The organism is Pseudomonas sp. NPDC089401 (assembly GCF_044749485.1).
Lineage (GTDB): Bacteria > Pseudomonadota > Gammaproteobacteria > Pseudomonadales > Pseudomonadaceae > Aquipseudomonas.
Genome location: NZ_JBIVIA010000004.1, coordinates 186,926 through 300,842, shown reverse-complemented (window position 1 = coordinate 300,842; position 113,917 = coordinate 186,926). Strand labels below are relative to the sequence as shown.

Here is a 113,917-nt window from a genome sequence, read left to right as displayed (position 1 = left end):
GGATGCGGCTGTCGAGCCAGTTGTGGATGTTGCCGGCGGTGAGCTCGCCCAGGTCCTGCAGGTTGGTCTGCGTGTCATGGCGCAGGGACTGGCGTTGTCGGTAGTCGTTGAACAGCACGAAACAGGTGAAGGCAGCGGCCACCACGAGGGCGGCGGCCAGCAGGATCTTGTGGCTGAACTTGAGGTTCTTGGTCATTTTTGGTCTGCACAAGGCAAGGCGTAGGAGGAGGTGCTGCGACAATCCGCCACAGCGTGCTCGCTGTGTCGACGCGGCGCGGCAAAACATTAATCGCTCGCGCGCCTTTCGCCGACCAACGGCGTACAACGAAAGCCGGGTTGCCAGGGAACCAGGGAGCGATTTTTTCGTCGAAGATCACTGCAGGCCACTCGCCTGTGTCTATTTTCCAGGAGTGTGCCTTCATGTCGTTGCGTTCCCTCGCCCTGTTGTCCTTGTGCGTCGTTCTGACCGCGTGCAGCAAGATCAACCAGGAAAACTATTCCAAGCTCAAGACCGGCATGAGCAAGGCCGAGGTCGAGCAGCTGCTCGGCACGCCTGCCGAGTGCTCCGGCGCGCTGGGCATGAGCAGTTGCACCTGGGGGGACGAGAAGAGCTTCATCAGCGTTCAATACGCCGCCGACAAGGTCCTGATCTACTCCGGGCAGGGCCTCCAATGAGGCGTCTGCACGTACTGCTGGGGTTGTGCCTGGTCGTTCTGCTGGGTGGCTGTGCCACCTCACCGAGCGACCCGCTGGCGCCGAAGACCGCCGGTCATGTCGACCTCAAGCGCTACCAGGGCAAATGGTACGAGTTGGCACGCCTGCCGATGAAGTACCAGGCCGACTGCGCCCAGTCCGAAGCCCACTACAACCTCAAGCCCGACGGTTCGTACGGTGTGCTCAACCGTTGCCGCACGATGGGCGATGAATGGCTGCGTGCCGAGGGCCACGCCAACATCCAGGAGCCGGGGCATACCGACCGCTTGTGGGTGGAGTTCGACAACTGGTTTACGCGCCTGGTACCGGGCGTGACCAAGGGCGAGTACTGGATTCTGTACGTGGACGAGCACTACCGCACGGCCATTGTCGGCAGCCCGGACCGCAAGTACCTGTGGATCCTGTCGCGCACGCCCACGCTGCCGGCCTGGGAGCGCGAGAGTCTGATGTCCAAGGCGCGCCAGCAGGGTTATGACACCAGCCGGCTGATCTGGCGTACCCCGGACAAGCAGATCGTGCAGATGCATTGAATTTTGAGGCCGCCTTGCGGCCCTTCGCGGGCAAGCCCGCTCCCACAGGAATGCGCATACCTCCCGTGGGAGCGGGCTTGCCCGCGAAGGGCTGCAACGCAGCCCCAGCTTGCTCAGCCGAGCAGTTGCCGCAACACGTCGGCAAACGCCCGCCCGCTTTCCTCTTCCTGCGCATGCCGCCCCTGGCGCACCACCCACGCACCATTGACCATCACATCCCGCACCTGACGATCCCCGCCGGCAAACAGCCAGCGGTTCAGAACCGCATCCCCCTCGGCCATGGCGATGTACGGGTCCTGCCCATCCAGCACCAGCCAGTCGGCCCGCTTGCCCACCGCCAGCTGACCAATCGGTTGCCCGAGCGCCTGGGCGCCACCGACCAGCGCCGCGTCGTACAGCGTGCGCCCGACCATTGGCTGATCACCGCGATACAACCGGTTGCGACGCTGGTCGCGCAGCCGCTGGCCGTATTCCAGCCAGCGCAGTTCCTCGACCACGCTCAGTGACACATGGCTGTCCGAGCCAATCCCCATGCGCCCACCCCGGGCCAGGAAGTCCACGGCGGGGAAGATGCCATCCCCCAGGTTGGCCTCGGTGGTCAGGCACAACCCGGCCACCGCCCCGCTGCGCGCCATGGCTGTGATTTCGTCGGCCTCGGCGTGGGTGGCATGCACCAGGCACCAGCGTGGGTCCACATCGACATGCTCGTACAGCCACTGCAAAGGCCGTAGCCCGCTCCAGGCCAGGCAGTCGTCGACTTCCTTCTGCTGCTCGGCGATATGGATGTGGATCGGGCACTGCCGGTCGCTGGCCGCCAGCACTTCGGCGAGCTGCCCGGGCGTCACCGCGCGCAGCGAATGGAAGCACAGCCCCAGCTGTTGCGCCGGTTGCGCCGCCAGCACCGGCGCCAGTTGCGCCTGCAGTTGCAGGTACTGCTCGGTGGAGTTGATGAAGCGCCGCTGCCCTTCGTTGGGCGCCTGGCCACCGAATCCGGCGTGGCTGTAGAGCACTGGCAGCAGGGTCAGGCCGATACCGCTGGCGGCTGCGGCAGCGCTGATGCGCCGCGACAGTTCGGTCGGGTCGGCATAGGGATTGCCGGCCTGGTCGTGATGTACGTAGTGGAATTCGGCCACCGAGGTGTAGCCGGCCTTGAGCATCTCGATGTACAACTGGTGGGCGATGACCTGCAGCTGCTGCGGGGTGATCTTGCCGACCAGGCGGTACATCAGCTCACGCCAGGTCCAGAAGCTGTCGTTGGGGTTGCCCGCCACTTCCGCCAGCCCCGCCATGGCCCGCTGGAAGGCGTGCGAATGCAGGTTGGGCATGCCCGGCAGCAATGGGCCGGCCAGGCGTTCGGCGCCTTCGGCAGAGGCGTTGACCTCGATGCGGGTCAGCAACCCGGCATTGGACACCTCGAGACGGACATTGCTGGCCCAGCCATCGGGCAGCAGAGCGCGGTGGGCGAAGTAGGCGGACATCAGAAAAATCCTATTATCGTTGTAGTTGTATATACATATACAGTTGTTTGCCTGCCGGGTAAACTGCGGCAAGCTACCGCTCATTCCATTGCCTAAGGACTCAACGCCGTGCCGACACCTCTTGTCTCCGCGCTGGTTGCCCAGATGGGCGAGGGCCCGGCGCCGCTGTACGCCCGGGTCAAGCAAATGATCGTCCAGCAGATCGAAAACGGCAGCTGGCCGCCCCATCACCGGGTGCCGTCGGAAAGCGAACTGGTCAGCGAGCTGGGCTTCAGCCGCATGACCATCAACCGCGCGCTGCGCGAGCTCACCGCCGAGGGGCTGCTGGTGCGCATGCAGGGGGTCGGCACGTTCGTCGCCGAGCCCAAGAGCCGCTCGGCGTTGTTCGAGGTCAACAACATCGCCGACGAAATCGCCAGTCGTGGCCACCAGCATAGCTGCCGGGTGATCGAGCTGGCCGAGCAGGCCGCCGGTTCCGAGCGCGCCCTGGCCCTGGACATGCGCGAGGGCCAACGGGTGTTCCATTCGCTGATCGTGCACTACGAGAATGGCGTGCCGGTACAGATCGAGGACCGCTACGTCAACGCAGCCATCGCCCCGGATTACCTCCAGCAGGATTTCACCCGGCAGACGCCCTACGCCTATCTGTCCCAGGTCGCGCCGCTGACCGAGGGCGAGCACGTGGTCGAGGCGATCCTGGCCGAGCCCGAGGAGTGCCGCCTGCTGCAGATCGAGCGCGGCGAGCCGTGCCTGCTGATCCGCCGTCGCACCTGGTCCGGCCGCCAGCCGGTGACGGCGGCGCGGCTGATCCATCCCGGTTCCCGTCATCGCCTTGAAGGACGTTTCAGCAAATGACCCAGCTGCAGTTGCTGCGCGCGCGGAGCTACCCGCGCATGCCCTGGAAGAACGGCGGCGGTTACACCGAAGAAATCACCCGCGACAACGGCGAGGGGCTGGAGGGTTTCGGCTGGCGCCTGTCGATCGCCGATATCGAGGAGTCGGGCGGGTTTTCCGTGTTCGCCGGCTACCAGCGGATCATCTCCGTGCTGCAGGGTGACGGCATGCGCCTGCTGGTCGATGGCCAGGCCAGCCGCCCGTTGCTGGCGTTCGATGCGTTCGCCTTCAGTGGCGAGAGCCAGGTCAGCTGCAACCTGCTCGGCGGGGCGATCCGCGATTTCAACCTGATCTATGCGCCGCAGCGCTACCGGGCTCGGTTGCAGTGGTTCGATGGCACCAGCCGGTTGTACAGCTCGGCGTCGACGGTGTTGCTGTTTGCCGCGGGCAGCCAGGTCGAGGTGGCACTGGGCGGGGCAATGCATCAGCTGGGGCTGTACGACTGCTTGCGGCTGGATGACAACGACGGGTTGCTGGGGCTGGATGTGCAGGGGCGGTTTTGCTTGATCGAGCTAATTGCAAGTTGAGATAGCCGGGGCTGCTGCGCAGCCCTTTCGCGACACAAGGCCGCTCCTACAAGGGACCGCGATCTCCTGTAGGAGCGGCCTTGTGTCGCGAAAGGGCCGCAAAGCGGCCCCAGTGCATTCATGAAATTCACAGCAGAGGTCCGTTGATTTTGGTTGTCCATGCTTGTACATACAAGTAAAGGTGTGTTTATCTATTCACCACGACACACCTGCCCGCGGACAACCGCCGAGGACCTTTCCCGTGACCGACAACAACAAATACCGTGACGTTGAAATCCGTGCCCCCCGTGGCAACAAGCTGACCGCCAAGAGCTGGCTGACCGAAGCGCCACTGCGCATGCTGATGAACAACCTCGACCCGCAGGTCGCGGAAAACCCCAAGGAGCTGGTGGTGTATGGCGGCATCGGTCGCGCTGCACGCAACTGGGCCTGCTACGACAAGATCGTCGAGACCCTGACCCGTCTGGAAGACGACGAAACCCTGCTGGTGCAGTCGGGCAAGCCGGTCGGTGTGTTCAAGACCCACAGCAACGCCCCGCGCGTGCTGATCGCCAACTCCAACCTGGTGCCGCACTGGGCCAGTTGGGAGCACTTCAACGAACTGGACGCCAAGGGCCTGGCCATGTACGGCCAGATGACCGCTGGCAGCTGGATCTATATCGGCAGCCAGGGCATCGTCCAGGGCACCTATGAAACCTTCGTCGAAGCCGGCCGCCAGCACTACGGCGGCAGCCTCAAGGGCAAGTGGGTGCTGACCGCGGGCCTGGGCGGCATGGGCGGCGCCCAGCCGCTGGCCGCGACCCTGGCCGGTGCCTGTTCGCTGAACATCGAATGCCAGCAGAGCCGCATCGACTTCCGCCTGGAAACCCGTTACGTCGATGAGCAGGCCAAGGACCTCGACGACGCCCTGGCGCGCATCGCCAAGTACACCGGCGAAGGCAAGGCGATCTCCATCGCCTTGCACGGCAACGCCGCCGAAATCCTTCCGGAACTGGTCAAGCGCGGTGTGCGCCCGGACATGGTCACCGACCAGACCAGCGCCCACGACCCACTGAATGGCTACCTGCCCGCCGGCTGGACCTGGGAACAGTACCGCGACCGCGCCCAGACCGAGCCGGCTGCCGTGGTCAAGGCAGCCAAGCAGTCGATGGCCGTGCACGTGCAGGCCATGCTCGACTTCCAGAATCAGGGCATCCCGACCTTCGACTATGGCAACAACATCCGCCAGATGGCCAAGGAAGAAGGCGTGGCCAACGCCTTCGACTTCCCAGGCTTCGTCCCGGCGTACATCCGCCCGCTGTTCTGCCGCGGCATCGGCCCGTTCCGCTGGGCCGCGCTGTCCGGCGAGGCCGAGGACATCTACAAGACCGACGCCAAGGTCAAGGAACTGATCCCCGACGATGCCCACCTGCACCGCTGGCTGGACATGGCCCGCGAGCGCATCAGCTTCCAGGGCCTGCCGGCGCGTATCTGCTGGGTCGGTCTGGGCCTGCGCGCCAAGCTCGGCCTGGCGTTCAACGAAATGGTCCGTAGCGGCGAGCTGTCGGCGCCGGTGGTGATCGGCCGCGACCACCTGGACTCGGGCTCGGTGTCCAGCCCCAACCGCGAGACCGAAGCCATGCGCGACGGCTCCGATGCGGTCTCCGACTGGCCGCTGCTCAACGCCCTGCTCAATACCGCGGGCGGCGCCACCTGGGTGTCGCTGCACCACGGCGGTGGCGTCGGCATGGGCTTCTCCCAGCATTCGGGCATGGTCATCGTTTGCGACGGCAGCGATGAAGCCGCCGAGCGCATCGCCCGGGTGCTGACCAACGACCCGGGGACCGGCGTCATGCGCCACGCCGATGCCGGCTACGACATCGCCATCGACTGCGCCAGGGAGCAGGGCCTCGACCTGCCGATGATCACCGGCTGAACGCCGCGTCTTGAGTGATACTGAACAACAAGAGGGGCCTGCGGGCCCCCGACAGAATGGAGTAGCGAAGTGATCGAACTGACCCTCAAGCCCGGCACCCTGACCCTGGCCCAGCTGCGCGCCATCCACGCCGCCCCGGTGCGCCTGCAATTGCACGCCAGCGCCGCGCCGGCCATCGACGCCAGTGTTGCCTGCGTCGAGCAGATCATTGCCGAAGACCGTACCGCCTACGGCATCAACACCGGTTTCGGCCTGCTGGCTTCGACCCGCATCGCCAGCCACGACCTCGAGAACCTGCAGCGCTCGCTGGTGCTGTCCCACGCCGCGGGTGTCGGCGCACCGCTGGACGACGCCCTGGTGCGGCTGATCATGGTGCTCAAGATCAACAGCCTCAGCCGCGGTTTCTCCGGCATCCGCCGCAAGGTCATCGACGCGCTGATCGCCCTGGTCAACGCCGAAGTCTACCCCCACATCCCGCTCAAGGGTTCGGTCGGCGCTTCCGGCGACCTCGCCCCGCTGGCGCACATGTCGCTGGTGCTGCTGGGTGAAGGCAAGGCCCGCCACCAGGGCCAGTGGCTGTCGGCCACCGAAGCCCTGGCCGTCGCCGGCCTCGAGCCGCTGACCCTGGCCGCCAAGGAGGGCCTGGCCCTGCTCAACGGCACCCAGGCCTCCACCGCCTATGCCCTGCGTGGCCTGTTCCAGGCTGAAGACCTGTACGCCGCCGCCATCGCCTGTGGTGGCTTGAGCGTCGAGGCCGCACTGGGCTCGCGCTCGCCGTTCGATGCGCGCATCCACGAAGTGCGCGGCCAGCGCGGCCAGATCGACACGGCGGCGTGCTTCCGTGACCTGCTGGGTGATTCCAGCGAAGTGTCGCTGTCGCACAAGAACTGCGACAAGGTCCAGGACCCGTACTCGCTGCGCTGCCAGCCCCAGGTCATGGGCGCCTGCCTGACCCAGATCCGCCAGGCCGCCGAGGTGCTGGGCATCGAAGCCAACGCCGTGTCGGACAACCCGCTGGTGTTCGCCGCCGAAGGTGACGTGATTTCCGGCGGCAACTTCCACGCCGAACCGGTGGCCATGGCGGCCGACAACCTGGCCCTGGCGATCGCCGAGATCGGCTCGCTGAGCGAGCGCCGCATCTCGCTGATGATGGACAAGCACATGTCCCAGCTGCCGCCGTTCCTGGTGGAAAACGGCGGGGTCAACTCCGGCTTCATGATCGCCCAGGTCACCGCTGCCGCCCTGGCCAGCGAAAACAAGGCCCTGTCCCACCCGCACAGCGTCGATAGCCTGCCGACCTCGGCCAACCAGGAAGACCACGTTTCCATGGCTCCGGCTGCGGGCAAGCGCCTGTGGGAAATGGCCGAGAACACCCGTGGCGTGCTGGCCATCGAATGGCTGGGTGCGTGCCAGGGGCTGGACCTGCGCAAAGGCCTGAAGACCTCGGCGAAGCTGGAAAAGGCGCGCCAGGCGCTGCGCCGTGAAGTGCCGCACTATGACCGTGACCGCTTCTTTGCGCCGGACATCGAGGCCGCCGTCGAGCTGCTGGCCCAGGGCAGCCTGACCGGGCTGCTGCCTGCGGGTGTCTTGCCCAGCCTGTGACGCCCCCGGGGCCGCTTTGCGGCCCTTTCGCGACACAAGGCCGCTCCTACGAAGGCAATGCGATTCCTTGCAGGAGCGGCCTTGTGTCGCGAAAGGGCGGCAAGGCAGCCCCCATCGATCTCACGACCACAACAACAATTCAAGGACGTGACATGCAACAAGCTCAAGGTCTCAAGCGCGGGCTCACGGCCCGCCACATCCGTTTCATGGCCTTAGGTTCGGCCATCGGTACCGGCCTGTTCTACGGCTCCGCCTCGGCCATCCAGATGGCCGGCCCGGCCGTGCTGCTGGCCTACCTGATCGGCGGCGCCGCGGTGTTCATGGTCATGCGCGCGCTCGGCGAAATGGCCGTGCACAACCCGGTGGCCGGCTCCTTCGGCCACTACGCCAGCACCTACCTCGGCCCCATGGCCGGCTTCATCCTCGGCTGGACCTACGCCTTCGAGATGGTCATCGTCGCCATCGCCGATGTCACCGCCTTCGGTATCTACATGGGCTTCTGGTTCCCGGAGGTGGCCCGCTGGATCTGGGTGCTGGGCATCGTCTTCGTGATCGGCGGCCTGAACCTGTGCAACGTCAAAGTGTTCGGCGAAATGGAATTCTGGCTGTCGCTGCTCAAGGTCGGCGCGATCGTCGCGATGATCCTGGCCGGCCTCGGCATCATGGCCTTCGGCTTCAGCCAGGTGACCGGCGAGCAGGCGCCGGGCTTCGGCAACCTGTTCGACCACGGCGGCTTCATGCCCAACGGCGTCGCAGGCCTGATCGCCTCGTTCGCGGTGGTGATGTTCGCCTTCGGTGGCATCGAGATCATCGGCGTCACCGCCGGTGAGGCGAAGGATCCGCAGCGGGTCATTCCCAAGGCGATCAATGCCGTGCCGCTGCGCATCCTGCTGTTCTACGTGCTTACCCTGCTGGTGCTGATGTGCCTCTACCCGTGGCCGCAGATCGGCAGCGAAGGCAGCCCGTTCGTGCAGATCTTCAGCCACCTGGGCATCGGCTCGGCAGCGGCCGTGCTGAACATCGTGGTGATCTCGGCGGCGGTGTCGGCGATCAACAGCGACATCTTCGGCGCCGGCCGCATGATGTATGGCCTGGCCCAGCAAGGCCACGCGCCACGCAGCTTCGGCCAGCTGTCGAAACACGGCGTGCCGTGGATGACCGTGGTGGTGATGGGGGCGGCGCTGCTGGTGGGCGTGCTGCTCAACTACCTGATCCCGGAAAACGTGTTCCTGCTGATTGCCTCCATCGCCACCTTCGCCACCGTGTGGGTGTGGCTGATGATTCTCGTCACCCAGGTCGCCATGCGCCGCAGCATGAGCCCTGAACAAGCGGCCCAGCTGAAGTTCCCGGTGCCGTTGTGGCCCTATGGCCCGGCCATGGCCATCGCCTTCATGCTGTTCATTTTCGCTGTGCTCGGTTACTTCCCGGACACCCAGGCGGCCTTGCTGGTCGGCGTGCTCTGGGTGGCATTCCTGGTGGCGTCCTACCGGCTGTGGTGCAAGCCGCGCGCCGGCAGGCACGCGCCCGTCGAGCTGCACCGCTAGTCAAGGAGATTGCACATGAGAACCCTCTGGCAGCACTGCCATGCGGCCACCATGAAAGAAGGCCGTTACTCGATCATCGAGGACGCGGCCATCGTCACCAACGCCGGGCGTATCGAGTGGATCGGCCCACGCGCCGAGCTGGCGCCTGTCGAGGCCGAGCGCACGGTCGACCTGGGCGGCGCCTGGGTCACCCCGGGGCTGATCGACTGCCACACCCACGCGGTGTTCGGTGGCAACCGCAGCGGTGAGTTCGAGCAGCGCCTGCAAGGCGTCAGCTATGCCGAGATCGCCGCCCAGGGCGGCGGCATCGCCAGCACCGTGCGGGCCACCCGCGCGGCCAGCGAGGACGAACTGTTCGCCAGCGCTCGCCAGCGGGTCCAGGCCTTGATGCGCGATGGCGTGACCATGATCGAGGTCAAGTCCGGCTACGGCCTGGACCTGGCCAACGAGCGCAAGATGCTGCGCGTGGCCCGGCGCCTGGCCGACGAGCTGCCACTGGCGGTGCGCGCCACTTGCCTGGCGGCCCATGCCTTGCCGCCGGAGTACGCCGGCCGTGCCGACGACTACATCGCGCATGTCTGCGACGAGATGCTGCCCGCCCTGGCCGCCGAAGGCCTGGTCGATGCGGTGGATGCCTTCTGCGAGCACCTGGCGTTCTCGCCGGCGCAGGTGGAAAAGCTGTTCATCAAGGCCCGTGAACTGGGCCTGCCGGTGAAGTTGCACGCCGAGCAGCTGTCGTCGCTGCATGGCTCCAGCCTGGCTGCGCGCTACCAGGCGCTGTCGGCCGACCACCTGGAGTTCATGACCGAGGAAGACGCCATCGCCATGGCCAAGGCCGGCACCGTCGCGGTGCTGCTGCCGGGCGCGTTCTACTTCCTGCGGGAAACCCAGCTGCCGCCGATGGACGCCCTGCGGCGGCATGGCGTGAAGATCGCCCTGGCCAGCGACCTCAACCCCGGCACCTCGCCCGGCCTGTCGTTGCGCCTGATGCTGAACATGGGCTGCACGCTGTTCCGCATGACCCCGGAAGAGGCCCTGGCCGGCGTCACCCTGCACGCTGCCACGGCCTTGGGCCTCGGCGACAGCCATGGTTCGCTGGAGGTTGGCAAGGTCGCCGACTTCGTCGCCTGGCAGATCGCCCGTCCTGCCGACCTGGCCTACTGGCTCGGCGGCGACTTGCCCAAGCGCGTGGTGCGCATGGGCCGTGAAATATCCTACTGAGAGGCACGATGGACAAGGTACTGACGTTTCACCAAGGCCGCCTGCCGCTGCTGATCAGCATGCCCCACGCTGGGCTGACGTTGACGCCGGCCGTGGACAAGGGGCTGGTCGAGGCCGCGCGCAGCCTGCCCGACACCGACTGGCACATCCCGCTTCTGTACGACTTTGCCCGTGAGATGGGGGCGAGCGTGGTGGCGGCGGAGTACTCGCGTTTCGTCATCGACCTGAACCGCCCGGACGATGACCAGCCGCTGTATGCCGGGGCCACCACTGGCCTGTATCCCTCGACCCTGTTCGATGGCGAGCCGTTGTTCAAGGAAGGGCTGGCGCCGAGCGCCGAAGAGCGTGAGCGCTATCTGGAGACGATCTGGCGCCCTTATCACGAGACGATCCGCAACGAACTGGCGCGCCTGCGTGAAGCGCATGGCTATGCGCTGCTGTGGGATGCCCACTCGATCCGCTCGCAGATTGCCCGCCTGTTCGACGGCAAACTGCCGGACTTCAACCTGGGTACCTTCAATGGTGCCAGCTGCGACCCGCACCTGGCGAAGCGCTTGCAGGACGTCTGCGCCGAAGCCAAAGACTACAGCCACGTGCTCAATGGCCGCTTCAAGGGCGGGCATATCACCCGGCACTACGGTGACCCGGCAAACCACGTGCATGCGGTGCAACTGGAGCTGGCCCAATGCACCTACATGGATGAAACCGCACCGTTCGCCTACCGTGAGGACCTGGCGTTGCCCACGCGTAAGGTGCTGGAGAGCCTGCTCATTTGCGCACGGGATTGGGCAAAGGCGCGATACGCCGCTTAGCGGCCTATCACGCCTTGCCGGCAGGGGTCACAGGGAATCGGGGTTGGCCAGCAGGGTGAGCTCGCGAACCAGTTGTCGCTCCTGCTCGGTCTTCTGGCTTTGCAGCGCCTCGTATTCGGGCGCCAGGTCTTCGATGCGGATGCCTTCCGGGTGCTGGTCGGGCAGGTCGACCACGCTGACCTGATACGCCTGTTCGATGCGTTCGAACCGCGCCGCGTGGGTAGTGCGCAAGTAGCGGCACCATTGCTCATTGTTGGCCGCGTATTCCAGGAAGTTATCGCCTTGCTGTTCCTGCCGCACCTGTTCGATCACCCGGGTCAGCTCAACGCGACTGACCTCGGCGATTGCCTCGAAGAGCATGTTGTCGTGGGGTACGCCAAGCTTCAACGAGTCGTTCGAACCTCGCCGGTAGGCCAGGCGAACTTCCGCTTCGTCGCGGTCACCGGCGTTGTCACGGGCAAGCTCATCCACCCGGTTCAGGCGGTACAGTCGCCTGAGCTCCTGGTACAGCGCCTGTTCGGTGTCGGCACTCTCGGCCAGCATACGTTGGCCAGCGATGAGAAACTCGAGGTTGTGGAACACCAGCAAGACGCCATCGTGACAGGTCTGGTCTCCCGTGTCCGGCTGTATCAGCCCTTCTTGCGCGATGTGCTCGAACAGCGTGCGATCTTCCAGGTCGACCAAGGCCCTTGTCAGCACCATGCGCACGCGCTCGGCAAATGCCGCACGCGTGCTGCCGTTGCGAAAAGGCGCCGACTGTTGCAAGCGCCCCACGAAGGTCAGCAGATTGCGTGCATCGCCCGCCTGCTTGAGCTGCTGCCAGACGTCGCGCAGCGCTTCATTCTGTTCCGGCGTGCCAAGCAACCAGCGGTGCAGGTCTGGCCGGTCTTCGCTGGCGACCGGTATGGGGTCATGCAGGTGCCCTCCGGCAGGTGCATCCGCAGGTGGGCTGAAGGCGAAGGTGAAGCGCCGCTGGGTTGCCGACGATCTTCGTGCACGCTCCACGGTCTGCGGGGTGAGTGGGTTGTCGAAGAGTGAAATCGAGGTGACCTGGGCTTGGGTGTCGGGGTTGTTGAGGATGTGTTCGGGCAACTCGGTCAGCTGATTGTCGCTGAGGTCGAGCAGTTCCAGGGGCAACAGGCTGTCTACCCAGGTGGGCCACTGGCTGAGGTTCATGTTGCTCAGGTTCAGGCGGCTGAGGTTGTGCAATGCCGGCGGCACCTGGGTGATCCGGCCCTGGCGGTTGCCGTTCAGTTCCAGGGTGCGCAGATTGCCCAATTGGCCGAACAGGTCGAGCAGGTCGTTATCGACCTCAAGGCCCATTTCATGCAGGGAAAGGTAGCTCAGTCGCGGGAGGTGCAGCAGCGTCGGCGCGAGTGCCGGGCTTGGTTGGGCATGATTGCCCAGGCTCAGGACTTCCACGGCGCCGAAGCGGCGCAGGAACGCATCCAACTGCTCGACCGTGCTGCTGGTCCGCTCCATCGACAAGGCGCGAACAGGCGGGTAGAAGAAATCCGGCAGCCGTGGCGGGAAGTGTTCCAGGGCGATGTTGTCCAGGCGCAGCGGGCTTCGCGAGCCCAGTTCCACGCCACGCCAGTAAGTGTTCAGGGTCATCGCGATGCGGTTGCGCATGGCCATGGCCGATGGGCTCGGCGCGGCCGTGGCCCAGCCGTGGCTGGCTTCATGCAGTTGCGCACGCTGCTCGGTGTAGCGTTGCATTTGCGCGCTCAGCGCAGCCGATCGGTCGAAGCGGATACGCTCGGGACTGCTCTCGTGGCTGAGCAGGATGCGCAGCAGCTGATCGTCGACAAGGTCGTTACCCTCCAGGGACAACAGGGTGTGCGGGAGGGTGGATTGCTCGTTGCCAATGAGAAAGCCCGGCAGTGTGCGAATCTGGTTGTGGCGCAGGGAAACCTCCGCGATCTGGCCCAATGCCCGTTGGTTAAGGCTCCGTGGCCAGCTGTCCAGTGACAGACGCTCAAGGCTGAGGTAGTCGAGGCCGAGTCGCCCGAACACCTCCCTGGCGTAGGGCGAAATCCGGTTGCCGTCCAGGGTGAGACGGCGTAGCCGCTGCATGCCCCGCAGCCGCTCGAAACTCTGGTTGGACAAGATCAGGTTCTGATTGGCCAGGTTGAGCGACTCCAGCGCGGGGAGGTTGTCGGCGATCGAACGCAAGGCATCGTGGGGCGCCCTGACGCTTGTCGGCTCTGCTTCGGTGGGGTGGGAGATTTCCAGCGAGCGCAAGCCGGGGAACTGTTCCAGCAGCCTCGCCAGGCTGCGCGTGCGTCGCTGCACGCCCAGGGTGTTGTCGTAGGTGTGGGCGATCAGCTCAAGGCGAGTGACCCGTTCGCCGAAGAACCTCGGCAAGTTGCCTGGGAACAGGTCCAGGAGCAGATGCTCCAGGCGCAGGACAGGCTGTTGCGTGGTCTCGAACGGCGGCGCATGGTCATACCAGCACTGCATGAGTTGCTCGCGCAGCGCGCCGATCGCTTCGGCAGGCCCTGCCGCGCCTGGGAGGGCGTTTTGCCAAGCGTCCAGGTAGTGACTCAGCGTGTTGCGCTCGCGCACCAGCCGCAGCAGATGATCGTTGATCTGGGCAACGCTCAACCCTCGTCTTTCCAAGGCATTGAGAATGTCTGCAGCCCCTTGGGACGAGTGCTGAGGCAGGCCCAGCTGGTTGATCATGCGGATCAGCGTAGGCCGCCTGATGAAGTGCCGGGCCGGGTTGCCACCGCCCATCGGGTAGCCCGGGCGGCCGTCGGCCAGGCGCATCGGCGAACGGTAGCCTGGGCGCACAGGTTGCATGCGCAGCAGCTGCCTGAGCTGCGCGCGTGGCAGCAGTGGCCTGGTTTGCAATAACCGTTTGAGTGCCGCCCCGTCGCCCATGCCAGCCGAGGCCGGTAGGGCTGCCGCCAGTGCGCTGTGCAGGGCGTCATGAAGCGGCTGCGTGCCATCTGCTGCGTTGCCGCCGATGACCAGGTAGCCTTGCTCGGTGCTCAGGATGCTGGCGTAAGGCTCGCCGCTTGCAAGGCCTGTCCGCAGGCTGTCTGCGGGCAGCGGGTGATGTTGTTCCAGGTCGATTACCAGGTCTGCTGGCCATCCGGGCAGTTGCCCGAGGGTGTGCAGGGCCAGCCGGTCGGCATCCCAGCTGCGCACCGCATCCAGGTGAAGCCCTTCATAGGCGCGTGCCAGCCGTACCTGCTGCTGCTGGGCCCGAACCTCCTCGGCAAGGCGTGGTGCAATCCTGCCTTCGCCGAGGGCGTGCAGGGTTGGGCCATCGGCATGGCGCAGCAGTTCGTCGATGACCGGCAGGGGCAGTTTCGGATAGCGCAGGCGCAGGCTTTCCCCCCCGGCGCCGTGTACGCTGTTCAACTGCTCGTAGTGCCGATCGAACGCCTCGCGGCGTGCCCGCAGGTCGCTCTCTGTCGAGCGCAGGTCCTGGTCCAGCTTGAAACGCTGCAGGGTGTCTCGCAGCAGCGCCGGCAATGGCCGGTTCTCGACCAAGGTCCGGCGTAACACGGCTTCGTCGATGCCGCTGATGGCGAGAATGCGTTGCAGCGCAGGGGTATCGAAGCTGGTACTCAGGTGCCCCATCCGGCGCAACAATTGCGTTCCGCTCCAGGTAAGCGGTTGCTCGGTCTCCAGCAGCCAGGCCCCCGCACCGTTATGCAAGGCCATCGGTTGGTAGCCTTGGACTGCGGTTGGATGTTCGAGACGATGGCCACTGCCGACCCGCCTGACCGAGAACACCCGGCTCTCGACCGGCAGCCAGGTCTTGCCGTCGTGGTGCAGCAGGCCCGATTCATCGGGCTTGAGCCCGGCCGGCAATACCTTGTCGTGGGCGAAAGGCGCAAGGTCCGGCCGCCACAGGCGCCGCTCGCCGCTGGGCAACTCGACAGGTGCGAGCTCCTCGATGAACGACGGTGTTTCCACTGGGACGCGCTCGACCACGGGCCTGCCGCCCCCGGCGTGAACTGCGGCGAGGGCAGCCATGGTGGCGACGTTCTCCAGCACATCCAGCAAGTAGTCGAACGCCTGCTGGCGCTCCCCCTCCAGCCAGCTGCCGATGCCTTCGAAGGCCTCGTTGGCCAGTTGCAGAGCGGTGATACCGAGCATCACCGCGCCTAGCGGCGGTATGAACAGGCCGGCGATATTCAAGGCGTCGAGCGAGATGGCCTGGAAGTAGGCCATGTGCCGCTGGGCCGTCTGCCCGTCCTGGGTTGCCGTCGGCACGGCATGGAACAGCCCGTCATCGCGCAGGCGTTGCTGCCGCTGGCTGACCCGCGTGTCCAGGCTCGGCGCGGTGAAGGGCTGCACGTGCAGGCTGATGCGCGCATCAGGGTCGGGTATGCGCTCCTTGAACCGGCCTCTGGGGCTCCAGGTATAGGGTTCGAGCGTGTCGGCGAGCTTGTCGAGGAAACCCTGCCGGTGTCGGTCAGCTATCAAGCGCAGGCATTCCGGGCGCCGCAATGCTGGCAGCTGCTTGAGCAGAAATGCCTCGGCAGCGGCCCTGGAGGCATGGCAGGTCAAGGGCTCGGGCAGGCCGGGCAGGTACAGCACCAGCCAGCCATCGTAGGGAAACACCGGGCCGTTCGGGAAGCGCCCGGCACCCACCGGCACACGCGCATCGACGCCAATGGCCATGGCCCCGGTGAGCGGGGCGTGCAACAACTCGATGCCGGCGCACAGCAGCGCACGCCCGTCGTGCTCGGCCTTGCCGTCGCGGTCGAGGGTGATCAGCGTGTCATGCAGGGGCTTGTCGATCTTGCCCAGCAACAGGGCGTGGTGGACATGCAAGGCGAAGGTGCAGCGTTCGGCGGCGCTGAACACGGCCCGGACGGCCTCGTCGCCTGGGTGCTCGGCAGGAGGGTCGAGCGCGTCGAGCAGCGCCTGGTACTTGCCACCGATATCCAGTTCGCGCGCCAACGCTGCGAACTCCTCCGGATTGATCGCCAAGCGCTTCGCCCTGGACACCAGGCTGACGTCATTGCTGTCGAGAATGCCTGATGGGGTGCCGCCAGCGGTCATGCCACCGGGCTGCGCCTCGAAGGCCTCGAAGTTCTGCAAGGCACTGTGCAGCAGGGATTGAGTCGCCAGCTTCAGGGCGCGGGACGAACGGGCGAATGGGTCTTCACCAAGGCTGGAGATTGAGTTCCTGATGGCGGCGGCCCGGCCCTGGTTCATCAGGTAGGTTTGCGAGACATCGACGACGAGGTCGAAGCGCTTGCTGATGGCGGCCTCCAGCAACCCAGATGCGTACTGCCGCAGTTCCGGCACGCTGGCCAGAAGTGCCTTCAGCGCGGCTTCGGCTTGCAGGTGCTCACCGTAGGTCCGTACCAGCGCACGGGCTACCGTCGGGTGTTCCTGGCAGGCGCGTTGCAGCTGAGGGTCCTGCTGTCTGGCCGCATCGCGCATGAGTTGCCGGTGCTCCGGCCGGGCGGTGACAAGCCACTCGGGCAACTTGCTGGCCAGCAGCTCGTGGTAGGGGTCAGGTTCGGGGATGGAAGCCGGGGCCGGTTCGAGCATGGGGAGAACTCACGTTGACGGAATGCCCGCCATGCTATTGAGTGCCAGCTTTTGCCTGCACTTAAGATGATGTTGCCTGTCCTTGTGGCTATGGGTGATCGGCGCGAATGCGGAAGGTCAGCTCGTCGATCAGGTCGCCCTGTTCCTGGTCGCGCTGGCTCTCCAACGCTCGGGTAGGGGCTGCCAGTTCCTCCAGGGTCGATTGCGGGTTTTCGCTCTGCAGGTCGTTGACCGCGGTCTGGAACCTTTGCTCGATCGAGGCGAAAGAACCGGCATAGGCCTCACGCAGGTAGTCGGTCCAGAACGGCGTATCGCGGGCGAACGTGATCAATGCTTCGCCATCCTCCGCTTCCCAGATCGCCAATGCCGCCGAAGTGGCCTGCGCCGAACTCACGTCGGCGCCAAACATCATTTCATCCCCAGGGGTCAGCAGGTCCAGGCGTTCGGCCAGCAGGCGCCGGTAGGCCAGCCGCACTTCGGCGGCGTCCTGATGGCGCGACCTCGCGCTGGCGATCTCGTCGAGCCGTTGCTGGCGGAACAGGCGGCGCAGCAGGTGATAGAAGTCGGCCTCCCGGCCGGCGCCGGATGCCTGCTGCGTGGCTGTGCAGACCAGGTACTTCTGCTCGATCTGCTGAAACTGCAGGAGCATGCCGTCCGGGCAGGTGCCCTCGGTGATCGCGTCCCTGGCCAGTGCATCGAACACCTCACGTTCCTGCGGGCGGTTGGCGGCCATCTCCAGGACGCGCCAGACGCGCTCGATGAAACCGGCCCTGGATTCAGGGTTGCGGTACGGCGCCGCAGTGGACAGCTGTGCCACCAGTTGCAGCAGGTTTTCCGCGTCTGCCTCCACCAGCAGGGTTTGCCAGAGGCTGTCGCGCGCGTGCCGCAGCCCTGCGGCGCCTTCGAGCCACAGACTGACATCGGGCTGCAGCACCTGGGCCCAAGGGGCGAAGCCGTGGCGGTGAAAACTGCCCGAACTGGTCGTGCTGCCGACACTGCCAAAGCTGCCCAGCGAGTTGCCGAACGCAGCCCCGGGGTCGAGGCCCAGCGGCGAGGCGTTGAGGATCTCGAATGGCAGGTCCATGTCGAACGTGAAACTGCGGTCGTAGCGCTGCGACAGGTGGGCGCTGCGCAGGGTCTGGGTGGTCAGTGGGTTGTCGGTGAGCAGGATGGCGGTAGTACCCGACGTGCTCGGTGGGTTGTCGAGGATCGCCTGTGGCAGGGTTGTCAGGCGATTGCCCTGCAGGTCCAGTACGTACCTGGGCATCAGGCTGTTCAGCCAGAGCGGCCAGCCTTCCAGGGCCATGTTGCGCAGTGCCAGGCGGTCGAGCCGCGAGCGCAGGCTGCTGAGGTCGGTGAGTTGGCCGCTGATCCGGTTGCCGGACAGGTCCAGCTCCCGCAGGGCCGGCATGCGTGCGATGACCCGCATGGCCTGGTCGTCGAGCTCCAGGCCCTGGTCGAGCAGGCTCAGCCGGCTCAGTACCGGCAGGTGGGTCAAGGCCTCGGGCAGGCTCGAGAGTGGCTGGATGTGGCCATCGAGCCTGAGGGTGGTGATACCCGGGAAGCGTCGTAGCCATTGGTCGAGTTGCGGCACGGTGGCCTGGACCCGGTTCAGCCTGACGATGTCCGCGTAGCGGCTGAAGAAGTCGGGCAGGGTGGGCGGGAAGTCTTCCAGGCTGACCTCTTCCATGAGCCAGGGCGACAGGGAGTCATCCCGCACCCTGCGCTCCCAGATGGCCAGGATCGACTGGCCGATGCTGGCCCTGCCGGGGGACGTGGTCCATTGATCGATGGTTTGCCGCAGGCCTTGGTATTGCTGGATCACTTCGCTGTTATCGAGGCTGAAGCGGAACCGACGCTGGGGGTTGCCCTGGGTGAGGTAGAGGTCCAGCAGCCGCGCGGGGCGCAGGGGATTGCCGTCGAGCAGCACCGAAGTCTCTGGACCGCGTCGTTCGGCATTGATCGAAAGCAGCGCCGGCACCTGGGCCAGCTGGTTGTCGCGCAGGGACAGGGTCCTGATCCTCTCCAGCGCAGCGTCGTCGAGCCATTCCGGCCACACGGGCAATGCCATCCGGTCCAGGCCGAGGTATTCGAGGGGCAAGTCCGGAAAACGGAACAGGGTGTAGGCCGCGAGGCGGTTGCCGCTCAGGTCCAGGTGGTGCAGGTGCTCGCGCGAAGCGAAGCGTTCGAGGTCCAGCGGGTACAGGGTCATGTTCTGGTTGACCAGCCTCAGCTCGCCCAGCTGTGGGAAGCACCTGACGATCAGCGGCAGGCTGTTGGCAAACCCTGAAGCACGGGCGAGTGGGTCGTAGCCGCGGTCGATGTCCAGGGCTGACAGCTGGGGGAAGTGCTGGAAGACGTTGTTCAGTTGCGCTTCGAAGTCCGTCCAGGCCAGGGTGTCGTTGCCAATGTAGTCGAGGGTGATGTCGGCCAGTTGCAGGCGGCTGACCCGGGAGCCGATGAAGGCCGGCAAGTGCCGGGGGAACTCGGCAATGAACATGCTGGCCAGGCGCAGGATGCCCACCGACTCGTCGAGCTCGGGTACGGCACTGTGTATCCAGTGCTGCCACAGGGCCAGTTCGATCTCTTCCCGGTTGGCACGACGGGCGCCCAGCGCGCTGATCTGGCCGGGGCCGGTGAAGGCGTCGTCGAGGCTCTGGCGCAGTTCCTGGCGTTCGGCTCGCAGTTGTTCGATACGCAGCTGAATCTGCTCGGGAGAGCGGCCAGCGGTTTCCAGGGCCTCCAGGATGCGCGCCGACGATACGGTAAATTCCGGTGCCAGGGTCATGTCATCGAGCTGCTCGAGCAGGCTGGCGCGGCTGGGCTGTTGGGGGAGCCTGCCATCGCCGCTCAGGCGATAGCCCAGGCGCCCATCGGCGAGGCGCATGGGCGACCGTGGGCCAGGACGCTGCATCTTCAGTGCCTTGCGCAGGGCCCAGCGTGGCAGCATGGGGGCTTGTGCGAGGTGATCGGCGAGTGTCTGCGCATCCACCACCCCGCTCGGCAGCAGTGCCTGGCGTTGCCCGTCCGGCAATGCCGCGAACAGGGCGTCGGCGAGCGAGGCATGGGTGCTGTCCGGCCGCCCGTCGGCGGCCAGGCTGTAGCCTGTGGCCGTGCGCCTGATGATGCTGCCGGCAATGCCCTCGGGGCCGATACCGTCGACCTTGGACGCCGGCATGCTGCCCCGGTGCAGTTCGATGGCCGTGTCGGCGGACCAGCCAGGCAGCCGTGGCAGGGAGTGCAGCAACAGACGATCGGTGTCGGGGTTATCCACCGTTTGCAGGTACACCCCTTCATAGGCCCGCATCAGACGAAGCTGTTGCTGCATCAGCCGGGCTTCTTCACCGATGCGCCTGGGCAGCCGCCCGGCGAGCAACGCAGTCAATTCATTGCTGTTGCTGTGCTGGAGCAGTTCATCGACAAAAACACCGGGCAGGCGGGGGTAGATGCGGTGCAGCACGGCAGCCCCGGGGGCCTGACTGAAGGGCAGTTGCCGGTAACGCTCGGCGAAGGCGGCCTGGCGCTCGGCCGCTGTCGCATTGCCCATGGCTTCGAGCGTTTCGCGCGCCAGCTTGAAGCGTTGCAGGGTGTCGGCGAGTGGCGCCGGGATCGGCAGGTTGTCGCTCACGGCCCGGCGCAGGGCGCCCTCGTCGATACCGCTGACCTCCAGGATGCGCAGGGCATCCTCATCATCGAAGAGGTCGGCCTGGTGGCCCAGGCGCTGGAACAGCTGCCGGGTCTGCCACGTCCTCGGACGGTCCAGCGCATGCAACCAGGTGCCGTTGCCGTTGTGGCGCAGCGCGGGCTCATGCGCGAGCGGCTTGTTGGGATGCTCGATATGGTAGGTGCCGGTCGCTGGCCTCCATTTGAGCGAATAGGTCTTGTTGTCCAGGCGTAGCCACACCTTGCCATCCTGCCGGTACAGGCCCAGTGCATCGGGCTTGAGCCCGGCACCTTGCGGCAGGTCCTGCTGGTAGGGGGTCAGGTCGGCGTTCCACAGGCGTGTGCTGCCATCGGGCAGTTCAACCTCCACCAGTTCTTCGATGAAAGAGGGGGGCTCGATGGCGGCCGGGGCAGGCTTCAGCGCCGTGGCGCTGCCGCCCGGTCCCGCTTTGATCGCGTGTGCCCCTGCTGCGGAGATGGCCAGCAGGGCGATATTGCCCATGACATCCAGAAGGTAGGCGTAGGCCTGCTGGCGGTCGTCGTTGTTCCAGCTTTCGATGCCTTCGTAGACTTCATGCCCCAGTTGCCAGACGGTTGCCGCCAGCAGCAGGGAGCCGACTTCAGGTACCACGAAGCCGACGACGTTCAGTGCGCTGAAGGCGATCGACTCGAAGTAGGCCAGGCGGGCGTGGAACGTCCTGGCGTCCATGGCCACGGTCGGCACGGCATGGTGCCTGGCGTCGTCACGCAGCCTGGTGAAATTCTGGTAGAGCACTTCGGCCTGGAACGGGCGGTTGAACGGGCGAGGCACGAGCGGCAGCTTGGCTTGCGGGTCGGCGACCCGCTCGTAGACGTTTTTCAAGGTGAAGGTCAGGGGGCGCAGATGGTCCTCCAGCTTGGCGCTCAGGTGCGCTTTGCGCGCATCCGGGATGTGCCGCGTGAGGGCTGTCAGGTCCTGCTGGGCCGCGTCCCGCAACGCGTCGAGCAGGGCGGGGAGGGAGGCATACTCCTGCAGCGGCGCGTCGGCGGCATGGGGGGTGTAAAGCACCACGCAGTCCAGTTCCTTGAACTGGATCAGCAGCAGGCCGTGCAGCTCGGTCTGCCACAGTTGCAGGAAACTGCAGCAGGCAGGTGCGGTTGCCTCCAACGTCTCCAGCGGTGTGGCCAGAATGGCGTGGTAGGCGGCCTTGCCGACCCTGGCTTGCAAACAGGCAGCGTGCAGGCTTTGCCTGAAAGCCGAGCGCTCGACCTGGCCCAGCGTATCGAGTACCGCTGCCTGGGTGCCCAGTTGCGCCTGCCAGGTGCTCGGCTGGCCTGGTTGGGTTGGCGCCGCGGGGTAGTAGATAGCGTCGATCAGGGCCTGATACTGGCCACCGATATCGAGCTTTCGGCACAAGGCGGCGAAGGCCGTTGGCTCGATGTCCAGCGCATTCTCGAACGGCGGCCCCTTCATGTAGCCACGCTGGTCGAGAATCACCGAGCGCGCTTGCGGCATCGACACGTCCATCCCGCCCTTTTCGGTCGAAGCGCTTTCGAAGTTCTGCAGCGCATGGTGCTTGAGCGAGCGGACGAACGTTTCGGGCGTAGCTGCGCCCAGTTGCTTTTGGTGGGCGTGCCCAATCGCGTCGAACAGGTAGGTGTTCGCCACGTCGATCTCAAGCTCGAAGGTTTCCTTGATGGCCGCTGTCAGCTGCTGCGTGGCGAAGGTTTCCAGGTCGGGCAGGGTGCTGAACAGGGCCTTGGCCGCCAGTGCCGAGGCCTGAAAGCGCTCATGCTCGTCAGCCAGCGCCTTGGCCACCTCGGGATGCCGCAGGCACGCCTCTTCGAGCGAGGCGGGGGCGGCCTCGAGTGCCGCGCGCAGCGCATCGGGCGCCAGCGCCGGCGTGGTCTTGATCCATGCCGGCAGCTTGCGCTCGATCAACCCATGGTGGGGAAGGCTGGCAGGTTGGGATTCGGGTGGCATGTGCAGGTTCTCGATCGTTGGAAGGTGACCTGCACTATCTCCAGCCCCGGCGTCGACAAGCGGTATCTATTTGCGTTGGGCGAGACGGGGGCATGCTCAAAGCGCAATTCAGGTTTATGATGGCCCACGGCCGACCCAAACCTCACACGGAGTGCGCGATGCAGACCCTCTACCCGCAGATCAAACCCTACGCCCGGCACGATCTGGCCGTGGAAGCGCCGCATGTGCTGTATGTCGATGAAAGCGGCTCGCCCGAAGGCCTGCCTGTGGTGTTCATCCACGGCGGCCCGGGCGCGGGTTGCGATGCCCAGAGCCGCTGCTACTTCGACCCCAACCTGTACCGCATCATCACCTTCGACCAGCGCGGCTGTGGCCGCTCCACGCCCCACGCGAGCCTGGAGAGCAACACCACCTGGCACCTGGTCGAGGACCTGGAGCGCATCCGCAAGCACCTTGGCATCGACAAATGGGTGCTGTTCGGCGGCTCGTGGGGCTCGACCCTGGCCCTGGCCTACGCCCAGACCCACCCCGAGCGCGTGCATGGCCTGATCCTGCGCGGCATCTTCCTGTGCCGTCCGCAGGAGATCGAGTGGTTCTACCAGGAAGGCGCCAGCCGCATGTTCCCCGACTACTGGCAGGACTACATCGCGCCGATCCCGCCGGAAGAACGCTCTGACCTGGTCAAGGCCTTCCACAAGCGCCTCACCGGCAACGACCAGATTGCCCAGATGCACGCGGCCAAGGCCTGGTCCACCTGGGAGGGCCGTACCGCGACACTGCGCCCCAACCCGCTGGTGGTCGACCGTTTCTCCGAGCCGCAGCGCGCGCTGTCGATCGCCCGCATCGAGTGCCACTACTTCATGAACAACGCGTTCCTGGAGCCGGACCAGCTGATCCGCGACATGCCCAAGATCGCCCACCTGCCGGCGGTGATCGTGCATGGCCGCTACGATGTGATCTGCCCGCTGGACAACGCCTGGGCGCTGCACCAGGCGTGGCCGAACAGCGAACTGAAAGTGATCCGCGACGCCGGCCACGCCGCCTCCGAGCCTGGCATCACCGACGCCCTGGTGCGTGCCGCCGACCAGATGGCACGCCGCCTGCTCGACCTGCCCCTGGAAGAAGCATGAGGGGGTTGTTGCAGCGCGTGCGTGGTGCGCGGGTGGAAGTCGGCGGGGAAATCGTCGGCGCCATCGACCAGGGTTTGCTGGTCCTGGTGGCGGTGGAGCCTGAGGATACCCGCGAGCATGCCGACAAGCTGTTGCACAAGCTGCTCAACTATCGGGTCTTCAGTGACGAGCAAGGCAAGATGAACCTGTCGCTCAAGGATGTGGGCGGTGGCCTGCTGCTGGTGTCCCAGTTCACCCTGGCGGCCGATACCCGCAGCGGCATGCGCCCGAGTTTCTCGACAGCCGCTTCGCCGGCACTGGGCGCCGAATTGTTCGACTATCTTTATGAGAAAGCCCAGGCCCAGCACGACCCTGTGGCCAGCGGGCGCTTCGGCGCCGACATGCAGGTGCACCTGGTCAATGATGGCCCTGTGACATTCTTGTTACAAATATGAAGTCAAAAAACCCCTTGTTTCCAGGAAAACAAGGGGTTTGTACGATAAATAGTTAGTCCCCCCTGATGCGTTGTAACGCATCAGCGTGGATAATCGCGCGCTGCGTGGGCCTGCGTTCGCAGGTTCGTTTCACTCTGACTCGAGCATTGTCTGGACCCGTTTGGGGAATCATTACGCCCTCATGGGGTCCGAACAGTGCTCGCCAACCCGGCATTTGTCGCTGGCCGTTGGTTTCATGATCTGTTTTCGGCGAGGGTTGCTCGTGATTGTTAGTCCCCAAAAAGCATCAAGAATCCCCGGCACCGGGCTGCGCAAGGCGCTGATGGCCAGTGTGGCACTGGTCGGCCTGATGAGCGCGGGCCAGCTGTGGGCATTCAATCTTGACGATGTTGCAGCCAAGGCAAAGGATCTGGCCGGCCAGAAGTACGAAGCACCGAAAAGCAATCTGCCGGCGATTTTCCGTGACATGAAATTCGCTGACTATCAGAAAATTCACTTCCTGCAAGAGAAAGCGGAGTGGGCCAAGGACAAGACCCCCTTCAAGCTGTCCTTCTATCACCAGGGCATGCATTTCGACACCCCGGTGAAGATCAACGAAGTCACCGCCAGCAAGGTCGAGGAAATCAAGTACGACCCGAGCCGCTTCGAGTTCGGTGACGTGCCGCACGACCCGGACACCACCAAGAACCTCGGTTATGCCGGCTTCCGCGTGCTGTACCCGATCAACAAGGCCGACAAGCAGGACGAGATCATGACCCTGCTGGGGGCCAGCTACTTCCGCGTGGTCGGCAAGGGCCACGTGTATGGCCTGTCGGCCCGTGGCCTGGCGATCGACACCGCGCTGCCGTCTGGCGAAGAGTTCCCGCGCTTCACCGAGTTCTGGGTCGAGAAGCCAAAGCCTGCCGACAAGCACCTGGTGATCTACGCCCTGCTCGATTCGCCGCGCTCCACCGGCGCCTACAAGCTGATCCTGCGCCCGGGCAACGACACCGTGGTCGACGTGCAGTCCCGCGTGTTCCTGCGTGACCACGTCGCCCGCCTGGGCGTGGCGCCGCTGACCAGCATGTACCTGTTCGGCCCCAACCAGCCTTCCAAGGTGCTGAACTACCGTCCGGCCCTGCACGATTCCGAAGGCCTGTCGATCCATGCCGGCAATGGCGAGTGGATCTGGCGCCCGCTGAACAACCCGAAACACCTGGCCGTGAGCAACTTCAGCGTGGAGAACCCGCGTGGTTTCGGCCTGATGCAGCGTCATCGCGAGTTCAAGGACTACGAAGATCTCGACGACAACTACCAGAAGCGCCCAAGCGCCTGGATCGAGCCCAAGGGCGACTGGGGCAAGGGCACCGTCGACCTGGTCGAGATCCCGACCGCCGATGAAACCAACGACAACATCGTTGCCTTCTGGAGCCCGGAAACCCTGCCGGAGCCGGGCAAGCCGTTCGAGTACGCCTACCGCCTGCACTGGACCATCAACGAGGCCCAGTTCCAGGCCCAGGACCTCGGTTCGGTCAGCCAGACCATGCGTTCCACCGGTGACGTGAAGCAATCCAACCTGATCCGCCAGCCGGACGGCAGCGTCGCGTTCCTGGTCGATTTCACCGGCCCGGCCCTGGCCGCCCTGGCGCAAGACACCCCGGTACGCAGCCAGATCAGCGTCGGCGACAACGCCGAAGTGGTCGAGAACAACCTGCGCTACAACCCGGAAACCAAGGGCTGGCGCCTGACCCTGCGACTGAAGGTCAAGGAAGCCAACAAGTCCACCGAAATGCGCGCCGCGCTGGTTCGTGACGTGCCGGTCGAGGCCGCCAAGCCTGCCGAGGAAGCCAAGCAGGAAAAGCCCGCCGCCAAGCACGCCAAGCACGACAAGGCCGCCAAGGCGGAGCCCGCCAAGGCCGAACAACCTGCCGCCGATGCGGCACCCACCAACGGGACCCCGGCCACCACCGAACAAGTGCTGACCGAGACCTGGAGCTATCAGTTGCCTGCCGATGAGTAACTCAAGCGCAAGGCCGGAATCGCTTGGCGAATACCTGGCCCACCTCCCCCTGAGCGACGAGCAGCGCGCGGAACTCGCCAGCTGCTCCTCGTTCAGCGAGCTGCACCAACGCCTGGCGGCCAACCCGGCCGCCAACGCCGCCGAGGCCGTGCAGGCCTCGGTCGGCCCACGTCTGACCGTAGGCAGTGCCGCCGAGCTGGAAGACGCCGAAATGCTCGGCGTCGACGGCAGTGGCCGGCTGTGCCTGAAGATCGCGCCGCCGATCAAGCGCACCAAGGTGGTGCCGGAGCCTTGGCGCACCAACGTGCTGATCCGCATGTGGCGGCGCATGACCGGCCGCCCCAACGCCCCGCAGCCGCCCAAGCGCGAGCTGCCGGCGGCGCGCTGGCGCACGGTCGGCTCGATCCGCCGCTACATCCTGCTGACCCTGATGATCGGCCAGACCATCGTCGCCGGCTTCTACATGAAGGGTATCCTGCCGTACCAGGGCTGGTCGTTCGTCGACTTCGACGAAGTCGTCAACCAGCCGCTGTGGGACACCGTGGTACAGGTCTGGCCGTATGCCTTGCAGACCTCGATCCTGGTGCTGTTCGGCATCCTCTTCTGCTGGGTCTCGGCGGGCTTCTGGACCGCGCTGATGGGCTTCCTCGAACTGCTCACCGGGCGCGACAAGTACAAGATTTCCGGCAGCAGCGCCGGCAACGAGCCGATCGCCGCCGAGGCGCGCACCGCGCTGGTGATGCCGATCTGCAACGAAGACGTGCCGCGGGTGTTCGCAGGCCTGAGGGCGACGTTCGAGTCGGTGGCTGCCAGCGGCAACCTCGACCGCTTCGACTTCTTCGTGCTCAGCGACACCAACGACACCGACATCGCCGTCGCCGAGCAACAGGCCTGGCTGGACGTGTGCCGCGAGACCAAAGGCTTCGGCCGCATCTTCTACCGCCGCCGCCGGCGCCGGGTGAAGCGCAAGAGCGGCAACCTCGACGACTTCTGCCGTCGCTGGGGGGGCGAGTACAAGTACATGGTCGTGCTCGACGCCGACAGCGTCATGAGCGGCGAGTGCCTGAGCAGCCTGGTGCGCCTGATGGAGGCCAACCCGGACGCCGGCATCATCCAGACCGGGCCGAAGGCCTCGGGCATGGATACCCTGTATGCGCGCATGCAGCAGTTCGCCACCCGCGTGTACGGCCCGCTGTTCACCGCCGGCCTGCACTTCTGGCAGTTGGGCGAGTCGCACTACTGGGGCCACAACGCGATCATCCGCATGAAGCCGTTCATCGAGCACTGCGCCCTGGCGCCGTTGCCGGGCAAGGGCGCGTTCGCCGGTGCGATCCTGTCCCACGACTTCGTCGAAGCCGCGCTGATGCGCCGCGCCGGCTGGGGCGTGTGGATCGCCTACGACCTGCCGGGCAGCTACGAAGAACTGCCGCCGAACCTGCTCGACGAGCTCAAGCGCGACCGCCGCTGGTGCCACGGCAACCTGATGAACTTCCGCCTGTTCCTGGTCAAGGGCATGCACCCGGTGCACCGCGCGGTGTTCCTCACCGGGGTGATGTCGTACCTGTCGGCGCCGCTGTGGTTCCTGTTCCTGGTGCTGTCGACCGCGTTGCTGGCGACCAACACGCTGATGGAGCCGCAGTACTTCATCGAGCCGTACCAGCTCTACCCGCTGTGGCCGCAGTGGCACCCGGAAAAAGCCGTGGCGCTGTTCTCCACCACCATCGTGCTGCTGTTCCTGCCCAAGCTGCTCAGCGTCATCCTGATCTGGGCCAAGGGCGCCACCGAGTTCGGCGGGCGGCTCAAGGTCACGTTGTCGATGCTGATGGAGATGCTGTTCTCCATGCTGCTGGCGCCGGTGCGGATGATCTTCCACTCGCGCTTCGTACTGGCCGCGTTCCTCGGCTGGGCCGCGACCTGGAACTCGCCGCAGCGTGACGACGACTCCACGCCGTGGAGCGAGGCGGTGCGCCGCCATGGCCCGCAGACCCTGCTGGGCTTCGCCTGGGCTGCGCTGGTGGCCTGGCTGAACCCGAGCTTCCTGTGGTGGCTGGCGCCGATCGTCGGCTCGCTGCTGCTGTCGATCCCGGTGTCGGTGATTTCCAGCCGCACGCGCCTGGGCCTGGCGGCCAAGGACGAGAAGCTGTTCCTGATTCCCGAGGAATACGCCACGCCGCAAGAGCTGCTGGCAACCGACCAGTACACCCACGAGAACCGCTGGCATGCCCTGCATGACGGCTTCGTGCGGGCAGTGGTCGACCCGCGGCAAAATGCCCTGGCCTGTGCCATGGCTACCGCCCGTCACGGCCAGTCGGCGTCGATCGAGGCCGTGCGCGCCGAGCGCGTGGCCAAGGCGCTCGAAGTCGGCCCGCAAGGGCTGGACCTGGCGACCCGTCTGGCGCTGCTCAGCGACCCGGTGGCCTTGAGCCGCCTGCACGAGCAGGTCTGGGCGCAGCATGCCGCGGCCTGGATCGACGTGTGGCGCGCCTCGATCAACAACGACCCGCATTCGCCGTTGTTGCCACTGCACCCGGAGAATGAAGGCCAACCGGCACTCGCCGGCGCCTGAACGGGCCTCTTCGCGGGTGAACCCGCTCCCACAGGTACAGTGCATGCCTCAAGGTCTGTGCAGTCCCTGTGGGAGCGGGTTCACCCGCGAAGCTTTTAAGGGCCGAAGCCGATTTTGGCCAACAAAGTCCCCCTCGGCTCTAGGTCCCGGAGCCCTCATGCGTTAGCATCCCCCTCCGATAATCCGCATTGGCTAGTACGACGCCCGTGCCAAGACAATAAGATTTGCTTCCAACTTTCTAGGGGACTTGGTGATGATCAAGAAATACCTTTCGCGTCTGCTGGTCGGTGTCACCGCCCTGGTCGCGGTAACTGCGGCCCAGGCCGGCGCCATCGACGATGCGGTCAAGCGTGGCACCTTGAAGGTGGGCATGGACCCGACCTACATGCCGTTCCAGATGACCAACAAGCGCGGTGAAATCATCGGCTTCGAGGTCGACATCCTCAAGGCCATGGCCAAGTCCATGGGCGTCAAGTTCGAGGCTGTCTCCACCGCCTACGACGGCATCATCCCGGCCCTGCTGACCGGCAAGTTCGACATCATCGGCAGCGGCATGACCCTGACCCAGGAGCGCAACCTGCGCCTGAACTTCAGCGAGCCCTTCATCGTGGTCGGCCAGACCCTGCTGATCCGCAAGGAGCTGGCGGGCGAGATCAAGTCGTACAAGGACCTGAACAACGAGAAGTACCGCCTGACCTCCAAGCTCGGCACCACCGGCGAGATGGTCTCCAAGAAACTGATCGGCAAGGCCCAGTACCACGGCTACGACAACGAGCAGGAAGCGGTGATGGACGTGGTCAACGGCAAGGCTGACGCCTTCGTCTACGACGCGCCGTACAACGTGGTGGCGGTGGAGAAGGCCGGCGCTGGCAAGCTGCTGTTCCTCGACGAACCCTTCACCTACGAGCCGCTGGCCTTCGGCCTGAAGAAGGGCGACTACGACAGCATCAACTTCATCAACAACTTCCTGCACCAGATCAAGCATGACGGGACCTACGATCGTATCCACGACAAGTGGTTCAAGAACAAGGACTGGCTGAAGGAAATGGAATAAGGCCCAGGCCACAAGCCCAGGCACTGACCCCCGACGCGCAGGCAAACCCTGCGCGTTCGCATTTACGGAAGTACCCACGTGATCAAACACAAGAAAGCCCAGTGGCCCTGGCATGGGTTGACCGCCCTGGTCCTGGTGGGCCTGGCGTTCAGCCTGTACCTGGCCACTTCGATGATTTCCTACGAGTGGCGCTGGAACCGCGTCCCCCAGTACTTCGCCTACAAGGCCGAGGAGGTGCAGCGGGCCGCCAGCTACGGCAGCGTGCAGGAAATCGTCATCTCCGGCGATAGCGCGCGCGTGACGCTGAAGGACGAGAGCGGTGGCGAGCAGGTGCTCGACGTGGCCAAGGACAGCCTGCAACTGAGCCGTGGCGACGACGTCGCCGAGGGCGACCAGATCGGCGTCACCCGCCACTGGGCGGCTGGCCCGCTGGCGTGGGGCCTGTGGACCACCTTGTGGATCTCGGTGGTGTCGGGGGCGCTGGGCCTGGTGATCGGCCTGTTCGCCGGGCTGTGCCGCTTGTCGAACAACCCGACCCTGCGCGACCTGTCGACGGTGTACGTCGAGCTGGTGCGCGGCACTCCGCTGCTGGTGCAGATCTTCATCTTCTACTTCTTCATCGGCACCGTGCTCAACCTGTCCCGCGAGTTCGCCGGGGTGGCGGCGCTGGCGCTGTTCACCGGCGCCTATGTGGCGGAAATCGTCCGTGCCGGCGTGCAGTCGATCGCCAAGGGCCAGAACGAGGCGGCCCGCTCGCTGGGCCTGAATGCCGGCCAGTCGATGCGCCACGTGATCCTGCCGCAGGCGTTCAAGCGCGTGCTGCCACCGCTGGCCGGGCAGTTCATCAGCCTGGTCAAGGACACCTCGCTGGTGTCGGTGATCGCCATCACCGAGCTGACCAAAAGCGGCCGCGAGGCCATCACCACGTCGTTCTCGACCTTCGAGATCTGGTTCTGCGTGGCAGGCCTGTACCTGCTGATCAACCTGCCGCTGTCGCACATCGCCAGCCGGCTCGAGCGGAGGCTTGCTCAAAGTGATTGAAGTCCGTGACCTGCTGAAAGTCTTCGACACCCGTGGCCAGGTGGTACGGGCTGTGGATAACGTCACCACCCAGGTCGCCAAGGGCGAAGTGGTGGTGGTGCTCGGCCCGTCGGGCTCGGGCAAGTCGACCTTCCTGCGTTGCCTCAACGGCCTGGAGCATTTCGACGAAGGCCATGTGGCCATCGCCGGCCTGCAACTGGCCGACCCGAAGACCGACATCAACGCCTACCGCCGCGAAGTCGGCATGGTGTTCCAGCACTTCAACCTGTTCCCGCACATGACCGTGCTGGAAAACCTGTGCCTGGCGCAGAAGGTGGTGCGCAAGCGCAACAAGGCCGAGCGTGAGGCCAAGGCGCGGGCGTTGCTGGAAAAGGTCGGCATCGCGCAGAAGGCCAACGAGTTCCCGTCGCGCCTCTCCGGTGGCCAGCAGCAGCGGGTGGCGATCGCCCGGGCGCTGGCGATGGACCCGAAGGTGATGCTGTTCGACGAGCCGACCTCGGCGCTCGACCCGGAAATGGTCGGCGAGGTGCTGGACGTGATGAAGACCCTGGCCCAGGAAGGCATGACCATGGTCTGCGTCACCCACGAAATGGGCTTTGCCCGGGAAGTGGCGGACCGCGTGCTGTTCTTCGATCATGGCAAGCTGCTGGAAGATGCGGCGCCGGCCGAGTTCTTCGCTGCGCCGAAGGACCCTCGGGCCCAGGCCTTCCTGCGCCAGGTGCTGTGACCATACCGGCCTCTTCGTGGCGCAGCGCCGCGAAGAGGCCGGCGAAGGCTTCGGGTCAGAGCCGGAACCGCCCCACCAACCCTTGCAGGTGAGTGCCCAGGCGCGCCAGTTCCACGCTGGAGCTGGCCGTCTCCTCACTCGCCGCCGACGTCTGATCGGAAATATCCCGTACATTCATCACGCTGCGGTTGATCTCTTCGGCCGTGGCGCTCTGCTGCTCCGCCGCCGTGGCGATCTGCTGGTTCATCGCCTGGATCGACGACACGGTGTGGGTGATGGTTTCCAGCGAGCTGCCGGCGCGGCGGGTCAGTTCGACGCTGCTGTCGGTGAGCTGGCGGCTGGCGTCCATCACGCTGGCCACGCGCTGGGTGCCGCTCTGCAGGCCGGCGATCAGCTCCTCGATTTCCTCGGTGGACTGCTGGGTGCGCTGGGCCAGGCTGCGGACCTCGTCGGCAACCACCGCGAAGCCGCGCCCGGCTTCACCGGCGCGGGCGGCCTCGATCGCGGCGTTGAGGGCCAGCAGGTTGGTCTGCTGGGCCACCGACTTGATCACGTCGAGCACGCTGCCGATCTTGTCGCTTTCGGCCTTGAGCTGGTTCATCGCCTCGCTGGAGTTGACCACTTCGCCGGCCAGGCGCTCGATCTGCGCGACCGCCTCGCTGACCACACGATCACCTTCGCGGGCCTGTTGGTCGGCCATCGCCGCCGCTTCCGAGGCTTGCTCGGCGTTGCGCGCCACTTCATGCACGGTAGCGGCCATTTCGTTCATCGCGGTGGCCACCTGGTCGGTCTCGACCTTTTGATTGTTGACCCCGGCGCTGGTCTGCTCGGTGACCGCCGACAGTTGCTCGGCGGCGCTGGCAATCTGTGTGACACCGTCGCCGATGCCGCCGATCAGCTCGCGCAGGCCCTGGGTCATGCGCTGCATGCTGGCCTGCAACTGGCCAAGCTCGTCGCGGCGGTTGGCATGCAGGTCCTGGCGCAGGTCGCCGTTGGCCACGCGTTCGGCGGCGGCCAGGGTCTGGCGCAGGGGGATGATGATCTGCCGGGTGATGGCCCAGGCGGCAAGCAGGCCCAGCACCAGGGCCAGGGCGGTGGCGCTGCCGAGCATGAGCTTGGCCTGGTGGGTGCCGGCATCACGCACTTCGGTCTGCGAAACGGTCATCGCCTCGCTGGTCTGCAGCAGCACCGTGCCTTGTTCGGCCATGTGCTGCAGGGCCTGTTCGCTGGCGCTCTGGGCGCTGCTGAACTGGTTGACTGCATCGCGATAGCCGGCCAGCGCAGTGCTGGCGTCATCGAGGCTGGCGGCGTATTCGGCGGGCAGCCTGGCGGGCAGCGCCTTGAGTTCGGCCAGGGCCTGGTCGATGGCCTGCATCGCGGCCTGCTGGTAGTCGGCGTTGCCGCTGTAGGTGTAGCCACGTACCTGGTAGCGCGCCTGCTGCAGGCGGGCACTGACCTCGACGGCCTGCTGGTACTGGCCGATATCGCCGCCTTGGAGCAGGCGTTGCTGTACCCGGCTGATCAGCTCGACAGCCTTGTCGGCGCTGTCACCCAATACGCCACGGGCGGCCTCGCGGCGCTGGCCGGCTTGCTTGAGATCAGTGAAGGCCTGCTGGTACTGGCTGACGGCAGCCTGTTGCTGCTGCAGGCGTTCGCGGTCGGCTGGGCGCTCGATCTGCCCCAGCATGAGGGCGATCTGGCGCTCCAGGTTGCCCAGAGCCTTGTCCAGCTCGCCGATGGCGGCGTCGTTGCGGTCGCGCTGGTAGTGCTGGCGGGCGATGCGCAGTTCCTGGGTGTACTGGTGGATAACCGAAATGTTGCCCAGCTTGTCGCCGCGCTCGGTGACGCCATCGAGCCCTTGCCAACCGGTGAGGGTGATGGCCAGGGTCAGCAACAACACCAGGCCGAAGCCCAGCCCCAACTTGCGATTGACGCTTACATTCCCCAGTGATTGGGCAAACCATTGGTACATGTTCGACTCCCCGGCAGTGATGGCAGCACGGCTTTATTGTAGTGATGCCAAGACCATCGGCCTGCGCCGGGGAAACTTGATAGGAGAAAGCTGACCCGCTTGTCAGAAAATCCTTGAGAGCAGGGCAGTTACAGCCGTTTCCACCCGCAGGATACGATCGCCCAGTTGCACCGGCGCCAGGCCGGCCTTGCCCAGCAGTTCGACTTCGTAGGGGATCCAGCCGCCTTCCGGGCCGATGGCCAGGGTCACCCGGCCTTCGACGGCGCGCGGGCAGGCGGGGTAGGGGCCGGGGTGGCCGACCAGGCCGAGGGAGCCTTCGGCAATGGCCGGCAGGCGGTCTTCGACGAAGGGCTTGAAGCGCTTCTCGATGATCACCTCGGGCAGCACCGTGTCACGGGCCTGCTCCAGGCCGAGGATGAGGTTCTCGCGGATGCTCTCGGGGTTGAGGAACGGCGTCTGCCAGAAGCTCTTCTCGACCTTGTAGCTGTTGACCAGGATCAGCCGTTGCACGCCGAGGGTCGCCACGGTCTGGAACAGCCGGCGCAGCATCTTCGGGCGCGGCACGGCAAGTACCAGGGTCAGCGGCAGCTTGGCCGGCGGCGCCTGGTCGAAGCTGACTTCCAGCTCGGCCTCGTGCGGGTCCAGGCGCAGTACGCTGGCCTTGCCCATCAGGCCGTCGATACGGCCCACGCGCAGGTTGTCGCCCACCGCCACGCGGTGGATCTCCTGCATGTGGGTGAAGCGCCGGTCAGCCAGCACGACGCGGTCGGCCGAAACGAAGTCGGCCTCTTCCAGGAGCAACAGGTTCACGGCAGGGTCGCAGGCGGCTGGTCGTTGGAATCCTCGGCTTCGCTGCGCTTGCGGATCAGGCTGCCGCACAGCACGCCGATCTCGAACAGCAGCCACATGGGCACGGCGAGCAGGGTCTGGGAGAAGATGTCCGGTGGCGTGAGGATCATGCCGACCACGAAGCAGCCGATGATCACGTACGGGCGGATCTTCTTCAGGTACTTCACGTCGACCACGCCGATCCACACCAGCAGCACCACCGCCACCGGGATCTCGAAGGCGACGCCGAAGGCGAAGAACAGGGTCATGACGAAATCGAGGTAGTTGGCGATGTCGGTCATCATGGCCACGCCGGCCGGGGTGGCGGCGGCGAAGAACTTGAACATCAGCGGGAACACCAGGAAATAGGCGAAGGCCATGCCGGCGTAGAACAGCAGGATGCTCGACACCAGCAGCGGAATGGCGATGCGCTTTTCGTGGCGGTACAGCCCGGGCGCGATGAAGCCCCAGATCTGCTGGAGGATGAACGGGATGGCCAGGAACAGCGAAACGATCATGGTCAGCTTGAACGGCGTCAGGAACGGCGAGGCCACGTCGGTGGCGATCATCGTCGCGTTGGCCGGCAGGTGATCGCGCAGGGGCGCCGAGACCAGGGTGTAGATCTGCTGGGCGAAGGAGAACAGCCCGGCAAAGATCACGAAGATGACCGCCACGCAGCGCAGCAGGCGGGTACGCAGTTCGGTCAGGTGCGAGACCAGCGGCATCGGCTGGTCGTGTTCCGGTTTTTCGCTCATGGGGCTCGCGGCGGTTGAGGCGGTTCGGGCTGCTCAGGCGGCGCTGCCGGCGCGGCTGCCGCTGCGGGCGGCGTTGGCGTGGCGGCCGGCTGGACGGCGGCGGGTGGTTGGGCCGGTGGCGTCTGCGGGTTGAGGATGCGCTTGGCTTGCTCCTCCATCTGCAGAATGTGCTCGTTGTGCAACTGGCGGCGGATATCGTCGGCGCCGATCTCGCGCTCGACTTCGGTCTTGATCGCGTTGAAGCTGCGTTTCAGCCGGCCGATCCACAGCCCCGCGGTACGCGCGGCGCCCGGCAGGCGCTCGGGGCCGAGCACCAGCAGGGCGACCAGGCCGACGAGCAGCAGCTCGCTGAAGCTGATGCCGAACATGGGTCAGTCTTTACGCTGCGGTTCTTGGACCGGCTGCGCCTGGCCCTCGATGGTGTGGCCCTGCTGCGGTTGTGCGGTGTTCTGCACCGGCGGCACTGGCTGGGCTGGCGGCGGGGTCTGTTCGGCCGGCTTGGTCTCTTCTTCGTTCATGGCCTTGCGGAAGCCCTTGATCGACTCGCCCAGGTCGCTGCCGAAGTTCTTCAGCTTCTTGGTGCCGAACACCAGGACCACGACGACCAGCAGGACGATCCAGTGTTTCCAGTCAAAAATACCCATATCCGTACTCCAGAGAATTCTATGTTAGGCAGTGGGCTGCTTTGCAGCCCGTTCGCGACGCAAGGCCGCTCCTACAGTCAGGCCGACGGCTGACGTGCGGCTTTTTCATCGTGCCCGGACAGCCCGAAGCGGCGTTCCAGCTCATCGAGCACGGCTTGTGGATGCTGGCCCAGCGCGCTGAGCATGACCAGGCTATGAAACCACAGGTCTGCGGTCTCATAGATGACATCGCTGCAATCCTTGCTCACGGCGGCGTCTTTGGCCGCGATGATGGTCTCGATGCTTTCTTCGCCGAGCTTCTCGAGGATCTTGTTCAGGCCCTTGTGGTACAGGCTGGCCACATAGGAGCTGTCGGGGGCGGCGTTCTTGCGCTCTTCGAGCACGGCGGCCAGGCGGCCCAGGGTGTCACTCATGTCAGTGTCCTGCGTTGTAGATGGCATCCGGGTCCTTGAGGACCGGGTCGACGATTTTCCACTGGCCGTCTTCGAAGACGCGGTAGAAGCAGCTTTCACGGCCGGTATGGCAGGCAATATGGCCCAGTTGCTCGACCATCAGGATGATCACGTCGGCATCGCAGTCCAGGCGCAGTTCGTGCAGTTTCTGCACGTGACCGGACTCTTCGCCCTTGCGCCAAAGCTTGCCACGGGAACGCGACCAGTAGATGGCGCGTTGTTCGGCGGCGGTCAGCGCCAGCGATTCGCGGTTCATCCAGGCCATCATCAGCACGCGTCCGGTCTTGTGGTCCTGGGCGATCGCCGGTACCAGGCCATCGCTGTTCCACTTGATCTCGTCCAGCCAGTCTTTCATCGTCGACTCCAATACCGGGCCCGCTCCTGTACCGGGCCCATGGCGCTAGTTTGCCAGCCAGGGGCGCGGCTGGCTATTGGCGCACGATCAGGTACAGGCCGGCGGCCAGCATCAACCACGCCGGCCAGGCGGCCGGGGCGGCCAGGCTGGCGGCTTCGGCGGCGCCGGCGGCCAGCACCGCGCCGCCGCCGAGCAGGCCGGCACCGAGCAGGCGCAGGGCCCAGCGGTCGCCCTGGCGGCGCCGCTCCGGCAGCTGCGGGTCGTTCTGGTGCGGTTGCGACAGGCGCTCGAGCAGGTCGCGGGTCATGCCGGCCAGGTGCGGTAGCTGTTCGGCCTGGCTGTACAGATTGCCGATCACGGCCTTGGGGCTCATGCGCTCGCGCATCCAGCGCTCGAGGAACGGCTTGGCGGTGCTCCACAGGTCCAGGTCCGGGTACAGCTGGCGGCCCAGGCCTTCGATGTTGAGCAGGGTCTTCTGCAGCAGCACCAGCTGCGGCTGCACTTCCATGTTGAAACGCCGGGCGGTCTGGAACAGGCGCATCAGCACCTGGCCGAAGGAAATATCCTTCAACGGTTTTTCGAAGATCGGCTCGCACACGGTGCGGATCGCCGCTTCGAATTCATTGACCTTGGTGTGCGCCGGCACCCAGCCGGAGTCGATGTGCAGCTGGGCGACGCGGCGGTAGTCACGCTTGAAGAAGGCGATCAGGTTGCGCGCCAGGTAGTCCTGGTCCTCGGCGGTGAGGCTGCCGACGATGCCGCAGTCGATGGCGATGTACTGCGGGCTCCACGGCTTGACCGTGCTGACGAAGATGTTGCCCGGGTGCATGTCGGCATGGAAGAAGCTGTCGCGGAACACCTGGGTGAAGAACACCTCCACGCCCCGTTCGGCGAGCATCTTCATGTCGGTGCGCTGGTCGGCGAGGGTGGCCATGTCGGTCACCGGCACACCGTAGATACGCTCCATCACCAGCACCTTGGGGCGGCACAGGTCCCAGTACACCTGGGGCACGTACATCAGCTCCGAGCCTTCGAAGTTGCGCCGCAGCTGGCTGGCGTTGGCCGCCTCGCGCAGCAGGTCGAGCTCGTCGTAGATGGTCTTTTCGTAGTCGCCGACGATTTCCACCGGGTGCAGGCGACGGGCGTCGGCCGAGGCACGTTCGGCGGCCTTGGCGATCAGGAACAGCCAGGCCAGGTCCTGGGCGATCACCGGCTTGAGGCCCGGGCGCACCACCTTGACCACCACCTCTTCGCCGGTTTTCAGGCGCGCGGCGTGCACCTGGGCCACCGAGGCGGACGCCAGCGGTTCGACGTCGAAACGGCTGAACAGCTGCGCCACCGGGGCCCCCAGCTGCGCCTCGATCAGCGCCACGGCCTGCTTGGGGTCGAACGGCGGCACGCGGTCCTGCAACAGCATCAGCTCGTCGGCGATGTCGTTGGGCAACAGGTCGCGGCGGGTGGACAGCAACTGGCCGAACTTGATGAAGATCGGCCCCAGGTCCTGCAGCGCCAGGCGCAGGCGTGCGCCACGGCTGAGCGCGCTGGGTTTGCGCGGCAGCCAGCGCCACGGCATCAGCAGGCGCAGGCTGGCCAGCCACCAGGGCAGCAGCGGTTGGTCGAACAGCAGGTCATCGAGACGGTAGCGGATCACCACGCGCTGGATGCGGAAGAGACGGCGGACGGCGAGCAGCTTCATGCGTTATCGCTGGTATCAAGGGATCGGGAGAGGCGCAGCAGGCGCGCCTCGAGGCGTTCGATGTCGAGCTTGAGGGTGTCGAGCTCGCTGAAGGCGGCTTCGGCTTCGCGCTTGCCCACCAGGGTGCGCGACTCTTCGGCCAGGTACTCGGACAGGTTGTCGGCAAAACGTGCCAGGCCCTGGCGGGTCCAGCGCGCGCGCAGGCGAATGTGCCCGGCCAGCATCGCCGTGGCCACCGGGCCGAGCCAGCGCTGCAGTTCGTGCTCCCAGTCCAGCTCCAGGTCCTGCAAGATGCCGAACAGGTCGAGCAGCACGGCGCTGTCGCCATGCAGCTCGACCTGCGGGCTGTGCAGCACGGCAGTCTTGTCCCGGGCCACGGCCAGTTGCACCAGGCTGCCGGCCGGGGCGCGCAGGCTGCAGTCGACCTCGCCTTCCCAGTGGGCGGCGAGCATCAGGCCTTCTTCATCGGGCAGGATGAACACCTGCAGGGCCGGCTGGCGGCAGTCGATCTCGATGACCTTGCCTTCCAGCGCGGCCAGGCGCGGCAGGGCCGTGCTGTCCATGCGCAGGACGCGGTTCAGGCCATGTTCGACGCTGGCGAGCAGCCCGGCCAGCAGCATCAGGGCTTGATTCCCCGGTGCACGGCGACGATGCCGCTGGTCATGTTGTGGTAGCTGACGCGGTCGAAACCGGCCTCGACCATCATGCTCTTGAGGGTTTCCTGATCCGGGTGCATGCGGATCGACTCGGCCAGGTAACGGTAGCTTTCGGAGTCGTTGGTGATCAGCTTGCCGGCCAGCGGCATGAAGGCGAACGAGTAGGCGTCGTAGGCCTTGGACATCAGCTTGTTGGTCGGCTTGGAGAACTCCAGGATCAACAGGCGCCCGCCCGGCTTGAGCACGCGCAGCATCGAGCGGATGGCTTCGTCCTTGTGGGTGACGTTGCGCAGGCCGAAGGCGATGGTCACGCAGTCGAAGTGGTTGTCCGGGAACGGCAGCTTCTCGGCGTCGGCCTGGACGAACTCGATGTTGCCGGCCACGCCACGGTCGAGCAGGCGGTCACGGCCGACCTTGAGCATCGAGTCGTTGATGTCGGCGAGCACCACCTGCCCGGTCGGTCCCACAAGACGCGAGAACTTGGCGGCCAGGTCACCGGTGCCGCCGGCGATGTCCAGCACGCGGTTGCCGGCGCGCACGCCCGACAGCTCGATGGTGAAGCGCTTCCACAGGCGGTGCATGCCGCCGGAGAGCACGTCGTTCATCAGGTCGTACTTGGCGGCCACCGAGTGGAACACTTCGGCGACTTTCTTCGCCTTCTGGCTTTCAGGCACGTCCTGGTAGCCGAAATGGGTGGTGGGTTCGGCGTGGTCGCCTTTGCGCTGGTCGTTCATATCGCTTCACCGGAAAAAATTACCGCCATTCTAGGGCGATTGGGCGGATTTGTCTTGGCGGGGTGTGCCTCGGGGCGGGGGCGGGCATAATGGCGATCTTGTCTGATACCCAGGAACACCCGCATGACCCAGATCTGCGTCGAACGCAAACACTCCCTCGGCCGCGATGCCGCCCGCGCCAAGGCCGAAGCGTTGGTCGACAAGCTCAGCCGTGAATACGACCTCAAGGCCACCTGGCACGGTGACCGGGTCGACGTGGCCCGCAGCGGTGCCAATGGCAGCGTGCACATCGGCGACGACAGCATCCGCGTGGAACTGAAGCTGGGCATGATGCTGTCGATGATGGGCGGCACCATCAAGGGCGAGATCGAACGCGCCCTGGACAAGGCCCTGGCCTGACCCCGCCTATCTCCTCCAGGCGCAGGTCTCCCCGGGCGTGAGCTTAGGGTGACGATTCTAATTTGGCTCTTTACCTTGTGCTCAAGCCCAACCTCCATGGGCGGTTCCTCCCTCCACTCATGAGCATGAGGTACAGAACATGGCCAAAGTGAATGTGAAGCACAAGGACGACGCTGCGGGTACCCTGAGCGAAGTGCGCGGTTATGCGCGCAAGATCTGGCTGGCCGGTATCGGCGCCTACGCCCGCGTCGGCCAGGAAGGCTCCGACTACTTCAAGGAACTGGTGAAAGCCGGTGAAGGCGTCGAGAAGCGTGGCAAGAAGCGCATCGACAAAGAGCTCGACGCCGCCAACCACCAGCTCGATGAAGCCGGTGAGGAAGTCAGTCGTGTACGCGGCAAAGTCGAAGTCCAACTGGACAAGATCGAGAAAGCTTTCGACGCAAGGGTCGGCCGCGCCTTGAATCGCCTTGGCATTCCGTCTAAACATGACGTTGAGGCGTTGTCCATCAAGCTTGAACAGCTGCATGAGCTGCTCGAGCGCGTCGCGCACAAACCATAAGGAGAGCAGGATGGCTGGCAAGAAGAATACCGACAAAGAAGGCAGCTCCTGGATCGGCGGGATCGAGAAGTACTCCCGCAAGATCTGGCTGGCGGGGCTGGGTATCTATTCGAAAGTCGACCAGGACGGCCCGAAGCTGTTCGACTCGCTGGTGAAGGACGGCGAGAAGGCCGAGAAGCAGGCCAAGAAAACCGCTGAAGACGTGGCGGAAAACGCCAAGTCCTCGACCACTTCGCGTGTTTCCGGCGTGAAAGACCGTGCCTTGGGCAAATGGAGTGAGCTCGAAGAAGCCTTCGACAAGCGCCTGAACAGTGCCATCTCGCGTCTTGGCGTGCCGAGCCGCAATGAGATCAAGGCCCTGCACCAGCAGGTCGACAGCCTGACCAAGCAGATCGAGAAACTGACCGGTGCTTCGGTCACGCCGATCTCCAAGCGCGCGGCGGCAGCCAAGCCGGCTGCGGCCAAGCCACTGGCCAAGGCCCCGGCAAAAACCGCAGCTGCAAAGCCGGCAGCTAAAACCGCAGCAGCCAAACCTGCGGCCAAGACTGCTGCTGCCAAGCCTGCCGCGAAACCGGCTGCCAAGCCTGTTGCAGCCAAGCCCGCTGCGGCGAAGAAACCCGCCGTGAAGAAGGCCCCGGCCAAGCCGGCAGCGCCTGTGGCCAGCGCCGCGCCGGCCGCAACCGCAGCTCCAGCACCAACCGCGGCTCCAGCCAGCAATCCGCCTTCGGCACCGGCCAGCACCGGTTCGCTGATCTGATAGCGGCGTAACGCCCTTCGCGGGTAAACCCGCTCCCACAGGTACAGCGTCGCTCTCAAGCTTGCCGCTGTCCCTGTGGGAGCGGGTTTACCCGCGAATGCGTCGGTGCAGCAGTACATCCGTGGCAGGCCTACCCCTCCAGATACCGAACGGCCAACTGCTCCGCCTCCGCCCGCGCCTGTTCCTGCAGATGCGGCGCCACCAGCATCATCACCTGGTACACCACGATCCCCACATCGCCCTCGCGCCCCAGCACCCGCTGGTAGTCCAGGGAAAACATCAGGGTCAGGGTGATCTGCTCCACCAGTTGTCCCAGCGCCTGTGTCTCGCTCAGCACCAGCCCCTGGCGCTTGAGGCTGGCCAGCAGCGCCGCCAGGGTGCGCTTGAGCGCATTGATCAGGCTGCGCATGCCACGCGCCAGCTTGGGCAGGCGCCCGGTCAGGTTCGACAGGTCCTGGAACAGAAAACGGTACTGGGCCATGCGCTCGACGATCAGGTGCAGGAACAGCCAGTAGTCCTCGGCGTCCAGGCGCACTTCCAGCGGCGGGTCGAGCAACGGCATCAGCGCCTCTTCGAAACGGTCGAACAGGCCGTGTATCAAGGGTTCCTTGCCATGGAAGTGGTAATACAGGTTGCCCGGGCTGATGCCCAGTTCGTTGGCGATCTCCAAGGTGGATACGTTAGGTTCGCCCTGCTCGTTGAACAACTGCAGGGCGCATTCGAGGATACGGTCGCGGGTCTTCATCCAGTCGTGCTGCTCATCGGGTCAGGACATAGGTGCCTGGCGCGGGGCCCAGCGGTGGATAGTTGGCGTTGCCCAGCTCGCTGCGCGGCGCCTTGAGCGGCCCGGAGCGCGGGGTGATCCACTCCAGCCACAGCGGCCACCAGCTGCCCTCGCGGCGCTGGGCGTCGTGGAACCAGGCGCGCGGGTCGCTGGAGAGCTTGGGGTTTTCCAGGTAGTAGGCCTTGGGGTTGCCCGGCGGGTTGATGATGCTCTGGATGTGCCCGCTGTTGGCCAGCACGAACTGGCGGTTGCCGCCAAGCAGCAGGGCCGAGCGGTACACCGCGTCCCACGGGGTGATGTGGTCGTTGCTGCCGCCCACGGAGAAACTGTCGAGGTCGACCTGCTTGAGGTCGATCGGCGTGCCGCACACTTCCAGGCCTGAGGCGTGGGTCAGCGGGTTGACCTTGAAGAAGTCCAGCAGGTCGCCGTGCAGGGCTGCCGGCAGGCGCGTGCTGTCGGCGTTCCAGTAGAGGATGTCGAAGGCCGGCGGGGTCTTGCCGAGCAGGTAGTTGTTGACCCAGTAGTTCCAGATCAGGTCGTTGGGCCGCATCCAGGCGAAGATCCGCGCCACCTCGCCGCCGTCCAGCACGCCGCGCTGGTAGGAGCGGCGCTTGGCCGCCTCGATGGTCTGCTCGTCGGCGAACAGGCTGGCGGGGCTGTCGAACTGGCTGTCCAGCAGGCTCACCAGGTAGGTGGCGCTGCGCACCCGGCGCAGTTGCTGCTTGGCCTGCAAGTGGCCCTGCAGCGCGGCCATGGTCAGGCCCCCGGCGCAGGCGCCCATCAGGTTCGGGTCGCGGCTGCCGCTGATGCTGCGGCAGGCGTTGAGGGCTTCCTCCAGGGCCTGGACGTAGCTCGACAGGCCCCACTCGCGGTGGCGCGGGTCGGGGTTGCGCCAGCTGACCATGAACACCTGCAGGCCGCTCTTGAGCATGTACTGGACGAAGCTGTTGTTCGGCTGCAGGTCGAAGATGTAGTACTTGTTGATCTGCGGCGGCACTACCAGCACCGGCCGGGCGTGCTGCTTCTCGCTCATCGGCTTGTACTGGATCAGTTCCAGCAGGTCGTTGCGAAACACCACCGCGCCGGGGGTGGTCGCCAGGTTGCCGCCGACCTCGAAGGCGCGTTCGTCGACCTGGCGCGGCAGCCCGTCGTTGTGCCGCAGGTCGTCGAGCAGGTGGGCGACGCCGCGCACCAGGCTCTGCCCGCCGGTGTTGAACAGCTCCTTGACCGCCAACGGGTTGAGCAGCGAATTGCTCGGTGCCAGGGCATCGTTGATCAGGCTGAACAGAAAGTGCGCACGGGCGCGGTCGTCATCGTCCAGCTGGCTTTCATCGATCCACAGGCGGGTCTGCTTCTGCCAGGCCAGGTAGGCCTGCAGGCTACGGCGGTAGAAGGGGTTCTGGCTCCATGTCGCATCGTTGAACCGGGTATCGCGCGGGTTCGGCCGGTAAGGCGTGTCGCCGAGCATCACCCGGCCCAGCTGGCCACTCAGCGCCAGCAGGTGGCGGGCGGTGTGCAGCGGGTTGAGCAAGCTGTGGCGGCCTACGCTGCGCAAGGTGGAAACCAGGTCGCGACCGCGCACGCCGAGAATGGCGTTCTGCACGTTCATGCTGGTGGCGGGAAGCGATGACGTTGCTTTGGCCGTTTTTTCTTTCATGGCAACACTCCGATGTCTGGCCACGGTCGGCTTCATTGAACAGCAAGCAACAACTCAGCCACCGGATGCCGGGCTGGGGTGCATGACCGCACGCTGACGTTCTTGCTGGAGAAACTTCATGATGATGGGGGCGACGGCGCCGGCCCGGGTGATCAGGAACAAGTGGCCGTCGTCGATAATGTGTAGCTGGGCATTGGGAATTCGCCAGGCCAGCAGGCGCATGTTGACCAGCGGGATCAGCGGGTCGTCGTCGCCGGCCAGCACCAGGGTCGGCTGCTGGATCTTGTGCAGCCAGTGGATGCTGGTCCAGCCCAGGCCGGCGAACAGCTGCCAGTAGTAGCCCAGCTTGCCGCCGGAGCGCACCTTGGAGGCGTGGTGCATGGCCAGGTCCGGGTCACGCCGAAAGCCGCCACCGTAGATCATCGGCGCGATGCGGATGACGTGGGATGGCTGTATGTAGCGCCGGGGGCTGGCCATCAGCCACAACACCTTGGGCTTGCCCGGCACCATCACCGCGCCGGCGGCGGTGGCGGCCAGCACCAGCTTCTTGCAGCGCTCCGGGTAGTCGTGGGCGAACTGCTGGGCCAGGGCGCCGCCCCAGGACACGCCGATGGCATTGACCTGCCCGTAGTCCAGGTAGTCGAGCATGCGCGCGGTCAGCTTGGCCAGGCCCGGGAAGCGGTACGGGTGCTTCGGCGTGGACGAGCCACCCACGCCGGGCACATCGAAGGCGATGACTTCCAGGTCCGGGTCGAGCGCCTCGATGAACGGGAATACCAGTTCCAGGTTGGCGCCGATGCCGTTGAAGATCAGCAGCGGCGTCAGGTGCGGCTTGCCCGGGCGCACCGCAGTGCGGATGGATTGGTCGTCCAGCTCGACGGTACGGAAAATGTAGGGTTGCGGCATGCGCGTGACTCGGTGGCGTTAAAAAACGCCGTGGCACGCTCCAAGCGGCCACGGCATCGCGACTCAACGCTCGTGGACGTACGTCCCTGGCGAAGCCTCGCCAGCGGCATAGGCACGGTTGCCCAGGCGCGTCGGCGCTTTTTTCAGTTCGCCGGCACGCTCGCCCAGCCAGTTCTGCCAATGCAGCCACCAGGAGTCGGTGTGCTTGTCGGCGTTTTCCTGCCAGGCCATCGGGTCGCCCGGCCGGTCGGCACCGGTCATGTAGCGTGCCTTGGGGTTGCCCGGCGGGTTGAGGATGCTCTGGATGTGGCCACTGTTGGACAGCACGAACTCGATCTTGCCGCCGAACAGGTGCGCCGAGCGGTAGCACGACGTCCACGGGGTGATGTGGTCGTTGGTGCCGGCGACGCTGAAGATGTCACACTTGACCTGCTTGAGGTCGATGGAAGTGCCGCACACTTCCAGTGCGTCCGCACGGGTCAACGGGTTGTTCTTGAACATCTCGATGAGGTCGCCGTGGAACGCGGCGGGCAGGCGCGTGGTGTCGTTGTTCCAGAACAGGATGTCGAACACCGGCGGCTCGTTGCCGAGCAGGTAGTTGTTGACCCAGTAGTTCCAGATCAGGTCGTTGGGGCGCATCCAGGCGAACACCTTGGCCATGTCGCTGCCTTCGAGCACGCCGGCCTGGTAGGAGTGGCGCTTGGCCGCTTCGAGGGTCTGCTCGTCGACGAACAGCGCCACCTGGGTGTCGACCGTGGTGTCGAGCACGCTGACCAGCAGGGTCAGGGCATTGACCTTCTGCTCGCCGAGCGCCGCGTAGTGGCCCACCAGCGCGGTGCAGGTGATGCCGCCGGAGCAGGCGCCGAGCATGTTCAGGTCCTTGCTGCCGGTGATCGCCAGCACTGCGTCGACCGCTTCCTTGAGGGCGTCGATGTAGGTCGACAGGCCCCACTCGCGCTGGGCCTTGGTCGGGTTGCGCCAGCTGATGATGAAGGTCTGCTGCTGGGAGCGCAGGCAGTAGCGCGCCAGGCTCTTGTCCGGGCTCAGGTCGAAGACGTAGAACTTGTTGATCTGCGGCGGCACCACCAGCAGCGGGCGGGTGTGCACCTGTTCGGTGATGGGGCTGTACTGGATCAGCTCCAGCACATCGTTGCGGTAGACCACGGCGCCTTCGCTGGTGCCGAGGTTCTTGCCCACCTCGAAGGCTTCCATGTTCACCTGGCTCGGCATGCCGCCGTTGTTGACCACGTCCTTGGCCAGGTTGGACAGGCCGTCGAGCAGGCTCTTGCCGCCGGTTTCGAAGAAGCGCTTGACCGCCGCCGGGTTGGACAGGGTGTTGGTCGGCGCCATGGCTTCGGTCATCAGGTTGATGACGAACTGGCCGCGGCTGATGTCCTGGGGCGGCAGGTCGCTGTTGCCGATCCAGTCGTGCAACTCCTTGCGCCAGGCCAGGTAGGTCTGCAGGTAGCGGCGATACAGGGGGTTCTTGCTCCAGGCCGGGTCGGCGAAGCGACGGTCGTCGCTTTCCGGGGTGAGGCTGGATTTGCCCAGCAGCACGTTCTTCAGCTCCAGGCCGAAGTGCGCCACGTGCTTGGCGCTGTGCAGCGGCTGGCGCACGGCCTGACGCAGCACGGTTCGCGCAGAGCTCAGCAGGTCCTTGCGGCGGATGCCGATGACCGGGTTCAGCCCCAGGGTGTTGTCCGAGGCTTGCCGCTGCAACTCATCGTTGTTCTTGTTACTCATCTACGACGCTCCGTTGTCCTGAGACGAGTACCGGATTGCTGTGGCGCATTGCACAGCGGACAGCCCGGTACTGCTACTCGGGTGACCAGTGATAAGGAACAGCGGTGCTGCGGGCCGGATGCATTCGGCGATGAGCTGCGGGGGATTCTGCGTGTGAAGACAGCCTGCTTTCGCTCGCGACCTCTACATACCGGCCAGTGCCTGATTGCCTTCAAGGCGATGCAGGGAACTTGCCAGCTCCATTGGTTACCCGACTTTCATGTAATGCGCAAGACAACGCGTTCAAGAGTTGTCTGTAAGGCATTCAAACAGATGAGATTAGAAAATGCGCTCTAAAACCTGGAAGGCTTGCGCTAGAGCATGAGTTTGACCACCGATTCGGCCGGATCGCGGGATTTGCCGGCCTGGTGCAGTTCGTCCAGATACTCGGCCCACAGCTGCTCCTGGCGCAGGCACAGTTGCTCGAGGTATTCCCAGGTGAACAGGCCGCTGTCATGGCCGTCGTCGAAGGTCAGTTTCAGTGCGTACTGGCCGGCCGGCTCCAGGCCGACGAGGCCGACGTTGATCTTGCCAAATTGCAGGATGGGGTTGCCGTGGCCCTGGACCTCGGCGGAGGGGGAGTGTACGCGCAGGAACTCGGCGGGCAGTTGGTAGACCTCGCCGGGGGCGTAGGTGAGGCTGAGGGTCTTGGAGGCTTTGTGCAGGTTGATGGCGGTGGGCAAGCGGGCCATGGGCTGGAATCTCTGGGAGCTGATGGTGCAAGCTTCGAGTGAATCAGGCCATTGTGCAAGGGGGGCTGCTGCGCAGCCCTTTCGCGACACAAGGCCGCTCCTACAGGAGATTGAGGTCCCTTGTAGGAGCGGCCTTGTGTCGCGAAAGGGCCGCAAGGCGGCCCCAGCGGTCTTACAGGATGTAACGCGACAGGTCTTCGTTCTGCGCCAGCTCACCCAGGTGGCCGTTCACATACGCCGCATCGATGCGAATCGGTGCCTCGTCGTGGCTGCTGGCCAGGTCACCGGCACTGAACGACACCTCTTCGAGCAGGCGCTCGAGCAGGGTGTGCAGGCGGCGGGCACCGATGTTCTCGGTCTTTTCGTTGACCTGGTAGGCGATTTCGGCCAGGCGCTTGATGCCGTCGGCGGCGAACTCGATGTTCAGGCCTTCGGTTTTCAGCAGCGCGCTGTACTGTTCGGTCAGCGACGCGTGCGGCTCTTGCAGGATGCGCTCGAAGTCTTCCGGGGTCAGCGCCTTGAGCTCGACACGGATCGGCAGGCGGCCTTGCAGTTCAGGCACCAGGTCGCTCGGCTTGCTCAGGTGGAACGCGCCGGAGGCGATGAACAGGATGTGGTCGGTCTTGACCATGCCCAGCTTGGTGTTGACGGTGCAGCCTTCGATCAGCGGCAGCAGGTCGCGCTGCACGCCTTCACGGGACACATCGGCGCCGCCGACGTTGCCGCGCTTGGCCACCTTGTCGATCTCGTCGATGAACACGATACCGTGCTGCTCGACCGCTTCCAGGGCCTTGGCCTTGAGCTCTTCCTCGTTGACCAGGCGGCTGGCTTCCTCGTCGCGGACCATCTTCAGCGCTTCCTTGACCTTCAGCTTGCGGCTCTTGCGCTTGCCCTTGCCCATGTTGGCGAACAGGCTCTGCAGCTGGTTGGTCATCTCTTCCATGCCTGGCGGCGCGGCGATCTCGACGCCGACGCTGTCGGCGACCTCGATCTCGATTTCCTTGTCGTCCAGCTGGCCTTCGCGCAGGCGCTTGCGGAACAGCTGGCGGGTGTTGGAATCGCTGCTGGTCTGGGCGGCTTCCTCGCTGAAGCTGCTGACCCGCGCCTGGGGCAGCAGGGCGTCGAGGATGCGGTCTTCGGCGGCGTCTTCGGCGCGGTGGCGCACGCGGACGATTTCCTGCTCGCGGAGCATCTTCAGCGCGGCATCGGCCAGGTCACGGATGATCGACTCGACGTCGCGGCCGACGTAGCCCACCTCGGTGAACTTGGTCGCTTCGACCTTGAGGAACGGCGCGTTGGCCAGTTTCGCCAGGCGGCGGGCGATCTCGGTCTTGCCGACACCGGTCGGGCCGATCATCAGGATGTTCTTCGGCGTTACCTCGGCGCGCAGCTCGGCAGGCAGCTGCATGCGCCGCCAGCGGTTGCGCAGGGCGATGGCGACGGCGCGCTTGGCGTCGTCCTGGCCGATGATGTGGCGGTTCAGTTCGTGGACGATTTCGCGGGGGGTCATGGACATGATCAAAAATGGTCCTTGGACAGAGTGGCTCAGCGTGGAAAAGCCCTGTCACCGGGACAGGGCGCCAGATCAGCTGATTTACTCGGCCAGGTCCTGCTCCTCGATGGTCAGGTTGTGGTTGGTGAACACGCAGATGTCACCGGCGATGTTCAGGGCGGCCTCGGTGATTTCCCGGGCCGACAGGTCGGTCTTGTTCAGCAGGGCGCGGGCTGCGGCCTGGGCGTAGCCGCCACCGGAACCCATGGCGATCAGGCCGTCTTCGGGTTCGACCACGTCACCGTTGCCGGTGATGATCAGCGAGGCGTCCTTGTTGGCCACCGCCAGCATGGCTTCCAGGCGGCTCAGCGAACGGTCGGTGCGCCATTCCTTGGCCAGCTCGACGGCGGCACGCACCAGGTGGCCGGAGTGCTTCTGCAACTGGGCTTCGAAGCGCTCGAACAGGGTGAAGGCGTCGGCGGTGGCACCAGCGAAGCCGGCGATCACTTCGCCGTTGTACAGGCGACGGACCTTCTTGGCGTTGCCTTTCATCACGGTGTTGCCGAGGGATACCTGGCCGTCGCCGCCCATGACGACTTTGCCGTGACGGCGGACAGAAACGATGGTGGTCAAGGGAGAGTCTCCACGCAGCGGGGCAAAATTGCCTGATGCAGACTCATATGGGGGTGGGGGGAAAGATTTCAACCGGGGGGGATGAATGGTCGTGCCTGGCAGGGGTATCGGTGTCGCCATCTTCGCGGGTGAACCCGCTCCCACAGGGACCCCGCTGCTCTCAGGTGTAGCGCAATACCTGTGGGAGCGGGTTCTCCCGCGAAGAAGGTTACTCAGGCCTCGTGGCAGACGTGCCCATCGACCAAGGTATACCGCACCGCGCCCGGCAGGCAGTGGCCGATGAATGGGCAGTTGTCACCGCGCGAGAACCACTGCTCGCCGGCCACGGTCGAGGCCTTGGCGTCGAACAGCACCAGGTCGGCCGCGCCGCCGACCTTCAGCTCGCCGGCCGGCAGGCGCAGGGCCTGGGCCGGGCCGCTGGCGAGGCGGGCGAGCAGGGTCGGCAGGTCGAGCAGGCCGTCCTCGACCAGGGTCATGGCCAGTGGCAACAGCAGTTCGACGCTGCTGATACCCGGCTCGGTGGCGCCGAACGGCGCCAGCTTGGCATCGCGCTCGTGGGGCTGGTGATGGCTGGAGATCGCCTGGATCACCCCCGACTTCACCGCCGCCCGCAGGCCGTCGCGGTCGGCGGCGGTGCGCAGCGGCGGCTGCACGTGGTACAGGCTGGAGAACTCGCGCAACGACTCATCGGTGAGGATCAGCTGGTACAGCGCCACGTCGGCGGTCACCGCCAGGCCACGTTGCTGGGCCTGCTCGATCAACTGTGCGCCGCGGGCGCTGGTGATCTGGGTGAAGTGCGCGCGTACGCCGCTCTGTTCCACCAGCAGCAGGTTGCGCGCCAGGGCCACGGTCTCGGCGCTTTCCGGGATGCCGGGCAGGCCGAGGAAGCTGGCCATGGCGCCTTCGTGGGCCAGGCCACCCTGGGCCAGGTCGCGGTCCTGGGAGTGGAACACCACGGTCAGGTCGAAGGTGGCGGCGTACTCAAGGGCACGGGCCAGGGTGCGGTTGTTGGGGATTTCCTTGAGGCCATTGCCGAAGGCCACGCAACCGGTGTCGCGCAGGGCCACCAGTTCGGCCAGCTGCTCGCCCTCCAGGCCCTTGGTCAGGGCGCCGATCGGATAGACCTTGCTGTTGGCGGCTTCGCGGGCGCGGTCGAGGATCAGCTCGGCCACTGCCGAGGTGTCCAGCACCGGCTTGGTCTGCGGCGGGCAGCACAGGCTGGTGACGCCACCGGCCACGGCGGCGCGGGTTTCACTGGCGATGCTGCCCTTGCGGCTGTAGCCGGGCTCGCGCAGCGACACGCCGAGGTCGACCAGGCCAGGCGCGGCGACCAGGCCGTCGGCCTGGATCGTGCGGCTGGCGCTGAAGCCGGCCGGTGCGGCGCCGATCGCGGCAATGCGGCCGCCGTCCAGGTGCAGGTCGGTGACCTGGTCCAGGCCGCTGGCCGGGTCGATGACCCGGGCGCCAAGAATGCTGAGGGTCACTGGGCGTTCTCCTGGTCGAATTGACGTTGTGCGTTCTGCCCGCTCATGGCCATGGACAGCACGGCCATGCGCACGGCGATGCCGTAGGTGACCTGGTTGAGGATCACCGAGTGCTTGCCGTCGGCCACCGCCGACTCGATCTCCACGCCGCGGTTGATCGGGCCCGGGTGCATGACGATGGCGTCGGGCTTGGCGCCGGCCAGGCGCGCGGTGGTCAGGCCGAACAGGCGGTAGAACTCGCCTTCGCTGGGCAGCAGGCCGCCGGCCATGCGTTCACGCTGCAGGCGCAGCATGATCACCACGTCGACGTCCTTGAGGCCTTCGGCGAGGTCGGTGTAGACCTTCACGCCATACTGCTCGATGCCGATCGGGATCAGCGTCTTCGGGCCGATCACGCGGATGTCCGGGCAGCCCAGCGCCTTCAGCGCGAGCATGTCGGAGCGGGCCACGCGCGAATGCAGGATATCGCCGACGATCGCCACCGAGAGGTTCTCGAAGCTGCCTTTGTGGCGACGGATGGTCAGCATGTCGAGCATGCCCTGGGTCGGGTGCGCATGGCGGCCGTCACCGCCGTTGATCACGGCGACGTCCGGGCACACGTGCTCGGCGATGAAATGCGCGGCGCCCGAGTCGGAGTGGCGCACGACGAACATGTCGGCGGCCATGGCCTCGAGGTTGCGCAGGGTGTCGAACAGGGTCTCGCCCTTGCTGGTCGAGGAGGTCGACACGTTCAGGCTGATCACGTCGGCCGACAGGCGCTGGGCGGCCAGTTCGAAGGTGGTGCGGGTGCGGGTGGAGTTCTCGAAGAACACGTTGCACACGGTCTTGCCGCGCAGCAACGGGACTTTCTTCACGGCCCGAGCGCCGACTTCGAGGAACGAGTCGGCGGTGTCGAGGATCTCGGTGAGCAGTTCGCGGGGCAAACCGTCGAGCGAGAGGAAGTGGCGCAGCTGGCCCTGGTCATTGAGCTGCAGCGGGCGCTTGGCGTCGATTGGCGTCATCGCGAGGGGACTCTTAAAGGGCGGAAGCGGAAGCGAGGTCCTGGCGCTCGAGGGCGAGCGGTGCGGGTCCGGTCAATTTTACCCGTTCATGGGCCGCCAGCGACAGGGTGGCGCCGAGCACATTGGGGCGGATCGGCAGTTCGCCGGCATCCAGGTCCAGCAGGCAGACCAGGGTGACGCTGGCCGGGCGGCCGTAATCGAACAGTTCGTTGAGCGCGGCGCGGATGGTGCGGCCGCTCATCAGCACGTCGTCGACCAGCACCAGGTGCTGGCCTTCGATCTCGAACGGCAGTTCCGACGGGCGCACCTGCGGGTGCAGGCCGTTCTGGCTGAAATCGTCGCGGTAGAACGACACGTCCAGGGTACCCAGCGGGCTCTGGTCGGCCATGGCGTCCTGCAGGGCCTGGGCGACCCAGACGCCGCCGGTGCGGATGCCGATGTAGCGCGGCTCGGTGATGCCGCGGCGGGCCAGATGGGCGCGAAGGTCGACGGCCATCTGCCGAATCAGCTCGGCGGGATTGGGTAGGCTCATTGCGTGTCTCCAGAAGGGCGCCGGGTTGGCCCGACGGCGAAGCGGGAAATTAGGTATTGGCCTCCAGCCAGCCTTGCAGCAGCAGGGCGGCGGCAATGGCGTCGACCGGGTTGTCGCGGTAGCTGCCGCGCTGGCCGCCACGGGCCAGGCGTTCGCCCTTGGCCTCGAAGGTGGTCAGGCGCTCGTCGTGGGTGTGCACGGGCAGGTTGAAGCGGCCGTTCAGGCGGCGGGCGAATTTTTCCGCGCGGGCGCTCATTTCGCTCGGCGTGCCGTCCATGTTCAGCGGCAGGCCGACGACGATGGCATCGGGCTTCCATTCAGCGATGAGCTTTTCCACCTGGGCCCAGTCCGGCACGCCGTTCTGTGCCTTGAGCGTGCACAGTTCGCGGGCCTGGCCGGTGATCACCTGGCCGACGGCCACGCCGATCTGCTTGCTGCCGTAGTCGAAACCGAGCAGCAGGCGTAGTTCTTGATGCAGTGGGGCCATCAGGCGTGCCCCGCCTGGCTGGTCAGCAGGCTGAGGTTGATACCAAGGCTGGCGGCGGCGGCGTCCAGGCGCAGGTCGCTGTTCAGGCCGAAGATGATCTCCGCGTCGAACGGGCAGTTGAGCCAGGCGTTGTCGGCCAGTTCGGCTTCCAGCTGGCCCGCTTCCCAGCCGGCATAACCCAGGGTGATGAGGCTCTGTTTCGGGCCCACCCCGGCGGCGATGGCCAGCAGCACGTCCTGCGAGGTGGTCAGCGACAGCCCTTCCAGGGCCACGGTGGCCTGGAAACTGCACTCGCTGCTGTGCAGCACGAAACCGCGGTCGGTCTGCACCGGGCCACCCTGGTAGATCGGCACCTGGAGCGTGCTGGCCGGCGGCGTTTCGTCCGGGCGCAGCTGCTCGAGGATGTCGGCCAGGCTCAGCTCCTGTGGTCGGTTGACCACCAGGCCCATGGCGCCATTGGCGTTGTGCTCGACGATGTACGTGAGGGTCTGGGCGAAGTTCGGATCGGCCATGTGCGGCATGGCGATCAGGAACTGGTGCTTGAGGTAGCTCGGGGTGAGGGTTTTCATGGGGGATAGTGTGGCGCCAGGTGGCGAGGCTGACAAGGTGCGGATATGTGTCGTTTTTGCCGGCCTCTTCGCGGGCAAGCCCGCTCCCACAGGATCACCACAAACCTGGGAATTGTGGGGATCCTGTGGGAGCGGGCTTGCCCGCGAAAGGGCCGCTGGATCAGTTGCTGGACAGCCGGTCGCCGCGGGCGAAGCGCCAGGTGCGGATGATCTCCAGCCGGTCGAACTCGGCCAGGTCGCCGGTGAACGGCGCGAACGGCGCCGCCAGGCGCACGATGCGCTGGGCCGCCTGGTCCAGCACCGGCTGGCCGGAAGACTCCAGCACCAGCACCTCGTACAGCGAACCGTCACGGTTGATCGAGACCATCATCCGCAGGTTGCCGTAGATCTGCTGCCGGCGGGCTTCGTCGGGGTAGTTCAGGTTGCCGACCCGTTCGACCTTCTTGCGCCATTCCTCCTTGTACCAGGCACCCTTGTCGCGCATGGTCGAGGCCGCATTGAGGCGGTGGATCTTCGGCCGTTTGGCGTACATCTGCTGTTCGTTGGACAGCTCCGCCTCGAGGCTGGCGATCTGGCTCGACAGCTGCGAGCTGTCGAAGTCCGGCGTGGCCGCTGCCGGCTTGGGCTGCGGCTTGCTTTCCTTGGGCTTAGGCTCGACCTTCTGCGCTTTCGGCGCCTTGGTCGCGACGGCGGATTTCTCCGGCACCGGTGGCGGCGTCACTTCCGGCTTGGCCGATGGCGGCGGGGTGATCTTGTTGATCTTGCTGTCCTGGAACGGCGCCACCTCGGTGGTGGTCGGCACCGCCTTCTTCTCCAGGGTGCCGCTGCCCTGCTGGTTTTCCTGGGCCTGGTAATCCGCCTTCTCGGGGCGCTTCTCGCTCTTGAAGGTGGCCAGGGTGATGTCCATGGTCTGGCGGATTTCCGCCGGTTTTATCACCGTGAAACCCACGCCAAGGATCAGCGCCAGGTGCACCAGGGCAGCCAGGAACAGGGTAAAGCCGAGCCGGTCCACCGGGCGAACGCGGGGTGGCAGCAGGTCGGCGGGGATGTCGGCAGGCAGCGTCATCGGGTATCCAGCAACTGCGGGGCGGGGCAGTGGCTCAGTCGAAAAGGACCGGCATCATACCCCACTCCGCGCGTTTGCTCTGTGTCGGCGGTCAGCGCGCCTTGAGCTGGCGATCAATGGCATCCATCAGCTTGCCACCGATGTCGGTGCCGTAGGCCGCATCGATCTCGCGGATGCAGGTCGGGCTGGTGACGTTGATTTCGGTGAGGTAGTCGCCGATCACGTCGAGGCCGACGAACAGCAGGCCCTTGGCGCGCAGGGTCGGGCCGACCTGGGCGGCGATCCAGCGGTCACGCTCGCTCAGCGGGCGGGCTTCGCCACGGCCACCGGCGGCCAGGTTGCCGCGGGTCTCGCCGCTGGCCGGGATGCGCGCCAGGCAATAGTCGACCGGCTCGCCGTCGATCATCAGGATGCGCTTGTCGCCGTCCTTGATCGCCGGCAGGTAGGCCTGCGCCATGATCTGCTGGGCGCCCAGGGCGGTCAGGGTCTCGAGGATCACCGACAGGTTCGGGTCGCCGGCCCGGTGGCGGAAGATCGAGGTGCCGCCCATGCCGTCCAGCGGCTTGAGGATCACGTCGCCATGCTCGGCGGCGAATGCACGGATGATGTCCGGGCGGCGGCTGACCAGGGTCGGCGGCGTGCACTGCGGGAACAGCGTGGCGAAGAGTTTTTCGTTGCAGTCACGCAGGCTCTGCGGGCGGTTCACCACCAGCACGCCTTCGCTCTCGGCCTGCTCCAGCAGGTAGGTGCTGTAGACGAACTCCATGTCGAACGGCGGGTCCTTGCGCATCAGGATCACGTTCAGCTCGGCCAGCGGGGCATCCTGTTCATCGCCCAGCTCGAACCAGCGCGCCGGGTCGGCGAACACCTTGAGCGGGCGCATGCGTGCGCGGGCCTTGCCTTCGCCCTGGTACAGGTCGCGCTGCTCCATGTAGAACAGCTCCCAGCCACGGGCCTGGGCGGCCAGCAGCATGGCCAGCGAACTGTCCTTCTTGTAGGAGATGGACGCGATAGGGTCCATGACAATGCCGAGGCGAACGCTCATGGGGTGGTTCCTCTGGCGGCAGCGGGCCGCGGTCGATCGAAAGAAAAGTGGCTCAGGGTGGCGCTGTGAACGCCGCAGGTCAAGGGGCGCGGCAGATGGAACGGGCCTGCGGAGTGTGCTAAAAATGCCCTCAGCTTCGTGCTGCAGGCCTTCCGCGGCTTGCCGCCCACTCCGTGCAGCGATGGTAGCGCAACTTATGGAACAACCCCTGAAGGTGATGGTGATCGACGATTCCCGCACGATCCGCCGCACCGCGCAGATGTTGCTCGGCGAAGCGGGCTGCGAGGTGATCACCGCCAGCGACGGCTTCGATGCCCTGGCCAAGATCGTCGACCACCAGCCGCAGATCATCTTCGTCGACGTGCTGATGCCGCGCCTGGACGGCTACCAGACCTGCGCGGTGATCAAGCACAACAGCGCCTTCAAGGACACCCCGGTGATCCTCCTGTCGTCCCGCGACGGCCTGTTCGACAAGGCCCGCGGCCGGGTGGTCGGCTCCGACCAGTTCCTGACCAAGCCGTTCAGCAAGGAAGAACTGCTCGACGCGATCAGGGCCCATGTGCCCGGTTTCGCCGCGCCCGAACCACACGCCACCTGACCGCGCCCTGACCGGCGCGGCATCCAATTTCCTGATGGGGAACCCGCATGGCCCGCGTTCTGATTGTCGATGACTCGCCGACCGAGATGTACCGATTGACCGAATGGCTGGAAAAGCATGGCCACCAGGTGCTCAAGGCCAGCAACGGCGCCGATGGCGTGGCCCTGGCCCGCCAGGAAAAGCCCGATGCGGTGCTGATGGACATCGTCATGCCCGGCATGAACGGTTTCCAGGCCACCCGCCAGCTCAGCAAGGACCCGGAAACCGCCGCCATCCCGGTGGTGGTGGTTACCACCAAGGACCAGGAAACCGACCGCATCTGGGCCACGCGCCAGGGCGCCCGGGACTTCCTGACCAAGCCGGTGGAAGAGGACGCACTGATCGCCAAGCTCAAAGAAGTGCTGGGCGCTTGACCACCCGCCCCCAGGGCGCGTCGCTGACCGCCTTCGAGCTGTTGCTGGACATCGACCGGCGCTGCCGCCTGCTGGTGGCCGACCAGCCACCGCAGGACACCCGCCTGCAGCAGTGGAGCGGCATCGGTTTTCGTATCGCCGGGCAGTGGTTCGTCGCGCCCATGGGCGAGGTCGCCGAGGTGCTGCGCGAGCCGCGCAGCAGCCGGGTGCCGGGGGTGCAGCCGTGGGTCTGCGGGGTCGCCAACCTGCGTGGCCGGCTGCTGCCGGTGATGGACCTGAGCAGCTTCTTCGGCCTCGGCCCGGTAGCGCCGGGCAAGCAGCGGCGGGTGCTGGTGCTGGACCACGAGGACCTGTTCGTCGGCCTCTTGGTCGACGAAGTGCTGGGCCTGCAGCATTTCGCCCTGAGCAGCCTGGAGCTGTCGCCGCCGCAGCCGCTGCTGCGGGCCGCCGCCCGCTTCGTCCAGGGCCACTTCGCCCGTGAACGCAACTGGGCGATCTTCAGCCCCTTCGCCCTGGCCCAGGCGCCGGGCTTTCTTGACGTGGCGCTATAGGACCTACCACCGTGAACAAGCCGGCCACTCCCGTCGCCCCCGCCAGCATGACCCCGCGTACACGCAGCATCGTGCAGATCACCGTGCTGTTCGTGATCCTGATCCTGTCGATCATCCTGCTGTTCGCCAACTTCGCCTACCTCAACACCCAGGCCAACCACGACAAGCAGTACATCGGCCATGCCGGCGAGTTGCGCGTGCTGTCCCAGCGCATCGCCAAGAACGCCACCGAGGCGGCAGCCGGCAAGGCCCTGGCGTTCAAGCTGCTGTCGGATGCGCGCAACGACTTCGAACGGCGCTGGGGCTACCTGCGCGAAGGCGACAAGTCCACCGGCCTGCCCGCCGCGCCGCCAGCGGTGCGCGACGAAATGGAAAGCGTGCGCCAGGACTGGGAAAACCTGCGCAAGAACACCGACACCATCCTCGCCAGCGAGCAGACCGTGCTGTCGCTGCACCAGGTGGCGGCGACCCTGGCCGAAACCGTGCCGCAGTTGCAGGTCGAGTACGAAAAGGTGGTGGAGATCCTGCTGCAGAGCGGCGCCCCGGCCAACCAGGTGGTGGTGGCCCAGCGCCAGTTGTTGCTCGCCGAGCGCATCCTGGGGTCGGTGAATACCGTGCTGGCCGGCGACGACGCCGCCGCCCAGGCCGCCGACAGTTTCGGCCGCGACGCCAGCCGTTTCGGCCAGGTGCTCGAAGGCATGCTCGGCGGCAACCCGGCCATCCAGGTGACCCGCGTCGAGGACGCCGATGCCCGGGCGCGCCTGGCCGAGATCGCCGAGCTGTTCCAGTTCGTCGCCGGCTCCGTGGACGAAATCCTCGAAACCTCCCCCGAGCTGTTTCGCGTGCGCGAGGCCGCCAGCAATATCTTCAGCTTGTCGCAGACCCTGCTCGACGAGGCCTCGCACCTGGCCAACGGTTTCGAGAACCTGGCCGCCGGGCGCACCCTCGACACCGTCGGCGGCTACGTGCTGGGCCTGCTGGCGCTGGCCTCGATCATCCTGATCGGCCTGGTGATGGTGCGTACCACCCACCGCCAGTTGCACGAAACCGCCGAGAAGAACGAACGCAACCAGCAGGCGATCATGCGCCTGCTCGATGAAATCGAAGAGCTGGCCGACGGCGACCTGACCGTAACCGTGTCGGTGACCGAAGACTTCACCGGCGCCATCGCCGACTCGATCAACTACTCGGTCGACCAGCTGCGCGACCTGGTGGCCACAATCAACCACAGCGCCGTGCAGGTGGCCGCCGCGGTGCAGGACACGCAGAACACCGCGCGCCAGCTGGCCAAGGCCTCGGAACACCAGGCCGAGCAGATCAGCGAGGCGTCCGAGGCGGTGGGCGACATGGTCGAGTCGATCGACCGGGTATCGGCCCACGCCTACGAGTCGGCCAAGGTGGCCGAGCGCTCGGTGGCGATTGCCAACAAGGGCAACGAGGTGGTGCACAACACCATCAACGGCATGGACAACATCCGCGAGCAGATCCAGGACACCGCCAAGCGGATCAAGCGCCTTGGCGAATCTTCCCAGGAAATCGGCGACATCGTCAGCCTGATCGACGACATTGCCGACCAGACCAACATCCTTGCCCTGAATGCGGCGATCCAGGCCTCGCTGGCCGGTGAAGCCGGGCGCGGCTTTGCCGTGGTCGCCGACGAGGTGCAACGCCTGGCCGAGCGTTCGTCCTCGGCGACCCGGCAGATCGAGGCGCTGGTGCGCACCATCCAGGCCGACACCAACGAGGCGGTGATCTCCATGGAGCAGACCACCGCCGAAGTGGTGCGCGGCGCACGCCTGGCCCAGGATGCCGGGGTGGCGCTGGCCGAGATCGAAGGCGTGTCGCAGAACCTGGCTGAACTGATCCACAGCATCTCCGACGCGGCCCAGCTGCAGACCTCGTCGGCGGGGCAGATTTCCCACACCATGGCGGTGATCCAGCAGATCACCGCGCAGACCTCCGCCGGCTCCGGCGCCACCGCCGACAGCATCCGCCACCTGGCGCGCATGGCCAGCGAGATGCGCCGGTCGGTGTCCGGATTCACCTTGCCGGCACCCGCCGAGCGCAGCTGAGGAGCACCCATGGCTGTCGCCGTAGCAAGCCCCGAACGCCACGATACCGTGGCCCTGGCCTGGACCCGGGCCGCCATCCTCGACTGCCTGAGCCAGGCGCGCGAGGCCCTGGAGCGCTTTGCCGGGAACACCGACGACCTCTCTATCCTGGCCTTCGTGGTCGACAACCTGCACCAGGTGCACGGCTGCCTGCGCATGCTCGAACTGCGCGGCGCCACACGCCTGGCCGAAGAGCTGGAGCTGCTGGCCAAGGCCCTGGCCGACGGCCAGGTCAGCCCGCGTGGTGACTGCCTGGGCCCGCTGTTCCGTGGCCTGGAGCAATTGCCGTCGTACCTCGAACGGCTGCGCGGTGCCCGCCATGACCTGCCGCTGGTGATGTTGCCGTTGCTCAACCAGCTGCGCGCCTGCCGTGGCATCGAGCCGCTGGCCCAGGCCAGCCTGATCAGCGGCGCGGCACAGCGCTTCGCCGGTGCCGACGACCTGGCCAACCTCGACCTGTCGCTGGGCAACTGGCGCGAGCAGATGCAGGCCGGCCCCGGCCGCGATGCCCTGCGCTCGGTGATCACTGCCCTGTGCGATGACCTGGTGCGCATCAAGGAGCGCCTGGACCAGTTCGTGCGTGGCGACCGCCAGCACAGCGAGGCGCTGGACGCGCTGCTGGCGCCCTTGCGGCATGTCGCCGACACCCTGGCGGTGCTCGGCTTCCAGCAACCGCGGCGGGTGATCATCGACCAGGTGCTGGCGCTGCAGGCCCTGGCCCAAGGCCAGCAGGTGGCGGACGACGCGGTGCTGATGGATGTGGCCGGTGCGCTGCTGTACGTGGAGGCCACCCTCAATGGCATGGTCCTGCCGCTGGAGGAAGGCGGCCAGGGTGGCTTGCCGGGCGCTGACCTGGCGGGCTCCGACCTGGCCGAGATCCGCCTGCTGGTGCTGAACGAGTCGCTGAACGTGTTGCAGCAAGCCAAGGACCTGATTGGCGATTGCCTCGAGTCCGGCTGGCCGAGCCAGCGCCTGCAGCCGCTGCCAGGCTTGTTGCAGCAGGTGCGCGGGGCGCTTGCGATGCTGATGTTGCCGGCCGCCGCCGAGGTGTTCGGGGGCTGCGCCGGCTATGTGCAGAGCTGGCTGCAGCACCTGGAAGTGGAGCCGCCTGCGGACGAGCTCGGCCACCTGGCCGATGCCCTCAGTGCCGCCGAGTGCTACCTGCAATGGCGGGTGGCCGACCCGCTGGCCGACGGCCAGCCGTTCCTCGACCGGGCCCGTGCCAGCCTGACCACGCTCGGCGTGCACTGCGCCCATGCCGGGAGCCACGCTGCGCCGGACGCTGGCAGCGACGGCATGGATGACGAATTGCGCGAGGTTTTTCTCGAGGAAGCCGGAGCGTTGCTGCCGGAAATCGAGCGCCACTGGCTGCGCTGGCGTGCCGACAACAGCCTGCGCGACGCCCTGTCGGAAGTGCGCCGTGACCTGCACACGCTCAAGGGCAGCGGGCGCATGGTGCATGCCGAGGCCGTGGCCGAGCTGGCCTGGGGCGGCGAGCACCTGCTCAACCGGGTGCTGGAAGGGCGCATTGCCCTGAGCCCTGAAGGGGTGGTGGCGTTGCAGCAGGCGTTCGTCCACTTGCCGGACCTGCTGGCCGACTTCGCTGTCGGGCAGTTGCCGCCGCTCACTGAAATCGAACAACTGGCGGGGCACCTGCATGCCCTGGCCGAAAACGACGCCTCGGCCACCGCCGAGATCGACGGCCTCGATCCGCAGTTGCTGGATATCTTCCGCAACGAGGCCCTGGGCCACCTGGGCAGCCTGGAAGCCTTCCTCGAGGCTGCCGACGGCGAGGACAACGCGGTCAGCGACGGGCTGCAACGTGCCTTGCACACCCTCAAGGGCAGCGCCGCCATGGCCGGCGTGCTGCCGATCGCCGAGCTGGCCACCGCCTTCGACCGCCTGGTGCGCGAGTACCGTGGCCACCAGCTGCCGTTGCAGGCTGCGGAAATCCAGTGGCTGCGCTTGGCACTCGGGTTGTTCCAGCAGGGCCTGGCGCAGCTGGGCAGCTCACCGCTGGCGGCCATCCCGGGGGCGGCGCAACTGATCGAACTGGTCGGCGAAGCCGTGGACCTGCGCCTGGCCAGCCTGCATGCCGAACCCCATCCCGGGCGGCGTGGCAAGCGCGATCCGCAGCAGATCGCCAGCTTCCTGGCCCAGGCCATGGACATCCTGCTCGATGCCGAGTCGCTGCTGTCGCGCTGGCACCAGCAGCCCGGGCAGCGCGAGCCCCTGGAGATCCTGCTTGAGCAACTGACCAGCCTCGGCCATGCCGCGCACCTGGCCGACCTGTGGCAGATGGATGCGCTGTGCGAGGCGTTGCTCGACCTGTGCGGCGCGGTGGAGGAGGGCAGCCTGGGCGCCAACCCACGCTTCTTCGCCACGACCCAGCAAGCCCTCGATGCGCTGCTGGACATGCTCGACGAGGTCGCTGCCGGCCAGGAAATCACCCCGCGGCCTGACTGTGTCGACGCCTTGCGCGAGCTGCTCGATGGCGCCCTGGCGCCGGACGCCACCGGGTTGGTCAGCCGCGATGCGGTGACCCCGCTGGACGGGCTGCCGGCACTGGCCGATGAAGCCGAAAGCCCGGGCGACAAAGAGCTGCTGGAAGTTTTCCTCGAAGAGAGCTCGGACATCGTCGAAAGCGCGGCGGCGGCCCTGGCCCGCTGGCAGGCCGACCCCCGCAGCAGTGTCGAGGTGGAAAACCTGCTGCGTGACCTGCACACCCTCAAGGGCGGTGCGCGGATGGTCGAGATCGCCGCCATCGGCGACCTGGCCCATGAACTGGAATTCCTCTACGAACTGCTCGCCGCCGGCCGCCTGCCGCCGAGCGCGGCGCTGTTCGCCCTGCTGCAGAACTGCCATGACCGCCTGGCGCACATGCTCGACGCGGTTCGCCTGGGCCAGCCGCTGCATGCGGCCACCGCGCTGATCGACTACATCCGCAACTTCAGCAGCGCCGCACTGACCGACAGCGCTGCCGGCCAGGCACCGGCAGGAAGCACGCCGGCCGAAGTGCCCGCCGCTGCGCCAGAGCGGGCGCCCGGCGACATGGTCAAGGTCGACGCCGAACTGCTCGACGACCTGGGCAACCTGGCCGGCGAGCACTCGGTGATCCGCGGGCGCATCGAACAGCAGGTCAACGACGCCCAGTTCGCCCTCAACGAAATGGAAACCACCCTGGAGCGCATGCGCGACCAGCTGCTGCGCCTGGACATCGAGACCCAGGGCCGGATCAGCAGTCGGCAGGCGTTCGAGGGCGATGCCTACGAGGATTTCGACCCGCTGGAAATGGACCGCCATTCCCAACTGCAGCAGCTGTCGCGGGCGCTGTTCGAGTCGGCTTCCGACCTGCTCGACCTCAAGGAAACCCTCAGCCAGCGCGCCCAGGAGGCCTACAGCCTGCTGCAGCAGCAGGCGCGGGTGAACAGCCAGTTGCAGGAAGGCCTGACCGCCACCCTGATGGTGCCGTTCGAGCGCCTGGTGCCACGTTTGCAGCGGGTGGTGCGCCAGGTGGCCAGCGAGCTGGGCAAGCAGGTCGAGCTGGTGGTCGGCAACGCCGAGGGCGAGCTGGACCGCAGCGTGCTCGAACGCATGGTCGCGCCACTGGAGCACATGCTGCGCAATGCCGTCGACCACGGCCTGGAGTCGCGCGAGGCACGTCTGGCGGCCGGCAAGCCGGAGCAGGGCACCATCCACCTCAACCTGCTGCACGAAGGCGCCGACATCGTCATCGAGATGACCGACGACGGCGCCGGTGTGCCCTTGGAAGCCGTGCGGCGCAAGGCGATCAAGCGTGGCCTGCTCGACCCGCAGGCGCAACTGAGCGACCACGAGATCCTGCAGTTCATCCTCCGTCCGGGCTTTTCCACGGCGGAGAAGATCACCCAGATTTCCGGGCGCGGCCTGGGCATGGACGTGGTCCATGAAGAGGTCAAGCAGCTGGGCGGCTCGATGACCATCGAGTCGGCCCAGGGCAAGGGCGCGCGCTTCCTGATCCGCCTGCCGTTCACCGTGTCGATCAACCGTGCGCTGATGGTGCACCTGGGTGAGGAGCAGTACGCCATCCCGCTCAACACCATCGAGGGCATCGTCCGCGTGCCACCCGCCGAGCTGGCCGCTTGCTACCAACTGGCGGCGCCGCGCTACGTGTATGCCGGCCACGAATACCAGCTGCGCTACCTGGGCGAGCTGTTGCAGGGCGTGCCACGCCCGGTGCTGCTGGGCCAGAGCGTGCCGTTGCCGGTGCTGCTGGTGCATTCCCAGGAGCAGTCCTTCGCCATCCAGGCCGACAGCCTGTCGCCCAGCCGCGAGATCGTGGTCAAGAGTCTCGGCCCGCAGTTTGCCGCCGTGGCCGGGCTGTCGGGGGCGACGTTGCTCGGCGATGGCCGGGTGGTGCTGATTCTCGACCTGCTCGGCCAGCTGCGCGGCCAGCAGCGGCGCCTGGCGCGTCTGCCGGGTGGCAGCGGGGTGCAGCAGACGTTGTTCGGCCCGGCCCCGCGCCGCGCCTTGCTGGTGATGGTGGTGGACGACTCGGTGACCGTACGCAAGGTCACCAGCCGCCTGCTCGAACGCCATGGCATGAGCGTGCTGACCGCCAAGGACGGGGTCGATGCCATGGCCTTGCTGGAGGAGCACCGGCCCGACGTGCTGCTGCTGGACATCGAGATGCCGCGCATGGACGGTTTCGAGGTGGCCACCCGCATCCGCCGTGACGAGCGCCTGAAGGAGCTGCCGATCATCATGATCACCTCGCGCACCGGGCAGAAACACCGCGACCGGGCCATGGCCATCGGGGTCAACGACTACCTCGGCAAGCCCTATCAGGAATCGTTGCTGCTGCAGAGCATCGCCCACTGGAGCCACCGCCATGCTTGAACTGATTGCCGGCCAGCGCAGCAGCCTCACCGGCCTGCTGCTGCCCTTGGGCGACCGCACCCTGGTGCTGCCCAACGTGGCGGTGGCCGAACTGATCGGCCAGCGCAACCTGGTGTGCCAGCGCGGCGAGCCGGCCTGGCACCTGGGCTGGATCGACTGGCGCCAGCAGCACCTGCCGCTGATCGGCTTCGAGGCCGTTTGTGGCGGCGAGACGCCGTGTGGCGAGCGGGCGCGGATCGTCGTGCTCAATGCCCTGGGCGATACCGGGCTGCGCTACCTGGCGGTGCTGCTGCAGGACATACCGCGTTCGTGCAAGCTCGACAGCCAGCTCAATTACGTGGACGTGGCGCTGGGCAGCCTGGAGCTGGCGGCGGTGCAGGTGGGCGAGCAGGTGGCGCGGGTGCCGGACCTGGTCGGGCTGGAAAGGCTGGTGCGTGACGCCGAATTGCAATCTGCCCTTGGGTAGGATGTTCGGGCTGAAGGCCCTTTCGCGGGCTTGCCCGCGAAAGGGCCGGAACAGGCTGGCTCAGGAACCCAGCCCAGATCAGGAGGTCTGTTTTTGCATGTATTACGGTGAACGCTTCAATGCCTGGACCCACCTGGTCGGTGCCGTCCTGGCCTGTATCGGTGCCATCTGGCTGATCGTCGTCGCGGGGCTGCAAGGCGACCCGTGGAAGATCGTCAGTTTCTCCATCTACGGCAGCACCTTGCTGCTGCTCTACAGCATCTCCACCCTTTATCACAGCACCCGCGGGCGAGCGAAGGTGATCATGCGCAAGCTCGATCATCTGTCGATCTACCTGCTGATCGCCGGCAGCTACACGCCGTTCTGCCTGGTCAGCCTGCGCGGGCCCTGGGGCTGGAGCCTGTTCGGCGTGGTCTGGGGCCTGGCGGTGATCGGCATGCTGCAGGAGATCAAGCCCCGTTCCGAGGCGCGTATCCTGTCGATCATCATCTACGCGGTGATGGGCTGGATCGTGCTGGTGGCGGTCAAGCCGCTGTTGCACAGCCTGGGCAGCGCCGGCTTTGCCTGGTTGGCAGCCGGCGGGGTGTTCTACACCGTGGGCATCATTTTCTTCGCCCTCGACAGCCGCCTGCGCCATGCCCATGGCATCTGGCACCTGTTCGTGATCGTCGGCAGCCTGATGCACTTCGTGGCGGTGTCGTTCTACGTCCGCTAGCAATACTTACGAAAAATCGCCCCATAACTGCTGGGCCACCGACAGTGCCACCACCGGCGCCGTTTCGGTGCGCAGCACGCGCGGGCCGAGGCGGGCTGCGTGGAAGCCGGCAGCGTTGGCCTGTTCCACTTCCGCTTCGCTCAGGCCACCTTCCGGGCCGATCAGGAAGGCCAGCCTGCTGGGTGTGGCGTGGCTGGTCAGTGGCTCGGCGACCGGGTGCAGGACCAGCTTGAGGTCGGCTTCGCTGTGCTTGATCCATTCGGCCAGGGTCACGGGCGGGTGGATGACCGGCAAGGTCGAACGGCCGCACTGTTCGCAGGCGCTGATGGCCACCTGGCGCCAGTGGGCCAGGCGCTTGTCGGCGCGTTCGTCTTTGAGGCGCACTTCACAGCGCTCGCTGACGATCGGGGTGATTTCGTTGGCGCCCAGTTCGGTGGCCTTCTGGATCGCCCAGTCCATGCGCTCGCCACGGGACAGGCCCTGGCCGAGATGGATGTGCAATGGCGAGTCGGCCTGGCCGGGGAGGGCCTGGTCGAGGCTGACGCGCACGGTTTTCTTGCCGACTTCGAGCAGTTGGCCGAGGTATTCCTGGCCGCTGCCGTCGAACAGTTGCACGGCGTCGCCGGGGGCCATGCGCAGCACGCGGCCGATGTAGTGGGCCTGGGCTTCGGGCAAGTCATGCTCGCCGAGGCTCAGGGGGGCGTCGATGAAGAAGCGGGACAGTCTCATGGTTCAGCTCGGAATATGTGAGGGGCATCGAACCTTGTAGGAGCGGCCTTGTGTCGCGAAAGGGCTGCGAAGCGGCCCCAGGTTTCAGCTTCGCAGCGGAAATTGCCGGGGCCGCGATGCGGCCCTTTCGCGACACAAGGCCGCTCCTACAAGGATGACGTAAGGGTTGAGGCCTAGCCCGGGTCGCGGAAGTCGGGGTGGAAGTTGGCCGGCACGGCGATGCTGACGCTGTCGCGGGTGGCGATGTCGATACCTTCGCTGGCCACTTCGGCGAGGAAGTCGATCTGCTCCGGGGTGATCACATACGGCGGCAGGAAGTACACCACGCTGCCCAGCGGGCGCAGCAGGGCGCCGCGGGTCAGGGCGTGCTCGAACACCTTCAGGCCGCGACGTTCCTGCCACGGATAGGCGGCCTTGGTGGCCTTGTCCTGGACCATCTCGATGGCCAGGGCCATGCCGGTCTGGCGGATCTCGGCGACGTGGGCGTGGTCGGCCAGGTGCGCGGTAGCCTGGGCCATGCGCGCGGCCAGGGCCTTGTTGGCCTCGATCACGTTGTCCTGTTCGAAGATGTCCAGGGTCGCCAGGGCGGCGGCGCAGGCCAGCGGGTTGCCGGTGTAGCTGTGCGAGTGGAGGAACGCGCGCAGGGTCGGGTAGTCGTCGTAGAACGCCTGGTAGACCTTGTCGGTGGTAAGGCACGCGGCCAGCGGCAGGTAGCCGCCGGTCAGGGCCTTGGACAGGCACAGGAAGTCCGGGCGGATGCCGGCCTGCTCGCAGGCGAACATCGTGCCGGTGCGGCCGAAGCCCACGGCGATCTCGTCGTGGATCAGGTGCACGTCGTAGCGGTCGCAGGCTTCGCGCAGCAGCTTGAGGTACACCGGGTGGTACATGCGCATGCCGCCGGCGCCCTGGATCAGCGGCTCGATGATCACCGCCGAGAGCGTCTCGTGGTGCTCGGCCAGGGTCTGTTCCATGGCGGCGAACATGTTTCGCGAATGTTCTTCCCAGCCCATGCCTTCAGGGCGCAGGTAGCAGTCCGGGCTCGGCACCTTGATCGTGTCGAGCAGCAGCGCCTTGTAGGTTTCGGTGAACAGCGGCACGTCGCCCACCGACATCGCGGCGATGGTCTCGCCGTGGTAGCTGTTGGTCAGGGTGACGAAGCGCTTCTTCTGGGGTCTGCCGACGTTCTGCCAGTAGTGGAAGCTCATCTTCAGCGCCACTTCGATGCACGACGAGCCGTTGTCGGCATAGAACACCCGGTCGAGCCCGGCCGGGGTCATGGCTACCAGGCGCTCGGACAGCTCGATCACCGGCTGGTGGCTGAAGCCGGCGAGGATCACGTGCTCCAGCTGGTCGACCTGGTCCTTGATGCGCTGGTTGATGCGCGGGTTGGCATGGCCGAACACGTTGACCCACCAGCTGCTCACCGCGTCCAGGTAGCGCTTGCCCTCGAAGTCCTCGAGCCATACGCCTTCGCCACGCTTGATCGGGATCAGCGGCAGCTGCTCGTGGTCTTTCATCTGGGTGCAGGGGTGCCACAGGACCTTGAGGTCGCGTTGCATCCACTGATCGTTGAGGCCCATGGGCACTTCTCCTGGCATTGCGGCTTGGTTCGAACGCGTAAGCCTAAGCAATGCCGGGAGGCAGGACAACCGCTGCCGGTCAATGCCGGCAGGTGCGGGTCCATTGCAGGCTGCGAATGTGCACGGTGCCGGCCTGGGAGGTGGAGATGGTCAGGCGGCGGAACGGGCCGGGAATCTCTTGCTGATAGGGGTGGGTCGAGACCGGGCCTGGCATGAAATCGGTGTAGCCGCTGCCAGATAGCGTCAGCCAGTAGAAGTTGCGCGGCACGGGGGCAAACAGGTCGTAATCGCAGTCATGGGTATCGACCAGCATCTGCACCTCGTCGTAGTGCTGATCGCTCACCACATAGTACTCAAGGCAAAGGTGCTCGACCTCTTCCCTGAAGGTGATTTCGACGTCGCTGTGCTCGCCGATCACCAATTCGGTCCCGTCGTTGCCCTTGAAGGCTTCGTAGAGCCCCGTCGTGCAGGGCGTGCTGTTGGCACGAATACTCAGGCCCGAAGGTGTTTTCAACGGGTGGTTGTGCCTCAGAAACTGTCTTTCTACCTGGGCGAAGTGCTCCTCATAGGTCATGTGCCGCTCCTTTTTCCGTTTTTTCAGTGAGCGGTGAGAGCATCGCCGACTGGTCGCCGACCCCGCTACTGACAAAAATGCCAGTTGCCAAAAGCACTTGATGTCGCTGTGCTGGCAGGGTCCCAAGAGCTGACGTATTCTTAACGCATCTCCCCGGGGCATTCCCGCCTCTTCTCATTCCTGCTATTTCAACTCGGAGTTCGCCGACATGGCTGCTGCTTGGGTGCGCCTGTGCGCGTTGGTATTGATCGGTGTGTCCAGCGGCGCCGCGCTGGCTAAGGACAAGACGCCGACGGCGATCGTGGTGGGTGGTGGCCTGGCGGGCCTGACCGCGGCCTATGAATTGCAGGGCAAGGGCTGGCAGGTCACCCTGCTGGAGGCCAAGCCAGGCATGGGCGGGCGTTCGGGCCTGGCCACCAGCGAGTGGATCGGCAACGGCAAGGCCCAGCCGGTGCTCAACCAGTACCTGCAGCGCTTCAAGCTCGATACCCTGCCGGCGCCTGAGTTCGTGCGCACGCCTGGTTACCTGATCGACGGCGAGTACTTCAATGCCGCCGACCTGGCGACCAAGCAGCCGGCCACCGCCGAAGCCCTCAAGCGCTACGAGAAGACCCTCGACGACCTGGCCCGCTCGATCGACGACCCGCTCAATCCGCAGGCGACCAGTACCCTGTTCGCCCTCGACCAGATCAACGTGTCCACCTGGCTCGACAAGCTGCAACTGCCGGCCACCGCGCGCCAGCTGGTCAACCAGCAGATCCGTACCCGCTACGATGAGCCATCGCGCCTGTCGCTGCTCTACTTCGCCCAGCAGAACCGCGTCTACCGCGGCGTCAGCGACCGCGACCTGCGCGCCGCGCGCCTGCCCGGCGGCAGCCCGGTGCTGGCCCAGGCCTTCGTCAAGCAGTTGAAGACCATCAAGACCAGTTCGCCGGTCACCTCCATCGTCCAGGACAAGGACGGCGTCACGGTCAAGGTCGGCAGCGTCGGCTACCAGGCCGACTACCTGGTCATGGCCGTGCCGCTGCGAGCGCTGGCCAAGATCCAGATCACCCCGGGCCTGGACGCCCAGCACATGGCCGCGCTGAAGAGCACCAACTATGGCTGGCGCGACCAGTTGATGCTCAAGTTCAAGCAGCCGGTCTGGGAAAGCCGTGCGCGCATGTCGGGTGAAATCTTCAGCAACGCCGGCCTTGGCATGCTGTGGATCGAGCCGGCGCTCAAGGGCGGAGCCAACGTGGTGATCAACCTGTCCGGTGACAACGCGCGCCTGCTGCAGGCCTTTGGCGACAAGCAGATGGTCGACCAGGTGCTGATCCGCCTGCACGCGTTCTATCCACAGGCCCGGGGCGCGTTCACCGGCTATGAGGTCAAGCGCTACAGCGTCGATGCCGGTACCGGCGGCGCCTACCTGGCCTACGGCCCGGGGCAGATCAGCAAGTACTGGCGCCTGTGGGAGCGCCCGGTGCAACGCATCGCCTTTGCCGGCGAGCACACCGACGCGCTTTACCCGGGCACCCTCGAAGGTGCCCTGCGCAGCGGCCAGCGCGCTGCCGGGCAGGTGCAGGACCTGCTCGCCGGCAAGTCGTTCGACCCGGCCAAGGCGGCCGCCGTCGCGGCAGCGGCAACGGCAGGCGCCGCAGTGGCGAAGAAGGACAGCGGCGGGTTCTTCTCGCGGCTGTTCGGTGGGGGTGACAAGGCTGAGGTGAAGGCTGCGCCGGTTGCCAAGGCCGAGGCGATGCCGGCACCGGCACCCGCACCTGCGCCTGAAGCGGCACCTGCTCCGGTGGTTCCGGCGGCGGTCGCCAAGGAAGAACCGGCCAAGCCTGCCGCGACCAAGGCGGCACCGGCCAAGCATGCACCGGCGCACAAGCCAGCGGCCAAGCAAGCGCACAAGGCGGTTGAGCCGAAGAAGGCCACGGTCAAGTCTGCGCCTGCCAAGAAGCCTGTCACTGATAGCCAGGCCAAGGCAGGCTGAGTCCTGCACTGGCCTCTTCGCGGGTAAACCCGCTCCCACAGGTAGCGTGCATCCCTCGGGGTTTGCGCTGTACCTGTGGGAGCGGCTTCAGCCGCGAAAGGGCCGGCACTGGCAACCCTGTACTCTCCGGCTATCGTTAATGTTTCCTTAATAGCGAACTTGCACACTGATTATCGGATTTTTCGATCATCAAAAGCAGCTTTTTACGCTTTTATTCGATACGTTAACCGATAGTCTGTGCACAGCTTTCACGGGGAACCACGTCATCATGCAACTGCGCAATTCACCTTCTCGCTATGGCGTGGTCAGCATCGTCCTGCACTGGGCCGTTGCATTGGCTGTTTTCGGTCTGTTCGGCCTGGGCCTGTGGATGGTCGGTCTCGACTACTACGATCCCTGGCGCAAGGCCGGCCCTGATCTGCACAAGAGCATCGGCCTGACGCTACTGGCAGTGATGCTGCTGCGTGTGGTCTGGCGCTTCATCAGCCCGCCACCACCAGCACCGGCCAACCATGGGGCATTCACCCGCCTGGCGGCCAAGCTCGGTCATCTGGCACTGTACCTGGGGCTGTTCGCAGTGATGGTTGCCGGTTACCTGATATCCACCGCCGACGGCGTCGGCATTCCGGTGTTCGGCCTGTTCGAAGTGCCGGCGCTGATCAGCGACCTGCCCGACCAGGCAGACCTGGCCGGCGTCATCCACCTGTGGCTGGCCTGGGGCCTGGTGATCTTCGCCGTGCTGCACGCCCTGGCTGCCCTGAAACATCATTTCATCGACCGTGACGCGACCCTGACCCGCATGCTGGGCCGCAAAGCTTGACTCTCAACCTCAATTGCATAGGAAGGAACGAAGGATGTTGAAAAAGACTTTTGCCGCTCTGGCGCTCGGTACCGCCCTGTTCTCCGCCGGCCAGGCCATGGCCGCTGAGTACAAGATCGACAAGGAAGGCCAGCACGCCTTCGTCGACTGGAAGATCAGCCACCTGGGCTACAGCTTCATCCACGGCACCTTCAAGGACTTCAGCGGCGACTTCACCTGGGACAGCGCCAAGCCTGAGGCCAGCAAGATCAACGTCGACCTGAAGACCGCCAGCCTGTGGTCGAACCACGCCGAGCGTGACAAGCACATCGCCAGCAAGGACTTCCTGGACGTCAGCAAATACCCGGAGGCCAAGTTCGTCTCCACCGCCGTCAAATCGACTGGCGACAAGACAGCTGACGTGACCGGCGACCTGACCCTGCACGGCGTGACCAAGCCGGTGACCTTCAAGGCCACCTTCAACGGTGAGGGCAAGGACCCATGGGGCGGCGAGCGCGCTGGCTTCAATGCCACCACCACGCTGAACCTGAACGACTTCGGCATCAAGGGCCCAGGCCCGACTTCGCAGACCCTTGACCTGGACATCAGCGTCGAAGGTGTGAAGCAGAAGTAAGCATTGCCCAGGCAATGAAAAACGCCGCCCATCGGGCGGCGTTTTCATTGGCGCTGTTCGCGGCTCAGCCCTTGCGGGTAAGCAGTGCAGGGCGCTCGCCACGTGGGCGGCTTGGCAGGTCGTCCAGCTGCTCGGGCGTCGGGAAACGGTCGAGCTTGGATTCCTTGCGGATGATCACCGGCTGGTGCTGCTCGCGGCTGCTGCGTACCGCCGGCTCTTGGCGAGCGGCATCGTCACGGCCGGCCGGACGGCTACGGCCACCGCCGTTGTTGTCGCGACGGGCACCGCCACCATTGTTGTTGCGCGGGCGCTTGTCGCCGCTGGCGCTGCGCTGCTGGCCGCCGGCATTGCGACCCTGGCCCTGGCCACCGCCGTTGTTGCTGCGCTGACCCTGCCCCTGGCCTTGACCCTGCCCCTGACCGGCGCCACCTGGGCGGCGATTGCGGCCCTGGCCCTTGCCCTGGTAAGGGCTGACGTAGTCGGCGCGGTTACCGAAGTTGTCCACGTCGTCATCCAGGAACTCTTCCGGGTCGCGATCGGCAGGTGCCTTCGGCGCGCCATTGTTGCTGGCTTGTTGCTGCTGCTGGCGCGGCTTCTTGTCACGCGGCTTGCGGGCTTGCTGCTGTTGCTTGTCGGCGGACTTTTCCTTGTCGGCAGGCTTGTCGGCGGCCTGCTGCTTGGCCTTGCCTTTATCCTTGCCCTTGTCCTTGCGGCCGCCGTTGGCGTCTTTGCCACCTTCGCCACGGGCCTGCTGGTTACGACCACCACGGCCGTTGCCCTGCGGGCGCTCGCGCACTTCAGGCTTTTCGGCTTCCACCTGGCTGGCGTCGAAGCCCATCAGGTCGCCATCGGGGATCTTCTGCCTGGTGACCCGCTCGATGCTCTTGAGCAGTTTCTCTTCATCCGGCGCGACCATGGAGATGGCCTCGCCCGAGCGCCCGGCGCGGCCGGTACGGCCGATGCGGTGAACGTAGTCTTCCTCGACGTTCGGCAGCTCGAAGTTGACCACGTGGGGCAGCTGGTCGATGTCCAGGCCACGGGCGGCGATGTCGGTGGCGACCAGCACGCGCACGCTGTTGGCCTTGAAGTCGGCCAGGGCCTTGGTGCGGGCGTTCTGGCTCTTGTTGCCATGGATCGCGGCGGCGCTCAGGCCGTGCTTTTCCAGGTACTCGGCGAGGCGGTTGGCGCCGTGCTTGGTGCGGGTGAACACCAGCACCTGCTCCCAGGCCCCGAGGGTGATCAGGTGCGCCAGCAGCGCGCGCTTGTGGCTGGCCGGCAGGCGGTAGACGCGCTGCTCGATACGCTCGACGGTGGTGTTCGGCGGAGTGACCTCGATGCGCTCCGGGTTGTGCAGGAGCTTGTCGGCGAGGTCGGTGATGTCCTTGGAGAAGGTCGCCGAGAACAGCAGGTTCTGGCGCTTGGCCGGCAGGCGGGCGAGGACCTTCTTGACGTCATGGATGAAGCCCATGTCGAGCATGCGGTCGGCTTCGTCGAGCACCAGGATTTCCACGTGGGCCAGGTCGACCTTGCCTTGGCCGGCCAGGTCGAGCAGGCGGCCCGGGCAGGCGACCAGCACGTCGACGCCCTTGGCGATGGCCTGGATCTGCGGGTTCATGCCGACGCCGCCGAAGATGCAGGCGCTGACCAGCGGCAGGTCGCGGGCGTATACCTTGAAGCTGTCGTGTACCTGGGCAGCCAGTTCGCGGGTCGGCGTCAGCACCAGCACGCGCGGCTGGCGCGGGCCGTGGCGCTGGGACTTGTCCGGATGGCCGGCCGGGAACAGGCGCTCGAGGATCGGCAGGGCGAAGCCGCCGGTTTTACCCGTACCTGTCTGCGCGGCGACCATCAGGTCACGGCCCTGCAACACGGCGGGAATGGCCCGCTGTTGCACGGGAGTCGGCTGGGTGTAGCCCGCTGCTTCGATAGCGCGGACAAGAGCCTCGGAGAGACCGAGGGAAGCAAAGGACATGGGCAATCCTGTTCTCGTATGGGCTGGGCCCGTAGGGATGTTCTGCCTGGCGCGACGGGCATCGGAGGGATGCGATCGCGTCCGGTCCAGCTGGGCTTTCACTGCACATCCGGGAAACGCAGGGAGGACGCGAAGGGGCGTCGGTTGCCGATCGGGATGCCTGTTGCGAGGCCGAGCGTCCGGGCGTGAGCCGGGCGGGAAGGCCCGAGTATAACAGAGCTAGCGCGGCGTGCTGCTTTCCTGCTGCTCAACGGCGCCGAGAAGATCGTCGGCGTCGCCGATGTAGCGCTCGATGATCGCCAGGTAGGCGGGCTCCTGCTTGAAGCGGCGCAGTTCTTCGCCAAACGCCTGGGCCAGCAGTTCGCGGCCGGGCTTGCGGGCCAGGCCCAGGTACTGGGCCTGGCGGCTGATCACCAGGGGCAGTTCTTCGACCTGCTGTTGCAGCCCCATGCGCCGGCTGAGAAAGCGCCCGACCATGCGGTCGGTGATCATCAGGTCGATGCGCCCGCGCACCAGTTTGCCGAAATTGGCCTCGTGGTTGGGTGCGGCTTCCCGGCGGAAGCTGTTGCTCTCGTTGAATTCGGCACCATAGGCATAGCCGGGCGAGGTGCCCACGCTCAGGCCGGCGAGTTCGGCCAACCGCGCCACAGGATGGCGCCGGGTACTGGCCTGGTACAGCACGAACGCCACGTCGGACATGGGTTCAGGCGGATACACCACGTAGGCCTCCCGCGATTCGACATGGAAGATGTCCATCACGCCGTCGGCCTGGCCTTGCTCGATCATGGCCAGGCATCGCTTCCAGGGCAGGAACTGCCAGTCCAGGTCGACCCCCAGGCGCCGAAAGACCTCAGTGGTGACCTCGTAGTCGATACCTTTGGCCTGGCCGGCTTCCTGATAAATGTAGGGAGCCCAGTCGTCGCTGACCAGGCGCAAGCGTTCCCCCAGCGCCATCGGGCTCAGGCAGGCGAGCAGCAGGATGCACAGCAGGCGGGAAATAGAGGGCATGGAACGAGATTACGCGCTCGGTTTGGGCTTCGCCAGTGAAGTTGCTGCAGGCCTGTGGCGGCCTCTTCGCGGGCGAACCCGCTCCCACAGGGAGCGCACCAGCTTCAAGGCTTTTGCAGTCCCTGTGGGAGCGGGCTTGCCCGCGAAGGGGCCGCAACAGAAGGGCTCAGGCTTGAGATGAGCGCAGCAAGTGGGCCTCGACATCCTTGCGCCGCTCGCCAAGCGACAGGCGCATGCTCGGGTGGCGCAGGCACTGGCGTATCTGTTCAGGCCCGATGTGGCCCTGGCGCGCGTTCATGTTCTCCAGCGCCTTGTCCCACCAGGCCGGTGCGCAGGCACGGTCGAACTCGTTGGCGTAGGGGTAGCAGCCGTACAGCAGTTCGCGCGCGAACTGGCGCTCGGGGCGTGGCAGGGTCAGGCTCAAGGCCTTGTAGCCCAGGCGCTGCAGGGTAGGAGGGCGCGGCAGCTGGTCGTTGACCAGGCGCACGTCGGCCTGCGCCGCGACGCTTAGCGGATCGTCACCATGCTTGACCAGCCAGGCCTGGATCTTGGCGCGGAACTGGGCCTTGCGGCTCCAGTAGTGGTGGATCACGTCGGTGCACTCGGCCAGTTCCAGGTTGCGGTACGCGGCCACGGCCAGACAGAACTCTTCGAGCATGTAGGCAGTGCGGGCCAGCGGGTGGAATTCGTCCATCATGGCGATGGAGCGCTCCAGCACCTCGGCATCTTCCGCGCACAGGCCGATAACGCCAGAGTTGGTCAGAGGCATCCGCCCGTCGGCGAGGCCGCGCGATTCGAGGATCTCCAGCAGATCCACGTAAAGCGGGCATTTCTGGTTTTCGCCGTAACGCGGGCCGATGGCGTTGCACAGCAGGGTGCCGGGCCTGATCCGCTGGAACAACTGCAGCGGCGACGTGCGGAAGAAGGTGTCGGTATCGATCAATACGGCCAGCGGGTACCGTTGCAACAACTGCCGCATGAGCACGTGCTTGCTGCGAAAGTGATAGCCGTGAGGGGCGTTCCATGCCTTGCGGGTGGCTTCGTCGAGCAGATGAACGGTCACCGGCAGCTTGCCGTAGGGTTCGGCATTGTCGGTGAAGACCTGGATATCGATGGCCGGATCGGCAATGTTGCCCAGGTGCGTCAGGGCGCTGACGATGCTGAAGCAGGCTTCCTGGTGATAGGTGGCCGGGCCGAAAGCCAGGTAGACGAGCTGGGGACGCGATGGCAGGAAGTGTTGCATGGCAGGCGAGACCTGACTGGGACAGAAAGAATTAAGGCCTCAGTCTAAGACTGAAGCCTTAATCAAATCTGAATCAGATGTTGCCAAAAGATTTCAGCGCGGCAGCTTCAGGTTGTTCCACAGCGCCAGGCTCGGCTCGGCCTGGTTCAGGGTATAGAAGTGCAACCCTGGCGCGCCGCCTTGCAGCAGCTGTTCGCACATGCGCGTGATCACTTCCTCTCCGAAGGCCTGGATGCTGGCGACATCATCGCCATAGGCTTCCAGCTGCTTGCGGATCCAGCGCGGGATCTCGGCGCCGCAGGCGTCGGAGAAGCGTGCCAGCTTGCTGTAGTTGGTGATCGGCATGATGCCCGGTACCACCGGGATGTCCACGCCCAGCTTCTGCGCGCGCTCGACGAAATAGAAGTAGCTGTCGGCGTTGAAGAAGTACTGGGTGATGGCGCTGTCGGCACCGGCCTTGACCTTGTGCACGAAGTTGCCCAGATCGGCCTCGAAGTTGCGCGCCTGCGGGTGCATTTCCGGGTAGGCGGCGACTTCCAGGTGGAAGTGGTCGCCGGTCTCCTGGCGAATGAACTCGACCAGGTCGCTGGCGTAGCGCAGTTCGCCACTGGCCATGCCCATGCCCGACGGCAGGTCGCCACGCAGGGCGACGATGCGCTTGATGCCGGCGGCCTGGTACTCGGCCAGCAGGCTGCGCAGCTCTTCCTTGGTGTCGCCGACGCACGACAGGTGCGGCGCGGCAGGCACCTTCACTTCGTTTTCCAGCTGCAGCACGGTGTTCAGCGTGCGGTCGCGGGTCGAGCCCCCGGCACCGTAGGTGCAGGAGAAGAAGTCCGGGTTGTAGGTGGCCAGCTGGCGGGCCACGCCCATCAGCTTTTCATGACCGGCTTCGGTCTTGGTGGGGAAGAACTCGAAGCTGTAGCGGCGTTCTTGTGACATTACTCGTTCCTCAAGCAGCCCGCCTGAGCGGCCGGCTGCAAGTAAAAGCCAGGACGGTGTGGGCCGGCCTGGCTTGGGCGTCGTTCTGAGCCTTGCAGCCAGTGCTTAGTAGCGGTAGGCGTGCGGCTTGAACGGGCCTTCGACGGTCACGCCGATGTAGTCGGCTTGCTGCTTGGTCAGCTGGGTGACCACGCCACCGAAACCGCGGACCATTTCCAGGGCCACTTCTTCGTCGAGCTTTTTCGGCAGGACTTCAACGGTCAGGCGCTCGGCTTTCTTCTCGGCCGACAGGTCGGCGAACTTCTGCTCGAACAGGAAGATCTGTGCCAGCACCTGGTTGGCGAACGAACCGTCCATGATGCGGCTTGGGTGGCCGGTGGCGTTGCCCAGGTTGACCAGGCGGCCTTCGGCCAGGAGGATCAGGTAGTCGTCGTTCTGCGGGTCGAAATCGCCAGCGCCGGTGCGGTGGATCTTGTGCACCTGCGGCTTGACCTCTTCCCATGCCCAGTTCTTGCGCATGAAGGCGGTGTCGATCTCGTTGTCGAAGTGGCCGATGTTGCAGACCACGGCACGCTTCTTCAGGGCCTTGAGCATGTTGGCATCGCAGACGTTGACGTTACCGGTGGTGGTGACGATCAGGTCGATCTTGCCCAGCAGCGCCTTGTCGATGCTCGCTTCGGTGCCGGTGTTGATGCCGTCGATGAACGGCGAGACCAGCTCGAAACCGTCCATGCAGGCCTGCATGGCGCAGATCGGGTCGACTTCGGTGACCTTGACGATCATGCCTTCCTGGCGCAGCGACTGGGCCGAGCCCTTGCCGACGTCACCGTAGCCGATCACCAGGGCCTGCTTGCCCGACAGCAGGTGGTCGGTGCCACGCTTGATGGCGTCGTTCAGGCTGTGACGGCAGCCGTACTTGTTGTCGTTCTTGCTCTTGGTGACCGAGTCGTTGACGTTGATCGCCGGGACTTTCAGCTCGCCTTTGGCCAGCATGTCCAGCAGGCGGTGCACGCCGGTGGTGGTTTCTTCGGTCACGCCGTGAACGCGGTCCAGCACCGCTGGGTATTTCTTGTGCAGCAGTTCGGTCAGGTCGCCGCCGTCGTCGAGGATCATGTTGGCGTCCCATGGCTGGCCATCCTTGAGGATGGTCTGCTCCAGGCACCACTCGTACTCTTCTTCGGTTTCACCTTTCCAGGCGAACACCGGGATGCCGGCGGCGGCGATGGAGGCGGCGGCCTGGTCCTGGGTCGAGAAGATGTTGCAGGACGACCAGCGTACTTCGGCACCCAGGGCAACCAGGGTTTCGATCAGCACGGCAGTCTGGATGGTCATGTGGATGCAGCCCAGGATCTTCGCACCCTTGAGCGGTTGCTCGGTGAGGTACTTGCGACGCAGGCCCATCAGAGCAGGCATTTCCGATTCGGCGATGATGGTTTCGCGACGGCCCCAGGCGGCCAGGGAGATGTCCGCGACTTTGAAATCGGTAAAACCAGCAGGCGTGTTTGCAGCGCTCATGAGAGCCTCCATTCGTAGTGTGCGAATGGGCGCCGTTGTGCGTTGAGCGTCCGCTTGCACGGACAACGCCCCAACCGAGCCTGACAGGCCGAGCCTGCTGCAGCGCCCCTCGGATGGGTGGCGGGATGGCCGCCGCTGTGGGTGGCCATTGGAATCGGCAGGGATTATAGCCGTGGCCGGTGACACACCCAAGGCTTTCTGTCGATTTATCGCGACGATAGTCGATGTTCAATGGAGCGCTGGCGGCCGCTCTGCCATCATTGCTTCACGTTAGCCAAGCGGTCAGGAGCAAAGATGAACTTTCACACCCGCAAATGGGTAAAACCCGAAGACCTCAACCCCAACGGCACGCTGTTCGGCGGCAGCCTGTTGCGCTGGATCGACGAAGAAGCGGCGATCTATGCCATCGTCCAGCTGGGCAACCAGCGCGTGGTGACCAAGTACATCTCGGAGATCAACTTCGTCAGCGCCTCGCGCCAGGGCGACATCATCGAGCTGGGCATCACCGCCACCGAGTTCGGCCGCACCTCGATCACCCTCAAGTGCGAAGTGCGCAACAAGATCACCCGCAAGAGCATTCTGACCGTCGACAAGATGGTGTTCGTGAACCTCGGCGAGGATGGCCTGCCGGCGGCGCACGGGCGCACCGAGATCAAGTACGTGCAGGATCAGTTCCCGGATTCGGAAGTCGAATAAGCCGCCCTGGCCTGGTCGGCAGTGCCGGCCTCTTCGCGGGTGAACCCGCTCCCACAGGATTTCCACTTTCTCCAGGGCGGTGAAGTCCCTGTGGGAGCGGGTTCACCCGCGAAGAGGCCAGCGCGGTCAGTCAAGGCTGTGCGCTGACCTTGCGCACCACGCCGCCGATGCTCAAGCCCTGCACCAGGATCGACGACAGCACCACGATGTAGGTGATCGACAGCAGCAGGTCACGCTCGTCGCCCATCGGCAACGACAGCGCCAGGGCCACCGACACGCCGCCGCGCAGGCCACCCCAGGTAAGCACGCGGATGGTGCCCTGGGGCACCGTGCGCCAGCGGCGCAGCAGCAGGATGGCAGGCGCCACGGTCAGCAGGCGCGAGGCCAGCACTGCCACCGCCAGCACGCCACCGGCCGCCAGGTGCAGCCAGTTGAACGGCAGCAGCAACAGTTCCAGGCCGATCAGGGCGAACAGCAGGGCGTTGAGCATGTCGTCGATCAGTTCCCAGAAACCGTCCATGTAGCGGCGGGTCATGTCGTTCATCGCCAGGTTGCGGCCCAGGTTGCCGATGATCAGGCCGGCCACGACCATGGCGATCGGCGCCGACACATGCAGCTCGTAGCACATCGCCGAACCGCCGATCACCAGCGCCAGGGTCAGCATGACCTCGACCTGGTATTGCTCGACGCTCTTGATCATGCGGTAGGTGGCGTAACCGATCACCCCGCCAAACACCACCCCGCCAATGGCTTCGCGGGCGAACAGCATGGCAGTGTCGGCCACGCTCGGGGTTTCACCCAGCTGGATGATGCCCAGCAACACGGTGAACACCACTACCGCGGTGCCGTCGTTGAACAGCGACTCACCGACGATGGTGGTCTTCAGTGGTTTGGACGCGTTGGCGGTACGCAGTGCACCGAGCACGGCGATCGGGTCGGTCGGCGAGATCAGCGCGCCGAACAGCAGGCAGTAGATCAGCGGCACCTGCCAGCCGAACAGGGCGAACACCCAGTGCGACAGGTAGCCGATCACCACGGTAGCGATCAGCACGCCCAGGGTGGCCAGCAGGCCGATCGGCCAGCGGTAGCTGCGCAGGTCGCTGAGGTTGACGTGCAGCGCACCGGCGAACAACAGGAAGGCCAGCATCCAGTGCATCAGCAGGTCGTTGAAATCGATCTGGTTCATCAGCCCTTCGACGCGTTCTTCCAGGCCCGGGAAGCCGATCAGGCTCAGGCCCTGCAGCATCAGGGAGAACAGCAGCGCCGTGACCATCACGCCGATGGCGGGGGGCAGGCCGATGAAGCGGTAATTGACGTAGGTGAGAAGGGTGGTGAGGCAGATAAACGCGGCAACTAATTCAAGCATCCCGAATCCTGTGACAGTGGCTTCCAAGTCGTTTCCCGAATGGCTCGGGCAGTTCTTTGATGATCTGGCGAGGGGGTCGGGACACAGGATTTGACCAAATTCCTTGAAATCGTTCCTGATCGGAGGCGATTAACGCCATACAGCGATATTGATTAACCCTATATGATGAAGCGCTTGTAAAAATCAAAAGGACGGCAAGGCGTGCTGGCAACTTCCCTGGTATTGGTCGCCGCCCTGCTGCACGCGACCTGGAACACCCTGATCAAGTTCAGCGGCGAACGCCTGCTGGTGATAGCCAGCATGGATGTGGTGGCGCTGGTGTTCGCGCTGTGCGCGGTGGCTTTCACCGAATTCCCACCCGGCCAGATCTGGCCCTGGCTGCTGGCCTCGGCGCTGGCCGAGCAGTTGTACCGCTTCCTGCTGATCCAGGCCTACCGGGTCGGTGACCTGGGGCTGGTCTATCCTCTGATGCGTGGCTTGTCGCCGCTGGTGGTGCTGGGGCTGACACTGGCGTTCGCTGGCGAGAGTCTGAGCCAGCAGCAGATCATCGGCATCCTGCTGGTCCCGTGCGGCATGGCCTGCCTGCTGTGGCAGGGCGGCGGGGGTGACCGCCTGCCGTGGTCGATGTTGCCGGTGGTGGCGCTGATCGGCCTGTGCATCGGCTGCTACACCTGGTTCGACGGCCAGGCGGTGCGCTTGTGGGGCAAGCCCTGGGACTACCTGGTGTGGCTGACCTTGCTCAGTGCCTGGCCTTTCCCGCTGCTGGCCAGTGTGGCCAGGCGGGCGCCGTTCGTGCTGTTCTGGCGCACCCAGTGGCGGCTGGGCCTGGCGGTGGGTTTCTGCGTGCTGTTCAGCTACGCGCTGGTGCTCTGGGCCATGCACCTGGGGTCGGTGGCGGAGGCTGCGGCACTGCGGGAATTGAGCGTGATCCTGGTGGTGCTGCTGGGCATGCGCTACCTCAAAGAACCTTTTGGCGGGCCAAGACTCCTAGCTTGCGGGCTGGTCCTGGCAGGCATGCTGGTGATGAAGCTCTGAACCGACCATTGAACAAGGAGTCCTGAGCATGACCGTTGCCCTGTGGTGCATCCTCATCGCGTTGTTTCTGGCGCCGCTGTGTGCGTTGATTGCCAAGGTATCGAGCGGCCGTTTCGGCCTGAAGGACAATCACGACCCACGTGCCTTCCTCGATACGCTGTCGGGCTTGCCCCGCCGTGCGCACGCCGCCCAGCAGAATAGCTACGAGGCATTTCCGGCGTTTGCGGCGGCGGTGCTGGTGGCCGATGTCGTCGGTAATGCCGAGCAGGTGACCCAGGATGTGCTGGGGGTGCTCTATATCACCAGCCGGTTGCTGTACATCATCTGCTACCTGGCAGACTGGGCGGCGTTGCGCTCGGTGGTGTGGTTTGCCGGCTTGGCCTTGATCGTGTCGTTCTTCGTGGTTTCCATCTGACAGCTGGCGTGATCCCTGTGGGAGCGGGTTCACCCGCGAAGAAGGCAACACGGTGCCGCTCCCACAGATAAAGCGTAACGTCAGAGGACTTTAGGGACTTCAGGCAGTGGCTTGCCCTTGGGCCACAGCATCCATATCTGACCTTGCTGCTTCATGTTGCCTGCCAGTTCGCCGGCCTCCGGCCCGGTCCCCCAGAAAAGGTCCGCCCGCACTTCGCCAGCAATCGCCCCGCCGGTATCCTGAGCCCCCACCGGCCGCACCACGGGCGTGCCATCCGGGCGCGTGGTCGACAACCACAGCAAACTGCCCAGCGGAATCACCTTGCGGTCGATGGCCACGCTGTAGCCCGCCGTCAGCGGCACGTTCAGCGAGCCACGCGGCCCTTCGTTGCTGTCCGGGCGGGTGCTGAAGAACACATAGCTGGGGTTGCTGGCCAGCAGTTCCGGGACCCGCTGCGGATTGGCCACGGCCCAGGCATGGATGGCGCCCATGCTCACGTCTTCCTTTTTCAGCTGGCCTTGCTCCACCAGCCAGCGCCCGATCGGTCGGTAAGGGTGGCCGTTCTGGTCGGCGTAGCCCAGGCGCAACTGGCGCCCGTTCTCCAGCTGGATGCGGCCCGAACCCTGGATCTGCAGGAACTGCAGGTCCATCGGGTCGGTCAGCCAGGCCAAGACCGGCGCCTTGACGCCATCCCGGTTGATCACCTCGGCGCTGTCGTAGGGCTTCAGCACGCGGCCGTCCAGGCGCCCGCGCAGGCGCTTGCCCTTGAGTTCCGGGTAGACGCTGGCCAGGTCGACCACGATCATGTCATCGGGCACGCCATACACTGCCACGTGCGCCGCTTCGGTGCGTTGCAGGCTGCCGGGGTAGACCGGTTCGTAGTAGCCGGTGATCAGGCCGTTGGCATTGTTCTCGGCCGAACGCAGGCCGTAGACCTGCAGGTTCTGCTCGAGGAAGGCGCGTACCTGGGCAGCGCTCGCCGTGTCGCTGCCGGCGGCGTCGCAGGTGGCGGCCCACACTGGGTCGCGCTTGAGCTTCTCGCATCCGTTGCGCCAGGCGTAGAAGCCGGCCAGCAGGTCGTCATCGCTGACTGCAGGCAGGTCTTTGAAGGTGGCAGGGGAATAGGTGGCGATGGCATGGGGCTCGGGCTTGGCGTTCTCGCCGCCGTTGCAACCGGCCAGCAGGGCCAGGGTCGGGAGCATCCAGGCCAGGTGGCGCAGGGCTGATTTCATCGAAAGGTACCTGTGGCGGGCGAACATGAAGATTCGCCCCTGTGATTTATGTGGCTATTGGTCTTTGCCCGACGGGCGGCGATACTGGCCGCCCCTTTGCCCAGGCCGATGTGACCGTGATGTTCAAGCGATTGACCGTAGTACTGCTCGCTGCCCTTGCCCTGACCGCCTGTGACCGGGTCGACCCCAACTCGCCGCTGGGCAAGCGCAAGGCGATCTTCAAGGACATGCTCAAGACCAGCGAAGACCTGGGTGGCATGCTGCGCGGGCGCTTGCCGTTCGATGGCGGCAAGTTCGCCGACGGAGCACTGAAACTCGATGGCCTGGCCCATGCACCTTGGCAGCATTTCCCGAAGGTGCGGGACGACGGCGACAGCAGCGCGCGGCCGGAAGTATGGGAGCGGCAGGAACGCTTCCAGGACCTGGCCAGTCAGCTGGAAGGTGTGACCGGTCAACTCGCCAGCATCACCCGAACACAGCCGTTGGAGGCCACACAGCTGAAAGCGCCGATGGACAAGGTCGAGGCGGCGTGCAAGGCGTGCCATAGCGAATTCCGCAATCACTGAAGCGATGGGCCTGCTCTGATTCTGTAGGAGCGAGCGTTGCTCGCGATGGGGCGCGCAGCGGCCCCAGGTTCTCAGCTTCGCAGCAGATAGTGCCGGGGCTGCGTTGCAGCCCATCGCGAGCTGCGCTCGCTCCTACAGGTACCGCGCTGGCTGGCCATGGCGCCTTAGCGGTCCAGGTCGTCCACCGCTTGCTGCAACTCTTTGCGCGACTCGGCCAGCTTGTCCTTGCGCTTGTTGATCTTTTCCGCATCGCCTTTCTTTTCGGCTTTCTTCAGGTCCTTTTCGCGCTGGGCCACTTCATGGCGCGCATCCAGTACCTTCTGTTCACGCTCTTTGCGCAGGCCGCTGTCGGTGCAGTTGTCAACGCCGCGCAGGGCTTCCTCGAGGCCTGCGGCCTGGTCGTCGTTGCCGTGTTCGCGGGCAATCTTCAGCTGGTTCTCGATGGCGCTGCGTTTGGCGGCGCAGCCGGTCAGCCCGGCATCGGGCTCGGCGGCCTGCGCGGCGCCGGCCGCCAGGCCGAGCGTTGCCAGCAAGGTTAGGGTGGTCAGGAATTTCATCGGGGCCTCCTTGACGGGGCGGGGCAGCAAAAGTTGGGGCAAATCCTGCCTTGGTTTTCATGATTTAGAAACCCTTGTTCGATCTTTTGAAACAAGCTGGCCGGTACGCCTCAGCGGAAGCCCTCGATGCCGTGGTTTCGCAGCTGCTGCGCCAAGGCCTGCACCTGCGGTTCGGCAAAGAACGTCGCAAGCTGGCCGGCACGGGTTTCGCCTATGCCTGGCAGCGCTTTCCAGTCATCGGCCGTACGGCTCGCGAGCTGCACCCAGTCGCCTTCCAGTGCCTGATGGCGGGGCGTGGGTACGCCAAGCCCGCGCAGCCACTGCTCGAAAGGCCTTGAACGGGCCGCATCGAAACTCTGCAGCAAGTGCCTGGCTTTCGCCTCGCTGATGCCGGACAGGCCGGCCAGTTGCCCGGCCTCGAGCGTCAGCCAGTCGCCCATGCGCCTGACCTGGCCACTTTGCACCAGACGCTTCCAGGTGCCGGGCCCGGTACCCGACATGGCCAACCCCTGTTTGCCGCTGAGCCAGACCAGGCGGGCGATGAACTGCTCCTCGCAGCCTTCACTGGCCTGCCAGCAGCTGTGGGGGCCGTATCGATCAGGGGGCGGAGCTTCGACTGGGGGCCGTTCGCTGGCGCGGTGCACGACCTGGTCGAAGCGTGGAATGGTCAGCCCGGCCAGGCTGATGGCTACCTGGTCGCCGGGGCGGATATCGAGCGCTTGCCAGCGTGCCAGGGAGCCGAGGCTGACCTGGGAGATCCGCCGGTCATCCAGCGCGACCGGGTGCAATTTCAACACCGGGGTAACCCGCCCGGTACGACCGACCCGGAAGTGCACCTCGCGCACCTCGGCCATGGCCTGGGCGAACGGGTACTTCCAGGCGGCGATCCAGTACGGGGCACTGGCCTGCCAGCGCTCGGCGGGTGGCCGGCGGTCCTGGCGCAGGATCACGCCATCGGTGGCGAAGGGTAGTGGCGAACGGTACCAGTGCAGGCGCCAGTGCGCGGCTTCATCCAGGCTGTCGATGGCCACGCTGAAGCGCTGGCTGTCGGCAAAACCCAGCGTCGCCAGCCGTGCCAGGCGTTCGGCCTGGCTGCCTGGGCCTTGTGGCCAGTCCCAGGCGAACAGGCCGATCGCCGACCCCTGTTCGGCACTCAGCTGCTTGCGTGCCAGCAACCCGGCAACCGTCCCGCGGGCGTTGGCACCCCCCGCCTGCGCCTGAACATGGCTGTCCAGGCGCAGGTACAGCTCCCCTTGCAGCACCAGGTCTAGAGGCTCCGGCAGCTGCCGGGTGATCCCGCTCAAGGTCGCGATATGGCGGCTCCAGTCATGCCCCTGAAGGCCGTCGCCACGGCTCAGCAACCGGATCAGCTGGCCTTGCTGGTAGATCAGCGTGGTGGCCACGCCATCGACCTTCGGCTGCAACCAGATGCCGGACTTGCCCTGCATCCAGCGCCCCACCGCCTCGGCGTCGGGCAGCTTGTCGACACCGGTGTGCGGTATGGGGTGGGTGATCGGGCCGCGTGAGCTGGCCAGCGGGTTCGCTTCCTCGTCCAAGGCGAAACAGGCCGACAGGTGTTGCAGGCGCTGGCGGCTCTGGTCGTAGAGCGCGTCGGGCACCAGGGCCTGGCCTTGGCGGTGGTAGTGATCGTCCCACTGGCTCAGGGTGTCGCGCAGTTGCGTCACCTCCGTGGCGGCCCGCTGCGGCGACCAGGATGGGCAGCTGCCGGCCTGGGCAGCGAAGGCCTGGAGGAACAGGAGCAGAAGCAGTATCAGTGGCATGGCCCGCATCCTTGCGTGGCGAAGTGGAAGCCTCAGCCTAGGCGCGGGAGGCAGGGCCCGCGCCGTGCAATTTGTCAGGCGATATGTCGCAAAAAAGCCCCTGCCGACTGGGGCGGCAGGGGCTTTCGTTTACTGCGGCAGGAAAAGTTACAGGCCGGCAGCGTCACGCAGCGCCTGGGCGCGGTCGGTGCGCTCCCAGGTGAAGGTGGTGAAGGTGTCGTCGCCGACGGTCTTCTGCTGCGGCTCGCGACCGAAGTGGCCGTAGGCAGCGGTTTCCTGGTACATCGGGTGCAGCAGGTCGAGCATCTTGGTGATCGCGTAAGGGCGCAGGTCGAAGCACTCCCGCACGATCTGGATGATCTTGTCGTCGGAAACCTTGCCGGTGCCGAAGGTGTTGATCGAGATGGAGGTCGGCTGGGCCACGCCGATGGCGTAGGACACCTGGATCTCGCAACGCTCGGCCAGGCCGGCGGCAACGATGTTCTTGGCCACGTAGCGGCCGGCGTAGGCGGCGGAACGGTCGACCTTGGACGGGTCCTTGCCGGAGAACGCGCCACCACCGTGACGGGCCATGCCGCCGTAGGAGTCGACGATGATCTTGCGGCCGGTCAGGCCGCAGTCGCCCACCGGGCCACCGATGATGAAGTTGCCGGTCGGGTTGATGTGGAACTGGGTGCCCTTGTGCAGCAGCTCGGCCGGCAGGGTGTGCTTGACGATCAGCTCCATCACCGCTTCCTGCAGGTCTTTCTGCGAGACCTCTGGGTTGTGCTGGGTCGACAGGACCACGGCGTCGATGCCGACGACCTTGCCGTTTTCGTAACGGCAGGTGACCTGGGACTTGGCATCCGGGCGCAGCCACGGCAGCAGGCCGGACTTGCGCGCCTCGGCCTGGCGCTCGACCAGGCGGTGCGAGAAGCAGATCGGCGCTGGCATCAGCACGTCGGTTTCGTTGCTGGCGTAGCCGAACATCAGGCCCTGGTCGCCCGCGCCCTGGTCCTCCGGCTTGGAGCGGTCGACGCCCTGGGCGATGTCCACCGACTGCTTGCCGATGATGTTCATCACGGCGCAGGTGGCGCCGTCGAAGCCGACGTCGGAACTGTTGTAGCCGATGTCGATGATGACCTTGCGCACCAGGTCTTCCAGGTCGACCCAGGCGGAGGTGGTGACTTCGCCGGCGATGATGGCGACACCGGTCTTGACCAGGGTTTCACACGCCACGCGGGCGTATTTGTCCTGGGTGATGATGGCATCCAGGACCGCGTCCGAAATCTGGTCGGCGATCTTGTCCGGATGCCCTTCGGACACGGACTCGGAGGTGAAAAGGGAGTATTCGCTCATCTCGACGGGTTCCTAAAATTTACCGATGGTGTGTGTCGCCAGCCGTCCGCTGAAAATGGCGGACCTGGATCTGGAAACCGTTACGCAAGCCCACATACAGGCTGTCCCCCGGGGCCAGCCCGGCTGCCGTGGCCCAGCGGGCCAGGTCGTCCTGTTCGAAACCGAGCCAGAGGTCGCCGCAGGCTTCCCGCGCCCACCCCTGGTCATGGCTGCACAGTTCGGTGACCAGCAGGCTGCCGCCTGCCTTCACCCGCTCGGCCAGCTGGCGCAGGGCCAGGGCCGGTTCGCTGAAATGGTGCAGGACCATGTTCAGCACAACGCAGTCGGCTTCCACATCCGTTGCACCCAGTGCATCGGCCAACTGCAGATTTACATTATCCAGCTGCTCGCGTTCGCACACCTGGCGCGCCAGCTCGAGCATGGTCGGGCTGTTGTCCAGCGCGGTGACCTTGGCGAAGCGCCGGGCCAGGTCGGGGAGGAAGCCACCGTCGCCGGGGCCTACTTCCAGTGCGCTGGCAGTTGCTGCGAAATTGAGCTTGTCGAGCAGGGCCAGCAGGCTTTCGCGGTACTGCGGCAGGCCGGCGATCAGGTCTTGCTGGGCGCGGAACTTCTCTTCCACGCGCAGGAAAAAGTCCTGGCTGGTGGCGGCGCGACGCTGCTGCACCTGGGCGATACGCGCCTGCACGTCCTGCGCCAGGGGCAGTTCGTCGACCTCTTCGAGCAGCGCCGAATGCAGGCGGCCACCGAAGCGCTGGCTATCGGGCAGGGCGCGGCGGTAGAAGATCGCGTTGCCTTCGCGGCGCGTGGCCACCAGTTCGGCCTGGGCCAGCACCTTGAGGTGGTGGCTCATGCCCGACTGGCCGATGTCGAAGATCTGCGCCAGCTCCAGCACGCCGAACGAATCGCTGGCCAGGGCGCGCAGCACATTCAGGCGCAACTCGTCGCCACTGGCCTTGCACAGGGCGGCCAGTGTGTCGCTTTGCTGGAGAATCGGTTGCGCACGGAGGTTCATGGGGCGGCAGTCTAGACAGCCATGGCGGCACCCGCAAGATCAATATCAAAAAGTTTTGATATTGGCTGATGGGTGGGGCTGATGGGCGGTTTTTCCTCCGGATTGGCGGTCAATCACAGGAAAATCCCCCAACTGCGACCATCCGTCATTGCCCCCGGCCCCCGCAGTGGGCGAAAATGGTCGCCTTTTTTCGTGACACCACCTATTCAAGCCCCAGGAGATCAGCGATGCCCAGCCGTCGTGAACGTGCCAACGCCATTCGTGCCCTCAGCATGGATGCCGTGCAAAAGGCCAACAGCGGCCACCCAGGTGCCCCCATGGGCATGGCGGATATCGCCGAAGTGCTTTGGCGCGACTACTTGAAGCACAACCCGAGCAACCCGAGCTTCGCCGACCGCGACCGCTTCGTGCTGTCCAACGGCCACGGCTCGATGCTCATCTACTCGCTGCTGCACCTGACCGGCTACGATGTCACCATCGATGACATCAAAGGCTTCCGCCAACTGCACAGCCGCACCCCGGGCCACCCGGAATACGGCTACACCCCAGGCGTCGAGACCACCACCGGCCCGCTCGGCCAAGGCCTGGCCAACGCCGTGGGCTTCGCCCTGGCGGAAAAAGTCCTGGCGGCCCAGTTCAACCGTGACGGCCACAGCATCGTCGACCACAACACCTATGTGTTCCTCGGCGACGGCTGCATGATGGAAGGCATTTCCCACGAAGTCGCCTCGCTGGCCGGCACCCTGGGCCTGAACAAGCTGGTCGCCTTCTACGACGACAACGGCATCTCCATCGACGGCGAAGTGCACGGCTGGTTCACCGACAACACCCCGGCCCGTTTCGAAGCCTACAACTGGCAGGTCATCCGCAACGTCAACGGCCACGATGCCGACGAAATCAAGATGGCCATCGAGACCGCGCGCAAGAGCGACCGTCCGACCCTGATCTGCTGCAAGACCATCATCGGCTTCGGTTCGCCGAACAAGCAGGGCAAGGAAGACTGCCACGGCGCGCCACTGGGCAACGACGAAATCGCCCTGGCCCGCAAGGAACTGAACTGGAACCACGGCCCGTTCGAAATCCCCGCCGACATCTATGCCGAGTGGGATGCCAAGGCCAACGGTGCCAAGGTCGAGGCCGACTGGAACCAGCGTTTCGACGCCTACGCCAAGGCCTACCCGGAGCTGGCAGCCGAATTCAAGCGCCGTGACAGCGGCGAACTGCCGGCCGATTTCAGCGAGAAGGCCCAGGCCTACATCAACGAAGTGGCGGCCAAGGGCGAGACCATCGCCAGCCGCAAGGCCAGCCAGAATGCGCTGAATGCCTTCGGCCCGCTGCTGCCTGAGTTCCTCGGCGGCTCGGCCGACCTGGCCGGTTCCAACCTGACCCTGTGGAAGGGCTGCAAGGGTGTCGAAGCCAATGACGCCAGCGGCAACTACGTGTTCTACGGCGTGCGCGAATTCGGCATGACCGCGATCATGAACGGCGTTGCCCTGCACGGCGGCCTGGTGCCTTACGGCGCGACCTTCCTGATGTTCATGGAATACGCCCGCAACGCCGTGCGCATGTCGGCGCTGATGAAACAGCGCGTGATCCACGTCTACACCCACGACTCCATCGGCCTGGGCGAAGACGGCCCGACCCACCAGCCGATCGAGCAGCTGACCAGCCTGCGCAGCACGCCGAACCTGGACACCTGGCGTCCGGCCGACGCGGTGGAATCCGCCGTGTCCTGGAAAAACGCCCTGGAGCGCAAGGACGGCCCGTCGGCGCTGATCTTCTCGCGCCAGAACCTGCAGCACCAGGACCGCGACGCCCAGCAGATCGCCGACATCAGCCGCGGCGGCTACGTCCTCAAGGACTGCGCCGGCGAGCCTGAGCTGATCCTGATCGCCACCGGTTCCGAGGTGGGCCTGGCCGTTCAGGCTCACGCCAAGCTGACCGAGCAGGGCCGCAAGGCGCGCGTGGTGTCGATGCCATGCACCAGCGTGTTCGATGCCCAGGACGCTGCCTACAAGCAGTCCGTGCTGCCGCTGGAAGTCGGTGCGCGCATCGCCATCGAAGCCGCCCATGCCGACTTCTGGTACAAGTACGTGGGCCTGGAAGGTCGCGTCATCGGCATGACCACCTACGGTGAGTCGGCCCCGGCCGCCGCGCTGTTCGAGGAATTCGGTTTCACCCTGGAGAACATCCTGGGCACCGCCGAAGAGCTGCTGGAAGACTGATACAGGTGCAAGGCGAGGGCTCTGCCCTCGTTTCGCGACACAAGGCCGCTCCTACAGGGTATTGCGCACGCCGTCCCCTGTAGGAGCGGCCTTGCGTCGCGATGGGCCGCTACGCGGCCCCAACAGCCATCATGCGTTAGCGAGCGAACGAATGCCCCACCCGCGTCCCTACAAAGTTGCACTCAACGGTTACGGCCGCATCGGCCGCTGTGTCCTGCGCGCACTGTTCGAGCGAGGGGCGAAGGCCGGTTTCGAGATCGTCGCGTTGAACGACCTGGCCGACCAGGCCAGCATCGAATACCTGACACGCTTCGACTCCACCCACGGGCGTTTCCCCGGTGAGGTGAAGGTCGACGGCGATTGTCTGCATATCAATGGCGACTGCGTGAAAGTGCTGCGCAGCGCCACCCCCGAAGGCGTCGACTGGGCCGCCCTGGGAGTCGACCTGGTGCTGGAGTGCTCCGGCGTCTACCACACCCGCGCCGATGGCCAGCGCTTCCTCGATGCCGGCGCGCCGCGCGTGCTGTTCTCGCAGCCCATGGCCAGCGAGGCGGACGTCGACGCCACCGTGGTCTACGGCATCAACCAGGATTGCCTGAGCGGCACCGAGCGCCTGGTGTCCAACGCCTCCTGCACCACCAACTGCGGCGTGCCGCTGTTGCGCGTGCTGGACCAGGCGTTCGGCATCGAGTACGTGCAGATCACCACCATCCACTCGGCGATGAACGACCAGCCGGTGATCGATGCCTATCACCACGAAGACCTGCGCCGCACGCGCTCGGCCTTCCAGTCGGTGATCCCGGTGTCCACGGGCCTGGCGCGCGGCATCGAACGCCTGCTTCCGGAACTTGCCGGGCGAATCCAGGCCAAAGCGGTACGTGTGCCGACCGTCAACGTCTCGTGCCTGGACATCACCCTGCAGACCGCCCGCGACACCAGCGCGGCCGAGGTCAACCGGGTGCTGCGCGAGGCGGCGCTGGACGGCCCGCTCAAAGGCTTGCTGGCCTACACCGAGCTGCCCCATGCCAGCTGTGATTTCAACCATGACCCGCATTCGGCGATCGTCGATGCCAGCCAGACCCGCGTCTCAGGCCCCCGCCTGGTGAACCTGCTGGCCTGGTTCGACAACGAATGGGGGTTCGCCAACCGTATGCTCGACGTTGCCGGACACTTTCTGCACGTCGTCCACCCTACCCGCAGCAAACAGCCCTGAAGGACTGCATTCATGACCGTGTTGAAGATGACCGACCTCGACCTGCAAGGTAAGCGCGTACTGATCCGCGAAGACCTCAACGTGCCTGTGAAGGACGGCGTGGTAGCCAGCGACGCGCGTATCCTGGCAGCGCTGCCGACCATCAAGCTGGCCCTGGAAAAGGGCGCGGCGCTGATGGTCTGCTCGCACCTGGGCCGCCCGACCGAAGGCGAGTTCTCCGCCGAGAACAGCCTCAAGCCGGTTGCCGACTACCTGAGCAAGGCCCTGGGCCGCGAAGTGCCGCTGGTCGCCGACTACCTCGGTGGCGTCGAGGTCAAGGCGGGTGACCTGGTGCTGTTCGAGAACGTGCGCTTCAACAAGGGCGAGAAGAAGAACGCCGACGAGCTGGCGCAGCAGTACGCTGCCCTGTGCGACGTGTTCGTGATGGACGCGTTCGGCACCGCCCACCGCGCTGAAGGCTCCACCCATGGTGTGGCCAAGTTCGCCAAGGTCGCCGCTGCCGGCCCGCTGCTGGCCGCCGAACTGGATGCCCTGGGCAAGGCCCTGAAGGCCCCGGCCAAGCCGATGGCCGCCATCGTCGCCGGCTCCAAGGTGTCGACCAAGCTGGACGTGCTGAACAGCCTGAGCAGCGTCTGCGACCAGCTGATCGTCGGTGGTGGCATCGCCAACACCTTCCTCGCCGCCGCCGGTCACCCGGTTGGCAAGTCGCTGTACGAGCCGGACCTGGTCGACACCGCCAAGGCCATCGCCGCCAAGGTCAGCGTGCCGCTGCCAGTTGACGTGGTGGTTGCCAAGGCCTTCGCCGAAGACGCCGAAGCCACCGTCAAGGCCATCGCCGACGTCGCCGCCGACGACATGATCCTGGACATCGGCCCGCAGACCGCAGCCAACTTCGCCGAGCTGCTGAAGTCGTCGAAGACCATCCTGTGGAACGGCCCGGTCGGCGTGTTCGAATTCGACCAGTTCGGCAACGGCACCAAGGTCCTGGCCAAGGCCATCGCCGACAGTGCCGCGTTCTCCATCGCCGGCGGCGGCGATACCCTGGCCGCCATCGACAAATATGGCGTCAGCAAGGATATCTCCTACATTTCTACCGGTGGCGGTGCGTTCCTCGAGTTTGTCGAAGGCAAGGTGCTGCCGGCCGTGGCGATCCTGGAAGAGCGGGCAAAAGCCTGATCATGCGGCGCCTGGCAAAGGGAGCGACCTGATGGTCAAGCAATTGCCTGTGATGATCCTGGCCGGCCTGCTGGGCGCCTGCTCCAGCAGCCCATCGCCGGACGCCGACCCGGCGCACTCGCCCAAGGGCGGCTGCTATCAGTCCGAGTGGCAGGCCGAGACGGTGCCGGTGATCAGCAAGCGCGTGGGCCCGGAAGGCCTGGAAAAGTACGACGAAGAACACCAGCGCCAGGCGCCGGGTTGCCCCTGAAACGGAACACCGCACCGTGCGTTTCGTCGGTGCGGGCAACCAAGCGACCGTTGTGTGGTCATCTAGAGGATATTCAATGAAAGCGCTGATGGCCGCCGCGGCCCTGGCGACACTGGCCGGTTGCTCGCTGCTGCAGCCGGCGCCACCCGCCCCGGCCGCCGACTGGACCCGCTGGGTCTGCGACACCCAGGCCGAAGTGCTGTGGCGCTTCGCCGATGCGGGGCAAACCCAGGTCGACGTGCGCCTTGGCGGCGCTGACCAGGTCTACCGGCTCAAGTCCGAGCCGGGCGCCTCGGGCGCGCTGTACAGCGACGGCGTGCTGGCCTTCCACACCAAGGGCGAAGAAGGCCTGGTGTACTGGGTGGCCACGAACGATCTGATTGGGCGGGGCTGCAAGGCACCGTGACGGGCCGGGCCGCTGCGGCGGCCCACACAACTTGAACAGCAACCGCCCCTGCGGCAGGCTTGCATGAAACAAACGACGCTTGTCGGGAGAGAGATACACAATGGCACTCATTAGCATGCGCCAGATGCTGGACCACGCCGCCGAGTTCGGTTACGGCGTTCCGGCTTTCAACGTCAACAACCTCGAGCAGATGCGCGCCATCATGGAAGCGGCCGACAAGACCGATTCCCCGGTGATCGTGCAGGCTTCGGCCGGTGCCCGCAAATACGCCGGTGCCCCGTTCCTGCGCCACCTGATCCTGGCCGCCATCGAAGAGTTCCCGCATATCCCGGTGTGCATGCACCAGGACCACGGTACCAGCCCTGACGTCTGCCAGCGCTCGATCCAGCTGGGCTTCAGCTCGGTGATGATGGACGGCTCGCTGGGCGAAGACGGCAAGACCCCGACCGACTACGAGTACAACGTGCGCGTCACCCAGCAGACCGTGGCCATGGCCCACGCCTGCGGCGTTTCGGTGGAAGGCGAACTGGGCTGCCTGGGTTCGCTGGAAACCGGCATGGCCGGTGAAGAAGACGGTATCGGCGCCGAAGGCGTGCTGGACCACAGCCAGATGCTGACCGACCCGGAAGAAGCCGCCGACTTCGTCAAGAAGACCCAGGTCGACGCCCTGGCCATCGCCATCGGCACCAGCCACGGCGCCTACAAGTTCACCAAGCCACCTACCGGCGACGTGCTGGCGATCGACCGCATCAAGGAAATCCACAAGCGCATCCCCAACACCCACCTGGTGATGCACGGTTCTTCCTCGGTGCCGCAAGAGTGGCTGGCGATCATCAACCAGTACGGCGGTGACATCAAGGAAACCTATGGCGTACCGGTCGAGGAAATCGTCGAAGGCATCAAGCACGGCGTGCGCAAGGTCAACATCGACACCGACCTGCGCCTGGCCTCTACCGGCGCCATGCGTCGCCTGATGGCGCAGAACCCGAGCGAGTTCGACCCACGCAAGTTCTTCGGTGAAACCGTGAAGGCCATGCGCGACGTGTGCATCGCCCGTTACGAAGCCTTCGGCACTGCCGGCAACGCTTCGAAGATCAAGCCGATCTCCCTGGAAGGCATGTTCCAGCGCTACCTGAAAGGTGAGTTGGCCGCCAAGGTCAATTGATCTGCCAGTCGTCACGCTGAAAAAAACCCGCAGAAATGCGGGTTTTTTTATGGGCAGGAGGGAAGTGATTCCCCAAGTATCTATAAATAACAGCCTGTTAGATCTGCTAGGTTTGCAGTGAATTTTTAGTTGTTAGTCTTTGGGCTCCTTTAATAAATGGAGTCATCTTTCATGTTTATCATTACCGCGGAATCAGGCGATGAGTTGGCACTGGGGGAAATGCAGCTTCCGCCAGTGTCAGAGAACGACGAAGACGATGTAGCTGGTTCGACCTGCGAGCACGGCTGCCAGGATGTCTGTGAGCATATTGCCCAAGGAGGTGAGTGATGGCCGGTTGGTGTCCGAACGGAAGTTGGTCGGGTGGTATATGCAAACCGGCAAATAACAATCGCAGCAACTGGATGGAGCGCTACAGTGGCGCCCGGGTGCTACCGATTGGGGAGTGTGTCCTGCTGGGGACACATAACTCTGGATATGACAAGCAAGGCCCGCATTCTCCCTCGTCGCAGACCTGTCAGGATGTTCCGATCTACGATCAGCTGAAGTGGGGGATTCGTGTACTTGACTTGCGCGTGCAATTCTTTCAGAAGAGACAAGGTGAGGGACGTTTTGGTATTTTCCACGATACGGATAACGGTCGTTATATAGAACGTGATGTGTTGCAGCCGTTGCTGCGCTTTCGGCGGGACTACAACGCGCAACGTGAAATCGTCATCCTGAACTTTCACCGCTTCAAGAATTTCACCGCTGAAGCGCACAAAGAGTTGGCGGGGGTGCTCAAGCAAGTATTGGGCAAAACGGTCGTTCCCCCTGCATGCAAGGCATTGGCGGTTGCCCAACTGTGGGAGTTGGGTACCAATACAGTGGTTTCCTACAATCACGGTTCAAGGGATGCGTCCTTCTGGCCGGGTGTGAACCAGCGCTGGATCGGACACAATCAGCCGAGGCTGGCAGTGTTGAAAGCTTTTGTGGAAAAAGTTGGAACAGAACCCAAAGCATTTGGTGACCTGCGTTCGGTTCAGGCTGCACGCTACCGGGAACCGTTTTTCGTGCCGCATGACCTTTCCGGTGAGGTCATGGGCTGGTTCGCTTACAAGCCTCAAGGTGGCCCGATCAACAAGCACTACATCATCAATACCGACTGGTCTTTGCGTTGCAGGATGGTTGACAACGTCATTGCCGCAAACGGGCTGCGTGCCAGGCAGCGGGGGGCGCACGTGATCCGCTCCAGTCCCGATACCGACAGGAGCGCCTCGCGATTGCAGACGCAATCCTACGGCATCTTCAACATGGGCAATGGTTACTGGTCTCCCTCTTTGGATTTCGCCGCCAATACGTCTGGGTATACGTCCATCCAGGTGATCACCAGTGATGCGGACTATGCCAGCGAGATCCGCTATGGGGCGAGCAGCCAGCCGATCAAGCGGGGCGACCGCCTGGTGTTCCGGGTAGAGCCCGGCAAGACGCCAGTGCTGCTGGCACGGTTCAACAACGCTTGATGGTCGGTTCCACTGAAGGCCTGGCTTGCTGCTCAGGTCTTCAGGCCATCCCCCTGAAACGCTGTATTTTGCGTTCTGACCGTTAGTCGACTAACGTCCAGATCGTGGCGTATCGCCATCTTCCTGCGTTGCGCGTTTGGCATCCGAGGCTAGAATCATGATCGGATCCAATGGAAAGCAGCAGTCGGTCTAATAAGAGAAGCAGCATGGATGGCGCTCACCCTCAACCAGTGGATGGCAAATCGGTTCTTCTGGTAGTCGATGATTACCCGGAAAACCTCATCAGCATGCGCGCCTTGCTGGCACGCAATGATTGGCAGGTGCTGACCGCAAGCTCAGGGACCGAAGCCCTGGGGACCTTGCTCGAGCACGAGGTCGATCTGGTGCTGCTCGATGTGCAGATGCCGGAAATGGACGGCTTCGAAGTGGCCCGCCTGATGCGCGGCAGCCAGAGAACCCGGCTGACCCCGATCATCTTCCTCACCGCCAACGAGCAGTCCGATGCCGCCGTGCTCAAGGGTTACGCCAGCGGTGCGGTGGATTACCTGTTCAAACCGTTCGACCCGCAGATTCTCAAGCCCAAGGTGCAGGCCCAGCTCGACCAGCAGCGCAACAAGCGCATGCTCCAGCGCCTGACCCGCGAGCTTGAGGCGGCCCGGGCCTTCAACGCATCGATCCTGGAGAACGCTGCCGAAGGCATCCTGGTGGTCGACGACGGCGGCGTCATCAGCTTTGCCAACCCGGCGATCTCGCGCTTGTTGCAGACGCCGGTCGAGCAGTTGCAGGGTACGCACTTGCTCACGCTGCTGCAGTTGGCCAACGCCACGTTGTGGAGCGAATCCGAATTCCACAGCGCCTACCTCGCGCGCAAGATCGTACGCGTCCACGAGGCCCACCTGCGCACCCAGGGCGGCCAGCTGGTGCCGGTGGCCCTGTCGTGCGCGCCGTTGCCGGCGGAACAGCAGGCCATGGTGGTGACGGTGCTGGACATGTCGGTGGAGCGCAACCTGCACCAGCAGCTCGAATACCAGGCGGTGACCGACCCGTTGACCGGGCTGCTCAACCGCCGCGGCTTCTACCAGGCCGCCGAGGGCGCGCTGCTGCGCAGCGAGCGCCCGAACAAGGCCCAGGCCCTGATGTACATGGACCTGGACGGCTTCAAGCGGATCAACGACTCGCTGGGCCACGATGCCGGTGACCGGGTGTTGCGCTGGGTCGCCGAGCAGATCAAGGATTGCCTGGGCGGTGAGGCGCTGCTGGCGCGCATGGGCGGCGACGAGTTCACCGCGCTGTTCGACGGCCTGCCGTACCCCGAGCAGGCCGGGCGCTATGCCGAGAAGCTGCTCGAACGGGTGGCGATCCAGCAGCAGATCGAAGGCATCGATGTGTGCCTGGGGGTCAGTATCGGCATCGCCACCTACCCGGACTGCGGGGCCAACGTCGAAGGCCTGCTGCGCGCTGCCGATACCGCGATGTATGCGGCCAAGCAGGCCGGCCGCCATCAGTACCGCTTCTACGACCAGGAACTCAATGGCCGGGCACGTTCGCGGCTGATGCTCGAGGACAGCGTGCGCAGCGCCATCGAAGCGCAGGACTTCACCTTGGTCTACCAGCCCCAGGTGGCGTTTGCCGATGGCCGCCTGCGGGGCTTCGAGGCCTTGCTGCGCTGGCAGCACCCCAGCGTCGGTGACGTGCCGCCGGGGCTGTTCATCCCGTTGCTGGAAGAGGCGCGGCTGATCAACCGCCTGGCCAGCTGGATCTACCGCCAGGGCGCCGCCCAACGCCAAGACTGGTGCCAGCGCTTCGATCCCGACCTGGTGCTGGGCATCAGCCTCAGCCGCGCGCAGTTCACCCTGCCGGGGCTGGCCGACGAGTTGCAGCGGGTGATCCAGGATTACCAGCTCACGCCGTCGCAGCTGGAGGTGGAAGTGGCGGAGATGTCGCTGATGTACAACATCGATGCGGCGATCAAGCAGATCCACCGCCTGCGCGAACTGGGCGTGCGTGTGGCGCTGGACGACTTTGGCGCCGGCGACTGTTCGCTGCGCATGCTGCGCGACCTGCCGATCGATACCCTGAAGCTGGACCGCCACCTGGTTGCCCGGTTGCCGGACTCGGCGGTGGACGCGGCGCTGGTGCGCAGCGTCATCGGCCTGTGCGCCGACTACCGGATCACGGTCATCGCCGAGGGCGTGGAAACCCCGGCCCAGGCCGCGTGGCTGAAGGCAAACGGTTGCGAATACGTACAGGGCTTCCTGGTCGCACGCCCGATGACCGCCGCCGATGCCAGCGGCTTCCCGGCGAATTTTTCCTGGCCGCGGCCGTGATTGGCTAGAATCGGCATTCGTTTCGCCGACTGCCGTGCCATGACCGAATTACGCTACTTGCAAGCCTACCCGCCGCACCTGCAGGAGCAGGTGCGGCAGATGATCGACAGCGACCGCCTGGGCGAATACCTGCAGCGCCGCTACCCCGGCCGCCATGACGTGCAGAGCGACAAGGCGCTGTACGGCTATGCCCAGGACCTGCGCCAGCAGTACCTGCGCAGCGCGCCGAACCTCGACAAGGTGCTGTTCGACAACCGCCTCGACCTGACCCACCGCGCCCTGGGCCTGAACACCGCGGTGTCACGGGTGCAGGGTGGCAAGCTCAAGGCCAAGAAGGAAATCCGCATCGCCTCGCTGTTCAAGGAGGCGGCGCCGGAGTTCCTGCGCATGATCGTGGTGCACGAGCTGGCGCACCTGCGCGAGCGCGATCACAACAAGGCGTTCTACCAGCTCTGCCAGCACATGGAACCGGCCTACCACCAACTGGAATTCGACCTGCGCGTCTACCTGACCTACCGGGAGTTGCCAGGCAACCTGTAAGGACCCCGCAGCATGGATGTGAGCAAGACCAAGAGCAGTTTCTACCGTCGCCTGTACGTCGCCTGGCTGATCGACAGCCAGACCGCCACCAGCGTGCCGGCGTTGACCGAAGCCACCGGCATGCCGCGGCGCACCGCGCAGGACACCATCGCCGCGCTGGCCGACCTGGACATCGTCTGCGAGTTCGAGCAGCAGGAGGGCGCGCGCAACCATGCCGGGCAGTACCGCATCCGTGACTGGGGGGCGATCGACAAGCAGTGGATCATCCAGCACCTGCGGCAGATCAGGAGCGTGCTGGGCTACCCGTGAGCTTGCGCATGCCGATGTGGGGAATATCGTCCTCCAGGTAGGCCTCACCCACCGCTTCGAAGCCGTGCCGGCCATAGAAGCCCTGCAAGTGCGCCTGCGCCGACAGGTAGAGCGGCGTGCCCGGCCAGCAATGGGCGGCTGCCTCCAGCCCTTTGAGCAGCAGCGGGTGGCCCAGCTTCAGCCCGCGCGCCGCCGGCGAGGTCACCACCCGGCCAATCACCACATCGCCTTGCTGGGATTGCGGGTCGAGCAGGCGCAGGTAGGCCACCAGCCTGTCATCCTGCCAGCCCATGAGGTGCAGGGTGTCGCCGGCCAGGTCCTGGCCATCGACTTCCTGGTAGGCGCAGCGCTGCTCGACGACGAAGACTTCGGTGCGCAGTTGCAGGATGGCGTAGAGCTGCTCCTTGCTCAGGTCGGTGTGGTGCTTGCAGATCCAGTCGATGGACATGGCAGGTAACTCCTGAAAATGACGGCCGATCATCGCAAGTTTGCAGGACGGCCAAAATAGAGGCTAGCTGTGCCGGCCTGTGGGAGCGGGTTCACCCGCGAAGAGGCCGGCACAGGCAATGGAAAATCAGGCCGCGGGTGATTCCTTGATAAGGTGCGCCGCCAAGGTGCGCAACGGCCCCAGCTGCCGGCAGATCAATGCCAGCTGCGTCTGCACCAGCCGTTGATGCTCATCCAGCTCCTCCGGCATCTGCTCCAGCGCATTGGCCAGCGCCTCTTCTTCATCACTGTGAATCGCCACCGGCAGGCGCGCCGCCAGCCCGTTGGCGATCTCGTCCAGGCTGCTGGCCAGGCTCTGCCCGGCGCCGTCGATCAACTGCTCCTGGACCTCGGCCGGCAACGCCGTGTCGCGGTGTGCGCCGAGCCCCGAAAGGTAGCTGAGCAAGGTGTGCGACAGCACCAGGAAGCGGAAGCCCACGTCGGCTTCCTTGCGGAAGTGCCCCGGCTCCATGAGCATGTTGGCCAGGGTGGTCGACAGCGCCGCGTCGGCGTTGTGGGCGTTGCGCCGGGCCAGGCGGTAGGCGAGGTCGTCGCGCTTGCCGTGGGCGTACTGCTGCATGATCTGGCGCAGGTACACGCTGGCGCAGGCCAGGGTGTTGGCCAAGGCCTTGTTCAGCCGCCGGCCCTGCCAGTCGGGTAGGAACAGGAACACCGCGAGGATGGCGATCAGGCTGCCGACCAGGGTATCGAACAGGCGCGGCAGGAACAGCCCGTAGCCATCGCCGATCTGGTTGAAGCAGAACAGCACCATCAGGGTGATCGCCGCCGTGGCCAGGGTGTAGCGGGTGGTGCGGTTGACGAAGAACACCACCCCGGCGGCCACTGCGAACAGCGACTGCACCACCGGGTTGGGGAACAGGTCGAACAGCGCCCAGCCCACGGTCAGGCCGATGGCCGTGCCGAAGATGCGCTGCACCAGCTTGCGCCGGGTGGCGCCGTAGTTGGGCTGGCAGACGAACAGGGTGGTGAGGATGATCCAGTAGCCCTGGGTCGGGTGGATCAGGTGCACCATGCCGTAGCCGATCGACAGCGCCAGCGGCAGGCGCAGGGCGTGGCGGAACAGCAGCGAGGTTGGCGTCAGCTGGGTACGCAGGCGTGTCCACACGTCCTTGAGGCTGCGTGGCGAGCGGTCGAGCAGGCTGCTGTCGCTGGCGTCGGCGAGGCTGTCGGGGTTGCTGGCGGCGCCGAGCAGGCGGTCGAGGGTCGCCAGGTTGGCGGCCAGCGCCCGCAGCGAACGCAGCAGGCCGCGCCAGGCCGGGTTGCTCTGCAGGCGCAGGTGCTCCAGCGAGGCGTTGAGGTCTTCCAGGGCTTCGGCGAAACCACTGGCCAGCACGAACGGCTGGCGCAGGCGGATCGAGCGGGCCAGTTCCTGGCAGGAGGAGCCTTGCTTGCGCAGCAGGCGCTGGCAACGAAACATCACGTCACTGTGGAAGAACGCCTCGGTCAGCGCGTTGTAGGGGTAGTGCGAGGCGCTGACCCGCTCGTGGATGTCCTGGGCCAGGAAGTACAGCTTGAGGTAGCGGCTGACCTTGGAGTTGGGCTGGCTGTTGCCGACCCGGTGCAGGATGATTTCCTTGGCGGCGTTGAGGGCCGCCACCACCCGGCCGTTCTGCCGCGCCAGCGCCAGGCGCTGGGCTTCGACGTCGAGGGTGCGGATCGGCTCGAACAGCGCGGCCTTGAGCTTGAGGTAGCTGCCCAGTTCGAAGAACAGCTTGGCCAGGCTCTGCTGCACCGGCTGGTTGGAGAACAGCGCCTGCCACAGCACCGAAAGCAGGCCGTACCAGGCGGCGCCGGCCACCAGCAGCATCGGCTCGTGCCAGAAATCGGTGACCATGCCGCCGCGCTGGTCGACGCCGATCATGGTGTAGACCGACGTGATCAGGGTCGCCGAGGCAATGGCGCCATAGCGCTCGCCCAGGGCGCCGAGCATGGTCAGGCCAAACGCCGCCAAGGGCAGGGCGATGGCGAAGATCCATGGGTAGGGGAACAGCAGTTCGACCGCCAGCGAGGCGATGGCGAAGCACACCAGGGTGACGGCCAGGGCGCTGAGGCGGCCCTGCCAGCTGTCGTCGGTCTCGGCCAGGGCGCAGGCGATGATGCCGAGGAACAGCGGGATCAGCAGGGCCATCTCGTTCTGGTACCAGCACAGGGCCAGGCTGCCGGTGAGGGCGATGGTGACCCGGATGCTGTAGCTGAACTTGTCTTGACCCCACAGGCGACGCAATGACTGGCGGAACGAGCTCGATGACATGATGGCCTGCTAGGCAGTGATCGAATGAATGCATTGCAGCACGGCCAGCAAGAAGCGTTCCGTGCTGCTGAATGGATTCTACTCTACACGAACTGCGCGGCGGCGTTGGCGGAGGCCCAGGCCCACTGGAAGTTGAAACCGCCCAGGTGGCCAGTGACGTCGAGCACCTCGCCGATGAAGTACAGACCGGGGCTTTTCAGCGATTCCATGGTCTTGGACGACACTTCGCGGGTGTCCACCCCGCCCAGGGTCACTTCGGCGGTTCGGTAGCCCTCGGTGCCGGCCGGGACCAGCTGCCAGTTCGCCAGCTTTTCGGCGATCTGCGCCAATTCCGCCGGGGTGTACTGCTTCATGGGCTTCGATTCGAACCACTGCTCGGCCAGCAGGTTGGCCAGCTTGCGGGTGAACACCTCGCCCAGTACGGTCTTGAGTTCGGCGTTGGCGCGTTCGCTCTGCATCTGTTGCAGCCAGGTCAATGCATCGCGGTCCGGCAACAGGTTGATCTCGACGGTGTCGCCGGCCTCCCAGAACGACGAGATCTGCAGGATCGCCGGGCCGCTCAGGCCGCGGTGGGTGAACAGCAGGTTCTCGCGGAAGCTGGTGCCGTTGCAGCTGGCGGTGCAGTCCAGCGAGGTGCCCGACAGCTCGGTGCACAGTGCCTTGAGTTGGGGCTCGGTGATGGTGAACGGCACCAGGCCGGCGCGGGTCGGCAGCAGGGTGTGGCCGAACTGGCGGGCCACCTGGTAGCCGAAGCCGGTGGCGCCCAGGGTCGGGATCGACAGGCCGCCGGTGGCGATCACCAGCGACTGGCAGGCGAACTGGCCGCCGCTGGTCTGCAGCAGGTAGCCGGTTTCGGTCTTCTCGATCTGTTCGATGCTGGTGTGCATGCGGATCTCGGCCCCGGCCTCGTCGCATTCGGCCAGGAGCATGTCGAGGATGTCGCTGGCCTTGTTGTCGCAGAACAGCTGGCCGAGCTTTTTCTCGTGGTACGGCACGCCGTGCTTGCACACCAGCTCGATGAAGTCCCACTGGGTGTAGCGGGCCAGGGCCGACTTGCAGAAGTGCGCGTTGTGCGACAGGAAGTTGGCCGGCTCGGTGTACATGTTGGTGAAGTTGCAGCGCCCGCCGCCGGACATGAGGATCTTCTTGCCGGGTTTGTTGGCGTGGTCGAGCAGCAGTACCCGGCGGCCACGGCGGGCGCTGAGCTGGGCGCACATCAGGCCGGCGGCGCCGGCGCCGAGAATGATCACGTCGGTGGAGTGCACGGTGTTACCTCTTGGGAATTGCCGGGGCTGCTGCGCAGCCCTTTCGCGACACAAGGCCGCTCCTACAGAAGCATGCGATCCCCTATAGGAGCGGCCTTGTGTCGCGAAAGGGCCGCAAAGCGGCCCCAAAATAGGTCAGACGATACGGACTTTCAGGGACCGCCCCTTGATCTTGCCGCTGTTCAACCGCTGCATGGCCTGCTTGGCCAGCGCCCGCTCGACAGCCACAAAGGCCTGGAAGTCGAAAATGGCAATCTTGCCCACCTGCTTGCCCGGAATCCCGGCATCGCCGGTCAGCGCACCCAGGATGTCACCGGGGCGCAACTTGTCCTTGCGCCCGGCAGCGATGCACAGGGTGCTCATCACCGGCAGCAGCGGCTCGCCGCCCTTGTTTTTCAGGCTGTCCAGCTGGTCCCAGCGCAATGGGCTCTTCTGCAGCTGTTCGATGGCCTGGGCACGGTGGCCCTCGGCCGGTGCCACCAGGCTGACCGCGATGCCTTTCTCGCCGGCACGACCGGTGCGGCCGACGCGGTGCACGTGGATCTCGGCATCACGCGCCAGCTCGACGTTGATGACCATGTCCAGGCCATCGATGTCCAGGCCGCGGGCGGCCACGTCGGTGGCCACCAGCACCGAGCTGCTGCGGTTGGCGAACATGGTCAGCACCTGGTCGCGGTCACGCTGTTCCAGGTCGCCATGCAGAGCCTGGGCGACGATGCCCTTGGCGGTGAGGTGGGCGACCACGTCCTCGCACTGCTGCTTGGTGAAGCAGAACGCCACGCAGGACTGCGGGCGGTAGTGGCCGAGCACGCGGGTGACGGCGTCCAGGCGCTGCTGCGGGTCGATCTCGATGAAGCGCTGCTCGATCTGGTTGTCGGTATGCAGGCTCTCGACCTTGACCTGCTGCGGCTTGCGCATGAAGTCGGCGGCCAGTTGCTCGATGCCGGCCGGGTAGGTGGCCGAGAACAGCAGGGTCTGGCGGCGCGACGGGGTCTTGCCGATGATGCTGGCGATGGCGTCGAAGAAACCCATGTCGAGCATGCGGTCGGCTTCGTCGAGGATCAGCGTGTTGAGGCCGTCGAGTACCAGGGTGCCCTTGTCCAGGTGTTGCTGGATGCGCCCCGGCGTGCCGACGATGATGTGCGCGCCGTGCTCCAGCGAGGCGATCTGCGGGCCCAGCGACACGCCGCCGCAAAGGGTGAGGATCTTGATGTTGTCCTCGGCGCGGGCCAGGCGGCGCAGTTCCTTGGCCACCTGGTCGGCGAGCTCGCGGGTGGGGCACAGCACCAGGGCCTGGCAGCCGAAGTAGCGCGGGTTGATCGGGTTGAGCAGGCCGATGCCGAAGGCGGCGGTCTTGCCGCTGCCGGTCTTGGCCTGGGCGATCAGGTCCTGGCCACGCAGGATGACGGGCAGGCTCTGGGCCTGGATCGGCGTCATCGAGGTGTAGCCGAGGGCGTCCAGGTTGGCCAGCATGGCGGCGGACAGCGGCAGGGAGGCAAAGGCGGTGGATTCGGTGGTCACGAGGCGGGCCTGCGGTGCGAAGCGAAAAATGCCGCACAGTCTACCAGCCTCATGGCCATTCGCCCTACGACTCCATGTGTTGTTCCGGACGACGGGCACGCCTTCCGTCCGTCGGCGACAGTTGCAGGAAGATCGCCGCCGCGAGCATGGCCATCACGCCGATGGTGACGAAGGTCAGCTGGAAGGCTTCCAGGGTGGTCTCCACGCCCTCGGCGCTGCCGGCTGCGGTGAAGCCGCCGAGCAGCGCGCCGGCGCAGGCCACGCCCAGGCTCAGCGACAGCTGCGCGACCACCGAAAGCAGGCTGTTGCCGCTGCTGGCGCTGGCGTCGTCGAGGTCGATCAGGGTCACCGTGTTCATTGCCGTGAACTGCATCGAGTTGACCGCGCCGAGCAGCGCCAGCTGCACCAGCAGCAGGGCGTAGGGGGTCTGTTCGTCGACCAGGCCCAGGCTGGCCAGCAACAGGCCCAGGAGCAAGGTGTTGCCGGTGAGCACGATGCGGTAGCCCAGGCGTTCGATCAAGGTTCGGGCCACGGACTTGGCGAGCATCGCCGAGGCGGCCAGCGGGATCATGCTCATGCCCGCCTGGGCTGGCGAGTAACCCAGCGCCACTTGCAGCAGCAACGGCACCAGGAACGGCAGCGCGCCGCTGCCCAGGCGCGAGAACAGGTTGCCGAGGATGCCGATGGCGAAGGTGCGCACGCGGAACAGGCTGGGCGAGAACAGCGGCTCCGGGTCGCGTCCGGCGCGCAGCCAGTAGGCGGCCAGGCAGGCCATGCCGGCGAACAGCAGGAGCATCACCCGCAGGTGCGGCAGGTGCAGCTCGCCCAGGCCCTCCATGGCGATGGTGATCAGCACCATCGCGGCGCCGAACAGGATGAACCCGGGGCCGTCGAAGCGGGTACGTTCGACCCCGCGCAGATCGGGGATGAACTTCCACACGGCATAGCAACCGATCAGGCCGACCGGCAGGTTGAGCAGGAAGATCCAGTGCCAGCTGAGGATCTCCACCAGCCAGCCGCCGACCGTTGGCCCCAGCAGCGGACCGAGCAGGCCGGGGATGGTGATGAAACTCATCACCCGCACCAGTTCGCTGCGCGGGTAGGCGCGCAGCACCACCAGGCGCCCGACCGGCAGCATCAGCGCGCCACCCAGGCCCTGGACCACGCGGGCGAAGATCAGGAAGCCGAGGCTGTTGGCCGCGGCGCACAGGGCCGAGCCGAAGCTGAACAGCAGGATGGCGCTGAAGAAGATGCGCTTGGTGCCGAAGCGGTCGGCGATCCAGCCCGAGGCGGGGATCAGCAGGGCGACGGTGAGCATGTAGGCGATGATCACGCCCTGCATGCGCAGCGGGTCCTCGGCCAGCGAGCGGGCCATGGCCGGCAATGCGGTGTTGAGGATGGTGCCGTCCAGCGATTGCATGAAGAAGGCGATGGCCACCACCCAGGGCAGCCAGCGGGCGGTGATGGGGTCCAGCGGTGCACGGTCGGGCATGACTTCCTCGTTTGTCTGTGCCGGCCTCTTCGCGGCTGAAGCCGCTCCCACAGGGATCGCCTGTCTCCTGTGGGAGTGGCTTTGGCCGCGAAGAGGCCGGTAATGCCAATCACAATGTCAGGGTCAGCCCTTTGACCAGTGCCCCTGGCAAATGGCTCGAGCCGGTACTGCGCTGCCCATAGGTGCTGGTCGAGAGGATCATCTCGCGCTCGCGGGTCAGGTCTTCCAGCTGGTTGCCGAGCAGGCTGTACAGGCTGTCATCGAAGCGCATGGTGCTCACCGGCCCCTGGATCTCGCCATTTTCCACCCAGAAGGTGGCGAAGCGGGTCAGCCCGGTCATGCGTGCCGCCGGCAGGTCCGAGTAGTTCAGGTACCAGAGGTTGCTGATGTACAGCCCGGTGCCAAGCCGCTGCAGGATCTGCTTGCTGGCCAGGTTGCCCGGCGCCAGGCTGAGTGCGCAGGGCGATTCGTAGCTGTCGGCGCCGTTGGCCAACAGCTCGAACTCCACCGCGCTGCGGGCACTGACCAACCGCTGCAACGCCTGGCCCTGCTGGATCAACGGCACATCCAGGCGCGGTGAGCCTTCATCGGAAAACGCCGGGCTCAGCGAGCCGCTGACCTGTTCGCTGAAACTCACCAGCGGGCTCAACTGCGCATCACCGTTGTAGAGACGCTGGAGAGCACTGTTGCCGGTGGCCAGGGCCTGCGCCGAGAAACCGCCCCAGCACAGCATGCCGGCGATTTCGTCCATTGCCGCCGGCGCCAGGTAGGCGCGGTAACTGCCGGGCTCGAGGGTGACCGCCGGGCGGCCCAGGAACCCCAGCTGTTCACGTGCCAGGCGCAGGCGGGCAGTGAACTCATCGGCGTTCCATTGCTGGCCGGCATAGTTGGCTTTCACCGCCTGGCCATTGGCGTGGAACAGGCTCCAGTCGAAGTTGAAGCTGTTGGCCTGGTGCCAGCCAAAGGCCCCGAACGAGCTGGCGAAACCCCGGCAGATCGGGCCGGCAGCGTAGATGCCGACCAGGTCCAGGTCGCCGGCTTCGCGTTCGAGCATGGCCAGTACTTCACCCAGTTCCGGCAGTGCCGGCTGCAACTGGCTGTGGCTGTGCCAGGCGCTTTCGTCCAGGCGCAGGTAAGGGTCGATGGCCAGCAGCGGCAGGGTCTGGCGCAATTGCTCCAGGGCGGCGAGCAGGCGCTGGCGGTCCAGGTGCGGGTCACCACTGAGGGTGACCTGTTGCGCGGCCTGGCGGCCATCGTGGATCAGCCGCAGTTGCGCGCTGGCCTGGCTCACTTCGCCGGCCTGGCGCACCTTGGCATGGTTGAAACGCACGAACTGCGACTGTTCGGCACTGTAGCCGAGGGTGAACTGCTCGCCCGCTTGCAGGCCTTCGCGCGCGGTGCCGACCAGGGCTTGGAAAGCATCTTTCATCAGGCGTCTCCCCCGAATACGTCGATCTGGCGGAACACGCAGGCAGGCGACGCGTGCCCGACCCGCACCACCTGGTTGGGCTCGCCCTTGCCGCAGTTCGGCGTGCCGAGGACCTGGAAGGTGCTGCGGTCGCCGACTGCCGCAAGGTTGCGCCAGAACTGTGCGGAGATGCCCCGGTAGTTGGGGTTCTTGACGATGCCCTTGAGCTCGCCGTTTTCGATCAGTTGGCCCCATTCGCAGCCGAACTGGAACTTGTTGCGCGCATCGTCGATGGACCAGGAGCGGTTGGTGCGCATCAGGATGCCGTGCTCGATGCCCTGGATCAGTTGGTCGAGGGATTTGTCGCCTGGCTCGATATTGAGGTTGGCCATGCGGTCGATCGGCGCGCGGTTCCAGCCGCAGGCGCGGCTGTTGGCGACACCGTCCAGGCCCGAGCGGAACTGCGACAGCGCGCCACCGAGCGGACGCAGCAGCAGGCCGTCGCGGATCAGGAACTGCTTGCTGGCCGCCGTGCCGTCGTCATCGAAGCTGTAGCTGGCCAGCTCTTCGCCGATGGTCGGGTCGAAGGTCACGTTGAGCAGGCTGGAGCCGTATTGCAGGTGGCCGAAGTCGTTGGCCTTGACGAAGCTGGTGCCGGCGTAGTTGCGCTCGTCGCCGAGGATGCGGTCCATCTCCAGGGGGTGGCCGATGGATTCGTGGATCTGCAGCATCATCTGGTCGGGCATCAGCAGCAGATCGCGCGGCCCGCTGGGGGTGTTCGGCGCCAGCAGCAACTGCAGCGCTTGGTCGGCGACCTGGCGGGCGGCACCGACCAGGCCGCAGCGCTGGATGATCTCGAAGCCGCCCTGCTGGCCGAAGTTGTCCCGGCCCAGGCTGCGGCTCTGGCTGTCCTGGCCGTCGCTGGCGGTGACGCTCAGGCCTGGGAACAGGAAGCGCTGGGCATGGCGCAGTTCGGCGCCGGCCGAGTTCAGGTAGGTCTGTTCGACCAGGGTCAGGCCGAGGCTCGCCTGCCAGTCCACCAGGCGGGTGTCCTTGGGTACGCTGGCCGATTCGGCGGCCAGCAGGCCGAGGCAGTCCGCCAGGTCTGGCACCGGCTGGTCGAAGTTGGGCGAGATGTGGTCGTGGCGGGCGCTGGTCACGGGTTGTTCGCGCAGGTCGAGCAGGCTGTGCCGGGCGATTTGCCGGGCCAGCGCCTCGGCGTGCTCCAGGGCCCGTTGCAGGCCGGCCTGGGACAGGTCGGCGGTGGCCGCATAGGCCTCCACGCCATTGACCCGCACTGTGAGCATGGCCCCTTCGTCCTGGCTGAAGAAAGGCGGCTCGGCCACATTGCGCCGCACTGAAAGTGCCTGGTGCGACTGTTTCACATGGCGCAGGGAAAACAACTCGGCCGTGCTGCGCAGCGCGTTGAAGCGCTGGCGCAGCAGGGCGCTGGAATCGAACATGTGCAAGCCTCCGTAGAAACGGTGGCTCCCCCTAGAACCACTCGTCTTGCATGCTGAGGCAGGTGTCGTCACGTGCCTCGAGCAATGCCAGCTCATTATGGCAGCCGGGCAATTCCCAGGTCAGGAAATAACGCGCCGCGTGCAGCTTGCCGTGATAGAAGTCGCGGTCGGCGGCATTGTCCTTGAGCAGGCCAAGCTCGGCATGCACGGCCTGCTCCAGCCAGCGCCAGCCGATCACGCAGTGGCCGAAGGCCTTGAGGTACAGCGCCGAATTGGCCAGGGCGCCGGCGACCTTGCCCTGGGCCAGGTCGCCGAGCAGCGCCAGGGTCACCGTTTGCAGGCGGTTGACCAGTTGCTCCAGGGGCTGGCGCAGCGGGTCGAGGTTCGGGTGATGGCTGGCGCGCTCGGCTGTGGCGGCGATCAGGCGGACCAGCTGCTTGAGGCCGGCGCCGTTGTTCTGTGCCAGCTTGCGGCCCAGCAGGTCGAGCGACTGGATGCCCTCGGTGCCTTCATGGATCGGGTTCAGGCGGTTGTCGCGGTAGTACTGCTCCACCGGGTACTCGCGGGTGTAGCCGTGGCCGCCGAGGATCTGGATCGCCAGCTCGTTGGCCTTGAGGCAGAAGGTCGAGGGCCAGGACTTGACGATCGGGGTCAGCAGGTCGAGCAGTTCCTGGGCCTGGCTGCGGGCGGCTTCGTCGCTTGCGGTGTGGGTGTCGTCGAACAGCCGTGCGGCATACAGGCCCAGGTCGAAGGCGCCTTCCACGTAGGCCTTCTGTGCCAGCAGCATGCGTTTCACATCGGTGTGGTCGATGATCGGCACGGCCGGGCTGTGCGGGTCCTTGTTGTCCGGCAGCCGGCCTTGCGGGCGCTGGCGGGCGTACTCCAGGGAGTAGAGGTAGCCGGCGTAGCCGAGCATCACCGCGCCCATGCCGACACCGATGCGTGCCTCGTTCATCATCTGGAACATGCAGGCCAGGCCCTGGTGCGGCTGGCCGACCAGGTAGCCGACGCACCGGCCGTCGTCGCCGAAGTTGAGCGCGGTGGAGGTGGTGCCGCGCCAGCCCATCTTGTGGAACAACCCGGCCAGCAGCACATCGTTGCGCGGGCCACGGCTGCCGTCCGGGTTGACCAGGTACTTGGGCACGATGAACAGCGAGATGCCTTTCACCCCGGGCGGTGCATCCGGCAGCTTGGCCAGGACCATGTGCACGATGTTTTCCGACAGTTCGTGGTCGCCGCCGGAGATGAAGATCTTGTTGCCCTTGAGCCGGTAGCTGCCATCGCCGGCGGGTTCGGCGCGGGTGCGGATGTCGGCCAGCGACGAACCGGCATGGGGCTCTGTCAGCGCCATGGTGCCGAAGTAGCGGCCTTCGATCATCGGTTGCAGGTACAGGCGCTTCTGCTCTTCGCTGCCGAAGCTTTCGATCAGGTTGGCCGCGCCCATGGTCAGGAACGGGTAGGCCGTGGTGCCGGCGTTGGCGGCCTGGAAGTGGGCGAAGCAGGCCTGCGAGACCAGGCTGGGCAACTGCATGCCACCGACCTCGAAATCGCGGTTGGCGTTGAGGAAGCCGGCCTCGAGGAAGGCATCGACGGCGGGCTTCACCTCGGGGATCAGTTCGGCGCGACCGTCCACGTAGCGTGGCTCGTTTTCGTCGGCCTTGCGGTTGTGCGGGGCGAAGAACTTCTCGGCGATGGTGCGCGCGGTGGCCAGGGACGCGTCGAAGGTCTCGCGGCTGTGCTCGGCGAAGCGCGGGCGCTGGGTCAGGGCTTCGGCGTCGAGGACTTCGTAGAGTTCGAAGGCGAGGTTGCGGGGGCAGAGCAGGGTCTCGGGCATGGGAGCGGTCCTTGAGCGGGCGTTAGCCGAGTCTAGGAGTGGCTTCAGGAGGGTGGCTACCATGATTGATTCGGTTGATGGCGCAGAACAGATTGAAACATTTTTGAACGACTGTCCCTTTGACGCTCTTGGCTTGCTTGGATAGCATTGCTGTGTTGCTACGGACCGGAACCCTGTATCAGGGGGTAGCGATGCCGGGAATAAGCGGATGCTCATTCCTCCCAGCCAGTGAGCGGGATTTGAAAGGCCAGGCCGATATTCAGATTCAGCAAAAAGCCCTGAAATTTAGGTTTCAGGGCTTTTTTGTATTTGAGGCGGCGAGCACTCGGTAGATCGTCATACGATCGAACCTTCATTACGTTTTTCCAGCACGTAGCGAATATTCAGCAGCCGGCCCTTTGGCATGCTGGAGCGCCCCAAGAGTCGACTTCATAGGCTGATATTATATTTGCTCGAAGGTGATCTGGCTTATTGGCCAGCTTGCGTATTTCGAAAAATATCGCGTAGTCGAAAGTGTCCAGGCAAAAGTATCGGCGGTTGTTGTTGCCTGCAAAGTGTGCCCGCACCTTGGCATCGATGAAACGTTGGCTTATGAACGAAGGGAGCTGTTTTGAGCACTCATAGCGGCTCACGCTGAAATAGCGCTGCTCCTTTGAAAGGGGGTGGATGAGCAGAGGGCCATCGCCTTTGTTGTCAGTGAAACAGTGGAAGCCAAATGTGAATTCTACATTCACTGTGCATGAGCTCAATCTGAACTTTTCAGTAGTGGGTAGTAGGTGACCCATGCAGAGCTCCCTCTCGCCAATGATCAGATTTTTCCAACGCATGCTTACCATCCCTTGAGATGGTGCAATGAAATTATCTACTGAGCTACGCGTCAATTAATTTCAGCAATTATCTTTGTAGCAAATTGTCTATAGGATACTTCCTACTTGAGTGCGGGATTAATATGGCAGACATTTTTGGTTGGGTAGAGGTGAAGCTTTGGTGATTTGGTTGCGGCCTGCTTTTAAGTGATATGGTTGTTGTGGGGAGATATTTCTTACGGATTTATGAGAAGCGGACTGTTGTGCATCAATCGGGTGTTGGGTTCAGATGCGCGTTTCGCTATTCACAAGGAAACGCTTCTGATGGTCGACGTTATTGATAGTCGTGCGGACAAAGCCAAGGAGGGTGAAATGCCATTTTTCGTGGTGTCACCCATGAAGTCTGGCGTGATGATATTTTTCACCTTCAACCTTTACTGGTTGTACTGCTTTTATCAGAGTTGGAAGTTGCAAAGGGCTAGCGCGAGCGAGGCAATCAGCCCCTTCTGGCGTTCCGCCTTTGCAATATTTTTCATTTATCCGTTGCTGAAACGGGCAGATGACCATATTCGTAATTCGGGTCGAACCTATCCCTGGCGTATTCTCAGCCTGACACTGGCCAGCTATGCCACTTTCGCAATAGCGATTGTGGCCAGTTTCGTACTTGCAGAGCAGATTTGGCTCAGTTATGCGGTGGGTTTAGCCATTCAGCTGGCTTGGCTGGTGTTGTTGTTGTCGATGCAGAAAGGCTTGAATTTCAGTGCGGGTGAGGTTGCGGGAGAGAGCAATAGCAAACTTACAGCGTCCAACTGGGTTTGGATATTGATATGCTCTGCGATCAGGGTTGCGCAACTTTTTGCGCTGATTCAGCTTTCATCCATGATGTGAAACGGGCTGGATAGCGCTCATAAGGGCAGCTCGGATGCAACTTGGCGTCTTTCAGAATGCGTCATGGCCACCAGGTGTTCGCCGATAGTGGTGCAGTGCCTGTGAGATCGAGCGCCGCCCGCGCGGCGCATCGCGAGCAAGCTCGCTCCTACGTCTGTTTCGGGCCAGTTATTCCTGTGAGATTTGCGCGCGAACGCTTTGGCGCATGGCACGATATCACGGCGTACAAACAGGGCGGTCGCGCGCGCCTGTCACAGGCGTTACTGGCCGAAAACAAACGTAGGAGCGAGCTTGCTCGCGATGCGCCGCGCGGGCGGCGCTCGATATCACAGGCGCTGAAAAACTCAAGGCGTGCGCCTTTCAATCCTGATGCGTCTTCAAGGCATGCGTCCCCAAAAAAAGGAGAGCCGAAGCTCTCCTTTCCATCAACAACCCCCAGCCTCAGCCAATGGTCATCAAGCTGGCATTACCGCCCGCAGCAGCCGTATTCACACTCACCGCCCGCTCGATCACCAACCGCTCCAGCGCAATCTGGTGATCCCCGCTGGACAGCCCGTGCACGCCAACGATCGCCCCGGCACGCTTGGCAACCTGCTGGCAAACGCCGCGCAACTGGTCCGAGTCGCCATGGTGGATCACGGCGTCGAATGCCACTTCGTCCTTGTTCCAGTCCGCCACCAGCTTGACCTTGGCCTGCAGCTCCTTCGGCAGGCGGCCGCGCAGGGATTTGCCCGGCTCGCCGTCAACCCATACGGCCGAGCTGCCCACTGCCATGACAGCAGCGAACTGCGCCAGCAGGTCGGCCTCGTTGTCCGCCAGGCACAGCACGTGCTCGCGCGGCAGGATGGTGTAGCTGTTGCGCTCGCCGGTCGGGCCGGGCAGCAGGCGGGCGATGCCGCTCTGCGACTGGCTGGCGAACTGGCTGCACAGGGCGGCCAGGTCTGCCTGCTGGTTGCTCTCGGCCCAGGCCTTGAGGGCGTGCAGCGGCTTGATCAGTTGCTCGTGCAGGGCACGGTCCGGTTGGCCGGCGCCATCCTGTTGCTGGAAATGACGGCCAATGGCGTCCGTCGGGCGAGTCGACAGCAGGCGGTACAGGTACAGCGGGCCACCGGCTTTCGGGCCGGTGCCGGACAGACCTTCACCCCCGAACGGCTGCACGCCCACCACTGCGCCGACGATGTTGCGGTTGACGTACAGGTTGCCGGCGTTGGCGTTCTCCACCACCTTGGCGATGGTCTCGTCGATGCGGGTGTGCACGCCGAGGGTCAGACCGTAGCCGGAGGCATTGATCTGCTCGATCAGCTGGTCCAGGTTGCGACGGTTGTAGCGCACCACGTGCAGCACCGGGCCGAAGATCTCGCGCTTGAGCTCGTCGAAGCTTTCCAGCTCGATCAGGG

The 113,917-nt window shown here is 65.3% G+C and carries 97 protein-coding genes, 1 pseudogene and 1 riboswitch (2 of these 99 cut by a window edge); of the genes and pseudogenes, 45 read left to right on the top strand and 53 right to left on the bottom strand.

The genetic code is table 11. The features are described 5' to 3' along the window. A pseudogene (locus ACIP21_RS11825) lies at positions 1-196 on the bottom strand (cache and HAMP domain-containing protein) (its annotated part extends 842 nt beyond the left edge of the window); the annotation flags it as partial. A gap of 224 nt (positions 197-420) precedes the next feature. Between ACIP21_RS11825 and bamE the strand changes: the two are divergent. Then, on the top strand, positions 421-675 hold the full coding sequence (gene bamE / locus ACIP21_RS11820) for an outer membrane protein assembly factor BamE (protein WP_400687542.1): 255 nt from the start codon (positions 421-423) through the stop codon (positions 673-675). Continuing rightward, positions 672-1,244, top strand: a complete 573-nt coding sequence (locus ACIP21_RS11815) for a lipocalin family protein (protein WP_400687540.1) — start codon at positions 672-674, stop codon at positions 1,242-1,244. Before bamE ends, ACIP21_RS11815 begins: the two co-directional genes overlap by 4 nt. Before the next feature lie 113 nt (positions 1,245-1,357). Here the strand turns inward: ACIP21_RS11815 and ACIP21_RS11810 are convergent, their stop codons facing one another. Beyond that, entirely contained in the window at positions 1,358-2,722 is a 1,365-nt protein-coding gene (locus ACIP21_RS11810) for a formimidoylglutamate deiminase (RefSeq protein ID WP_400687538.1), read from the bottom strand. Positions 2,723-2,866: 144 nt separating this feature from the next. Between ACIP21_RS11810 and hutC the strand changes: the two genes are divergently transcribed. From hutC to hutG, 7 genes are all read left to right on the top strand, one after another. Further along, on the top strand, positions 2,867-3,577 hold the full coding sequence (gene hutC / locus ACIP21_RS11805) for a histidine utilization repressor (protein WP_400687984.1): 711 nt from the start codon (positions 2,867-2,869) through the stop codon (positions 3,575-3,577). Next, positions 3,574-4,143: a HutD family protein gene (locus ACIP21_RS11800; protein WP_400687536.1), complete on the top strand. Its 570-nt coding sequence runs from the start codon at positions 3,574-3,576 to the stop codon at positions 4,141-4,143. The genes hutC and ACIP21_RS11800 overlap by 4 nt, the downstream gene beginning before the upstream one ends. A 241-nt stretch (positions 4,144-4,384) precedes the next feature. Next, the gene (gene hutU / locus ACIP21_RS11795) at positions 4,385-6,058 is read left to right on the top strand and encodes a urocanate hydratase (RefSeq protein ID WP_400687534.1); all 1,674 of its coding nucleotides are present in this window, start codon (positions 4,385-4,387) and stop codon (positions 6,056-6,058) included. A 72-nt stretch (positions 6,059-6,130) separates the two neighbouring features. After that, positions 6,131-7,660, top strand: coding sequence for a histidine ammonia-lyase (gene hutH / locus ACIP21_RS11790; protein WP_400687982.1), 1,530 nt, complete (start codon positions 6,131-6,133; stop codon positions 7,658-7,660). 152 nt (positions 7,661-7,812) lie between these two features. After that, complete coding sequence (locus ACIP21_RS11785) at positions 7,813-9,204, top strand: amino acid permease (protein ID WP_400687532.1); 1,392 nt, start codon at positions 7,813-7,815, stop codon at positions 9,202-9,204. 15 nt (positions 9,205-9,219) lie between these two features. Further along, a complete protein-coding gene (gene hutI, locus ACIP21_RS11780; RefSeq protein ID WP_400687530.1) occupies positions 9,220-10,425 on the top strand; it encodes an imidazolonepropionase in 1,206 nt (401 codons plus the stop codon). An 8-nt stretch (positions 10,426-10,433) separates the two neighbouring features. Next, positions 10,434-11,237, top strand: coding sequence for an N-formylglutamate deformylase (gene hutG, locus ACIP21_RS11775; RefSeq protein WP_400687528.1), 804 nt, complete (start codon positions 10,434-10,436; stop codon positions 11,235-11,237). Between the two features lie 27 nt (positions 11,238-11,264). Here hutG and ACIP21_RS11770 read toward each other — a convergent pair whose 3' ends face one another. Both ACIP21_RS11770 and ACIP21_RS11765 read right to left on the bottom strand, forming a co-directional pair. Continuing rightward, positions 11,265-16,763 carry an NEL-type E3 ubiquitin ligase domain-containing protein gene (locus ACIP21_RS11770; protein WP_400687526.1) on the bottom strand — a complete coding sequence of 1,833 codons (5,499 nt, stop codon included), beginning with the start codon at positions 16,761-16,763 and terminating at the stop codon, positions 11,265-11,267. An 88-nt stretch (positions 16,764-16,851) separates the two neighbouring features. Further along, on the bottom strand, positions 16,852-22,389 hold the full coding sequence (locus ACIP21_RS11765; RefSeq protein WP_400687525.1) for an NEL-type E3 ubiquitin ligase domain-containing protein: 5,538 nt from the start codon (positions 22,387-22,389) through the stop codon (positions 16,852-16,854). A 158-nt stretch (positions 22,390-22,547) separates the two neighbouring features. Here ACIP21_RS11765 and pip point away from each other — a divergent pair, with 158 nt between their 5' ends. The 7 genes from pip (at position 22,548) to ACIP21_RS11730 (ending at position 31,340) form a co-directional block, all read left to right on the top strand. Continuing rightward, the gene (pip, locus tag ACIP21_RS11760) at positions 22,548-23,519 is read left to right on the top strand and encodes a prolyl aminopeptidase (protein WP_400687523.1); all 972 of its coding nucleotides are present in this window, start codon (positions 22,548-22,550) and stop codon (positions 23,517-23,519) included. Next, complete coding sequence (gene dtd / locus ACIP21_RS11755) at positions 23,516-23,953, top strand: D-aminoacyl-tRNA deacylase (RefSeq protein WP_400687521.1); 438 nt, start codon at positions 23,516-23,518, stop codon at positions 23,951-23,953. The genes pip and dtd overlap by 4 nt, the downstream gene beginning before the upstream one ends. A 322-nt stretch (positions 23,954-24,275) precedes the next feature. Further along, positions 24,276-25,952: a glucan biosynthesis protein G gene (locus tag ACIP21_RS11750; RefSeq protein WP_400687980.1), complete on the top strand. Its 1,677-nt coding sequence runs from the start codon at positions 24,276-24,278 to the stop codon at positions 25,950-25,952. Further along, positions 25,945-28,518 (top strand): glucans biosynthesis glucosyltransferase MdoH, encoded by a 2,574-nt coding sequence (gene mdoH / locus ACIP21_RS11745; RefSeq protein ID WP_400687519.1) that lies wholly within the window; start codon positions 25,945-25,947, stop codon positions 28,516-28,518. The genes ACIP21_RS11750 and mdoH overlap by 8 nt, the downstream gene beginning before the upstream one ends. A 256-nt stretch (positions 28,519-28,774) precedes the next feature. After that, on the top strand, positions 28,775-29,572 hold the full coding sequence (locus ACIP21_RS11740; protein ID WP_400687978.1) for a transporter substrate-binding domain-containing protein: 798 nt from the start codon (positions 28,775-28,777) through the stop codon (positions 29,570-29,572). Positions 29,573-29,650: 78 nt separating this feature from the next. Next, positions 29,651-30,613: an amino acid ABC transporter permease gene (locus ACIP21_RS11735; protein WP_400687517.1), complete on the top strand. Its 963-nt coding sequence runs from the start codon at positions 29,651-29,653 to the stop codon at positions 30,611-30,613. After that, on the top strand, positions 30,606-31,340 hold the full coding sequence (locus ACIP21_RS11730; RefSeq protein WP_400687976.1) for an amino acid ABC transporter ATP-binding protein: 735 nt from the start codon (positions 30,606-30,608) through the stop codon (positions 31,338-31,340). Before ACIP21_RS11735 ends, ACIP21_RS11730 begins: the two co-directional genes overlap by 8 nt. A gap of 55 nt (positions 31,341-31,395) precedes the next feature. On the opposite strand, the gene ACIP21_RS11725 is transcribed toward ACIP21_RS11730, so the two are convergent. The 10 genes from ACIP21_RS11725 to ubiE all read right to left on the bottom strand — a co-directional run bounded on the left by ACIP21_RS11725 (position 31,396) and on the right by ubiE (position 39,432). Beyond that, entirely contained in the window at positions 31,396-33,312 is a 1,917-nt protein-coding gene (locus tag ACIP21_RS11725; protein ID WP_400687515.1) for a methyl-accepting chemotaxis protein, read from the bottom strand. A 102-nt stretch (positions 33,313-33,414) separates the two neighbouring features. Beyond that, on the bottom strand, positions 33,415-34,122 hold the full coding sequence (locus tag ACIP21_RS11720; protein ID WP_400687514.1) for a 16S rRNA (uracil(1498)-N(3))-methyltransferase: 708 nt from the start codon (positions 34,120-34,122) through the stop codon (positions 33,415-33,417). Beyond that, positions 34,119-34,895: a twin-arginine translocase subunit TatC gene (gene tatC / locus ACIP21_RS11715; RefSeq protein WP_400687512.1), complete on the bottom strand. Its 777-nt coding sequence runs from the start codon at positions 34,893-34,895 to the stop codon at positions 34,119-34,121. The genes ACIP21_RS11720 and tatC overlap by 4 nt, the downstream gene beginning before the upstream one ends. After that, positions 34,892-35,263, bottom strand: a complete 372-nt coding sequence (gene tatB, locus ACIP21_RS11710; RefSeq protein ID WP_400687510.1) for a Sec-independent protein translocase protein TatB — start codon at positions 35,261-35,263, stop codon at positions 34,892-34,894. The genes tatC and tatB overlap by 4 nt, the downstream gene beginning before the upstream one ends. A gap of 3 nt (positions 35,264-35,266) precedes the next feature. Then, a complete protein-coding gene (locus ACIP21_RS11705; protein ID WP_016489564.1) occupies positions 35,267-35,539 on the bottom strand; it encodes a twin-arginine translocase TatA/TatE family subunit in 273 nt (90 codons plus the stop codon). Between the two features lie 77 nt (positions 35,540-35,616). Continuing rightward, on the bottom strand, positions 35,617-35,952 hold the full coding sequence (locus tag ACIP21_RS11700) for a phosphoribosyl-ATP diphosphatase (protein WP_400687508.1): 336 nt from the start codon (positions 35,950-35,952) through the stop codon (positions 35,617-35,619). Position 35,953: 1 nt separating this feature from the next. Next, positions 35,954-36,346 (bottom strand): phosphoribosyl-AMP cyclohydrolase, encoded by a 393-nt coding sequence (hisI, locus tag ACIP21_RS11695; RefSeq protein WP_400687506.1) that lies wholly within the window; start codon positions 36,344-36,346, stop codon positions 35,954-35,956. 73 nt (positions 36,347-36,419) lie between these two features. Then, positions 36,420-38,042 carry a ubiquinone biosynthesis regulatory protein kinase UbiB gene (gene ubiB / locus ACIP21_RS11690; RefSeq protein WP_400687504.1) on the bottom strand — a complete coding sequence of 541 codons (1,623 nt, stop codon included), beginning with the start codon at positions 38,040-38,042 and terminating at the stop codon, positions 36,420-36,422. After that, a complete protein-coding gene (locus ACIP21_RS11685; protein WP_400687502.1) occupies positions 38,039-38,662 on the bottom strand; it encodes an SCP2 domain-containing protein in 624 nt (207 codons plus the stop codon). Before ACIP21_RS11685 ends, ubiB begins: the two co-directional genes overlap by 4 nt. Continuing rightward, positions 38,662-39,432, bottom strand: coding sequence for a bifunctional demethylmenaquinone methyltransferase/2-methoxy-6-polyprenyl-1,4-benzoquinol methylase UbiE (ubiE, locus tag ACIP21_RS11680; RefSeq protein WP_400687501.1), 771 nt, complete (start codon positions 39,430-39,432; stop codon positions 38,662-38,664). The genes ACIP21_RS11685 and ubiE overlap by 1 nt, the downstream gene beginning before the upstream one ends. Positions 39,433-39,555: 123 nt before the next feature. Here ubiE and ACIP21_RS11675 point away from each other — a divergent pair, with 123 nt between their 5' ends. The 3 genes from ACIP21_RS11675 to ACIP21_RS11665 all read left to right on the top strand — a co-directional run bounded on the left by ACIP21_RS11675 (position 39,556) and on the right by ACIP21_RS11665 (position 41,147). Further along, complete coding sequence (locus tag ACIP21_RS11675) at positions 39,556-39,831, top strand: polyhydroxyalkanoic acid system family protein (RefSeq protein WP_400687499.1); 276 nt, start codon at positions 39,556-39,558, stop codon at positions 39,829-39,831. Positions 39,832-39,970: 139 nt separating this feature from the next. Then, the gene (locus tag ACIP21_RS11670) at positions 39,971-40,390 is read left to right on the top strand and encodes a phasin family protein (protein WP_400687497.1); all 420 of its coding nucleotides are present in this window, start codon (positions 39,971-39,973) and stop codon (positions 40,388-40,390) included. A gap of 10 nt (positions 40,391-40,400) precedes the next feature. Beyond that, positions 40,401-41,147 (top strand): phasin family protein, encoded by a 747-nt coding sequence (locus tag ACIP21_RS11665; RefSeq protein ID WP_400687495.1) that lies wholly within the window; start codon positions 40,401-40,403, stop codon positions 41,145-41,147. A gap of 130 nt (positions 41,148-41,277) precedes the next feature. On the opposite strand, the gene ACIP21_RS11660 is transcribed toward ACIP21_RS11665, so the two are convergent. From ACIP21_RS11660 to gshB, 14 genes are all read right to left on the bottom strand, one after another. Further along, the gene (locus ACIP21_RS11660) at positions 41,278-41,892 is read right to left on the bottom strand and encodes a TetR/AcrR family transcriptional regulator (protein ID WP_400687493.1); all 615 of its coding nucleotides are present in this window, start codon (positions 41,890-41,892) and stop codon (positions 41,278-41,280) included. A 13-nt stretch (positions 41,893-41,905) separates the two neighbouring features. Further along, positions 41,906-43,588: a class II poly(R)-hydroxyalkanoic acid synthase gene (phaC, locus tag ACIP21_RS11655; protein WP_400687491.1), complete on the bottom strand. Its 1,683-nt coding sequence runs from the start codon at positions 43,586-43,588 to the stop codon at positions 41,906-41,908. Positions 43,589-43,642: 54 nt separating this feature from the next. Then, positions 43,643-44,494, bottom strand: a complete 852-nt coding sequence (gene phaZ, locus ACIP21_RS11650) for a poly(3-hydroxyalkanoate) depolymerase (RefSeq protein ID WP_400687489.1) — start codon at positions 44,492-44,494, stop codon at positions 43,643-43,645. A 63-nt stretch (positions 44,495-44,557) separates the two neighbouring features. After that, positions 44,558-46,237, bottom strand: a complete 1,680-nt coding sequence (gene phaC / locus ACIP21_RS11645) for a class II poly(R)-hydroxyalkanoic acid synthase (RefSeq protein ID WP_400687487.1) — start codon at positions 46,235-46,237, stop codon at positions 44,558-44,560. Between the two features lie 353 nt (positions 46,238-46,590). Continuing rightward, positions 46,591-46,968 carry a gamma-butyrobetaine hydroxylase-like domain-containing protein gene (locus ACIP21_RS11640; RefSeq protein WP_400687485.1) on the bottom strand — a complete coding sequence of 126 codons (378 nt, stop codon included), beginning with the start codon at positions 46,966-46,968 and terminating at the stop codon, positions 46,591-46,593. Positions 46,969-47,140: 172 nt separating this feature from the next. Beyond that, on the bottom strand, positions 47,141-48,484 hold the full coding sequence (gene hslU / locus ACIP21_RS11635; RefSeq protein ID WP_400687483.1) for an ATP-dependent protease ATPase subunit HslU: 1,344 nt from the start codon (positions 48,482-48,484) through the stop codon (positions 47,141-47,143). Between the two features lie 78 nt (positions 48,485-48,562). Beyond that, a complete protein-coding gene (gene hslV, locus ACIP21_RS11630) occupies positions 48,563-49,093 on the bottom strand; it encodes an ATP-dependent protease subunit HslV (RefSeq protein WP_400656830.1) in 531 nt (176 codons plus the stop codon). Positions 49,094-49,305: 212 nt separating this feature from the next. Then, positions 49,306-50,577: a dihydroorotase gene (locus ACIP21_RS11625; RefSeq protein ID WP_400687481.1), complete on the bottom strand. Its 1,272-nt coding sequence runs from the start codon at positions 50,575-50,577 to the stop codon at positions 49,306-49,308. After that, positions 50,574-51,578, bottom strand: a complete 1,005-nt coding sequence (locus ACIP21_RS11620; protein ID WP_008099987.1) for an aspartate carbamoyltransferase catalytic subunit — start codon at positions 51,576-51,578, stop codon at positions 50,574-50,576. Before ACIP21_RS11620 ends, ACIP21_RS11625 begins: the two co-directional genes overlap by 4 nt. Before the next feature lie 13 nt (positions 51,579-51,591). Next, entirely contained in the window at positions 51,592-52,110 is a 519-nt protein-coding gene (pyrR, locus tag ACIP21_RS11615; RefSeq protein ID WP_400687479.1) for a bifunctional pyr operon transcriptional regulator/uracil phosphoribosyltransferase PyrR, read from the bottom strand. A 49-nt stretch (positions 52,111-52,159) separates the two neighbouring features. Further along, on the bottom strand, positions 52,160-52,597 hold the full coding sequence (ruvX, locus tag ACIP21_RS11610) for a Holliday junction resolvase RuvX (protein ID WP_400687477.1): 438 nt from the start codon (positions 52,595-52,597) through the stop codon (positions 52,160-52,162). Continuing rightward, positions 52,597-53,166, bottom strand: coding sequence for a YqgE/AlgH family protein (locus ACIP21_RS11605; protein WP_400687475.1), 570 nt, complete (start codon positions 53,164-53,166; stop codon positions 52,597-52,599). The genes ruvX and ACIP21_RS11605 overlap by 1 nt, the downstream gene beginning before the upstream one ends. 160 nt (positions 53,167-53,326) lie before the next feature. After that, entirely contained in the window at positions 53,327-54,232 is a 906-nt protein-coding gene (locus ACIP21_RS11600) for an energy transducer TonB (RefSeq protein WP_400687473.1), read from the bottom strand. A 91-nt stretch (positions 54,233-54,323) separates the two neighbouring features. Further along, entirely contained in the window at positions 54,324-55,277 is a 954-nt protein-coding gene (gshB, locus tag ACIP21_RS11595; protein WP_400687471.1) for a glutathione synthase, read from the bottom strand. Between the two features lie 196 nt (positions 55,278-55,473). Between gshB and ACIP21_RS11590 the strand changes: the two genes are divergently transcribed. The 7 genes from ACIP21_RS11590 to ACIP21_RS11560 all read left to right on the top strand — a co-directional run bounded on the left by ACIP21_RS11590 (position 55,474) and on the right by ACIP21_RS11560 (position 65,009). Further along, the gene (locus ACIP21_RS11590) at positions 55,474-55,875 is read left to right on the top strand and encodes a PleD family two-component system response regulator (protein WP_400687469.1); all 402 of its coding nucleotides are present in this window, start codon (positions 55,474-55,476) and stop codon (positions 55,873-55,875) included. A gap of 47 nt (positions 55,876-55,922) precedes the next feature. Continuing rightward, positions 55,923-56,288 carry a twitching motility response regulator PilH gene (gene pilH / locus ACIP21_RS11585; protein ID WP_400687467.1) on the top strand — a complete coding sequence of 122 codons (366 nt, stop codon included), beginning with the start codon at positions 55,923-55,925 and terminating at the stop codon, positions 56,286-56,288. Next, positions 56,285-56,839 (top strand): chemotaxis protein CheW, encoded by a 555-nt coding sequence (locus tag ACIP21_RS11580; RefSeq protein WP_400656815.1) that lies wholly within the window; start codon positions 56,285-56,287, stop codon positions 56,837-56,839. The genes pilH and ACIP21_RS11580 overlap by 4 nt, the downstream gene beginning before the upstream one ends. A 47-nt stretch (positions 56,840-56,886) precedes the next feature. Next, on the top strand, positions 56,887-58,911 hold the full coding sequence (locus ACIP21_RS11575; protein ID WP_400687974.1) for a methyl-accepting chemotaxis protein: 2,025 nt from the start codon (positions 56,887-56,889) through the stop codon (positions 58,909-58,911). Between the two features lie 9 nt (positions 58,912-58,920). Beyond that, positions 58,921-63,828, top strand: coding sequence for an Hpt domain-containing protein (locus tag ACIP21_RS11570; RefSeq protein WP_400687465.1), 4,908 nt, complete (start codon positions 58,921-58,923; stop codon positions 63,826-63,828). Then, positions 63,821-64,294 (top strand): chemotaxis protein CheW, encoded by a 474-nt coding sequence (locus tag ACIP21_RS11565; RefSeq protein ID WP_400687463.1) that lies wholly within the window; start codon positions 63,821-63,823, stop codon positions 64,292-64,294. Before ACIP21_RS11570 ends, ACIP21_RS11565 begins: the two co-directional genes overlap by 8 nt. Before the next feature lie 97 nt (positions 64,295-64,391). Further along, on the top strand, positions 64,392-65,009 hold the full coding sequence (locus ACIP21_RS11560; RefSeq protein ID WP_400687461.1) for a hemolysin III family protein: 618 nt from the start codon (positions 64,392-64,394) through the stop codon (positions 65,007-65,009). A 6-nt stretch (positions 65,010-65,015) separates the two neighbouring features. Here the strand turns inward: ACIP21_RS11560 and ACIP21_RS11555 are convergent, their stop codons facing one another. The 3 genes from ACIP21_RS11555 to ACIP21_RS11545 all read right to left on the bottom strand — a co-directional run bounded on the left by ACIP21_RS11555 (position 65,016) and on the right by ACIP21_RS11545 (position 67,892). After that, entirely contained in the window at positions 65,016-65,738 is a 723-nt protein-coding gene (locus ACIP21_RS11555) for a 16S rRNA (uracil(1498)-N(3))-methyltransferase (RefSeq protein ID WP_400687459.1), read from the bottom strand. 173 nt (positions 65,739-65,911) lie between these two features. Beyond that, on the bottom strand, positions 65,912-67,318 hold the full coding sequence (locus tag ACIP21_RS11550) for an adenosylmethionine--8-amino-7-oxononanoate transaminase (protein ID WP_400687458.1): 1,407 nt from the start codon (positions 67,316-67,318) through the stop codon (positions 65,912-65,914). 79 nt (positions 67,319-67,397) lie between these two features. Further along, a complete protein-coding gene (locus ACIP21_RS11545) occupies positions 67,398-67,892 on the bottom strand; it encodes a hypothetical protein (protein WP_400687457.1) in 495 nt (164 codons plus the stop codon). 208 nt (positions 67,893-68,100) lie between these two features. Here ACIP21_RS11545 and ACIP21_RS11540 point away from each other — a divergent pair, with 208 nt between their 5' ends. The 3 genes from ACIP21_RS11540 (at position 68,101) to ACIP21_RS11530 (ending at position 71,303) form a co-directional block, all read left to right on the top strand. Further along, on the top strand, positions 68,101-69,870 hold the full coding sequence (locus ACIP21_RS11540; RefSeq protein WP_400687455.1) for a flavin monoamine oxidase family protein: 1,770 nt from the start codon (positions 68,101-68,103) through the stop codon (positions 69,868-69,870). Between the two features lie 268 nt (positions 69,871-70,138). Then, positions 70,139-70,690, top strand: coding sequence for a cytochrome b (locus tag ACIP21_RS11535; RefSeq protein WP_400687453.1), 552 nt, complete (start codon positions 70,139-70,141; stop codon positions 70,688-70,690). Between the two features lie 34 nt (positions 70,691-70,724). Further along, a complete protein-coding gene (locus ACIP21_RS11530) occupies positions 70,725-71,303 on the top strand; it encodes a YceI family protein (protein WP_400687451.1) in 579 nt (192 codons plus the stop codon). Positions 71,304-71,367: 64 nt separating this feature from the next. Here the strand turns inward: ACIP21_RS11530 and ACIP21_RS11525 are convergent, their stop codons facing one another. The 5 genes from ACIP21_RS11525 to ahcY all read right to left on the bottom strand — a co-directional run bounded on the left by ACIP21_RS11525 (position 71,368) and on the right by ahcY (position 77,977). Next, positions 71,368-73,272: a DEAD/DEAH box helicase gene (locus ACIP21_RS11525; RefSeq protein ID WP_400687449.1), complete on the bottom strand. Its 1,905-nt coding sequence runs from the start codon at positions 73,270-73,272 to the stop codon at positions 71,368-71,370. Between the two features lie 219 nt (positions 73,273-73,491). After that, positions 73,492-74,280, bottom strand: coding sequence for a substrate-binding periplasmic protein (locus ACIP21_RS11520; protein WP_400687447.1), 789 nt, complete (start codon positions 74,278-74,280; stop codon positions 73,492-73,494). Positions 74,281-74,446: 166 nt separating this feature from the next. After that, positions 74,447-75,523 (bottom strand): hypothetical protein, encoded by a 1,077-nt coding sequence (locus ACIP21_RS11515; protein ID WP_400687445.1) that lies wholly within the window; start codon positions 75,521-75,523, stop codon positions 74,447-74,449. Positions 75,524-75,616: 93 nt separating this feature from the next. After that, on the bottom strand, positions 75,617-76,462 hold the full coding sequence (metF, locus tag ACIP21_RS11510; RefSeq protein ID WP_400687443.1) for a methylenetetrahydrofolate reductase [NAD(P)H]: 846 nt from the start codon (positions 76,460-76,462) through the stop codon (positions 75,617-75,619). Between the two features lie 105 nt (positions 76,463-76,567). After that, positions 76,568-77,977 carry an adenosylhomocysteinase gene (gene ahcY, locus ACIP21_RS11505; protein ID WP_400687442.1) on the bottom strand — a complete coding sequence of 470 codons (1,410 nt, stop codon included), beginning with the start codon at positions 77,975-77,977 and terminating at the stop codon, positions 76,568-76,570. A 20-nt stretch (positions 77,978-77,997) separates the two neighbouring features. Continuing rightward, a riboswitch (S-adenosyl-L-homocysteine riboswitch) is annotated at positions 77,998-78,094 on the bottom strand. A gap of 177 nt (positions 78,095-78,271) precedes the next feature. Between ahcY and ACIP21_RS11500 the strand changes: the two genes are divergently transcribed. Further along, complete coding sequence (locus ACIP21_RS11500; protein WP_400687440.1) at positions 78,272-78,673, top strand: acyl-CoA thioesterase; 402 nt, start codon at positions 78,272-78,274, stop codon at positions 78,671-78,673. Between the two features lie 130 nt (positions 78,674-78,803). On the opposite strand, the gene ACIP21_RS11495 is transcribed toward ACIP21_RS11500, so the two are convergent. Beyond that, positions 78,804-80,039, bottom strand: a complete 1,236-nt coding sequence (locus tag ACIP21_RS11495; protein ID WP_400687438.1) for a cation:proton antiporter — start codon at positions 80,037-80,039, stop codon at positions 78,804-78,806. 201 nt (positions 80,040-80,240) lie between these two features. On the opposite strand from ACIP21_RS11495, the gene ACIP21_RS11490 reads away from it, so the two are divergent. Further along, positions 80,241-81,074, top strand: a complete 834-nt coding sequence (locus ACIP21_RS11490; RefSeq protein ID WP_400687436.1) for an EamA family transporter — start codon at positions 80,241-80,243, stop codon at positions 81,072-81,074. Positions 81,075-81,102: 28 nt separating this feature from the next. Then, the gene (locus ACIP21_RS11485) at positions 81,103-81,489 is read left to right on the top strand and encodes an MAPEG family protein (RefSeq protein ID WP_400687435.1); all 387 of its coding nucleotides are present in this window, start codon (positions 81,103-81,105) and stop codon (positions 81,487-81,489) included. A gap of 80 nt (positions 81,490-81,569) precedes the next feature. Here the strand turns inward: ACIP21_RS11485 and ACIP21_RS11480 are convergent, their stop codons facing one another. Continuing rightward, positions 81,570-82,721 carry a murein transglycosylase A gene (locus ACIP21_RS11480; RefSeq protein WP_400687434.1) on the bottom strand — a complete coding sequence of 384 codons (1,152 nt, stop codon included), beginning with the start codon at positions 82,719-82,721 and terminating at the stop codon, positions 81,570-81,572. A 119-nt stretch (positions 82,722-82,840) separates the two neighbouring features. Here ACIP21_RS11480 and ACIP21_RS11475 point away from each other — a divergent pair, with 119 nt between their 5' ends. Continuing rightward, positions 82,841-83,287 (top strand): c-type cytochrome, encoded by a 447-nt coding sequence (locus ACIP21_RS11475; protein ID WP_400687432.1) that lies wholly within the window; start codon positions 82,841-82,843, stop codon positions 83,285-83,287. Between the two features lie 164 nt (positions 83,288-83,451). On the opposite strand, the gene ACIP21_RS11470 is transcribed toward ACIP21_RS11475, so the two are convergent. The 4 genes from ACIP21_RS11470 to ACIP21_RS11455 all read right to left on the bottom strand — a co-directional run bounded on the left by ACIP21_RS11470 (position 83,452) and on the right by ACIP21_RS11455 (position 87,975). After that, positions 83,452-83,844, bottom strand: coding sequence for a DUF1090 domain-containing protein (locus tag ACIP21_RS11470; RefSeq protein ID WP_400687430.1), 393 nt, complete (start codon positions 83,842-83,844; stop codon positions 83,452-83,454). 110 nt (positions 83,845-83,954) lie between these two features. After that, complete coding sequence (gene ligB / locus ACIP21_RS11465) at positions 83,955-85,625, bottom strand: NAD-dependent DNA ligase LigB (protein WP_400687428.1); 1,671 nt, start codon at positions 85,623-85,625, stop codon at positions 83,955-83,957. Positions 85,626-85,772: 147 nt separating this feature from the next. Continuing rightward, positions 85,773-86,963 carry a methionine adenosyltransferase gene (gene metK / locus ACIP21_RS11460; RefSeq protein WP_400656768.1) on the bottom strand — a complete coding sequence of 397 codons (1,191 nt, stop codon included), beginning with the start codon at positions 86,961-86,963 and terminating at the stop codon, positions 85,773-85,775. Positions 86,964-86,982: 19 nt separating this feature from the next. Continuing rightward, on the bottom strand, positions 86,983-87,975 hold the full coding sequence (locus ACIP21_RS11455) for an ArsR/SmtB family transcription factor (RefSeq protein WP_400687426.1): 993 nt from the start codon (positions 87,973-87,975) through the stop codon (positions 86,983-86,985). 227 nt (positions 87,976-88,202) lie between these two features. Between ACIP21_RS11455 and tkt the strand changes: the two genes are divergently transcribed. The 11 genes from tkt to ACIP21_RS11400 all read left to right on the top strand — a co-directional run bounded on the left by tkt (position 88,203) and on the right by ACIP21_RS11400 (position 99,085). Continuing rightward, positions 88,203-90,200, top strand: coding sequence for a transketolase (tkt, locus tag ACIP21_RS11450; RefSeq protein WP_400687425.1), 1,998 nt, complete (start codon positions 88,203-88,205; stop codon positions 90,198-90,200). 151 nt (positions 90,201-90,351) lie between these two features. Then, a complete protein-coding gene (epd, locus tag ACIP21_RS11445) occupies positions 90,352-91,413 on the top strand; it encodes an erythrose-4-phosphate dehydrogenase (RefSeq protein WP_400687423.1) in 1,062 nt (353 codons plus the stop codon). A 12-nt stretch (positions 91,414-91,425) separates the two neighbouring features. Then, positions 91,426-92,589, top strand: coding sequence for a phosphoglycerate kinase (locus ACIP21_RS11440; RefSeq protein ID WP_400687421.1), 1,164 nt, complete (start codon positions 91,426-91,428; stop codon positions 92,587-92,589). A gap of 31 nt (positions 92,590-92,620) precedes the next feature. After that, a complete protein-coding gene (locus ACIP21_RS11435; RefSeq protein ID WP_400687419.1) occupies positions 92,621-92,839 on the top strand; it encodes a hypothetical protein in 219 nt (72 codons plus the stop codon). 76 nt (positions 92,840-92,915) lie between these two features. Beyond that, on the top strand, positions 92,916-93,245 hold the full coding sequence (locus tag ACIP21_RS11430) for an MliC family protein (RefSeq protein ID WP_400687417.1): 330 nt from the start codon (positions 92,916-92,918) through the stop codon (positions 93,243-93,245). A gap of 100 nt (positions 93,246-93,345) precedes the next feature. Next, on the top strand, positions 93,346-94,410 hold the full coding sequence (fba, locus tag ACIP21_RS11425; protein ID WP_008093958.1) for a class II fructose-bisphosphate aldolase: 1,065 nt from the start codon (positions 93,346-93,348) through the stop codon (positions 94,408-94,410). 171 nt (positions 94,411-94,581) lie between these two features. Next, the gene (locus ACIP21_RS11420; RefSeq protein ID WP_400687415.1) at positions 94,582-94,737 is read left to right on the top strand and encodes a hypothetical protein; all 156 of its coding nucleotides are present in this window, start codon (positions 94,582-94,584) and stop codon (positions 94,735-94,737) included. Then, on the top strand, positions 94,737-95,909 hold the full coding sequence (locus ACIP21_RS11415; protein WP_400687414.1) for a hypothetical protein: 1,173 nt from the start codon (positions 94,737-94,739) through the stop codon (positions 95,907-95,909). The genes ACIP21_RS11420 and ACIP21_RS11415 overlap by 1 nt, the downstream gene beginning before the upstream one ends. A 206-nt stretch (positions 95,910-96,115) precedes the next feature. Next, positions 96,116-98,236, top strand: a complete 2,121-nt coding sequence (locus ACIP21_RS11410; protein ID WP_400687412.1) for a putative bifunctional diguanylate cyclase/phosphodiesterase — start codon at positions 96,116-96,118, stop codon at positions 98,234-98,236. Positions 98,237-98,275: 39 nt separating this feature from the next. After that, entirely contained in the window at positions 98,276-98,776 is a 501-nt protein-coding gene (locus ACIP21_RS11405) for a M48 family metallopeptidase (protein ID WP_400687410.1), read from the top strand. Between the two features lie 12 nt (positions 98,777-98,788). After that, the gene (locus ACIP21_RS11400; protein WP_400687408.1) at positions 98,789-99,085 is read left to right on the top strand and encodes a helix-turn-helix domain-containing protein; all 297 of its coding nucleotides are present in this window, start codon (positions 98,789-98,791) and stop codon (positions 99,083-99,085) included. Here ACIP21_RS11400 and ACIP21_RS11395 read toward each other — a convergent pair. The 10 genes from ACIP21_RS11395 to ACIP21_RS11350 all read right to left on the bottom strand — a co-directional run bounded on the left by ACIP21_RS11395 (position 99,060) and on the right by ACIP21_RS11350 (position 111,653). Beyond that, positions 99,060-99,533 (bottom strand): GNAT family N-acetyltransferase, encoded by a 474-nt coding sequence (locus ACIP21_RS11395; protein WP_400687406.1) that lies wholly within the window; start codon positions 99,531-99,533, stop codon positions 99,060-99,062. The genes ACIP21_RS11400 and ACIP21_RS11395 overlap by 26 nt on opposite strands. Positions 99,534-99,659: 126 nt before the next feature. Next, positions 99,660-101,843, bottom strand: a complete 2,184-nt coding sequence (gene yccS / locus ACIP21_RS11390) for a YccS family putative transporter (RefSeq protein ID WP_400687404.1) — start codon at positions 101,841-101,843, stop codon at positions 99,660-99,662. An 83-nt stretch (positions 101,844-101,926) separates the two neighbouring features. After that, a complete protein-coding gene (locus ACIP21_RS11385) occupies positions 101,927-103,108 on the bottom strand; it encodes an NAD(P)/FAD-dependent oxidoreductase (protein WP_400687403.1) in 1,182 nt (393 codons plus the stop codon). A gap of 135 nt (positions 103,109-103,243) precedes the next feature. Beyond that, positions 103,244-104,581, bottom strand: a complete 1,338-nt coding sequence (gene dbpA, locus ACIP21_RS11380) for an ATP-dependent RNA helicase DbpA (RefSeq protein WP_400687972.1) — start codon at positions 104,579-104,581, stop codon at positions 103,244-103,246. A gap of 112 nt (positions 104,582-104,693) precedes the next feature. Continuing rightward, positions 104,694-106,121 carry a multidrug transporter subunit MdtD gene (gene mdtD / locus ACIP21_RS11375; protein ID WP_400687401.1) on the bottom strand — a complete coding sequence of 476 codons (1,428 nt, stop codon included), beginning with the start codon at positions 106,119-106,121 and terminating at the stop codon, positions 104,694-104,696. Between the two features lie 109 nt (positions 106,122-106,230). Continuing rightward, entirely contained in the window at positions 106,231-107,550 is a 1,320-nt protein-coding gene (locus tag ACIP21_RS11370; protein ID WP_400687399.1) for a TldD/PmbA family protein, read from the bottom strand. Next, entirely contained in the window at positions 107,550-108,992 is a 1,443-nt protein-coding gene (locus tag ACIP21_RS11365; protein WP_400687397.1) for a TldD/PmbA family protein, read from the bottom strand. The genes ACIP21_RS11370 and ACIP21_RS11365 overlap by 1 nt, the downstream gene beginning before the upstream one ends. Before the next feature lie 31 nt (positions 108,993-109,023). Beyond that, positions 109,024-110,826: an acyl-CoA dehydrogenase gene (locus ACIP21_RS11360; RefSeq protein ID WP_400687395.1), complete on the bottom strand. Its 1,803-nt coding sequence runs from the start codon at positions 110,824-110,826 to the stop codon at positions 109,024-109,026. A gap of 212 nt (positions 110,827-111,038) precedes the next feature. Beyond that, the gene (locus ACIP21_RS11355) at positions 111,039-111,182 is read right to left on the bottom strand and encodes a hypothetical protein (RefSeq protein WP_400687394.1); all 144 of its coding nucleotides are present in this window, start codon (positions 111,180-111,182) and stop codon (positions 111,039-111,041) included. Between the two features lie 27 nt (positions 111,183-111,209). Next, on the bottom strand, positions 111,210-111,653 hold the full coding sequence (locus ACIP21_RS11350; RefSeq protein WP_400687392.1) for a hypothetical protein: 444 nt from the start codon (positions 111,651-111,653) through the stop codon (positions 111,210-111,212). A gap of 303 nt (positions 111,654-111,956) precedes the next feature. Here ACIP21_RS11350 and ACIP21_RS11345 point away from each other — a divergent pair, with 303 nt between their 5' ends. Then, positions 111,957-112,520: a hypothetical protein gene (locus ACIP21_RS11345; protein ID WP_400687390.1), complete on the top strand. Its 564-nt coding sequence runs from the start codon at positions 111,957-111,959 to the stop codon at positions 112,518-112,520. A 441-nt stretch (positions 112,521-112,961) separates the two neighbouring features. Here the strand turns inward: ACIP21_RS11345 and putA are convergent, their stop codons facing one another. Continuing rightward, on the bottom strand, positions 112,962-113,917 hold the 3' end of the coding sequence (putA, locus tag ACIP21_RS11340) for a trifunctional transcriptional regulator/proline dehydrogenase/L-glutamate gamma-semialdehyde dehydrogenase (RefSeq protein ID WP_400687389.1). 2,998 nt of this gene lie beyond the right edge of the window; the window shows 956 of its 3,954 coding nt (coding positions 2,999-3,954); the start codon falls outside the window, past its right edge; the stop codon is at positions 112,962-112,964.

Excerpts from the sequence above, each read along its gene's own strand:
- bamE (WP_400687542.1), top strand. The coding sequence starts at position 421 with ATGTCGTTGCGTTCCCTCGCCCTGTTGTCCTTGTGCGTCGTTCTGACC.
- ACIP21_RS11815 (WP_400687540.1), top strand. The coding sequence starts at position 672 with ATGAGGCGTCTGCACGTACTGCTGGGGTTGTGCCTGGTCGTTCTGCTG.
- ACIP21_RS11810 (WP_400687538.1), bottom strand. The coding sequence starts at position 2,722 with ATGTCCGCCTACTTCGCCCACCGCGCTCTGCTGCCCGATGGCTGGGCC.
- hutC (WP_400687984.1), top strand. The coding sequence starts at position 2,867 with ATGGGCGAGGGCCCGGCGCCGCTGTACGCCCGGGTCAAGCAAATGATC.
- ACIP21_RS11800 (WP_400687536.1), top strand. The coding sequence starts at position 3,574 with ATGACCCAGCTGCAGTTGCTGCGCGCGCGGAGCTACCCGCGCATGCCC.
- ACIP21_RS11785 (WP_400687532.1), top strand. The coding sequence starts at position 7,813 with ATGCAACAAGCTCAAGGTCTCAAGCGCGGGCTCACGGCCCGCCACATC.
- hutI (WP_400687530.1), top strand. The coding sequence starts at position 9,220 with ATGAGAACCCTCTGGCAGCACTGCCATGCGGCCACCATGAAAGAAGGC.
- hutG (WP_400687528.1), top strand. The coding sequence starts at position 10,434 with ATGGACAAGGTACTGACGTTTCACCAAGGCCGCCTGCCGCTGCTGATC.
- ACIP21_RS11770 (WP_400687526.1), bottom strand. The coding sequence starts at position 16,763 with ATGCTCGAACCGGCCCCGGCTTCCATCCCCGAACCTGACCCCTACCAC.
- ACIP21_RS11765 (WP_400687525.1), bottom strand. The coding sequence starts at position 22,389 with ATGCCACCCGAATCCCAACCTGCCAGCCTTCCCCACCATGGGTTGATC.
- pip (WP_400687523.1), top strand. The coding sequence starts at position 22,548 with ATGCAGACCCTCTACCCGCAGATCAAACCCTACGCCCGGCACGATCTG.
- dtd (WP_400687521.1), top strand. The coding sequence starts at position 23,516 with ATGAGGGGGTTGTTGCAGCGCGTGCGTGGTGCGCGGGTGGAAGTCGGC.
- ACIP21_RS11750 (WP_400687980.1), top strand. The coding sequence starts at position 24,276 with ATGGCCAGTGTGGCACTGGTCGGCCTGATGAGCGCGGGCCAGCTGTGG.
- mdoH (WP_400687519.1), top strand. The coding sequence starts at position 25,945 with ATGAGTAACTCAAGCGCAAGGCCGGAATCGCTTGGCGAATACCTGGCC.
- ACIP21_RS11725 (WP_400687515.1), bottom strand. The coding sequence starts at position 33,312 with ATGTACCAATGGTTTGCCCAATCACTGGGGAATGTAAGCGTCAATCGC.
- tatC (WP_400687512.1), bottom strand. The coding sequence starts at position 34,895 with ATGAGCGAAAAACCGGAACACGACCAGCCGATGCCGCTGGTCTCGCAC.
- tatB (WP_400687510.1), bottom strand. The coding sequence starts at position 35,263 with ATGTTCGGCATCAGCTTCAGCGAGCTGCTGCTCGTCGGCCTGGTCGCC.
- ACIP21_RS11705 (WP_016489564.1), bottom strand. The coding sequence starts at position 35,539 with ATGGGTATTTTTGACTGGAAACACTGGATCGTCCTGCTGGTCGTCGTG.
- ACIP21_RS11700 (WP_400687508.1), bottom strand. The coding sequence starts at position 35,952 with ATGAGTGACACCCTGGGCCGCCTGGCCGCCGTGCTCGAAGAGCGCAAG.
- hisI (WP_400687506.1), bottom strand. The coding sequence starts at position 36,346 with ATGAAAGACTGGCTGGACGAGATCAAGTGGAACAGCGATGGCCTGGTA.
- ubiB (WP_400687504.1), bottom strand. The coding sequence starts at position 38,042 with ATGAAGCTGCTCGCCGTCCGCCGTCTCTTCCGCATCCAGCGCGTGGTG.
- ACIP21_RS11685 (WP_400687502.1), bottom strand. The coding sequence starts at position 38,662 with ATGCTGCTGGCCGGGCTGCTCGCCAGCGTCGAACATGGCCTGAACCGC.
- ubiE (WP_400687501.1), bottom strand. The coding sequence starts at position 39,432 with ATGAACGACCAGCGCAAAGGCGACCACGCCGAACCCACCACCCATTTC.
- ACIP21_RS11675 (WP_400687499.1), top strand. The coding sequence starts at position 39,556 with ATGACCCAGATCTGCGTCGAACGCAAACACTCCCTCGGCCGCGATGCC.
- ACIP21_RS11670 (WP_400687497.1), top strand. The coding sequence starts at position 39,971 with ATGGCCAAAGTGAATGTGAAGCACAAGGACGACGCTGCGGGTACCCTG.
- ACIP21_RS11665 (WP_400687495.1), top strand. The coding sequence starts at position 40,401 with ATGGCTGGCAAGAAGAATACCGACAAAGAAGGCAGCTCCTGGATCGGC.
- ACIP21_RS11660 (WP_400687493.1), bottom strand. The coding sequence starts at position 41,892 with ATGAAGACCCGCGACCGTATCCTCGAATGCGCCCTGCAGTTGTTCAAC.
- phaC (WP_400687491.1), bottom strand. The coding sequence starts at position 43,588 with ATGAAAGAAAAAACGGCCAAAGCAACGTCATCGCTTCCCGCCACCAGC.
- phaZ (WP_400687489.1), bottom strand. The coding sequence starts at position 44,494 with ATGCCGCAACCCTACATTTTCCGTACCGTCGAGCTGGACGACCAATCC.
- phaC (WP_400687487.1), bottom strand. The coding sequence starts at position 46,237 with ATGAGTAACAAGAACAACGATGAGTTGCAGCGGCAAGCCTCGGACAAC.
- ACIP21_RS11640 (WP_400687485.1), bottom strand. The coding sequence starts at position 46,968 with ATGGCCCGCTTGCCCACCGCCATCAACCTGCACAAAGCCTCCAAGACC.
- hslU (WP_400687483.1), bottom strand. The coding sequence starts at position 48,484 with ATGTCCATGACCCCCCGCGAAATCGTCCACGAACTGAACCGCCACATC.
- ACIP21_RS11620 (WP_008099987.1), bottom strand. The coding sequence starts at position 51,578 with ATGACGCCAATCGACGCCAAGCGCCCGCTGCAGCTCAATGACCAGGGC.
- pyrR (WP_400687479.1), bottom strand. The coding sequence starts at position 52,110 with ATGAGCCTACCCAATCCCGCCGAGCTGATTCGGCAGATGGCCGTCGAC.
- ruvX (WP_400687477.1), bottom strand. The coding sequence starts at position 52,597 with ATGGCCCCACTGCATCAAGAACTACGCCTGCTGCTCGGTTTCGACTAC.
- ACIP21_RS11605 (WP_400687475.1), bottom strand. The coding sequence starts at position 53,166 with ATGAAAACCCTCACCCCGAGCTACCTCAAGCACCAGTTCCTGATCGCC.
- ACIP21_RS11600 (WP_400687473.1), bottom strand. The coding sequence starts at position 54,232 with ATGACGCTGCCTGCCGACATCCCCGCCGACCTGCTGCCACCCCGCGTT.
- gshB (WP_400687471.1), bottom strand. The coding sequence starts at position 55,277 with ATGAGCGTTCGCCTCGGCATTGTCATGGACCCTATCGCGTCCATCTCC.
- ACIP21_RS11590 (WP_400687469.1), top strand. The coding sequence starts at position 55,474 with ATGGAACAACCCCTGAAGGTGATGGTGATCGACGATTCCCGCACGATC.
- pilH (WP_400687467.1), top strand. The coding sequence starts at position 55,923 with ATGGCCCGCGTTCTGATTGTCGATGACTCGCCGACCGAGATGTACCGA.
- ACIP21_RS11575 (WP_400687974.1), top strand. The coding sequence starts at position 56,887 with ATGACCCCGCGTACACGCAGCATCGTGCAGATCACCGTGCTGTTCGTG.
- ACIP21_RS11570 (WP_400687465.1), top strand. The coding sequence starts at position 58,921 with ATGGCTGTCGCCGTAGCAAGCCCCGAACGCCACGATACCGTGGCCCTG.
- ACIP21_RS11565 (WP_400687463.1), top strand. The coding sequence starts at position 63,821 with ATGCTTGAACTGATTGCCGGCCAGCGCAGCAGCCTCACCGGCCTGCTG.
- ACIP21_RS11560 (WP_400687461.1), top strand. The coding sequence starts at position 64,392 with ATGTATTACGGTGAACGCTTCAATGCCTGGACCCACCTGGTCGGTGCC.
- ACIP21_RS11555 (WP_400687459.1), bottom strand. The coding sequence starts at position 65,738 with ATGAGACTGTCCCGCTTCTTCATCGACGCCCCCCTGAGCCTCGGCGAG.
- ACIP21_RS11550 (WP_400687458.1), bottom strand. The coding sequence starts at position 67,318 with ATGGGCCTCAACGATCAGTGGATGCAACGCGACCTCAAGGTCCTGTGG.
- ACIP21_RS11545 (WP_400687457.1), bottom strand. The coding sequence starts at position 67,892 with ATGACCTATGAGGAGCACTTCGCCCAGGTAGAAAGACAGTTTCTGAGG.
- ACIP21_RS11540 (WP_400687455.1), top strand. The coding sequence starts at position 68,101 with ATGGCTGCTGCTTGGGTGCGCCTGTGCGCGTTGGTATTGATCGGTGTG.
- ACIP21_RS11535 (WP_400687453.1), top strand. The coding sequence starts at position 70,139 with ATGCAACTGCGCAATTCACCTTCTCGCTATGGCGTGGTCAGCATCGTC.
- ACIP21_RS11530 (WP_400687451.1), top strand. The coding sequence starts at position 70,725 with ATGTTGAAAAAGACTTTTGCCGCTCTGGCGCTCGGTACCGCCCTGTTC.
- ACIP21_RS11525 (WP_400687449.1), bottom strand. The coding sequence starts at position 73,272 with ATGTCCTTTGCTTCCCTCGGTCTCTCCGAGGCTCTTGTCCGCGCTATC.
- ACIP21_RS11520 (WP_400687447.1), bottom strand. The coding sequence starts at position 74,280 with ATGCCCTCTATTTCCCGCCTGCTGTGCATCCTGCTGCTCGCCTGCCTG.
- ACIP21_RS11515 (WP_400687445.1), bottom strand. The coding sequence starts at position 75,523 with ATGCAACACTTCCTGCCATCGCGTCCCCAGCTCGTCTACCTGGCTTTC.
- metF (WP_400687443.1), bottom strand. The coding sequence starts at position 76,462 with ATGTCACAAGAACGCCGCTACAGCTTCGAGTTCTTCCCCACCAAGACC.
- ahcY (WP_400687442.1), bottom strand. The coding sequence starts at position 77,977 with ATGAGCGCTGCAAACACGCCTGCTGGTTTTACCGATTTCAAAGTCGCG.
- ACIP21_RS11500 (WP_400687440.1), top strand. The coding sequence starts at position 78,272 with ATGAACTTTCACACCCGCAAATGGGTAAAACCCGAAGACCTCAACCCC.
- ACIP21_RS11495 (WP_400687438.1), bottom strand. The coding sequence starts at position 80,039 with ATGCTTGAATTAGTTGCCGCGTTTATCTGCCTCACCACCCTTCTCACC.
- ACIP21_RS11485 (WP_400687435.1), top strand. The coding sequence starts at position 81,103 with ATGACCGTTGCCCTGTGGTGCATCCTCATCGCGTTGTTTCTGGCGCCG.
- ACIP21_RS11480 (WP_400687434.1), bottom strand. The coding sequence starts at position 82,721 with ATGAAATCAGCCCTGCGCCACCTGGCCTGGATGCTCCCGACCCTGGCC.
- ACIP21_RS11475 (WP_400687432.1), top strand. The coding sequence starts at position 82,841 with ATGTTCAAGCGATTGACCGTAGTACTGCTCGCTGCCCTTGCCCTGACC.
- ACIP21_RS11470 (WP_400687430.1), bottom strand. The coding sequence starts at position 83,844 with ATGAAATTCCTGACCACCCTAACCTTGCTGGCAACGCTCGGCCTGGCG.
- ligB (WP_400687428.1), bottom strand. The coding sequence starts at position 85,625 with ATGCCACTGATACTGCTTCTGCTCCTGTTCCTCCAGGCCTTCGCTGCC.
- metK (WP_400656768.1), bottom strand. The coding sequence starts at position 86,963 with ATGAGCGAATACTCCCTTTTCACCTCCGAGTCCGTGTCCGAAGGGCAT.
- ACIP21_RS11455 (WP_400687426.1), bottom strand. The coding sequence starts at position 87,975 with ATGAACCTCCGTGCGCAACCGATTCTCCAGCAAAGCGACACACTGGCC.
- tkt (WP_400687425.1), top strand. The coding sequence starts at position 88,203 with ATGCCCAGCCGTCGTGAACGTGCCAACGCCATTCGTGCCCTCAGCATG.
- epd (WP_400687423.1), top strand. The coding sequence starts at position 90,352 with ATGCCCCACCCGCGTCCCTACAAAGTTGCACTCAACGGTTACGGCCGC.
- ACIP21_RS11440 (WP_400687421.1), top strand. The coding sequence starts at position 91,426 with ATGACCGTGTTGAAGATGACCGACCTCGACCTGCAAGGTAAGCGCGTA.
- ACIP21_RS11435 (WP_400687419.1), top strand. The coding sequence starts at position 92,621 with ATGGTCAAGCAATTGCCTGTGATGATCCTGGCCGGCCTGCTGGGCGCC.
- ACIP21_RS11430 (WP_400687417.1), top strand. The coding sequence starts at position 92,916 with ATGAAAGCGCTGATGGCCGCCGCGGCCCTGGCGACACTGGCCGGTTGC.
- fba (WP_008093958.1), top strand. The coding sequence starts at position 93,346 with ATGGCACTCATTAGCATGCGCCAGATGCTGGACCACGCCGCCGAGTTC.
- ACIP21_RS11420 (WP_400687415.1), top strand. The coding sequence starts at position 94,582 with ATGTTTATCATTACCGCGGAATCAGGCGATGAGTTGGCACTGGGGGAA.
- ACIP21_RS11415 (WP_400687414.1), top strand. The coding sequence starts at position 94,737 with ATGGCCGGTTGGTGTCCGAACGGAAGTTGGTCGGGTGGTATATGCAAA.
- ACIP21_RS11410 (WP_400687412.1), top strand. The coding sequence starts at position 96,116 with ATGGATGGCGCTCACCCTCAACCAGTGGATGGCAAATCGGTTCTTCTG.
- ACIP21_RS11405 (WP_400687410.1), top strand. The coding sequence starts at position 98,276 with ATGACCGAATTACGCTACTTGCAAGCCTACCCGCCGCACCTGCAGGAG.
- ACIP21_RS11400 (WP_400687408.1), top strand. The coding sequence starts at position 98,789 with ATGGATGTGAGCAAGACCAAGAGCAGTTTCTACCGTCGCCTGTACGTC.
- ACIP21_RS11395 (WP_400687406.1), bottom strand. The coding sequence starts at position 99,533 with ATGTCCATCGACTGGATCTGCAAGCACCACACCGACCTGAGCAAGGAG.
- yccS (WP_400687404.1), bottom strand. The coding sequence starts at position 101,843 with ATGTCATCGAGCTCGTTCCGCCAGTCATTGCGTCGCCTGTGGGGTCAA.
- dbpA (WP_400687972.1), bottom strand. The coding sequence starts at position 104,581 with ATGCTGGCCAACCTGGACGCCCTCGGCTACACCTCGATGACGCCGATC.
- mdtD (WP_400687401.1), bottom strand. The coding sequence starts at position 106,121 with ATGCCCGACCGTGCACCGCTGGACCCCATCACCGCCCGCTGGCTGCCC.
- ACIP21_RS11370 (WP_400687399.1), bottom strand. The coding sequence starts at position 107,550 with ATGAAAGATGCTTTCCAAGCCCTGGTCGGCACCGCGCGCGAAGGCCTG.
- ACIP21_RS11365 (WP_400687397.1), bottom strand. The coding sequence starts at position 108,992 with ATGTTCGATTCCAGCGCCCTGCTGCGCCAGCGCTTCAACGCGCTGCGC.
- ACIP21_RS11360 (WP_400687395.1), bottom strand. The coding sequence starts at position 110,826 with ATGCCCGAGACCCTGCTCTGCCCCCGCAACCTCGCCTTCGAACTCTAC.
- ACIP21_RS11355 (WP_400687394.1), bottom strand. The coding sequence starts at position 111,182 with ATGAAGGTTCGATCGTATGACGATCTACCGAGTGCTCGCCGCCTCAAA.
- ACIP21_RS11350 (WP_400687392.1), bottom strand. The coding sequence starts at position 111,653 with ATGCGTTGGAAAAATCTGATCATTGGCGAGAGGGAGCTCTGCATGGGT.
- ACIP21_RS11345 (WP_400687390.1), top strand. The coding sequence starts at position 111,957 with ATGGTCGACGTTATTGATAGTCGTGCGGACAAAGCCAAGGAGGGTGAA.